The sequence below is a fragment of the Prosthecobacter sp. SYSU 5D2 genome, assembly GCF_039655865.1.
Taxonomy (GTDB): Bacteria; Verrucomicrobiota; Verrucomicrobiia; order Verrucomicrobiales; family Verrucomicrobiaceae; genus Prosthecobacter.
The window spans coordinates 1-115,343 of record NZ_JBBYXL010000010.1; the positions used below are offsets into that span (position 1 = coordinate 1).

Here is a 115,343-nt window from a genome sequence, read left to right on the forward strand (position 1 = left end):
GCATCGCCAGACCAGGTTGGAACATGACCGGCAACGCCGCGTGCCAGCAGCACGGACGGCGCGGAAAATACGTGTCCAGCAACAGCCATGAGAGCCTTCCGGAGGAACCCGGTTCACCACGCTCGAAGCCGCATAAAATCAAGGATCCAGGCATTTTCCGCTTGACGACTTTTTTTCAGAGAAGGGTGCGACAATTGACAGATTTGTTTTCAGGAGGGGTCATGGGATTTGATGAAGACTGTCAATGTTTCGGGCAGCCGGCCTTTCTTTCCGGCTTTCTCGAGACGCCGGATCTGCTGGCTCACATTGGTGGCGCTGCTCATGTGCAGCTTCCTGGCGATCCATTCCTGGGTCGCTGTCGTCTTCTTCCACACCAGCCTCGCCAGCGCCACCTTCCGGATGTCTGAGCCTTTGAGGGTAGCGAGGTCTTTTTCATCGAGTCCGGAGGCGGCCAAGCCCTCTTTCACATAGACTTCCGCTTTCTCCAGGCCGTGTGCCCTGGACTGTGGGCTATGCTTATAGGCGCGGGATTTGGGTGCTTTCTCTCCCTTGAGAACCCCGTCCACCCATTGCCGCAGTTTTTCGGCAAAGGCCTGGCTTCCCCAATACCAGCCGCGCCGCAGGTGGCTGCACCGCGCATCCACCTCTTCGGGCAAGTGTGGCACGCCACAGTTTTTTAGCGATTCTTTGACCGCGCGTTCGTCCAGCCTTTCCACCATCCGGCGGTGCCCGGAGGTGTTGTCGGGAAGCTCAAAGGCTTTCAGGGCCGCTTCAGTGTCCAGCCATTTGGGACGGCGCTTCGGCGGCAGGGCATGACCGCCGGCGAGACTGCTCCACGGGTAGTCCAGCACACTCTGACCGCTGCCGGGCCGCACCAGGCGGGCGCGCACGGGATTGAGGTGGATGTAGTCCATCAGCGTCTGGTAATGGTAACGGTCCTCGCCTTCCACCACCACAGCCTTGTAACGGTCGCCAAACAGGCGGCCCCACTGATGGTGGCGCACGTTGTAACGGCGGGTCAGGGTGTTTTGCAACCAGGACATGCCAGCGACGAGATTGGCCTCGGGCGTTTGGATGAAAAGGTGGTAATGATTGCCCATGAGCACCCAGGCATGCACCCGCCAGCCCGTCATCTCACAAGCCTGGCCAAGGGTGTGGAGGAAGAAGCACCGGTCATCGTCATCATGGAAGATGGCTTCCCTGCGGTTGCCCCGCGCCATCACATGATAATAAGCACCGGGATACTGGATGCGGAGGCTGCGCGGCATGTCTTGTCAATATCATAGAATGTCCAATCTGTCAATTGTCGCACACTGACCCCGTTTCTTGTTATACCATGACTGCCAAATGTCTTTGCATCGAACAACGCGCCGATTCCTACACCGGCAAGCGAGGTGTCGTCCACCAGCAGGTCCTCACCCTCCTGGACATCAGCGCCGAACACCGCTTTCTGAACACCTTCGATTTTGTCCTCAGCCCCGAGGACATCGAGAAGCTCAAAGGAGCCTCCCTGCGTGACCAGCATGTGGAGCTGGGCATCACCGCCTTTGAACCCACCTTCGGCGGCAGGCTCCGTGCCCGCGGTGCCCTCATCAGCAAGCACCCAGCCAAGGCCTAAACCCTCACGACCATGGAAGCACCGGAGATTCACGTCCTCAAAGAGATCCCCTGGCAGTTCTTCGGCACCCTCACCTTCAAACAGGAGCGGCTGCCGGAGAGGATCCGGCTTTCCATGTTCTTCGCCCTGCTGCGCAAGTCTGCCAAGGCGCACAGGGTCCCCTTTAAAAAGCTCCTCTGGTGCCTCCGTCAGGAAGACGGTGAGGCCACCGGGAGACGGCATTTTCATTTCCTCCTCGCAGGACTGCCCCCAGAAGCCTGCTCCATACGCACCTGCTTTGCCCTTAAAAACGGCTGGGAAGCCCTCAAGGGCGGCATGGCGCGTGTGAGCCTCTTCGACCCCCGTCTGGATGCGGGGAGCTACCTGACCAAGCCGCCCGCTGGCCCCGCCGATCCCGGTGACGCCTACGAGTCGGCCAAGTTCGGCAGCAGCACCTGCAGCCTCATGATCGCTCAAGCCGCCTGGAAGTTTGCCGCTTCCAGGAGGGCGGCCCAGCTAATGCGATAAGGGCTTAACATCCGGCACAGACGGCTTGCTCGGGCCGCATGTGACCTTCCACAGCCTGGCTCCACCGCCCGGCAGAGGGGATGCGCGCGCAGCGCGCGCCCCTCGCTGGGCGGTGGATGGCTTGAAGACCCACTATGCCCACGTCCCAAGACCCCTTCGCCGGGGAGGATCCCCTGGACTGCATGTGAGATGTACCTGCTATGGATTGTCCCATTTGTTAATTGTCGCACCCTGATCCCGTTTCCTGTTATTTCCTATCGGTACAGCAAACATTACGAGGAGAACGAGTGATTGCCACAGGATGACCTCCAACGAATTTGGCCCGGACGCTAAGGCAACAAGAGCCTCTGATGACAATAAACAGGCCAGACCTAATGTCAGATTAACTATTGAGTATGTGGCCCTATTTGACAATTTATTCACCCAGATGAAAAGAAGCAGGGGCAGTGCATAAACAACAAGGGATAACACCACCAAAGCGGGGTGCTCACAAGCAGGGTTGAATACAAAACCCAGCCAGAGCAGCGCTCTAACGATAGTCAAAAAAACCAAACAGCAAAGGCTGCCCAGCAAAAGAACTTTAAGAATGATCGCATTAGTTTCATCGCCACGGCATCGGTCCAACGGGGACCGTTTCATTAATTACCCGCCAAGCTTCTTTGGTGGTCCCACCACATTTTTCGCTGACCGTCTTTCCAACGGCGTTAAGATATGACTTCCACATTGTATCCGCCACACTATGCGCCTTGCTCTCTGCAAGCGCATTTAGGTTGTTGGTTACTTCATACGCCTCAGTCCAAATAGATATCGTCGAGCATTCGCTCTCATGTGTCATTAGTGGCTCTGACCCCCAACGGCGTCGCCCAATGAGTGGATGCGATTCTTCCGTTGTAGCCTGGAGGTCATAAGGAGCGTTAGACGGCCCAGTGGTCGTCTCTACTCCAATATCATTTGCAATTAGCCCAGACAGAAAGCCATCTAAACCCTGAGGTTGAAACTGCGCATGACCATCGGAAACCTCAACCCAAGCCCCAGTTTTTGCACCGTTGAACAAGTCGAAAGTTCGCAAATGTTTACGAACCATCTCTTGCATCTCTTTAATTGTGCAGCAACAACCTGTAACAACATTCTCATGCTTGGTATGATGCCAAGCAAATTGATCGTTTACTTGTGAATTAATTGGAGGCTCTCCAGGTGCTGGAGTACGTGGGGGGTATAGTTTGGTATCCATCCCTGTCGGCCTAGCACATCCACCCTGTTTACCGGATCATTGTGGACCATCCCGTAAAGGTTGATTCCCCCGCGTTCTCCAATCGGATCCCGTGAGATCCACCTGCCCATTTCCGGCGAGTAATACCGGTAGCCGTAATACAGCAGCCCCGTCTCCTCGTCCTCATACTTGGTGCTAAAGCCCAGCGGTGGTAGCTCGCCTGCGCGCCGTCTTTCCTCCCATACCTTCTCGCCGAAGGCTCCGTAGTCGTGCTTCGACACGACCACCCCGCTGACTCCTTCCACATAGGCGGTTACGTTCCCGTTGCCGTCATAGCACGGGGTCAGCGTCACTCCGCCCGCTTCCTCCACATAGACCAGCCCTCCCACGCCTCCGGCCTGCTGGCCGTCAGAACTGATGTCGTTGCCCCAGGCATAGGCCCTTAGCAGCGCGGGTGCTCCTCCTGATCCCATCTGGAATTCGGCGATCATGTTCCAGCCATCATACAGATATCGCAGTTCCTTTTCCAGCGTCATTGTTCCGCCGCTGCTCACAAATCCCAGCACCCGCTTGGCCACCCGGCGGCCCACGGCGTCATAGGCAAACTCCAGGCGCTTGCCGGGGGCTCCCGCCGCCAGTGCGTCGGCGCGGGTTTCCATTGCCGCCAGGCGGTTCTCCGCCGTCCATTCATAGGTCCAGCGGCCGTCGCCGGTCAGGTTGCCGTCTGCATCATAAGTGAGGCTCTCCGGGCTGGCTGCGAACCACAGGCTGCCTTCCTTCTCCGTGGTCACCGGCGGTGGCCCGGCCCGGCTGGCCGTGATTTCCAGTTCCTTCCACTCCGCCACCCCGGCGGCCTGCGCCTTGGCTGCCGGCACGGCAAACTCCCAGCCCTCACGCTGCGGCGATCCGCCATCGTGGCCGCTGACCTGCAGCGCAGCTTCCGGTGCCGCCACGCCCAGCACCCACCGCTCCGGCAGGATCTCACGTTCCGTGATCTGGTTGCCCTCATTGGCCGTCCAGGCGGCCACCAGCGGCCCGTCGCTTCCTTGTTCCTCCAGAGTCTTCCGGTTGCCTGCCAGATCGTGGTCATAACCCGTCTGCATCCCTGGACGCAGCGGCGCGTCTTCGCCCCCATGGCGCGCCTTCACCGCGTGGATGACCTCTCCGCGCGAGTTGTAGCCATAACGCCACTGCTCCCCGGTTTCACGCGTGGCGCTGCGGCGGCGGTCCATTGAGTCAAACCCGTACACATGGCGCGTGAGGGGGAAGGTTCCGCGCTTCCACTTCACCGCCTTCAGGCGGTCCAGGCTGTCATATTCCCAGATGCCCTCCGGGCCGCCATTGCCGTAGGCCAGGGAGGTGCGGCGTCCGCTCACCGGATCATAACCGTAAAGGGCCTGGCGGCCAAAGGCGCTGACGCTCTCCAGGCGGCCTGCCGCATCAAAGCCGTGTTCCGTGCTGCGGTTTGCTCCCGCCCAGCTCCACGACACCTCATCACTACGGTGGTTGCTGGCATGGTAACCATAGCTGAGCACCGCCCCGTCCAGCAACCCGCCGCTGATGCTCTCGCCACTCAGGGCGCCGTTTGGCCCATCGTAATGATAGGTATGCAGGCCCGCTGCATCTGTGGTGGTGTGCAGCCGTCCGTCCGGATGATAGGCATGGCTGATGGCCGGCGTGCCGTCGTTGTAAGTGATGCCCTCCAGCCGCCCGGCGTCATCATAGCTGTAAACGGCCGTCACGGGAGCCCCTTGGGCATTGGTCCGGCTCCAGCTCCGGCTCGCCAGGCGGGCGGTGGCCGGATCATAAAGGTAATTGGCGGAGTTGCTCAATGCGTCCGTTTTGTCTCGCAGCAGGCCGCTGGCGGGATCATAATCCCAAAGGGTGGCATCCCCCTCGCTCTCCGTGCCTGCTGTGGGCGTGGTGCGGAAGGTGTCCAGCCGGGAGAGATGCCCGTAGGCATCATACCCGTAGCGCAGCGGGGCCGTGCCGCTGCCGGAGACAAAGGTCACCCGGCCCAGGAGGTCATAGGCATAGTCCGTCCAGGTGCCGTCCGCGCGGATGTGACGGGACGGCCTGCCTGCCCCCAAGCTGCCCTGGGGATGGTAATGGTACATCTGCACCGGCAGAAACACCTCCCCACCCGCCGACCGGCGCTCCACCCGCAAAACACGGGAGCGCACGGTGCCATCCGGCAGGTCATCATAAACGGTGCGCAGGGCCACCCCGTTGGCTGAAGTTACCATGAACGGACGCTCCAGGGCATCATAGTCATAGGTCACTGTCCCGGGGGAAACGGGGTCAGGGAAACGGGGTCAGGCGACATGAAGCCTGACCCCGTTTTCCAGGCTATTGGTTGGCGCGTACGTGCATTCTACTCCCTATGCAACCTTGCATAAATTCGTGGCATCGTGGCTTCCACCAGCCGCCAATCAGGTTCGAAATTAATACTTCCCACTTGTTTTTCTAACCTCTCCCATATCCCATCTAATGACTTAACACCACCACGGTTAAACATAACTTCAGCTACATTATGATCGTAGCGTCGGGCCAAAATATGCCAGGCAACGGAACTAACGTCGAGACCGCTGTCTTGATTGTACTGCTCCGTGTCTATCACATCCGCAAAGCTATCGGCATTTAACAATACGGCATTCACCAAAGGACGCCCAGAAAGTATTAGATTTGAACAAAAGTCCGTTAAACCAGAGCCATTGGCCTCATCTGAGAAAACCGCGCAATATAAGTGATATGAACGAGGACTAAATAGTTTTGAAAATATGTTAGCTGCCTCGGCTTGAAATAAGACTAATTCATGATCAGAAAAATTTTCAAGATGCTGCCGCAGTTCCACGGCTCTGTGATAAAGATCACTTTTTGTTAAAATGTGTATAGTTCTCCACAACATATAATTATCAATTTACCGCTAGGGCTTCGGTTCTAGCCCTCACAAGTGCTTCTATCACAACAGCCGCCGCCGGGCCACCATTTTGTTGAGTAAAGCCCTGAGCCATATATCCTTCACAAATTTGAGCTTCAGATTGATTACCAGATTCAACTGCCCATTTCCAATTTTGGACATGGTTGGTCATGTCTTGCGCTGCTCCTTTTCCGTTAGCGAACATAATCGCCATACCCACAAGACCAGCAGCTCCCCCCACCTTTAGTCCAAGGGGTACTTTTCCACTGGCATTTCCGACTGATGTCATTGTTCTCTTACTGCTGAAAAAACTCTTTTTAGATTCATATTCCGTCGGGGCCTCTCCTGGTTTTAGCCGAGGATTTGTGGTATCTTTGGCAAGGTGGTATTTTTCATCACTAAGACGTTGGGTGCCAAGTGATTTATAATCGGGGTGTTCTTTAGCCAAATGGTCTTGAATTTCACGTTCCACGACCATCCGCTGGGCCTTCGCACTAGTCTGACTTGGATTATCTTCCGCAACGATTGTTCGGGAATAAGCAATTGTTCCCTCTTTATCCCTCAAGCTCTTCGCTTGATGGTTATGGTCATTCATCCGTTCGGCTGGCGGCCGTTCAGTTTCCCCGACATAGTACTCTTTCGTTTTGTGATTTATCTCAACATAAACACTGCCGACTTCTTTAGCTGCCAAACCTCTCGGATCGAACTTGCTCCAAGGATTCTGTTTCACATACGCATACAAGTTGGGGCCGTCCACGAACCCCGCAGGGTCGCGGCTCAGCCACACGCCGGTTTCCAGGTCGCGGTAGCGGAAGCCTTCGTTGAGCAGGCCGGTGGGGTCTTCCTCTTTGCTGTTGGCGCGCTGGCGGTCTTCGTTGACCCCGGTCTCCTGGGTGCGGCGGCCGTAGGCTTCGTAGCTGGCCTGCCAGGTGATCGCACGGCTATGGTTGCTCTGCGCCACGATGTCGCCCCGGCCGTTGCTGAGGCTGTATTTCAGGGTGGTTCCGCGCTGGCTGTAGAGCATGCCGCCTACGCCGCCGCCCATGTCCGGGCCGCGCAGGTAATGCACGGTGGGCTGCAGGCTCGGGGTGACGGTGACTGGCGTGCTGCCCTCATACTCGGCCAGGCTGACGCCGCCGGAGAAGACCACTGCGCGGTTCTTCGCCGGACCTGTGGCGGGCGTCTCCTGCGTGGCGATGCGTCGTGTGCGGTAGTCATAGGCATAGTGGTGCTCGCCGCCGTCGGGAGTGTTCACCGTTACCAGCCGGTCCTGCGCGTCCCAGTGGTAGGTGGTCGTGCCGGTGGCCGCTTCCGCCGGTGCTAGCGCGATTGAGGCCGCCCCGCCGGTGATCGCCTGGCTGGCACGGTTGCCGGCATCGTCATAGATCAGTGTGGCCTGGCGCAGAATGGTCCCTGCTGGCATCTCGCGTTTTTCCCAGGCCGTGAGCTGGTTGGCGCTGTTGTAATGGTAATCCCAATGGCCCGCGCCGCTGCCGCCAGTCACTGTTTTGCTCGCCCGGTTGTTGGCGTCATCATAGGCATACACCGTGTTGGTGTCGCTGCCGCTGCCGGTGGGCAGGTCAATGATTTCTCCGGTCAAGCGGCTGGCATCGTCATAACTGAGCGTCGTGGTCTTCACGCCGCTACCGCCCAGCGCACCAGGCCAGCTTTCCTCCTGTGTCATCAAATTGCCCAGGGCGTTGTAAGTCCAGTCAAACTTGGCCAGGATGCCGGTGGGGGTGCGGTTTTCCAGGCTGCTGTACAGCGTGCGATGCTTCAACCTGCCGGCCAGGTCGTAATCGTTTTCCGTCACCTGGCCGTTGCCAAGCATCAGGATCACGGCTCGTCCGGCGCGGTCATAACCATAGGTGGTCAGGCGGCCGCCTTCGGCGATGGTCTCAGGCCTGTTCATCGCATCATAACTGGTCTCCACCGTCCGCCCCGTGCCATAAACGGCGCGGATGCGGTTGCCTGCCACGTCATAAGTGTATGTATGCGTAATACCCTGCGAGGTCTCCGTGAGCATGCGCCCGCCCAGGTCATAGGTGAAGCTGACGGCGGCCTCCGGGCGGCCCGCCTCCGTGACGGTCAGGACGCGGCCTTTGGCGTCATAAGTCATGGTACGCGACAGCGCAGCGGCTCCGTCACCGGCAGGGGCGCTGCTGGTCAGCACACGGTCACGCTCATCATAGGTGAAGGTGGTGGTGATATTACGCGGCGAAGTCTGCGTGAGCTTCTGCACCGCATTGTAGGTGTGGGTGATCGTGTCGCCGTTGTCAAAGGTCTGCGTGAGCAGCCGGTTCAGCCCGTCATAGGTGAAATCCGTCTCCTGGTCCTTGCCATCCACCACCTTCGTGCGGTTGCCTGCGGCATCGTATTCAAACCGGTTGAGGATGTTCTCCGGGTCCACGCTGGTCAGCAGGCGGCTGTGCGCATCGTAAGTGTTGGTCGTCGTATGGCCCAGGGCATTGGTCAGCGTCAGCACATTGCCGCGCGTGTCATGCGTGCTGCGGGTTTTGTTCTGCAGCGCATCCGTCACCGCATACACGCGGCCCGCGCGGTCATAGGCCTTCGTGGTCACGCCGCCGCCTGTGTCCTCCACGCTCAGCACCTGGCCGGCAGCATCATAGACCGTCTTGCTCACCAGGCGCACAAACTCCGCCGCCTCCGCATCCCACACCGGTGGGCTCACCGTCTGGATGGGCCGGTTGCGGGCATCGTAAAAGGTGTACGTGATGCCTCCCAGCGGACCTTTTTGCGTGAGCTGGTTGCCCGCCGCATCATACGTGTATTCCAGCACCGGGGTCTCACCGCCCACAGCGGGAAGCTCCGTGCGGATCAGCCGCCCGGCGGCGTCATAATGCATCATCGTCGCCGCTTCCGCCTCATCCACGGTGCAGAACACCTTGCCGTCGTGGGTATAGTAATGCCGCACCGTGGTGTCATCCGGATAGGTCGTTTCTATCACCTGGCCAAAGGCATCATAAACATGCTCCGTGGTCCGGTTCAGCGGATCCGTGATGGTCAGCGGATTGCCCACCGCGTCATAGGTCGTGTGGGTGCTGCCATAACCCGCCACCGTTTTCGTGACGGGCCGGTAAAGCTTGTCATACACAAACGTGGTCACCACGCCGCGCGGATCCGTCACCTTCGTCGGTTTAAAGCCGCTCACATCAAACACCCCGCCTCCGGAGTTGGCCCCATATTCATAAGAGGTCACCTGCCCCCCGTCATTGACCTCCTTCAGGCGGCCGATGCCGTCATAAGTATAAGTGGTCACCTTTCCGCCAGGGTCGGTCTGGGTTTGGATCTGGCCGCGGGAGGTGTAGGTCGTGCTTTGGACGATATCACCGTTATAGACCATCTGGCCGGTCACCTCATTGTATGTCGCGGTGGTGTAGTTGGGATCGGCCGCCCAATCGCCGTCCAGATTGAGAGTGGTGGAGATCCTTCGGTTCAGGTCGTCGTAGCCATGGAAGGTATACACGCGGTTTTCATTACTTTCACGCCACAGATTGCCATGGTCATCATACTCGAAAGTTTTATATTTGCCGTCGTCATAGACCACCGAAGTCAGGAGATTTCTAGCACCATAACCATATCCAAAATTGGTGAGCCTCCCCAGCCCATCAATCACTGTGCGTTTGTTTCCATTGAAATCGCAAATAGTAGTTGTGGAACTGATCTCGACAAAATCCTGGTCTTCATAGGTTCCTATCGTCTGAGTCTTTTCTGTCCACAAGCCGCCGTCCAGCGTCGTCAGAATCACCGTGGGCGGCATGTTTTCCTGGGCAGTGGATGAGATGGTTTCCTTGACCACCAGGCCTTTGAATGTCTCATGGTATTCATAGGTGGTGATCTTTCCTGCACCGCCAGGAACCATGACCGTCTCAGACAGGCGTCTGCCGGTGACAGGTTCCACCTCATAACTGGTGAGAATTCCCCGCTCATCCTGGATGGATGACATCACCCGGGTATCAGGTGCATAGGTGAAGTGCTTTTCCCCAGCCATCGCATTGACCTCCTTGACCGGGTCATCATAATAAAAACCGGACATTCCAGAGAACTGGTTGCCCGCATGTTCGTATTCGAAAGTGGTGGTGTTACCGGAAGCATCCGTCGCGGATGCCAGGGCCATGCCGGCGGCGACATTAAATTCATAGGACTCTGTGACAGGTAAACCGGTGGTTCCCTGGCATTGAATGCTCATGTTCAGATAATTCACCAAAAAATGAGTGGATGTCAGGTCATCATCCGGCCCATTCCTGTTTTTACCCCAGGCAGGATCGAAGATGACGGGGTCGGTAAACTGGTACGTCGTGGTCTGGTCCGGCATGGTGACAATGTTGACGACGCCTGGTGCAAACACCTGGCCGCCAATCGGTGCCGTGAGTCCCGGTCCGGCATCCCGGCTGCCTTGAAACGAGATTACGGATTCAGGGCTGTAGATCTTTTGCACCATGAAAGGCAGCCCCATCTGGATTCTCTCCATAGGAAGATTGTTGACCATTTCCTGAAAACGGACACTTTGGTCCGATATCCAATTGAACAAATACTCTCTTCCCAGTTCATCTACGATGCGGAAAAGGTCAATATGATGGAAAGTCAGAACCTTGGTGGGGTCCGCTGGGGTGGGGTCCTGCACCTGCCTATACTGGTAATCATAGTAAACGGTGGTCCAGTTCTTGGTCACAGAACGAAGCGCGGACAGCCCCCCGGGTGAGGGGAACGTATTGTCTTCGTGCGCCACATAGGAATAAGTAATGATGTGCCCCAGCGGATCACGGATCTCGGTGACTTTGCCATTGTGCTGCTTGATCTGGATCTCACGGCCGGTCCGATGAGGATCATAGATCCGGCTGGGTATCAGCGTGTCATTGCTGGCATAATGATAAACTAGCTCGTTTCCCCAGCGGTCCGTCACCTTTTTCAGCCTTGCATAAGTGATCTTGCTGCCGCGGCCTTCATCAGTGATGCGGTCACTGGGCATGATCTGTTCGATGCTGGTCAGTTCGTACTCGCAGACTGTGCCAAATTTTTTACGCAGGATTGCCTGGCTAAGGTCCTCACCCTCCGTGGTCAGGGTGTTAAAACTGGTCTTGGCATCATTCAATTCGTCACGAGAGTGCTGCCAGACCTCGTCCTGCAAAAGGAACTGCTGGCGAGCGCCCTGCTCATCCACCACCGTCGCCCGAAGGCTGGCGGTGCTGAATTTTCCCAGGGTTTCATAGCGGATGTAGGAACAGATGTTGGACGACCAGCCGGGACCAAAGGCGGCCTCCGGGCGCTCCCACGGCCGAAGACCTGAACGGTTGTTCCAAATCTCCGTCGCCAGATCTCTGCGGACCATCAGGGGTAGAAGACTGTCTGCCGTTTCTGCATAAACATCACTGACGGAATGCCTGAGCTGACGGTTAAACGCATCCACATAGGTCTCCTCAGGATTCTGCCCGGACTCGTCCTGCTGCTGGGGCTTGGCATCGGGAATGGGCAGCCCGTTGATGCCGATTTTCCGGTAGCGCGGGCCGCTGGAGTCACTGATAGAAACACCTCCAACCAAGGTAGGCGGATCCGGGGGGGCTTCCACAGGCACCACAGTGATCTCCTTCTCCTCCCCCGGCGCGGGAGCCAAGATGACTTCTGAGCGCGGATTTCCAGAATCCAGCATTTGAAAGAGCTCCCCATCCACCCTCACCGCCACGATCCCCCAGCTTTTATCGTCCTCCGGCGGGAGCAAATCTACCTGCGCCGTTTCTTTGTAACTCGTATCTGGGGTGATCGGGAGCCCTCCATCCTCGCATGTGCAGTCGTCTGAGCCACCCAGCAACGGATGTGTGCATGGAATCCGGCCATCTTCACAATCTAGATTAGTGCAGGCTGGAGTGACAAAACCGCTCCCATCACAACTGAGGCACCCAGGTTGGGGGGGGGCACAATTTGGGCAGTCTCCGTTTTGGCATTCTGTACAAGCAATATCGGTTCTACCGGTGTCGTAGCAGGTTGCGCAGCCTGTCGGCCAGTCGATTTTACCTGTGCCACTACAGTTCGAACAGTCCTCACCCAGGTAAAGCCAGCCTTGTCCGCCGCACTCCGTGCAGTCCTCTTTAGGTGTGTGATATTGACAGTCCGTGCAATTGCCACGGACAGACGCATCACCGCCACATGTAGCGCAATATCCAGACCCGCCGCAGGTATTACAATGGTTATTGCATTCAACACAGACTTGCTCTGCCGGACATTGAATGCATTGTGTGTAACCTTCGCCCGCACAGTCACCGCAGATATCGCCGTGGCAAAAAATGCAATCTCCAAGGTTAGGATCCTCCGGTGTGCCGCCCACGCTGGATTTGATGGTATTGCTGGCGCTGATTGACTCGCTTGTTGAAGTTTTATACTCCCCGGTGGAGGAATCAGTGACGGTTCTGTAAACCGTAATTTTAGTATCATAGGAGGGCAGTCCCTCTGGCGGATCTCCGCTCTCCCAGCCGCCGCCTTCATTGAAGGACTTGTTGACCGGTGTGCCGGCCTCCAGATCCGCCCGAATCTGAGCTTGATAACGCTGCAGCAGGCCTCCAGGCACGGTGGGTGCCGTGGGGGCGCTTTGCTGGTGGAAGGTGTCCGTGTCATGGGCACCGCTCTGTGAATCTTGAAGCCGGGGATGTGTGCCGTAACGAAACTCCGTGAGATTGCTCAGCCGGTCATTGTCTTCATCCCGTCCCGCATCCACAGGGGAGCGGACATCCAGAAAGTACTTATGCTCCCACACATCAGGCATACCGTCTCCATCGGCATCTCCGGTGACCAGAGACTGATGCCATGATTTTCCCCATACTTGGTTAATCCAGGTCATGTCTGGCGTACTCCCGTTCGTTTCCGGATTGCCAGGGTCAAGCGCGTAAACCATCTCCTCAAAGTTCAGCACCCCATCGCCGTCCAAATCCTCCACGGAATCCCCAAAAGTGTATTTGTCGAAATGCCCTGGATAAACCGTGTTCCAGTAGTCTTCCTGGATGTCGGTCATGCCGTCACGGTCATTATCATAGACATGCAAATTTCCATCCAGGCGCGTGCCCTGGAGGTACTCCTGCAAATTGCTGGTATGATCCGCATCCAGGTCGCCCTGAGCATCTTCAGGATTAATCGAACTCATGGCCGGAGCATAAAAATTCTCAATGGCATCCGGGATCCCGTCATTGTCACTGTCCGTGACATCCACCATCAGGCTGTCCAGATAAAGTGAACTTAATGAATGCGGATTGTTCGGGTCCGAAAAATAGACCGCGAGTTCATCCAGATCTGTCAGCCCGTCATCATCCGTGTCAATTTTCCAGGGATCAGTCCCATACATGATTTCCTCCCCATCATAGAGACCGTCGCCATCTGAGTCAGCCAGCCAAGGATCCGTATAAAAAACGTACACTTCATCATCGTCTGTCAGACCATCACCGTCAGAATCAAGCGGCTCATAAACTTCCTCGCTATCATTGGTACCATTGTAGTTCCAGTCTTCCCACAAGTTTGGGTCATCCGGGTGAGAATCATTTCCGTCATGATGTCCGTCTCCGTCCATGTCTGACGGTGGATCGTCTACTGGTGGATCGTCACCTTCATTGTATCCGTTGGCATCCCAGTCACTCCATAAATGCAGATCATAGGGATGGGAGTCATCCTGATTGAAAAAACCATCCCCATCTTCGTCCCCGTAGGGATCCAGTTCGACGGGGTCGTCATTGTTTCCATCATAATCCCAGTCGCACCACAAATATGGATCGTAGGGGTGGGAGTCATCTTGATTTAGGACAGTGTCGCCATCTTCATCTCCATAAGGATCCAGCTCAAGTATTTCATCATTGTTGCCGTCGCCATCCCAGTCACTCCATAAGTTCGGGTCATAGGGGTGGGAGTCGTCCTGATTGATAACATTGTCCCCATCTTCGTCTGAATAAGGATCCAGTTCAACGGGTTCGTCGTTGCTGCCGTCATCATCCCAGTCGCACCACAAATTTAGATCATAGGGGTGGGAGTCGTCTTGATTGAGAACACTGTCGCCGTCTTCGTCCCCATAGGGATCCAGTTCGACGGGCTCGTCATTGTTTCCATCATAATCCCAGTCGCACCACAGATTTGGATCCTCAGGATGAGAGTCGTCCTGGTTGGCATAACTGTCCCCGTCATCGTCACCATATGGGTCTGACTCCTCAGCCATAAACGGATCTGGATCATCGATGTTTTTGATGCCATCTCCATCCCAGTCAAAATAGCTGTGTCCTGGACCGTCCACGGAATAGTCCACGCCGTAGTATCCATAGGCTTCATCGTGATCGCTGTAACCGTTGTCATTGGTATCCCAGTCCAGGGGGTCATAACCACTGTCTATTCCGCCCAATAAATCCACCTCATCACCATCCGTGATGCCGTCCGCATCGGTGTCCGGATTGAGCGGGTCGGTGCCCCACGCGATCTCCCTTTCATTGGACATCCCGTCACCATCGGAGTCCAAATTATCGGAATGATACCACCAAAGCTCCCCATCATCCCAGACGCCATTGTCATTCCAATCTTCAAACTGGATGATGTCGGCTCCGTTGTCATAGGATCCAATGGTCACCCCAAAGGATGAAGGCAGCAGGGAGAACGGCAGGACGGCCAGCAGCAGACTGTGCACTAGCAGCCTGAAGCCTTCATGCCGCCGGATGAAACTGAGCAGCAAGGTGTCACGAAATCGGGAACTTCGGGAGTGCTTCATGGTTGGGAGGAGCTTAATTGCTTTTAGGAGCTGGGGCAGATTTTGGAGCGTGCTGTGCTGGGGACGCAGGCTGGGAGGGCCTGGCAGGAGCGATTCCGGTCTGTCCGCCAGGACCTGGGGGTGATGCAGGGCGCGGACGGGAAGTGAGGGGCCGCTGGGGGCTGCCGGGGCGTGGTGCTGTGCTGCTGCCGGACGTGGAATGAAGCATTGGCCGCTGCCCCACGGGAGGAGATCCAGGGGCAGTATTCCGGGCAAGCGGTGAACTGGTCTGGCTGGCAGGAGGTCCGGGTAGCGGCAGTTTCCTAGCGGGTATTTGTACGGCTTTTGAAGGATCCAGCTTTGTTTGCGGGGCAGGCAGAACAAAGGCGGTGCAAACCGTTATAAAATAAAATGGCCATACCGAAAGACTGAAAAATCGGCTGAACCCATGCATGGTCCTGGCTGACCATTCCTTGCCGGTATCCGCACCGATACCGGCATCCACAGTCGCTAGTAGCAACAAGCAAACTAGTACATTCATTCCCGCAGGATCAGAATGAATGGAGGCAAGAAACAGGACTAAAACCGCCAGGCCTTTGATGATGGGTGATGGCATAAATACCTCTCAATAAAATTGTTTTTTCGCAGGTTTACTAAATTGGATGACCCAATAACAAGTAATTATTTTCATGATCGTAAAATAATGACATGAATGCATGAAGTCACTCTGCATAAGGTAAAGTAAAGCATTTACGTACCCATAAAGGTATTTCTTGGGGTGATCATTTCAGTGAAACTGTGATGAGACAAATTATTTCACGAGCGATCAAGCAGGCTAATTTCGTAGAGCTGATTGAATAGAGGTGACGGACTGCTGGTTCTTCGCATCGCTTGGCTTTACAGTTCGTCCGGCAACTTGTTTCTTGTTTTTGGCATTATGTTTTTCCAAGCTGTATCTCCAACCATGAAGCACCTCGTTTCTTCTTTTCTATTTTTGAGTTCGCTCATGGCCCAAGCCGTCGAAGCTGTTAAAATCGGTTCTGACAATGGCGTGGAGCAGGTTGTGCTGGCGCAGACGGCACAGGATGGAAAACTCACTTTGCTGCCCGCCCACTGCTTTTTCTCCGGGGCCGATGGGGCGAAGCTCGCGGGCGAATCACCTATGCAGGATGAACTCAATGACGGCAAACAGTGGTCGCGGATCGAAGGCCTGCGCTCGCCGGAGCAACGCATCGTCTTTCCGCTGTGGTTGCATGCCGATGGCGTGGTCTCTGGAAAGATCAACGGCAGCGGCCGTTTCAATGTGCAGATGGGCGAATCGAAAGCGGCGGCGGCAGGCGGATTTGAGATCAAGGGTGCCAAGGGAGGCCGCGTGGATCTTGTGCTGTCACCCGCAGGTCCGGCAACCATCGAGAGCATTGAATTGAGCGGCCCGGGTATGGCCGGGGCGCAGTTGCTGCGTGCCCGCTGGCGTCCGGCGGCGATTCACAGCGGCTTTAAAAGCTCATCGCTCGGGGCCGCTCAGAGCCGGTTGTGGATCATGGAGGTGCGCCCCATCTTCGGCGAAAAAGATTTCTACAGCCCGATCACGACGCCCTTTGGCTATTTCGGCTCCACGTTCAACCCGGACCAGACCTCCGGCGGCATCAATTTCTCCATGTGGTCATTTAAGCGGGGTGCGGCGGAACCGCCCATTGCCCAGCTCTCGCATCTGCTCGCCATCGGCAGTCCGGAGGCAACCTTTGGGCACTTTGATCACGAAGGCACCGGGGTGAAACTGCGTGACTGGAATCCGTATGAGGGCCAGACCATCGCCTCGACGGTGCTCGCACTGCGCATCGAGCCCGGCAAGCCCTACGACACCTACACCGGCTGGTTCCTGGACCAAAAGACGCGCCAGTGGCGCCTGTATGCCAGCGGCAGGAAGTGGTCGGAGAATCGAAGCGTGGAGAACCTGCTGCCGGGCTGCTTTGTGGAGGTACCGGGCCCGCCGCACATCCAGCGTACGGGGCACATCATGCGCGCGGCGGACTTCCGCGGCTGGTGCCTGGATGACCAGGGCACGTGGCATCAGTTCGATATCATGAATGGCAGCAAGGCGGATGCGAATCGCGAGCAGACGAACTGCCTGTGGTCGCTGAGCAACGACGGCTGGTTCCGCATGGCCATGGGAGGCATCACCCACTACCGCTACCCGAAAGGCGTGGATGTCACCGCGCCGCCGATGAAGGTGATGCCCGACTACATGAGCGCTGCCGCACTCAAGGGGCTCGCTTTTCCCACGACCGTCACCGTCAAGCGCATCATCCGTCAGGGCGGCCAGGTACATGTCGAGCTGGACCTGCTAACGATCTCCAAAAGTCGCAGCAAGGCAAAGGTCTTCTTCGGTCCTGAAGATGCGCTTACCTTTGACCATCGCTGGGCGAAGTCTCAGGACCTCGGCGAGATTGCACCCGGCATCCAGCGCATCGTATTCGATGGCGCGCCTGCATCCGGCTTCTGCCGCATCCTTGTCACCAACGAAACCGGCAGCTACTTCACGAACGAATCCACTGTTTGGGAATGATTCCAAGATGCCAGGTCCCGAAGCAGGCAGGAAAAGAAAATGAGTGTGCCATTATGGCCTCTCCATGCGCCGCTACTTGCGGCGACGGCGCAGACAGAGGGTGGTGAAGGCGAGGGCGAGGAGGCTCAGGCGGCCGGGCTCGGGAACGAGGGAGATGGAGAGGACGCCGGTGGTGAGTAGGTCTTCCGTGTTCCAGATGAGGCCGTCGGGCAGGAGGGGGAGGTCGTAGGTGGAGATCTCGCCATAAACGCCGGTGAGGCCGGTCCAGTCGAAAAGCTGCCACTGGTCATTGGCGGCCCAGCCGGTCATGCCATTGGGATTGAGCACCCGCAGGGTGGTGCCGAAGCCGAAGCTGGCCTGGCCGCTGATGGCAAGGAGGTCGGCGGCGGATGCGCTGGCGGTGTTGTCACCGAGACCCGCGCCGGAGAAGAGGTCCAGCCAGAGGACGGAGCTGTTTTCCAGCGAGAGCATGCCGCTGCCCAGTGTGGCGAGGGTGAGCTTGCCGGCCTCGTTGCTGAGTCTGCCCAGGCCAGGATTCAGAGTGCCGCCGGTGATGTAAATGGGCTTGTCTAATGCCGGGGCGATGCGGCCGGTGCCGCCCAGGGTGGCTGAAGTAACAACCACGGGTCCCAGGCCGGTGGCGGAGCCGGTGGCAGGGTCGTTATTGACCAGCAGGGTGCCGCTGTTGATGGCGGTGCCGCCGCTGTAGGTGCTGCTGCCGGTGATGGCCCAGGTGCCGACGCCGTCTTTTTCAATCCGGGCGAGGATGGTGGCGCTGGCATCGCTGATGCCGACGACTTCATTGAGCCCGGTATTGGTACCGGTGAGACGGAGGACGCGGTTTACCACATTGCTGCCGCCTGTCAGGAAGGGACTGGTGAATTTCAGTGTGCCGGTGCCGGTGTTTTCCAGCACGGCCTCGACGGCGGCGATGTCCCTTTCAACATCACTGTTGGTGAGGTTGATGGGGCGGTTAGTGGTGGAATTGGTGCTGCCGACATAGCGGATGACGGAGATGGCGGTTGAACCGACGGCACTGGTGGTGGCATCGGACAGAGTGAGGGTGGCGGCGGAGGGATTGATATCGCCGGTGCCGAGGGAGCTGGGGAGGCCGGCATCGGCCAGTTTTTCCACTTCGATGGTGCCGCGAGAAAGAATGGTGCGGCCGATGTAGGTGTTGTTAGCGCCGAGTTTGAGCAGGCTGTTGAGGGAGGCGAGGCGCAGTTCCAGGTTGTTTTCATTCGTGCCCGACCCGCCGATGTAACCTTTGCTGAAATCACTGGGCACGCTGACAGATCCGGTGAGGGTAAGACGCGAGAGGGCGGTGGAGCCGCCGACGATGCGGTTATCCGTACCGATGCCCACAGTCTGGATGTAATCCACACTGCTGGCGGTGAAAGGGGTGTCTGGCAGGCCGAGGATGACCTTGGCACTGGTGGCTCCGGAGCCGATGAGAAACTCGATGCTGGTGCTCACGGTGCCGCCGAACTGGATGGAGCCTTCATAAACGCGGACATTGCCGGTGAAGGTATTGGCCCCGGAGAGGATGACCAGACCCGGCCCGGCCTTGGCCAGGGAGACGGTGGCCGAGGCACCAGTGGAGCCCAGGGAGCTGGTGATCGCGGACGTGATAAGCAGGGGCGCGGCAGTATTGTTTTGAATGATCGTGAGGTCCGGGTTGGTGCTGGTAGTGGAGGGGGCGGCGCGGAGGATGTCGGTGGAGATGGTGCTGGTGTTTGCCCCGACGGTGCTGGAGACGAGGATGCCGCCGGTGGTCAGGGTGGTGACGGCGTCACCATCCGTGATGAGGGTGGCCTGAGGCTGGGCGAAGCGCAGGCTGCTGAGGGTCGTGTCGGTTCCCAGATTGGTCGTGGTGACGGTGGAGGCGATGTCGGCATTGCCGCTCAGGGAATCCAAAGTGGAGGCGGTATAACCGGCCGCACCGCTCAGCGTGGAGAGCTTGATGACCGGGCGGGTGCCGCCGGAGATCGCGCCCGTGGCGGCCCATTCATCGCCGTTCACACTGTCGCGGATGTAGGCGAAGGCACGGCCGTTGGCGGTAAGCAGGGCATTGTCCGTACCGCCTGCGACGCGGAGGCTGCTGCCTGCGGGAAGATCCAGGCCCAGCAGGCCGCCAAAGCTGCGGGTGATGCTGCCAAAGGAGAGAGACAGGCTTGCAGCACCGTTGGGAGCCAGGCTGATGTTGGCCAGATTGGTGACTGTCAGCGTGCCGAAGGTCTGGGCATTGGCCTCGCCCGCCCTGCCGGTGAGGCGGAGGAGGGTGCCATTCATGGTATAGGCCACCGGGGTGGCGATGCCATTGTATAAAATGTTGTTCGTGGGGGAGGTTGGGGCGGAAAAGTCCAGATGAATGGTCCCTGCGGTCTGAGTCATGGCGGCGGTGAAGACCTGGGTGCCTGCAAAGGTGAGCGTGCCCGCGCCGTCCTTCGTCACCACGTTGGCGGCCGCGTTTAACTGGCCCTGGATGCGGAAATCCCCCGCCCCGCCAAAAAAGGTGGTGGCGCCAGAGGCACTGGCGGTGATGACGGCGGTGGTGCCGGTGGCCCCTTTGAAAACGAGGGTGCCGGATTCACTGGTGAAGCGGGAGGTCTGGGCGACGGTCACCACCTGGTTCAGTTCGTTCACGCCGGAGGTGTTGACCAGGGCGCCGATGCCATTGGCCCCCAGGCCGTTGAGGGTGATAGGTTTGGTCAGGCTGATGTCCCCGGCCAGGCGCAGGGTGCCATTGCTCTGGACAGTGGTGGCGGCGGTTCCAGAGCCCAGGGCGGTGGAGTGGGCGGCCTCCACCTCGCCACTGCTGATCTGGGTGGCACCGGTATAAGTATTGGCCCCGGCGAGGACGGTCTTGCCGGTGCCGTTGAAGTAAAGGGTGAGCGCGCTGCTGCCATTGTTTTCAATGACAGAATGGATGGTCAGGGTGCCCGTTTTGGACAGGTTGCTCAGCCACATCTGGGCCGTACCGGTGCCGGCACGAAGAGCGCCTGCGCTGCCGGGAATGCCAATGTCCAGGCTCAGGGCATCCTCCGTGAGCTGGATGCCCCCGGTGCTGCCGAGGCGCAGCACATTGCCGGTGCCAATGTCCACGGTGCGGGCGCTGGTGGCATCCGTCATGGAAAGGGTATTGACCTGATACGTGCCGCTGCCGCCCAGCACGTTGCCGGTGGAACTGGCGCTGATGCCCACATCCGCAGCCGCTCCCAGGCTGCTCAGGGATTCCCCTGTGACGTATTCGGTGCTGCCGGTGAAGGCGGTCAGCAGGCCGCCCTGCACGTTCGCCCAGGTTCCATGTCCGGCTTTGTTGACCAGCGCAGCCCAGGGGCCGAGGAAGCCGTCCGGAGTGGTGGTGGAGATGGTCCCCGGTGTTTCAGATACAAAGGTGATGGAGGCCGGTGTTGTACGCGTGATATTGCCCAGGCCGACACTCATGCTGCCTCCATGGCCTGCGGCCAGGATGAGGTTGGAACGGTTGCCGGTCAGGGCCAGATCTCCAAAACGCTGGCTGTTGTCCGTGAGGTCCGCGCCCTGGAGGATCAAGGTGGCGGTGCCGCCGGTGCCGCCGATCATGTTCAGCGCCCCGGCCGTCTCCACGCCGTTGTACAGCATGTCGGACTGGGGGGCGTTTTCAGCGGCAAAGTTTACGACAGTGATGCCGGGTGCGGCGGCCCCGGTGCGGCCGATGGTGGTAGCCCCTTGGTAAGTGCTGGTGCCATTGAGGGTCAGGATGCTGTTGACGGAGGAGGCGAAGCGCTGCAACCCGCCGACACCCGTGATGGGACCTGCGATGACGGTGTTGACAATGTTGCGGTTGGTTTGGATGGCAGCATCTTCTGCCAGGGTGATTTCGCCACTGAAAACCATGTTGCTGCTGTCCACACGGAGGGCCCCGCTGCCCTGGCCGATACCGGCGAGGATGATGGGCATGGCGTAAGTGTTGCTTGTGCCGCCTGCCGCCAGGACGCTGCCATTCTGCACAATGATGCGCTCCAGGCTGCTGACGGTGTTGCTGCCGGCCAGCAGCATGAAGATGCCGTTGTCTGCCGCCCGTGCATTGATGTTGAGCACGCCTTTGAGGTCCGGGTTGGTCCCTGAGAAGCGCACGTATTGAAAGGCATTGATCCTGGTTTCATCCGCCCGTTGGATGGTCAGCCCATTACCGATGAGGACGGAATTCACGTTGATAAACAGCACGCCCGAGCTGCCGCTGGAGGTGTTGTTGGCAGCTTCGATGATGGCATTGTCAGCAAACTGGAGGGTGCCTCCGGATAGGGTATAAGCGCTGGTCAGGGGTAGCTCGGCTGCGGCGGAGGCGCTCAGGGCATTGAAGCGCAGGCCTCCCACTTTGACGGTGCCGTCCACCGTCACCGTGCCGCCTGTGCGGCTGGCGCTGCTGCCGAAGGCGGCGATGGCGGATCCGCTGTTGTCCCACGTCGTGTTAGTCAGGCCGTTGTACCATAGATTGTTAACCAGGTTCCAGGTGCCTGTGCCGTTCTGGACGCCGTCTGTGACTGAATCAGCATCCCAGGTGAGCTGGGCGGACAGCGTACCGCTGGCAATAAGCAGTCCGAAGAAGACGCAGGCGATGGGGTGAGGAGTCATGGTGCAGGAAGTTCAGGTCCCTGGACGGGGCCGTGGACTCCCTGCACCATGAGGTGCTTGGGTTTAGATTCAGGCTCCGGGGGAGGGTAGGAGGAAATCAAGCATTGCATGTGCCAGAGAAGGACCGGACAACCGTTCTCCGCACAGAAGTATCAGACTTGGTCCGGTTTGCTTCGCAGGTGGTAAATTGCCCGATTCAACCTGCCCTGATTTTTGGGATTTACTCCTGCCAGTGAACCTCGCTATAAACCGGGTTAATACAATTATATAACGGCATATCACTAGTCAGGATTCATTGTTATGGGCGCTAAGCGTTGGTTTTTTCTTATTTTCCTAATGACGGTGGGACTGGCAGTCTTCTGGTGTTTCCAAGAGTGTGCGGATACTGCCCAAAATCCGCCTGTTTCTGCGGGGTTGCCGTTAGCAGGTGCGGAAGCAGCCATCCTGGTCAAGCCGCCGCTCCCAAAACAACAGCAGATGCCGGAAGGAACGGCCCTGGAGTCTTTTCAAGACTGGACGGAGCGGTATCTGACGGCGGCGGCTCACGAAAAGCCGGATCTGGAAGAGAAGGGGAGGATTTTGGCCCAGCAGCGCCGCCCTGTTTTCAAGGATCTCATCACAAGTGATCCGCAGCGTGCCTTGATGCAGGCTGTGCCCATGGTGGTGCGCCAGAAGCTGCCGCTCAGTGTCGTGGCGCTGCTGGAGGAGCGCATCGCCGTTCGCGGGGTGCTGCGCCAATACTGGCGTGCGCCTGAGCCGGGCAATGAGGAGCCGCCTGTGGTGCGCTATGTCGAGGCTGAAGATGGCCGTACCCTGGAGGCCTTTGTTTATGGACGGCGTGCCCAGGAACCTGGCTGGGTGATGAATGCCTCCTTGAATGGCGTCGCCATGGATGGCCAGTTTGCCGTGAATGAAAGCCCCCTGCGGCGGCTGGAACAGGGGGAGGTCGCGGACCCTCGCAAAAAGGCGGTCGAAGTCTGCCCTGTATCCGGAAACGTGACAGCAGCGGTGCCAAGTGGGGAGCCTGTCACCGAATGGACGCCCGTCGTGGAGGTGTATGACGAAATCATCTATCTCTGTGATGGTGCCCACATCGTTCCCTATGAGCAGTCGCTGATTCAGGGAGAGTCTTCCACGGGCGGTGCGCAGGGTTTCACCGGCATCCTGCCTTCAGCGCCAACGCCATCCGTGGGTGTGGTGAAGGTGCTTTGCATCCCCGCCGTCTTTGCTGACCAGGGCCAGGTCCCGGCCAGCGAGGCCACCATGCTGAACATGTTGAAGGAAACGGGAGACTTTTACCAGACGACCTCCTATGGCAGGCTGACGCTCCAGGCGACAGTCATTCCTCCGGTGGTGCTACCGCGTAACCAAGCCTGGTACAAGGGCAAGGACACCACGGACGGCTACATCAAGGAGATAGATGGCCTGGGCCAGGAGATGGCGCATGCGAAAGAGGAAGCGCGCAAGCTCGGATATGACTGGCAGGATTACCATGCCACCATTGTGCGTGCCAACGGAGGCGCGCGCTCACCTACCAGCTTTGGCAGCGTGGGCGGGGGCAATGTGTGGATGCGATCGGACAGCATCAGCACCTGCTCCCATGAGATCGGCCACGCCTTCGGCCTCACGCATGCCAATTTCTGGCAGACCAACGGGTCCAGCATCATCGGTCCTGGCGGCAATGTGGAGTATGGCCACAGCTACGACAACATGGGCAGCACCAGCCCGCCAAACGGGCACTGGAATGTGCAGGCCAAAAACCAGGTCAAATGGCTGCCGGATGAATTTTCCCCCGCCATTTCCCGCAGCGGCCTGTACCGGATCCATGCCTTTGACACCGCCCGTCTGGAGCCGGGGCTGCGCTATGGTCTGCGCATCACCAAGGATGCCAACCGCAGCTACTGGGGGGAGCATCGTACCTTGTTCTCCACCAACAACTGGGCCTCAAACGGACTCCTGCTGGGCTGGAAGTGGGCGGCCAACAGCGGGGGCAACCTGCAGCTTCTGGACACCACACCTGGCTCCCCCAATGACCGGACGGATGCGGCCATCAGTCTGGGCCGGACCTTTTCTGACAATGAAGCAGGCATTCACATCACCACCCTGGCGGTAAACCCGGAGACCACTCCGCGCAGTGTGGATGTGCAGGTGAACTTTGGCCTGTATCCGGGCAATCAGCCGCCCGCCGTTTCTCTGGCCGCATCCTCCACCGTGGTGCCCTTGAATACACCGGTGACCTTCACCGCCACAGCGGAAGACCCAGACGGCGATGCCCTCAGCTACGGCTGGATCTGGCATGACAACACCATCTCCCCTAACCAGTCAGAAGTCATACGCACTTTCAGCGTCAGCGGCATCTACACTCTTAATTGCGTGGTGTCCGACATGAAGGGCGGTAGCACCATCCGCAATGCGGTCATCACCGTTGGTACGGGAGGCGGGCGGTTTACCATCTCGGGCCGGATCACCAAGGAGGGATCGGGGTTGAAAGGCATCAATGTCAGCACCAGCGGTACCAATGGCACCCTGACGGACAGCGATGGTTTTTACACCATCTCCAACCTGAACGCAGGCACTTACACCATCACCCCGGCTCAGCATGGCAGTGTGTTCAACGAACTGTTTAACAATACGGTCACGGTGGGCCCCAGCTTCAGTGGCGCGGACTTCACGGTGGATGAGTTGCCGGTCGTGAACATCACCGCGCCGGATGCCCTGGCCAGTGAAACGGGGGATCCGGGGGTGTTCCGCATCAGCCGCACCGGTTCTACGGCCTTGCCCATGACGGTCTATGTCTTTCCAGTTCAGGGAACGGCGGTGAAAACCACCGATTATACCCTCAGTCCTGACTATGTGGCCGTGACCAACACCCCGTGGCAGACATTCACCGTTCCGGCGGACGCGGACTATCTGGATGTCACGCTCAGCCCCGTGAATGACTCCACACAGGAAGGGTATGAAACAGTGACGTTGGTGCTCGGCCAGGATGCCAGCTTCTCTCCGGGCAGCTCCCTCGCAGCCACCATTGGTATTGAAGATGATGATACTCCGCGCCCGCGCCTCTCCCTGAGTGCCAGCCGGGACCAGGTCAACGAGCAGGATGGTGAGCCCGTTGTTTGCACCGTTACCCGCACCGGAAGCACGGCGGCCAGTCTGGATGTCAGCATCACCGTGGCGGGCAGCAGCACGGCGACTGCCGGGGAGGATTATCATAGCCTGCCCGGGACCGTGACGATCCCTGCGGGTGCGGAGTCCGCCACCTTTGAATTCATTCCCCTGAACGACTCCCTGTCTGAAGTGACCGAGACCGTCCGGCTCACCATCGTTACCAATGCTGCGTTCATGGCGGATTCTGCGGCCAGTCAGGTGGTGCTGAGAATCGTGGATGATGACACCCAGGTGGTGACCCTGATCGCAACGGATGATGTGGCGACGGAGGTGGACCTGACACTGCCAGGAGCCGTGGCGGATCCGGGCACATTCCTGCTGACGAGAAGCGGTGACGTTTCTGCTCCGTTGACGGTTTATTACAGCGCGGCAGGCTCCGCCCTGCATGGCACGGACTATGAGGCGCTGGCCGGGCGGGTGGAATTTGCCGCCGGGGAAACGCGTGCCGCCATCACCATCCTGCCTCTCATGGACGGCTTTGGCGAGGCGGCTGAAACGGTCGTGCTGAGCCTGGCGGCGGGCAATGGAAACTATTTGTTAGGCGATTCCTTCAGCGGCGCCGTGATCATCCATGATCTGGGTGGAGCGCCGGTGCTGGAGGTGGCGGCCAGCTCCGGCATCGCCGCCGAGCCTTCCACCAACGGCACATTCCGCATCACGGCGAAAGGCACCGGCACAGGCAGCCTGACCGTGCGCTACACCATCAGCGGCACGGCCACCGCCGGGACGGACTATACCATCAGCGGTCTCAACACCACCACGCTGGAAGGCAGCACGACGGTGACGCTGAACAATGCCACGGCCACGCGGGACATCACCGTGACAGTGCTGAATGATTCCGCTCTGGAGGAAATGGAGACGGTGGTGCTGACCCTGCTGCCCGATCCTGCCTACTCCCTCTGGGGCCCAAATAGCAGCACCACTCTTCTGCTGCGGGATGATGACCAGCCCACCGTTTTTGTGGATCCGCAGGTGGGAAATACCGGTGCTCATTTCGTCGCCGAAAGCGCCACGGGCACGGCTTGTGATTTCTGGATCTCCCGCACAGGTAGCACGGCTTCTGAGCTGACGGTGAATTACAGCATGACCGGCACGGCTACGAATGGGGTGGACTATACACTGCTCTCCGGCGTGGCGGTCATCCCCGCCGGGGCACCCGGCATTGATGTGACCTTGAATACCATCAATGACAGCCTCTTTGAAGGAACGGAGACCGCCATCCTGCATCTGGAACCCGGCAGCTATGCGCGCGGGCCGGATGCCACGCTCTACATCACGGATAATGAAACCGGTGGTCCGGCGGTTTCCTTTGCCAGCTCCGGCGGCAGCGGGCTGGAAAGCTTAACGGAAGTGGGCATCCCGGTCAAACTGAGCGCGGCGGCGGCAGAGCCGGTGACCGTGGAATATTCCCTGGAGGCGGGCGCACGCAGCACCACCATCATGTCCGGGCAGTGGCTGCGGATTGTGAAGACGGGCACCTCTTTTGAGACCTTCGTGTCGCCGGATGGCATCACTTTCACGAAGACTGGCCTGACGCGAAGCCTCAGCGGTTTTCCCAGCAACTATCTGGCGGGCCTGGTGGTTTCCTCCGGCTCCACCTCGGTCCAGGCGGCCGTGGAGTTTGACCAGGTCAGTGTCACCGGCCTGAGCGTGGGCGGCAGTGCCGGAGCGCGCATTTCTACAGATCTGGCCGGGGCCAGCCCGCCCGGGGTGACATCGGAATCCGACGGGATCTACCGCGTGGTGGCAGGCGGTCCAGATCTGACCACCTCCGGCACGACTGATGGCGGCCACATGGTGTATTTCCCCGTCACCAACTCCGCCAACTGCACGGTCACCGCCCGGCTACTGAGCAGCACGTGTACCAGCAGCACGATCAAACCGGGCGTGATCATCCGGGAAACCACAAGCACCAGTTCACGGCGGATGGCATTTATCCAGGAGACCAATGGTTATACGCGGCAGATCTACAGGGTAAGCAATGGAGGGACCTCAACGAGCTCTTTCATTCCCAAAACCTTTACAAAACCAGTCTGGCTGCGCCTGCAGCGGGAAGGCGAGGTCATCAGGACATTCACCTCCACCAACGGCAGCAGCTTTGTTCCCCATGGCGGCGGGCTGACGGTTCCTCTCGGCTCTAATGTGCTTGTTGGCTTGGCGGCTTCCGCCCGCAGCGATGGTCTGCTGGCCCAGGCTTTTTTTGACAATGTCAGCCTCACGCCTGCCCCGGCCCAACCTCTGGAGGGAAGGGCACTGGGCTATGTGAATGAACCCGGTGGTGTGAAGCAGAACGGCGGTGCCTATGTCATCACCGCCTCCGGCAACGGCATCATGCCGGCGCTGAGTTCCACGGAGGATGAAGGACACTTTCTCTCGGCACCGGTCAGCGGCGACTTTACTCTCACGGCCAAGCTGACAGGGATTGAAGGAGGAGGAACTACGCCCCAGGCGGGCCTCATGGTCAGGGACAGCATCAACCGTCGCGGCAGGACGCTCTATTTCGGTCTGACAGGGAGTGGCACTTCAGCGATGGAATACCGCGCCCGCCTGTCCGCCACCACCTCGGGCGAAGGATCCGGGATTGACTACACCCTGCCTCCCGGAGTGCTGACCTTTGCCCCTGGGGAGACTGAAAAAACCATTCCGCTGCTGATCACCAACGACCAGGTGGCGGAGCCGGATGAGACGGTGAATGTCCTGCTTTCGTATCCGCACCGCGCCATGCTGGGCACGCCTGCCACCTATACCTATACGGTGATGGATGACGACGGCCCCTTGACGTCGCTGCCGGTCATCGGCTTCGCCAGTGCCGTTTCCAGCGGAACGGAGGACCATTCTCCTGCCGACATTCCAGTCATCTTGAGCAGGGCTTCGGCGGAGGTTGTCACCATTGGTTATGCCACCACGGCTGGTGGCACGGCTTCTGCGACGACGGATTATACGCCCATCAGCGGCACGTTGACTTTTCAGCCAGGGGAAACGGTGAAAGTCATCTCCCTGCCTATCCTCAATGATGCCGTGGCCGAGCTTGTCGAGACCGTGAACCTGCTGCTGTCAGCGCCGGCAGGAGCGATCTTGAGCAGCACCTCCGCCCACACCCATACCATCCTGGATGACGACCTGCCGGTGGTGACCCTTCAGGCCACCGATGCCTCGGCCACAGAAGGCGGGGATACGGGTGCTTTTACCTTTTATCGTACCGGGTCCACGGCCAGCCCGCTGACGGTACAGTTCAGCCGTTCGGGCAGCGCCACTTCCGGGTCGGATTTTACCGCCTTTCCTTCTGCGTCTTCCTTCACCATTCCAGCGGGCAGTGCCTCTGCGGATCTGCTGGTGAATACGATCCAGAACTCAACGCCCGAGATTGATGAGACGGTCATTGTGACCTTGGCCTCCGGCAGCGGTTATGTCGTTGGCACGCCGGCGAGCGCCTCGGTCATCATCCAGGATGATGATGTCAATACCATCACTTTGGTGGCCACAGACGGTGTGGCATCGGAAGTGGGAAACGATGCAGGAGAGCTCGTGCTCACACGCACCGGTCCGCTCACGGCCGCCCGCCAGGTCAATCTGAGCATCACCGGCACCGCTGCCTCAGGGGTGGATTACATCGCCATCGGCGGCTCCCGCACTTTTGCCATCGGGGAGAGCAGCATCAGCATCCCGGTGACGGCCATCCAGGATGAGCTGACGGAAGGGGATGAGGTGGTGGTCGTTTCCATCACAGCTAACAGCAGCTACATCACGGGCTCGCCTTCGGTGGCCAATGTCGTGATTGTGGATGATGACCTGCCGCCCAGCGTCTTCATCAGCAGCCCTGCCAGCAAGGCCACCATCATTGCCGAGGGTAATGGACTCATGCTGGAGGCCGTCGGCATGGATGATGGCCTGCCCAGTCCGCTCACCTATACGTGGAGCCGCCTGTTCGGGCCCGGCACAGTGACCTTTGAAAACGCTTCCGCTGCCAGCACCGGCGTCTCCTTTTCTGCACCTGGCGTACATGGACTCCGCATTACGGTGGATGACGGGCAGTTCACCGCCAGCGACGTTATCTTTGTGGAAGCGGGCGGCTTTGCCTATGCCAACTGGGTTTCCCAGGACCAGGGTCCGCCCTCGGTGCGCGGCGTGGCGGGGGAGTCGGATAATGGTTTTACCCTGGTCGGCAGCGGCACCGGTTATTCAGGGACCAATGACTCCGGTCACATGCTGTTCCGCCAGCTCAGCAGCGGCAGCGGAGATGCTGCAATGATTGTTAGGCTGAACAGCCTCAGTGGACCGGCCACCCGTCTGGCAGGCATTACCCTGAGAGATACTTCATGGAAGGGGGCCCGCCGCGTGAACCTGGTGGTGGATGGCAGCGGCACCGTCCAGTTCCGTTCCCGCAGCACGGCCAATACGGCGGATACGGCCAGCACCCAGGCCGGCTCTTCCCTCCCGCTCTGGCTGCGGCTGGAGCGTGTGGGCAGTACCCTCACTGCGGCGACCGCCCCGGATGTGGATGGAACGCCTGGTTCCTGGACTGAGGCGGGCAGCACCTCGGCGGTCAGCATGGGGGCCAATGTCGTCGTGGGGATGGTGGTCAGCAGCGGTGCCAGCACCACGGCCACCAGCACGGCGATGTTTGATCATGTGAGCGTCACGCCACCCTTCAGCGGCCCGGCTTTGCATTCCGAAGACATCGGCAATTACTCCCTGCCTGGAAGTTCCAGCGTGAATGGCAGCATCACCACGGTGAACGGCATCGGCACCTATGACAATGGCGGCCACTTTCGCTACCAGCAGGTGTGGGGGGACTGCATGATCACGGCCCGCCTGCTGACCCAGACGGGGGCGACACGCGGATCCCAGGCCGGGGTGGGCCTGCGGGATACGACGGACAATGGGCCGCATGGCTTTTACGGGCGCACGAGCATTGACGGCTTTCAGGCGCACTGGCGCAGCGTGCCTGCGGGCACCGCCTCCACCCTGCAGACGGGCGGGGCGATCGGAAGCTGGGTGCGGCTGGTGCGCAAGGGCAACAGCATCAGCGCCTTCCGCGCCAGCGATGCGGGCGGTGCCCCTGGGGCCTGGGCGCAGGTCACTGGAAATCTTCCCGCCGCCCTCAGCGGCCCCTTGCTGGTGGGCCTGGTGGTGGACAGCAACAGCCCCTCCCTGACCGGCACCGGCACCTTCAGCGGCCTGACCATTGAGCCACTCAATACCGCTCCGGTCATTGTGGCAGGGACTGCGCCTTCCGGTCCGGATTATCTTCTCAGCGCCTCTGTCACAGATGATGGCAAACCCAATCCGCCAGGAGCTTACAGCCTCGCCTGGTCCAACCTCGGCGTGCCGGACCAGGTCATCTTTTCACAGCCCACCGGGCCGGTTTCCCAGGCCACCCCGACCCGCAGCGGGGATTACGCCGTGCGTCTCACTGCGGATGATGGCGATGCACGCACCTATCTGGACATCGCCTTTGCGGCCACCATCCCGGCTTATCAAACCTGGCTTCATGAGCATCAGCTCTTCGCGCATCCGCTGGCGGGGGAGATGGACGATGCCGATTATGACGGTCTTTTGAACATCCTGGAATACGCGATGAACCTGCCCGGCAACATTCCAGGAACTAGCCCGGTCAGTTATGACTGGGCCGAGGTGGACGGGCTGCACTACCTGCGCATCTCCATCCCGAAAAACCCGGACGCCACCAACATGCGCTTCGAAGCCCAGGCCACGAGTGATCTGGGCAGCCCCTCCTCCTGGACAAGCGACGGTCTCGTCATTGAGTCCAATTCCCCCACCCTCCTGCGCGTGCGCGATTACGTGCCCCTTTCAGATGGCGGGCGGCGTTTTATGCGCGTACGCGTCTGGATGGAGCCGTAAAGTAACTGTCACTCTCCGGGTGCTGAGGAGGGAGTTTGATGCTATCGCCCAAGCCGGTCTACAGCTTCACGCTGAACTCATCCTTGGCGGTCACACTTTCGGCAAAGGCCACCAGAAGCTCGATCACCTGCTCCACATCCCGCAGATCCGCCATCTCCACCACGCTGTGCATGTACCGCAGCGGCAGGGAGACGAGGGCGCTCGGGATGCCATGCTGCTGGTTGAAAATGACATCCGTGTCCGTACCGGTGAAGCGGGAGGAGGACTCATGCTGGATCAGCATTTTCTTTTCTTCCGCCACGCTGATCAGCCGCTTCACCACCTCCACGTGATTGGCTCCCCCATGGGTTAGCGTCGGCCCGTCGCCCAGCTTCACCTCGCCATGTTTTTTTACGTCCACGCTTGGTGTGTCCGTGGCGTGGGTGACATCCAGGACGATGGCCACATCCGGCATCAGCCGGTAGGCCGCCATCTTCGCTCCATGCCCGCCGATCTCCTCCTGCACGGCATTCAGTGCAATGACGGTGGAGGGCAGGCGCGTCTTGCGCTGGCTCAGCCGGGCAATGACCTCCGCAATGATGAAACCGCCCACACGGTTGTCCAGCGCACGGCCCACCAGGCGATGCGCCCCCAGCTCCTCCACCGCATCCGCATACACGGCAGGGTGTCCCACGCGGATGCCCGCATCGCTCACTTCCCCGGCGCTGCTTGCGCCGATGTCAATCCACAGCTCATGCACCTTCGGGGCCTTTTCATTGTCGCGGTCCTCACGGATGTGGATGGCGATATTGCCGATGATGCCACGTACCGTCCCCTTGTCCCCCAGGATGTCCACCCGGCGGCCACGGGCGGTGGCCACATCACTGCCGCCCACGCGATCCACACTGATGAAACCTTCTTTGGAAATGTACTTCACCATGTAGCCGATCTCATCCGCATGGGCTTCAAACATGATTTTCTTCGGAGCCTTGCCTTTCCCCTCCAGAGTCGCCCAGGCCGTACCATAGGCATCGCTTTCCACCCGGTCGGCAAATTTGCCCGCATACGCCGCCCATTTGCGCTGGCCCCGCACTTCGAAACCCGTCGGGCTGGGGGTGGAGAGAAGGTCAAAGAGGAAGTTTTTGGATGTCGCGTTCATGTCTTGTAAAGCTGCCTGTCCCTAGCTCACCCCTTACTTCAGGCAAGTTCAAGGTTGGGTGGTATGTCCGTTCACCTCGGCACCACGGCCAGGTAATTACGCACCGTGCTCCAGCCGGGTCGGCTGATTTCCTGGCCGCCTGCCGGTCTGGCATACAAGGCGGTGGAGCGGCCGCCGTCCAGGTTGAGCGCACGCTTCACTTGGATGTCTGGCAGCACTCCCGGGCTGGCGAGCAGCTCGCCTAAACCGGCCAGGGTGGTGGAACGCACCGTGCCGATGGCCCACTGCCTTTTTCCATCCGTGGCGATGAAGGTGCGGGTGGCGTTTTTGCTGCGGTTCAGGGTGGGGAGCGGCTGGCCGGCATCCACCAGGCGGGGACCGGCTTGAACCATTTGCGTGACGCCCCTCTCACCTAGAAATTCATGATTCCACACAAGATACGGCTCCTGGCCGATCATGACGACCGAGCCGGAGACCAGGCTCGTTTTGGCAAACTGACCGGCTTTTCTCCCATCAGCAATCATTAGGCCTAGCGTGGAAAAGTCCGGGTGGAAAAAGCCGCCATTCACCCCCGCAATGGCCCCGGCACCGCGCATGAGCGGCGTCAGCACTCCGCTTCCGGCTTGCGGGGAAGGCTGGTCCAGCACCCGCAGGGCACAGCGCTGGCTGTCGAAAACAATGACGCTGACTTCTGCAGATTCCGCCGCACTGCGCGTGGTGAATTCATGCAGAACCGCTCCACCCGCCAGATTTTGGCTGCGCACCGCGCTGGTCCGCTGCCAGGAAGAGGCCAAGGGGCCTGGGCTGGTGCCTGGCTGAGATGGCGGTGGTGGTGCAGCCTGGATCTGTGGTGGTGAGTAGGCGGCGGGAGGCGCAGCCTGCTGGGCCATCCCCTGGCTGTAGGGTGCCTGGGGGGCGCACTGTGTCAGTAACAGGAGAGCGAAGAAAGGGAGCAGACGGGCGTTCATGGGCAAGACGGTTCAGTGGCCTTTTGGCCACCGGTTACGCCTTGGCCATTAGCGCTTCTGGATTTTTTTGCAGCCAGTTTTGCAGCGCTTCCAGGGCGCGGGCGCGATGACTGAACTGGTTTTTCGTCTCCGGGGGCAGTTCGGCAAAGGTCAGCCGGTGTTCTTTCGGGGTAAACATGGAATCATAGCCAAATCCGCCCCGGCCATGCTCAATCATCCCCACATGCCCTTCCACGCTGCCGGTGGCCACGTGAAGTACCTCACCATCCAGAACCAGGGCCAGACTGCAGCGGAACCGGGCCGGAAACACCTGGCCGGGATTCGTGCTCACCCGGCGCAGCCGGTCCTTCAGCAGGCGCCGGTTGTCCGCATCGGTCGCATTTTCACCGGCATAGCGGGCGGAGAGCACCCCCGGCTGCCGTTGTAGGACGTCCACTTCCAGGCCAGAGTCATCTGCCAGTACCAGCATGTCCGGCAAAGCCGCACTGGCTCCTTGAGCCTTGATGATGGCATTTTCTTCAAAAGTGGTTCCTGTTTCCTCCGGCAAGGTCAGGCCGGGGTGAGAACGCAGATCTTCGACTTTCCAGCCACTGCCAAGAATGGCGGCAATTTCCTGAGTTTTGTGGGCGTTGGAAGTGGCAAGAAGAAGCTGTCTCATAAAAGGGGGGAGTAGTTGTTAGTTCAGGATCAGCAGATTAGCAACTCGGCAATCCTTTATTGCCGCACCTTCCATGCATGCAGAAAGTGTGCGGTAAAATCCATGGTTGGAGGCTGGGGGAAGCCGGTTGAAAACCTGCTGAAGGCTTTCTGAAGATGTCAGACACCTGTTCTTCAAAAAACATCCAAAAATAGATCGCATCTGGGCATGCCTCTGCGTCTGTCCAGGTTTTTCCTTTGACCCTCCCCCGCCGCACGGCTAAAACGACAGCCCTTTCCATGCCTGCCTCAGACCGTCAACACACGCTGGCCAAGCCGGCCTCCATCACCGGTACCTCACTCCACACGGGTGAGCAAGTCACCCTGACCCTCCAGCCTGCGCCGGAGAACTTCGGGTTCAAGTTCCGCCGCATGGACCTGGAGGACAAGCCCTTCATCCCGGCGCTTGTCGAAAAAGTGCAAAAGGTGGAGCGTGCCACCACCATTGCTGAAGGTGGCGTCAATGTGCACACCGTGGAGCATGTCATCAGCGCCCTGGCTGGCATGGGCGTGGACAATGCCATCATCGAGATGGATGCCAATGAGCCTCCCATTGTGGACGGCAGCGCCCAGCCCTTTGTGGAGTTGATCAAAAAAGCCGGTCTGCAGGAGCAGTCGGAGCCGCGCAAGATCTTTGAGATCCGTGAGCCTATTTACCAGGAGACCCGGGACGGTACCATCATTACCATCGTGCCGGATAAAAAGTTCCGCATCAGCTGCACCAATGTCGGGCCGGAAGGGCGCTTCACGCAGTATATTTCTCTGGAAATCAACCCCGAGACCTATGAGAAGGAAATCGCCCCGGCGCGTACCTTTGTTTATTATGAGGACATTGCCCCGCTCATGGAAAAAGGGCTGATCAAAGGCGGTACCCTCGAGGCCGCCGTAGTGGTGCGAGGGGAGACGCTGCTTTCCAAGCAGCCGCTGCGGTTCACGAACGAGTTCGTCCGCCACAAGATCCTCGACATCATCGGGGATTTGATGCTTTCTGGCAAGCGCATCACTGGCCACGTCATCGCCGTGCGTCCCGGCCACGGACCGAACACCGAAATGGCACGGGCTATCGTTTCCCAGTACAACGCCATGCGTGCCATGGTGCCGCCAACGGTTAACATCCCCAGCGGCGAGGCTGTGCTGGACATCAATGAGGTGATGAACATCCTCCCTCACCGGTATCCGTTCCTCCTGGTGGACCGCATCATCGGTTTCGAAGGGGAGACCAAGTGCCGTGGGATCAAGAACGTCACCATCAACGAGCAGTTTTTCCAGGGCCACTTCCCCGGTCATCCCATCATGCCTGGCGTGCTGCAGCTTGAGGCCATGGCCCAGGTGGCCAGCATCGTACTGCTGAGAATGCCCAGCCATCAGGGGAAAATCGGCTATTTCCTCAGCGCCAACAACGTCAAGTGGCGCAAGCCCGTTGTGCCGGGAGACACCCTCATCATCGAAACCGAGATCACCAAGGCCAAGCGCACCATCGCCCAGGCCGTGGGCCGCTGCCTGGTCAACGGGCAGGTCGTCTCTGAAGCGGAACTGATGTTCAACGTGGTGGACCGCTAGCCTGACATTCTCCTCCACATGCCCATTCATCCCACCGCCATCATTGATCCGTCCGCCAGGCTTGGCGCTGACGTGACCGTCGGTCCGTACTGCATCATCGGTGCCGACGTGGAAATCGGCGACGGCTGCTGGCTGCAGCATCATGTGACGGTGATGGGGCCCACCAAGATGGGGAATAACAACCGCTTCTTTGCATACGGCTCCATTGGCCAGCAGACGCAGGACCTGAAGTATGCCGCCGAGCCGACTTATCTGGAAATCGGGGATAACAATACCTTCCGTGAGTTTTGCTCCGTGCACCGGGCCACCTCCGCCGGGGACAAAACCATCATCGGCAGCCACAACCATTTTCTGTCCTACGTCCACATCGCCCATGACTGCATCGTTGGGGACCATGTGATTTTTTCCAATAATGGAACACTGGCCGGCCACGTGGTGGTGGAGGATCATGTCATCCTCGGCGGCCTCAGTGCGGTGCACCAGTTCTGCCGCATCGGCACCCGCAGCATCATCGGCGGCTGCGCCAAAGTCGTCCAGGATGTCCCCCCCTACAGCACGGCGGACGGCAATCCTGCACGGGCTCGCGGACTGAACATCGTCGGTCTGCAGCGGGCGGGTTTCAGCCGGGATCAGATGCGCTCCATCCGGGCTGCCTTCCGCAAGGTTTACCGCTGCGGCCTGAACAACGCCCAGGCCGTAGCCGACCTGCGCGGCCAGGAGCTGACTCCTGAGGCCGCACGCTTCACCGCCTTTGTGGCGGATTCCAAGCGCGGCATCATCCCCGGTAGCAAAGCCGGGGTGGATGATGGCGATGACGATTGACCTGCGACAGGTGTCGGCCTGTTTCAGCCGGCTTTGTCCATCAGCCCATGCTGGATGCAATATTGCACCAATTCAGGCAGAGACTTGACCCGAAGTTTTTCCATCAGGCGCACCCGGTAGGTGCTGACGGTTTTGCTGCTTAGGCTGAGCTGAGCCGCGATTTCCTTGATCGGGTCACCATTGATGAGCTTGCGGAGCACCTGGAATTCACGCTCGGAAAGCGTCGTGTGAGGCTGTTCCTGAAAATCGGACCTGACAAAGGCCGCCAGATTTTGGGCCAGATTGGGGCTGATGTAATTCTGGCCGACCAGGATCTCTTTCACCGCCTTGAGAAACTCCCCCGTGCCGGCAGTCTTGCAGACGTAACCTGCAGCGCCAGCTTTGAAGGCGCGGACGCCATACACGGATTCTTCGTGGCCGCTGCAGACCAGTACCGGAGGAGCTTTGGCCTGGGCCTTGATTTCGGCAAGAAAGTCCAGCCCGTTGCGGCCGGGAATGGTCACATCCAGGATCACGACATCCCAAACATGGGCATTCATCATGTCATGCGCTTCCTGATAGGTGCCAGCTTCACCGAATTCGAAACTGCCTAATGTCATCATGGAATGCTTGTAGGCATCCCGCATCAGCTGGTGGTCATCCACTATGAGAACTCTCTTCATCCGTGCGATTTATGCGGTTTATTGTGCAAAATACAGCATTAATCCACATTTTTGGATTGTTCGAGTCTTTATTCGTGCCGCAACGCCTCAACAGGATTCATTTGGGCGGCCCGCCGTGCCGGATATATGCCAAACGCAATGCCTGTAAACACGGAGATGAGGAAGGCCAGGGCAGGGGACCAGACTTTGACCACCGTGGTGACCCCTGCAAAGTGCTCCACGGCTATCGGGATGGAAACGCCGACGATGACGCCCATGACACCGCCAGCACCCGAAAGCAGCACCGTCTCAATGAGAAACTGCACCACGATGTCCGCCTGTCGCGCTCCCATGGCCCGGCGGATGCCGATCTCGCGCGTGCGCTCAGTAACGCTGGCCAGCATGATGTTCATGATGCCGATGCCCCCGACGAGCAGGGAGATGGCGGCGATGCTGCCCAAAACGATGCTGAAAATTTGCTTGGTCCGCTCCGCCTGGCGCAGCAGTTCCACGGGGACAATGATGCGCCAGTCTTCCTTTTTATGATTCTTGGCCATCAGGTGGCGGATGGCGTTGGCCCGGCTCTCCACCATGTTGACATCATCAACACGGATGATGGCTTCATGAAACTCCACCTTTTCAGCCTCAAAACCGCCGCTGCGCATTCTGAAAAAGGTCTCCCCATACTGGTCCATCAATGTCGAAAAAGGGATCATCATTTGGGATGTGGCTGCATTGCTGGAGCCGCCTTCCCCTCCCACCCGCTGGCCTTCATCCTCCATGATACCAAGGATCTTGTAATAATAGCCCTTCACGCGCACGGATTTGCCGGTGGGAGTTGAGAGGGGGAAGAGTTTGGCCGCCGCGCTCTGGTTCAGCACACAGACCGGCAGCTTCTCGTTCATTTCCAAGTCTGAAAAAAAGCGTCCTTGAATGACACGGCGGTTGCGCATCTCCGGATAAACCGGCAGCACGCCCAGGATCTGCCCGTCCACACTGCGGTCCAGATACCAGATGTTTTCACTGAGTATGCGGCTGGGCACCACGACACTGACGCCGGGGACGGTCTGGCGGATCTGCTGCATGTCCCGCGTGGTCAGGCCATATTCCAGGACCATGCTGCGCGCCTCGGCCGAGGAGCCCTGGCCATCTGGCGGCTTCACGCTCTCCAGAATGATGTTCTGGCTGCCCAGCCGGCGGATCTGCTCCTGTGCCTCATGGCTGGCTCCTTCACCGATGGCCAGCATGGCCACCACCGAGGCCACCCCAAAGATGACACCCAGAGCTGTGAGAAAAGAGCGCAGCTTGTTCAGCCAGATGCTTTTCATTCCCAGAGAAACAGTGCGCCACAGATGCTGGGGCGAGGCGACAAGGCGGAGAATGGGATGACGGGCAAGCAGGGACATCGAACAAAGGGGGGAGTATAACACGGAGTGAATGGGGTGTTTCCTTCAATCAGGTGTTGATGGGCTGCGTTTGACCGGTTTCCCGGTTGCCAGGCCGGGGGATTCCGGCCAGGGTTGCTGCAGATGCGTTTCACCCCCCTTTTTTTACTGCTTCTTTTGTTAGCGGGCTGTTCGCAACTGGCGGATCATGGGCCTGTTTCCGCCCGGACTCAGGCGCGAATGGAGGCCCTGGTGCTGACCAAGGAGGAGTTTTTAAAACGGGTCCAAAGCCCGAGGATGAAGCCTGCCGGGCCGGTGACGGTCGCTTTCCAACTGAAGGCAGGAGTTCCGGTGATTGATGTGACAATCAACGGTGGCAAAAAGCTGCCCATGATGGTGGATACCGGAGCCTCCCGCACCATGATCCATGCAACGACGGCGGTGGCGAAACAGGTCAGCCTTTTGAGCGCTGTGGATGCCACGGTGGAGATGCAGGGCGTCATCGGGAGTGAAAAAGGCCGCATCGGCCTCCTGGATTCCCTGGAGGTGGGCGGCTGGACGTTGGGAGGCTATCCCTGCCTGGTGCGGACTTTTCAAAACCATACTGCCGACACCGGTTTTCCAGACTGCCTGATGGGTTTTGATGTCGCGCTGGAGCACTGCTCCTACCTGACCTTTGATTACAGGAACAAGAAAATCACTTTTGGCTTCGGCGGCTCCTTCAGCAGTCCAGTCGGCAAACGGGCGGCCTTTGCTCCCTTCAAGGTGAAGCATGGCGTACCCTTCATCACGCTGGAAGCCGGGGGCAAAAGCTGGGAGGCCATTGTGGACACAGGCTCATTCAATGGCGTGGAAATCAGCGAAGAGGTGGCCAAAAAACTCGGAGTTCAAAACCAGGGGGTGGAGGTCAAAGGCCTGTATTTGATGGCGGTGGGAGGCACCGTTTCATCGGGCCAGGTTAAAATGAGAACCGTCCGTCTCCCTGAATTGAAATTCTTTGGCGACCGTTATCGGGACGTGGATATTGACATCGCCCCAGGGCCGCCGCGCGTGGGCAGCCACTTTCTGAAGGACTACCGCGTCACCTTTGACATTCGCCGCAAACGCCTCTGGCTGGAGTGGTGATGAAAGGTGAGTCTTTCCAAAGCCTGCCGAATCCGTTAAAAAATTCATTTCCAGAGTTGCAAACCCTTGCCGGACTTCTATTCTCCAACCTGCTTGTGAAATTTTTCACAAGCGCATTCTCCGAGATTTTATGGGTAATTTCTTTCCGCGTTGGACCAATTGGCTGCCTTTAAAGCTGGCCGTCGGGGTCGCATTCATCGCTTTAGGGGTGAGTGTTGGCGTCGCGTACTACTTCACTCCCAAATACACACGGGTGGGATATGAGCCGACACAGCCTGTGCCGTTCTCACACAAGATTCACGCCGGCCAGCTCGGCTTGGACTGCCGTTATTGCCATTCGTTTGTGGAGAATTCCAGCCACGCTAACGTGCCCACCAACCAGACCTGCTTTAACTGCCATGGTCCCGGCAAGGGCAACATCAAGTCTGCCAGCCCCAAGCTGGAGATGGTGGTCAAAGCCCAGGAAACCAAGCAGCCCATCCCGTGGGTGAAGGTGCACAAGGCGCCTGACTATGTTTATTTCAATCACAGCGCCCACTTGAACCGCGGTATTTCCTGCCAGTCCTGCCACGGGCAGGTGAATGAGATGGAGGTGGTGAAGCACGCCGAGCCACAGTCCATGGGCTGGTGTCTGGACTGCCATCGCAATCCTGAGGACAAGCTCCGTCCTCTGGATCAGGTGACGAATTTGAACTACAAGCCTGAAGACCTGGACCGCTCCGCCTTCTACCAGAGTCTGCTCGCCAAGGGTGTGAAGGCCGATGAGATCGCTGAAACCATTGAGGAAGGCAAAAAAGCCACCACCGTGGAAGATCTTGTCGCCCTGGCCTCTGAATCTTACGGCAAGCAAGTGACCCAGCTCGAAGTGGGCACCCAGCTCAAGAAGCACTGGCAGGTGCAACCACCTGAAAACTGCACCGCCTGCCACCGCTAACCCCTGCGCCCCACTTTACCGCCTCACATGAAACGCATCTGGAATCACCCCGAAGAGCCTCAGGCTGGCAAGCGCTACTGGCGCAGCACTGGCGAGCTGGAGCAACGCTCGGAGTTTCTGAACAAGCTCGGTGTCGAATTTCCCGCCGGGGACACTCTGAACGAAGAGGAGCGCGAGACTTCCCGTCGTGACTTTCTCAAGCTCATGGGCGCTTCCACGGCCATGATGGGCCTGGCCTCCTGCCGTCGTCCGCTGACCAATATCCTGCCATACACGGACCACGTGGAATGGGTGGTTCCTGGCAAGCCTCTGCTCTACGCAACGGTTAAACCGACCGCCACAGGTGCTACGCCGATCGTCGCAGTGACGCACGAAGGCCGCCCGACGCATCTTCAGGGAAATCCTCTCCATCCCCTCGGTGGCGGCTTGGACAGCTATGCTCAGGCTTCCGTGCTGGATGTCTATGATCCCGAGCGCTCCGCCCAGCCGCTGGCCGCCGGTAAAAAAATCACCTGGGAAGCCGCCGGCGACAAATTTGCCGCCATTCTCGAAGCCTCCCAAAAAACCGCCGGTGCTGACCTCGCCGTGGTGGTAGGAAAAACAACTTCCCCAACCACTCACCGCCTCCTGACCGAGCTGAAAGCCGCTCTTCCGCAGGTCCGCCTCATCGGATATGAGGCCCTCGCCACTGAAGGCCAGGACCAGGTTCAGAAAGATATGCTGGGTGCAGGGGTGAAGACATTCGCCCGTTACAGCAAGGCTCTCCGCATTCTCTCGCTGGATTGCGATTTCCTGGGTATTGACCCGGTTGCAGGTGAAAGCATCAAGCACTTCGCCAAACAGCGTTCCAAGGACGCTCCTGGCGGTGAAATGAACCGCCTCTACGCCCTGGAAAACCGTTATACGGTGACCGGTGGCATGGCCGACCATCGCAAGCCTCTGGCCGCAAGCCTCATCCCCGTCGCGGCAGCAGTGATCGCCGCAGAGCTGGGCGAAGTTTCCGCCCGTGCGCTCGCTGACACCGCCCCTGAAAGTCTGAAGCAGTGGCTGGCTCCGGCCATTGATGATCTCAATAAAAACAAAGGCAGCTCCATGGTGCTGGCAGGCTCCCGCTACGGCCCCGAGGTCCATGCGCTTGTTGCCTCCATCAACAACGCCCTGGGGGCCTATGGTTCCACTCTCGTGCTGCTCCAGTCCGAAGGGGAAGCCGAGCTGGGCCGTTTTGCCGATCTGTCTGCCGGTATCAATGACGGCTCCATCAAAACAGTGGTGTCCCTGACGCCTTCCAGCTTGCTGTTTGATGCCCCTGGCGCTGCTGCCCTGGCGGAGACCATCAAGGAAAAAGCCGTTCAGCTCGTCCACCTTGGCCATCTGGCGGATGTCACGGCCCGCAAAGCCGCCCTGCACCTGCCTCTGGCTCACTTCCTGGAATCCTGGGGCGATGCCCGTGCTGCTGACGGCACCTATTCCATCGTCCAGCCGATGATCCTGCCTCTTTACGACGGCATCAGCGAAAACGAAATGCTGCTGGCCTTGCTCGGTCGTAAAAAACTCGGTCCGGCTGAAGCGCCCGCCGCCGATGCCGCTGCTGCGGCACCGGCTCCCGAAGACCCTGCCTACCAGGCCGTTCGCGATACTTTTGCCGCCGTGGCTGGCAGCCTGGATGAAGTGAAATGGAATTTCACCCTGCGCGACGGTTTCCTCAAAGGCTCCGCCTATGTCAAATCCACCGGCGTGGTGAACACCTCCGCCGTGGCCGGTTTTGTCGGGAATGCCAAGGTACCGGTGGCTCCTTCTGCTGACGCTCTCGAGGTGGTCCTGACGCCTGATTCCGGCATCTATGACGGCCGCTATGCCAATAACGCCTGGTTGCAGGAAGCACCCGATCCCGTCACCAAACTGACCTGGGACAACGCCGCCCTCATTGGCGCAGCCACCTTCCGCGCTATGGGGCTGAAAGAAGGCCAGATGGTGAAGATCACCGTCAACGGTGCGGAAATCAAAATCCCTGCGATCGAGGCCCCCGGCCACGTTTCCCACTCCATAAGCATCCCGGTCGGTTACGGCCAGGAGAAGCTCGGTTTCATCGGCTCCGGCAGCTTTGAAAAGGAAAAAGGCGCCGTCCGCGGTTTCAATGTCTATCCTTTGCGCCAGGCCATCAGTGACTATGTCCTGACCGGTGCCAAGGTGGAAAAGCTGGGCGATGTCTATGAACTGGCCATCACCCAGGAGCACAACACCATGGAGGGCCGCGCCCTCTATCGTGAAGGCACCCTGGACACCTTTGCCAAGGACCCGCACTTTGCCCAGAAGACTGGCATGGACGGCCACATCCCGCAGAACATCTCCCTCTACAAAGGTCAGATCGGGGTGCGCAGCGAGTCGAACCCGGAAGGCTTCGACTACGAGAAGCAGCACCAGTGGGGTATGACGATTGACCTCAGCAAGTGCCTCGGTTGCAATGCCTGCAACATCGCTTGTACTTCCGAGAACAACATCGCCGTGGTCGGCAAGGACCAGGTCCGCAAGGGCCGTCTCATGCAGTGGATCCGTATGGACCGCTACTTCGCCAGCGCCACTTGGGGTGAGCAGAACGCCAAATCGGACGACGTGATGATCGAGCCGACCGTCGAGCAGCTTGAAAACGCTGAAATGGTGCAACAGCCGGTGGCCTGCCAGCAGTGCGAATCCGCCCCGTGTGAAACCGTCTGCCCCGTGAATGCCACGGTGCATACCACAGATGGCCTGAATGCCATGGCCTATAACCGCTGCATCGGCACCCGTTATTGCGCCAACAACTGCCCTTACACGGCCCGCCGTTTCAACTGGTTCGACTACAACAAGCGTCCTCTGGACGAGCTCTACTGGGGTCCGCTGTCCACCCAGGAGAAGACCGGTGTGCGCGAAGCCACCCAGCTGCAGAAAAACCCGAACGTCACCGTCCGCATGCGCGGCGTCATCGAGAAGTGCACCTACTGTGTGCAGCGTCTTGAAGCCGCCAAGATCCAGCAGAAGCAGAAGCAGCGGGATTCCAAAAACTTCCGCATCCCGACGGATTCTGTCAAAGTGGCCTGCCAGGCCGCCTGCTCCACGGATGCCATCGTCTTCGGCGACCTTGCCGATCCGAAGTCTGCCGTGGTGAAGTCCAAGGCTTCGCCTCGCAACTACCAGCTTTTGAAATACATCGGCACCCAGCCACGCACAAGCTATCTGGCCCGTCTTCGCAATCCCAATAAAGACATGCCCGGTGCTGCCAACGTCGCCGCCTGGAGTGCTCACCAAATTTAAGCCGGAACCATGGAAGCCACCGCTACCACCCACTCAACGGAACCCCACACGGGCGCACCTCGCATCCTGGATCGCGAGCCGCTTGTGCTGAACAACCGCTCCTACTCCTGGATCACCAACCGCATCTGCGGCATTGTGGAAAACAAGCAGCCCCTGCTCTGGTGGGTATTGTTTGTGCCTTCCGTGCTGCTGACACTGCTCACGGTGTTCTGCTTTGCCTACCTCATTTCCACCGGTGTCGGTGTGTGGGGCCAGAAGCAGCCAGTCGCCTGGGCCTGGGACATCACCAACTTCGTGTTCTGGATCGGTATCGGTCACGCCGGTACCCTCATCTCCGCCATTCTTTTCCTGACCCGCCAGAAGTGGCGTACGTCGGTGAACCGCGCTGCTGAGGCCATGACCATCTTCGCCGTGATGTGCGCCGGTCTCTTCCCGGCCTTCCACGTCGGTCGTGTCTGGATGGTCTGGTTCCTGGCTCCAATTCCAAACGCCAACGCTGTCTGGCAGAACTTCAAATCGCCCCTGCTTTGGGACGTGTTCGCCGTGTCCACCTACTTCACGGTGTCGGCGGTGTTCTGGTTCCTCGGCCTGGTTCCTGACTTGGCCACCCTGCGTGACCGCTGCAAACCCGGCCTCCGGAAGGCGCTTTACGGCATCTTCTCCCTGGGCTGGCGCGGTGCCAACCGCCATTGGAGCCATTATGAGACGGCCTACATGCTTCTGGCCGCCCTCTCCACCCCGCTGGTGCTTTCTGTGCACTCCGTGGTGTCCTTTGACTTCGCTACTTCCATCGTCCCCGGCTGGCACACCACCATCTTCCCGCCATACTTCGTGGCAGGTGCTATCTTCGGCGGTTTCGCCATGGTGCTTACCCTGATGATCCCGGTCTCCAAGATCTATGGCCTGGGCGACCTCATCACGCCGAAGCACATTGATAACATGGCCAAGATCATCCTGCTCACAGGAACGATCGTCGGTTATGCCTACTGCATGGAGTTCTTCATCGCCTATTACAGCGCGAACAAGTATGAGCTTCAGACCTTCCAGCTTCGCGGCCTTTATGGTCCGTCCACCTGGGCTTATTACTTCATGTTCGGTTTCAACGTCTTTGCCCCGCAGCTCTTCTGGTTCCGCTGGTGCCGCCACAACCTTTGGGTCGTGATGTTCGTCTGCATGTGCGTGAACGCCGGCATGTGGTTCGAGCGTTACGTCATCATCGCCACCACGCTGGAGCGCCACCTCACCCCCGGCTCCTGGCGCGTCTATGAGGCCACCTGGGTGGATAAATACACCTTCCTGGGCACCTTCGGCCTGTTCATGATGCTGTTCCTTCTGTTCCTCCGCTTCCTGCCGGTCATCGCCATCGGTGAAGTCAAAGGCGTGCTTCCCCAGTCCAATGCCCATGCGGACGACCACGACGAAAAAGGCATCCAGGAGGAAGACCTCATGGATTACCCCGACCGCCACGTGCCCAAGTCCATCGCCTGAGCCGCTGCATCCACTTTTAAACTTAGACCATCGTGAGCACCACCCTCAAACGAGTCCACGGCTTCCTCGCTGAATTTGACAGCGTCAAGGACCTTTATCATGCGGCCGAGCATGTCCGCGATGCTGGCTACCAGCGCTGGGACGTACATACCCCGTTCCCCATCCACGGCATGGACCACGCCATGGGCGTGAAGCGTTCCAAGCTGCCTTACTTCGTTTTCTTCGGAGGTCTCACCGGCACCTGCGTGGCCTTCACCCTGCAGACCCTCACTCAGACCACCTTCTGGTCTGACATCGGCCTCGGTTTCCTCCAGACCCTGGCAGAAACCTACCCGACTGTCGTGCAGGCCAAGCCCACCCACATCTGGACTCTGCCGGCCTTCTTTCCGGTGATGTTCGAGCTCACCATTCTGTTCTCCGCGTTTACCGTGCTGTTCGGTCTCCTGGGCCTCATCGGCCTGCCACGACTGAACCACCCTCTGTTTGTCTCCAAACGGTTCGCCAAATTCTCCGATGACGGCTTCTTCGTCTGCATCGAAGCCCGTGACCCCAAGTTCTCCCAGGAAGGCACCAAGACTTTCCTTGAGAAGCTCGGCGGCAAGAACATCGAATTGGTGGAAGACGTGATCTGACCCCCGGATTCCAACCGCATCCCCTTTGAGCAGCCCGCCGTTTTGGCGGGCTGTTCTGTTTCCAGGATGTCACCTTTCGCAGGTTCCCGGATGCCATAGCCTGAGCAGGGTGCAGCTTGGCCCACTTCATGCGTGGATTCCATTTGCCGAATGTAAATCCCAGACGAAAGGGAGCCGTCTTTTTCCGAAACCCGATCCCCTCCATCGCTCCTGCACCATGATTCTTGATGCCTCCTGCAAGCTTGAATATCATACCACGGAGGACGTGCCCGCCATCTTCATGTTGCGCCCTCGCAGCGGCTGGGCCCAGTGGGTCATGCGGGAGGAGTTCTTCATCCGCCCCCGCGTGCCGGTGATCGAGTTCACCGATTTTTACGGCAACCTCTGCCAGCGCACCGTCATGCCAGCCGGGCATTTTCATCTGTCGGTGCATTACCGCGTCCAGGTGCCTGACATTGCCGATGCCGATCCTCGCGCGCCTTTGTGGCTGGCTCAAAATTTGCCCACCGACGTCCTGCATTACCTCCTGCCCAGCCGCTATTGCCAGTCGGACCGCGTTTCAGACCTGGCCTGCTCCATCGTCGGCGACATGGAGCCGGACTACCGGATGGTGGCCGCCATCCGCACCTGGATCCATGAAAACATCCGCTATGAATCCGGCAGCAGCGACAGCTCCACCTCCGCCCTGGAGACGGCGGAGATGAAACGCGGCGTGTGCCGTGACTTCGCCCACCTCGGCATCTCCCTTTGCCGCGCCATCAATGTCCCCGCGCGCATGGTCGTGGGGTTTCTGTACGACCTGAAACCGATGGACCTCCACGCCTGGTTCGAGGCCTACATCGGCGGCCGCTGGTTCACCTTCGATGCCACCGAGCCCCTGACCCGCGGCGACCGCATCGTCCTCGCCTACGGTCGCGATGCCGCCGATGTCGCCCTGGCCAGCATGTTCGGAAACTTCACCTTGTTAAACATGAGAGTGGACGTGAACCCGGCGACGGATCAGCGGATGTAATTCCGAACGCTGCCCCCCTCACTTCACATCCCGCCACAGCCACGCCAGCGCCTCGGGCAGATGCGGGGCCATGCCCCGGCTGCCATGGAAGCACTCGGTCCAGTCCATGCGGTAATCATAGTTCATGTACTTCAGGCTGGCCTCCATCATTCGGTTGGCCAGCGGCCAGTTGCCAAATTTGTTGTCCAGGTCATTCACCCCGTCCAGCAGGTACACGCGGATGGGTTTCCGCTCCGTGACCCGCAGCAGATAGGGGTACGCATTGCCGCCCCGGATGTCCACAAAGGTGCCCACCCAGCTCAGCACTTTATGAAACTTGTCCGGGCGCTCCCACGCGGCTGTGAAGGCGCAGATGCCGCCGGAAGAACCTCCCGCAATGCCCCAGGCCTCCGGGTCCTGGCGGAACTTTACCTCATACTTTTTCTCCACCTCAGGCAGGATCTCGGTGAGCAGAAATTGGCTGTATGCGGGGCCCAGCCCGTCATACTCGGCGCTGCGGTTGGCCGCTTTTTCCCCGGGCTTCTGGCTGGATTTGCGGCCCGGATCAACGAAGACACCGATGGTCACCGGCATCTTCTTCTGGTGGATGAGGTTGTCAAAAACCGTGCTGGCCCGCATGGAACCCTTCGGGTCCACATGCCGGGTCCCATCCTGCCAGACCATCAGGCAGGCCTCATCACCGGCCTTGTATTGTTGTGGAATGTAAACCGTCACTCCCCGGTGGGTGTCCGGGAAAACCTTGCTCTTGTTCCATTCGAAAGTCTCCAGCCGCCCTTCGGGTACACCGGGCTGTTTTTCACTGTCAGCGGTGTATTCATAGTGCTCCAGATGGACCATGCCAGCCACCCGGGCCATGCCGTCCACTTCGATGCGGTAGTTAAACTCCTGAAAATTGGCCATGGTCTTGACCAGCACCTGCAGCCCGTCATCGCCCAGCCGCACCATCTCGCCGATCACCGTGTCATTGCCGCGCACCACCCGTGCCGCTCCCATGTCCATGATGGCCCAGGCCACCGTCGTTCCTTCGATTTTGGTGCCGGGCTTGCCCTTCAGCAGGTTTTGTTTTCCAAACAGCCGCGTCACTTTTTCATGAAGCTGCCCTAGCGTGGCGGCATCCGGGGCACCGGCCAGCGTCTTTTGGATCATGCCCGGCGTGATGGCCGGCTGCGCAGGAGCTTGCGCTTGAAGGATGGAGCAGAGGCTGAGACAAAGGAGGGACTGAAGCAGACGCACAAACATGGAGGGAGGAAACGACGGCTGCGGGCCAGCCTTTCGCTGAACATGAGGGATCCGATTATGGCTGCTCCAGATACACCGCCTTGTAGCACCGGTGCTCCAGCAGGGAAGATTTCATCCCCTTCACCTCCGGGCGTCTCAAGAACGGGCGCACATACCAGTACAGCGGGATCATCGGCAGCTCATCCAGCAGGAGCGTCTCCGCCTCCGTCAGGATGGCCATGCGGCGGGTGCTGTCGCCTTCACGCAGGGAGGCCTGCATCAGCTCATCATAGCGGGGGCTGCTCCAGCCGGTGTTGTTATTGCCATCCCCTGTCTGCCAGATGCTGAGAAAAGTGTAGGGGTCCAGATAATCTCCGATCCATCCCGCCCGGCAGATCTGAAAGTCCAGCGTCCGCTGGCTGTCCAGGTACACGCCCCAGTCCTGGTTGAGCACCCCTGCCGGGATGTTGAGGTTCTTTTTCCACATCTCCATGATGGCCTCCCCGATGGTGCGGTGGGATTCCATTGTGTTGATCAGGATGTCAAATTTGGGAAAGCCTTTCCCATTGGGATAGCCGGCCTCGGCCAGCAGGCGACGTGCTTCTTCAGGATCATACTTCAGAAGACCGGGGGTTTCATAGCCTTCTCCCGCACCTGGCGGGGTAAAGCCGATGGCAGGCTTTTGCCCTCCGCGCAGCACATTGCGGATCAGCGTGTCCTGGTCCACGCTCAGCGTCAGCGCCTTGCGTACGCGCTTGTCATTGAAGGGCGGCTTGGTGACATTGATGCGGTAAAAATAGGTGCCCAGCATCGGTTCCAGGCGAAACAGGTCCGGTTCTTTTTCCCGGTAGTAGTCCATCTTGGGCAGAGGCACGGTATTGGTGACGTGAACCTGGCCATCGCGGAAAGCGCGCTCCTCTGTCGCATCGCTGACGATGGGAATAAACTGGATCTCATTCAGCCGCACCAAGCCCGCATCCCAATAAAGCGGGTTGCGCTCCACGGTCAGGGAGTGCGTGTAGCGCCATTCCTTCAGCTTAAAAGGGCCGTTGCCCACGATGTTACCCGCCCGCGTCCATTTTGTATCGCGATCCGATATTTTCCCAAACCGCTCGATGACATGCCTTGGCACCGGATGCCAGGAGTAATGCTTCAGCATGGACGGCAGATAAGGGGCCGGCCCTTTGAGGATGATCTGCAACGTGTAGTCATCCAGCGCCTTCGCGCCCACCTGGGAAAAGTCCTTCACCTCCCCTTTGTTAAACTCTTCTGCATTCAGCATGGGATACAGCATCGGCGCATAGGGCCCTGCCAGCTCCGGGGTCAGAATGCGCCGAAAGGAGAATAAAAAATCGTGGGCTGTCAGGGGCGTGCCATCACTCCACTTGCCATCCTTGCGCAGGTGAAACGTCCAGGTAATAAAATCCTCCGTCTCCCAGTGCGTAGCTGCGCCCGGACCATTGTCATCCGGATCCTCCGGCGTCGTCGCCACCAGCCCTTCGAACAGCGCATCAAAGATGTGATGCTCCGGCGACCCCGTCGCCAGTTGCGGATCCAGCGTCTCCGGCTCCGATCCGTTGGCCAGGATGAGGATGCCCTGGGCCGTGGCCTCCGCGATGCGGGTAGGGCGGTGCGTGCGTGACTGGTGAAAATGCACGATTCCCATCAGCAGCGCAGCCAGGACGACGATTCGGATGATCCAGCTCATGACAGGATGAACATGAAGGCAATGAAATGAAAAACCACACAATTCCTTGTCTCCGGCGCACGTATGTCTGAGACTGGCCGTTCCCCTCATGCGCGATTATTTCATCCGACGCTTCCTGCTCATCCTCCCGACCCTGATCGGTGCGACCATGGTGGTGTATTTCATCACGCGCATCACTCCTGGTGGCCCGCTGGAGGCGGCCATGCGGCAGGCCGCCATGCACGGGGAAGGGGGCATGAAGGATGGCGGAGCCTCCATGAGCGAGGAGCAGAAGCAGGAAATGGCCGCTTATTACGGATTCGACCGCCCCTTTCTGCCAGGTTACCTTGCGTGGCTGGGACTCATGCCCAAGGAGCAGGACAAGCAGTTCATCAAATTCGAAAATGACGAAAGCGAGCAGCCCGTGACCCTGCAGACGCTGCTGCCGCGTGAGGAGTGGCAGCCCAATAACGCTTACCGCATCACCCAGGCCAAAGTCACTCCCGATGGCAAACTGACTGCCGGGAATAAAGATGAACTCAAGCCCTGGAAGACCCGCGTCGTGGCGGATAAAAACCGCGTGGAGGTTTTCCGTCCGGCCTATGATGGTCTGGCCCAGGGGAATCTGGGCGTCTCCACCCGCTACAATGAGCCTGTGTGGGGCATGATCCGGGAGCGGATGCCCATTTCCATCTTTTACGGACTCACCACTTTCCTCCTGAGCTACATCGTCTGCATCCCCCTGGGCATTTTAAAGGCCATCAAGCACCGCACGGTGCTGGACAATGTCACCTCCATCCTCATCTTTGTCGGCTACGCCATCCCCGGCTTTGTGCTGGCCAGCATTCTGGTGGTGTATCTGGCCGCCCGTTTGAACTGGTTTCCCACTGGCGGCTTCGTCAGCGAGGGCTTTGATACCCTGAGCCTAGGGGGCAAGGTGTGGGACGTCATCCACCATGCCATCCTCCCGCTGGTCTGCTACATGATCGGCAGCTTTGCCTTCATGACCTTGCTGGTCAAAAACAGTCTCATGGACAATCTCGCCGCCGACTATGTCCGCACCGCCGTGGCCAAAGGAGCCGGCTTCAAGCGTGCCGTGCTGGGCCATGCTTTGGGCAATTCCCTCATCCCGCTAGCTACCACTCTGGGTCATGTCGTTTCCATTTTTTTGACCGGGTCCCTGCTCATTGAACTGATCTTCGAAATCAACGGCTTTGGCCTCCTGAGCTACTACAGCATCCTGGATCGTGACTATCCGCTGGTCATGGGCATTCTCGTGCTCAATGTGCTGCTTTTGATGGTCGGCAACATCCTCTCCGACATCTTTGTCGCCCTGACCGATCCGCGAATCCGTTTTGACTGATTGACTGACTGACATGTCTCCGCGCACCACAGGCATTCTTGCCATCCTTTATTCTGCCATCAGCGGCCTTTTTTATGGGCTGGGGCTTTCCGTGCCGCTGTTCAAGGTGCCATTCCTGGGCAGCGCCTGGGTGGGCTGGGCCTTGCTGGCACTGCTCACATTGACAGGCGTTCGCCTGCTTTTGAAAAACCAGCAGAGCTGGCAGTGGAGCCCGCTGACCCTCAAGCAGATGAAGCGCTTTCGCGACATCCGCCGCGGTCACTGGTCATTTCTCATCCTCCTTTTCCTGGTCGGTGTCGCCTCGCTGGACAGCCTCCTGGTGGGTAAGCGTGCCTTGATCGTGCATTACGAAGGCCAGTACTATTTTCCCTTCGTCACCCAGGTCGTGCCTGCCACCACTTTTGGCCTCAAGGAGGATTCCGAGACGGATTACCGCGAGCTTCAGCGCACTTTTCGCGAAGAAAAATCCTCCAACTGGGTCCTCCTGCCGCCTGTCCCCTATGATGCTAAACTGGACACCCCCGAGGTCATCGAAAAACTCATCGAACGCGATGGGAAAATTTACCGCCTGACCAGTAATGAACCCTTCAATGGTCGCGGTTATACCGTCTTCAAAGACAAGCCCGGCCAGAAGCGCCAGGAGTGGGTCTTCCGTCGCGGCCTGCGCCAGGGGGAGATGCGGGGCTGGGACCTTACGGGTGAGCAGGTGGAAAGAGGAACTTATGAAAAGGGACAACGCGTCGCCTACACTGACTATTCCGATGGCAAAGCCGCCGCTCTTGAGTCTCAAGCGGCTGAAGGCATGCTGACCGTCGTTTACCCCCCGTCGCCGCCTTCCTGGGAGCACCGCCATTTCCTCGGCACCACCTCCATGGGCGGGGATGTGCTGGCCATCCTCTTTGGTGGCTGGCAGCAGGCCATCATAGCCTCCGTTATTTTTGTCTCCTTCGTGTTCATCACTGGCGTGGCAGTGGGCGGTGCGCTCGGCTACTTCGGCGGCGCGGCGGACATCATCGGGGGCCGCCTCATCGAGATCTGGTCCGTGCTGCCCTTCCTCTTCATCGTGATGATCGTCAGCTCCATCATCAGCCCCAATCTTTTCCTCCTCGTCGTCATCATTTCCCTGTTCAGCTGGATGGGGCCCACCCTTTACATCCGTACCTCCGCCCTACGGGAAAAATCGCGGGATTACGTGGCTTCTGCACGTCTTCTGGGGGCAGGCACCGGTCGCATCATCCTGAAGCACATCCTGCCAAACAGCATCGCCATCCTCGTCACCCTCGCCCCCTTTGAGGTGACCGCCATCATCACCTCCCTGGCCGCCCTGGATTATCTCGGCTTTGGCCTTCCACCGGAGGAACCCAGCTGGGGCCGCCTCCTGCGTGAGGGTACGGAAGATTTTAACTACCCCTGGATTGTCAGCTCCGCCTTCGTCGCCATGACCACTGTCCTCATCCTCGTCACCTTCGTTGGCGAGGCCATCCGCGAAGCCTTCGATCCGAAGAAATTCACGACCTACCGATGACCTCTCCTCAAACAGTCGGCACACGGATGCCCGGAGCCGCCCTTTCACGCCTGGCAGGTGCTTTGTTGATGCTGCTTGCGGCGACTTTACTGCCCTCCTGCGCAGACTCCGATGACACCCGCTTCCCACCCTATGACAACACCCAGGAAGTGCAGGACTTTTGGAAGTCCAAACCTGAATTCTTCCAGTGGAAAACCCCTGCTGATCTGCCCGGGGGCCTGGCCTGGGAAAATGGTGCCGATGTGCCGGAATTCGGTGATCCCGATGCCAAAAAAGGCGGCACATTTCACGACTACCACCCTACCTATCCGCCGACCTTCCGGTTCATCGGACCGGATGCCGGCAATACCTTTCGCGGCCAGCATCGGGACAACATCGAAATCAGCCTCGTCACCCGCCATCCAGATGAGGATGTGTGGATTCCCGGCATGGCCAAAGAGTGGGCCGTTTCTGAAGACAAGAAGACCGTCTTTTATCGGCTTCAGGACAAGCTGACGTATTCAGACGGCACCCCCATTGTAGTGGAGGACTTCTTCATGACCTTTTTCATCATGACCAGTCCGCACATCAAGGACCCCTGGTATAACGACTGGTATACCAAAGAATACGCCGCCATCACCAAGTATGATGAACGCACCTTTTCCGTCACCATTCCGGAGCCTAAGCCCGATCCCCTTTGGTACGCCACCGTTCCGGCCACTCCGCAGCACTTTTTCCGCGAATTCGGACCTGACTTTCCCGCCCGTTATCAATGGCGCATCACCCCCTCCACTGGTGCTTACGCCATTGATGCGGATTTGCTGAAACGCGGACGCTCCATTACCCTGGTTCGGGTCAAAGACTGGTGGGCAGGGGACCTGAAACACTACCGCTACCTCTTCAATCCAGACTTCCTGGAATACAAAATCATCGCCAGCCAGGACAAGGCTTTCGAGATGTTCCGTCAGGGCCAGTTTGATTACTTTCTCGCCGGTCTCCCCCGCTACTGGTATGACAAAACGGAGATCCCGGGGCTTTATAATGGCTACGTGGAGCGTCACGTTTTTTACAACGTCTTTCCCCAGGTCACTTGGGGCATTCGCATCAATGAAAGCAAACCGCCGCTGGACAGCCTGGATGTGCGCCTGGGCCTTCATTATGCCATGAACTTCAAGAAGGTCATTGAGGTGGATTTCCGCAGCGACAAGACCCGCATGCAGAGCACCTTCGCCGGATTCGGCAAGTTCACCAACCCGGACCTGCGTGCGCTGCCTTTTGATCCCGTGAAAGCGCGCGAGCACTTTGCCAAAGCCGGTTTCACCCGGCCCGGCCCGGATGGCATCCTCCAGAATGACCAGGGCAAACGCCTCTCCTTTACCCTCACCACTTTCAATTCCGGCACCGTCATGCCCATCATGCTGCGCTTAAAAGAGGAAGCCAGGAAGGCCGGTCTGGAAATTAATGTCGAGGGCCTGGATGTCACCCAGATGTATAAAAAGCTGGACCAGAAAAATCATGAGCTCGGTTTCGCCGGGTTCGGAGCCACCCCGCCGTATCCGCGCTTTTGGGAAGGCTTTCATTCCGACAATGCCTTCAAGACCGGCCCCGATGGCAAGCGCGAGGTCGTCACCGATACCAACAACATCACGCAGACTGCCGATTTAGAACTGGACAAGCTCATCATCCAGCACCGCAAGGCCCAGACTGAGGAGGAGGTACAAAAGCTGTCTTGGCAGCTCGCCAAGCTCATTGAGGAACGCGCCTGCGTCATCCCCGCCTGGGAGTCACCCTTCTACCGGTATCTCTCCTGGCGCTACCTCCGCTGGCCCAAGAATGGCAATGCCCGCAAAAGCCGCGAGCCTCTGGATGCCTACATGTTCTGGATTGACGAAGACATGAAAAAAGAAACCAAGGACGCCATGCGGGAGGGCCGCAGCTTTGGCGAAGTTTTGCGCATCTTTGACGCCTACCGCACTGACTCATGACCGACGCACCCTCCATTCTTGAAGTCAGGGATCTCGTCACCGCCTTCGATACCGATGCGGGCCGCATGACGGCCGTGGACGGCATCAGCTTTGATGTTCCGAAGGGTAAAACCCTCGGCATTGTGGGGGAGTCCGGCTGCGGCAAAAGTGTGACGGCTTTTTCCATCACCCGACTGCTGCCACAGCCGCATGGCAAGGTACTCGGCGGCAGCATCCGTTTCGAAGGAAAAGACCTGCTCAACCTGCCACTGGAAGAGATGCAGAAGGTCCGAGGCAATGAAATCAGCATGATTTTCCAGGAGCCGATGACGGCACTGAATCCCGTGCAGACCGTGGGCCGCCAGCTTGCCGAGGCCATCCTGCTGCATACCGATTGCAGCAAATCCGAGGTTCTCAGCCGCAGTGTGGACATGATGAAAAAGGTCCGCATTCCCGCGCCTGAAGCCCGGCTGGGGGAATACCCGCACCAGCTCAGCGGCGGCATGCGTCAGCGCATCATGATCGCCATGGCGCTCATCAATAAACCCAAGCTGCTCATCGCGGATGAACCCACCACCGCTCTGGATGTGACCGTGCAGGCGCAGATCCTGGAACTCATCGCGGACCTGCAAAAGGAGATGGGCATGAGCGTCGTACTCATCACCCATGACCTGGGCGTCATCGCCGAGGTATGTGATGAAGTGGCCGTCATGTATGCAGGCCGCATTGTAGAGCGGGCGAACGTCTTCGACCTCTTTGCCCATCCCCGCCATGCCTATACCCAGGGCCTGCTCCAAAGTATCCCCCGCTTGGACAGCCAGCCCAAGACCCTGCTCAAAGCCATCCCAGGGAATGTGCCCGGCATCGCGGACTTTAAACCCGGCTGCCGCTTCGCCGAACGCTCCGGCCGCGACCACAGCCCCGAGCACCTTAACACCCGCCCCCCCTACGTTGAAATCTCCCCTAACCACTGGGTGGAAAACTGCCCCATCTGCGTCGCATGAGCCTGGTGCCGCTAGCCTTGAAACCGGCCATAAATCGCTTATACTATCTCCATGACCGTTAAAGCCATTGTTCATCCTGCTGAAGAAGGCGGCTATTGGGCCGAAGTGCCTTCATTGCCTGGTTGCTTCACCCAGGCAGAAACGCTGGAGGAACTTCAGTCCAGGTTGGCTGAGGCCATCGAAGGCTGGTTCCAAGCTGATGCCGAGCAGGAAATAGACGATGCCAACGCCCAACCCATGCTGGTTACCGTGTGAAACTCATCAGCGGCAAACAGCTTGTGAAAATTGTTCAAGCTCATGGCTGGTCCCTGGCCCGAGTGAATGGAAGCCATCACATCTTCAAGCATCCGGCACGGCCAGGCAATCTGGTGATTCCTGTCCATGGCAACGAAACTTTAAAGACCGGCATTCTGCGCGCCTTAATGAAAACCGCCGGTCTCAACGAAAGCGACCTTTAAAGCATGAGCCTTCTTACCGTCAAAAATCTCCAGCAGCACTTTCCCGTCCGGGGAGGCGTGTTGCGGCGCTCCGTGGCCTCCTGCAAGGCGGTGGACGGAGTTAGCTTTTCCCTGGCTGCAGGCGAGACACTGGGCCTGGTGGGAGAGTCCGGCTGCGGCAAAACCACCCTCGGCAAGAGCATCGTCCGCTTGCTCAAGCCGACCGGCGGCAGCATCGAGTTTGAGGGAAAGGACATCACCACGGCCAGCATGGGCCAGCTGCGCCCGGCACGCCGACACATGCAGATGATCTTCCAGGACCCCGCCGAGTCCCTGAACCCCCGCCACACCGTGCGGGACATTTTGGAGGAGCCGTTCATCGTCCAAAAGATTGGCACAAAGAACGAGCGACGTCTGTGGGTGGCGGATCTTCTGGACAAGGTGGGCCTCAGTGCCGCTTCCGCCGACCGTTTCCCTTTTGAGTTCAGCGGCGGCCAGCGCCAGCGCATCGGCATTGCCCGTGCCATCGCCTTGAAGCCCAAGCTCATCGTCTGTGACGAGCCTGTCTCCGCCCTGGATGTCTCCGTGCAGAGCCAGGTGTTGAACCTTTTGTTAGACCTCCAGCGCGAGATGGGCCTCAGCTATCTCTTCATCGCCCACGGTCTCAGCGTCGTGAAACACATGAGCGACCGCGTCGCCGTGATGTATTTGGGCAAGATCGTCGAGCTTGCCCCGGCCGAGATTCTCTATCGTGATCCCCGCCATGCCTATACCAAGGCCCTGCTGGATGCCATTCCCGTGCCTGATCCGGCTAAGCGCCACCCCCGCCGCCTGCTTCATGGAGACGTGCCATCCCCGATCAATCCGCCGCCCGGCTGCGCCTTCGGACATCGCATGAGCCATCCGCGCTGGCAGGAGAGCGTCGGCATGGACCTGACGCTCAAAGAAGTCGCCCCCGGCCACCTCGTCCAGCCCTGCCCCTGCTGCACGTAACTTCACTCGGGATGCACAATGACATAAGTGCTTTGCACCTCCTGCGTGGCCGGATTGGTCGCCCGCAGCTCATGCCGTCCTGGAATTAGCTCCACATACGTTGCCGCTCCGTCCGTCTGCACTGTCAGAGTTTCACAAGTCCATTGGACCTGCATCGCCGGGCTGGTCTCCAAGATCAGCCGGCTGCCTCCCTGCGGCAGATCCGGGTCCAAATGCACCACCGTTCCGGGGATAGGATGGCTGATGCGCCAGGGCTTGTGTTTCCCGGCCTCCTCCACCGCCACCAGATCGCCCATCCAGTTGTCCGCGCTGCGTATCCAGGCCGAATATTCAGGCCGCAGCAGCGCCCTTCCCCGGCTGTCGTAGTCGGCCTCACTGGCTCCGGGCGGCTGATGTTTGACCGCAAAGATCTCCTCCCGGCTCACCCTGGCGGGTGGTGACTGCGGCGTCAGGCGCTTGCCGGTCCGGGGGTCGATACGCGCATGCACCAGACCCTCCGGTTCCGCATACCAAGTTATGCCAAATCGCCGTTGAAGCTCAATGAAGATATCCCTCCAGATGGGGGCAGCACCGGTCACTCCGGACACCTCGCGCATCGGCGTATTGTCAAAGTTACCCGCCCATACCGCCACGGTATATTCGGGGGTAAAGCCCACGCACCAGTTGTCCCGATAACCGGTACTTGTGCCCGTCTTGACGGCGGCGGGAAAGGGCAGCCGCAGCGGCGAATGCTGGCCAAAGGTGAGCTGGCGTGCCTGGTTATCCGAAAGAATATCCGCGATGATGTAACACGATATTTTCTCAAAACGCCGTGTGCGTTCGATACTTTTTGTTTGCGGCACCAGGCTCCACGGCCCGTCCAGGCCCAGGCGTGCCAGGCAGGCATAGGCATTGGCCAGCTCCACCAAGCGCACGGGTGAATTGCCAATCGTCAGGCCCAGCCCGTAGTGCTCAGCGGGTTCCGTCAATGTGGTTAGGCTAAGGGCCTTGAGTTGCGCCAGCAGCATTTCCGCACCGCCAATGCTGCCCAGCACTTTGACGGCGGAGATGTTCAGGCTGTTGCCCAGGGCATTGCGATAGGTCATCGGGCCATACAGCTTGTGCGCATAGTTTTCCGGCCGGTAGGTCCCGGTGGGAGTGTTGTATTCCACTGGCAGATCCGCGACGATGCTCGCTGCAGTGGCTCCGCGTTCCAGCGCCATCAGATACGTAAACGGCTTGATGGCCGAGCCGGGCGAATGCGGCACCCAGGCCCCATTGATCTGGCCTCCGTCCGGGGCAAAGAAATCACGCGATCCGGCCAAGGCCAGCACATGCCCGGTGGCATTCTCAATGACCACTGCCGCTGCCTGGGTGACATGCCGCGCCTTCAGCGCGCTCAGCCGCTGCGTGATGATCGTCTCCACCTGCTGTTGCAGGCCGGAGTTCAGCGTGGTGACGGTACTTTCACGCGGCTCCACCCGCAGCATCTCCACCGCATGCGGGGCCTCGAACCCGCCATGGAAGCGCTGCAACTGGATGCTCTCCTTTTGGGCCACCCGCAGCTGCTCCTCCGTCAGCCAGCCAAGCGCTTGCATCTTCTCCAGGATGCGCTGCTGCCGAGGCTGGATTTTCTCTAAATATCTGAAGGGATTGTAGCGTGTGGGGGATTGCGGGATGGCCGCCAGCAAGGCGCATTCGGCCGGGCTCAGGTCGGCCAGAGGCTTGTCAAAGTAACCCTGGGCGGCACTGGCGCAGCCGGTCAGCAGATTGCCATAGCTGATGCGGTTCAGGTATTCGGCCATCACCTGTTCCTTGCTCCATTGCATGGCCAGGCGGCGGGCTTGCAGGGCCTCGGTGGCCTTCACCCACAGGCCCCTCTTGCCAGTCCGTGCTGAGGTCACTTTGACAAGCTGCTGATGAATGGTCGAAGCTCCCGAGACGACCCGCCCGCTGCGGGCATTGTCCCACGCTGCACGCGCCACGGCCAGCAGGTCCACGCCACCATGATCAAAGAAACGTTTGTCCTCCGCTGCCAGCGTCGCCTGCACCAGCCGTGTGGGGATGTCCTCAAAGCGCAGCACCTGTGCCACACGGTCACCTTCCGGCGTCAAAAGCATCCTCAGCGGCTTCCCATCGCTGCTGAGAAAGCGTGGGGAAGGTTTCAGCGGAGTCTCCAGTGCCTCCGGTAATGGCACCAGCCACGGCAGCCCAAACCACACGCCCGCACCGGCTGCGAGGGCGGTCAGCAGCAGCTTGAAAAGACGTTTAGACCCGCGACGCATGGCCATGAATAGGCCAGTTTTTGGTTTTCAGCAGTCAGTTTTCAGAGCTGCAAACCGAAAACTGAAGACTGTAAACTGAACACCTCCCTTCACTCCAGGATCTCCTCCAGCACCCGCCCATCCGGCTCTGGCAACTGGATGTCCAAAAGGCGCGCAATGGTCGGTGCGATGTCCAGGTTGGCCATGCGGGGGAGCACCACGCCCTTTTTGATGCCTTTGCCGGAGGCGATGAAAATGCCGTCCAGTTCGGGGTCGGTGTTGGGGTAGCCGTGCGTGCCGCCGTAGTCCACACTGGGGGCGGCGACGGCATCGCCTGCGGCACCGTTGTTAAAGGCGTAACCGGCTTTGGCATAGAGTATCAAGTCGCCCATGCCCTGGTTTTCCGCCGGAGTCGGCATGCCCAGGGTGGGGCCATCGTTGCCATCAATGACCTGACCCACACCTTCCGTGGCGGCGAACAGTTCCTTCAGCTTGGGCAGCAGCTCCGCCTTGCGGGCCGGGTCCAGCACATAGATGAAGCACAGCCCGCCCTGGGTCATCGCGGCCACCTCACACTGCGTGATGGCATTGCCAAAGGCCTTGGAATAACCGGCTTTTTTCAAGGCGACATTGGGATAGACAAACTTGCTCACCTTTTTAAAGCCGTGGTCGGTGGCGATAACGAAGGTGGTCTTCTCCGTCAGCCCGGCGTCCTTCACCGACTGCACCAGATCCCCCACCAGGCGGTCGGTATAGGCAAGGGCCGTGTAGCTGGCCATGTTCGCGGGGCCATAGCGGTGATGGGTGCCGTCCGTGTTCAGCGTGTGGTACAACATCAGGTTAGGCTTATGCGTCTTGATGATGTGGCTGGCCGCCCGCGTCCAGGTCAGGTCATGCCAGGCCATGTTCTTGCGCTGGGGGCCGGGATTCATCCAGGAGATCTGCTCCTCCGTCAGCAGCCCGGCGGCGATCATCTCCTTCTCGATGGGGCGGTCTGCGCTCGGCAGTTCGGCGAAGCTCCAGTTGATGGTCTCCGCATCCTTGATGGCCACCCAGTCCACCTCCGCCGTGGTCAGTCCGGCCTCGTGGGCCACATCATAAAGCGTGGGCACATGCACCAGGCGGTTCTTGTGCACCCAGGGCTCGATCTTGGGCGGTTTGTTCCCCTCGCCACGCACCAGCAGTCCGTTGAAAAGCACCCCATGCTTTTGGGGGTTCACCCCCGTCACCATCGTGGTGTGATTGATCCAGGTGATGGACGGATTGGAAACCGTCATCGCCTCCGTCTGCGCCCCATCGGCAGCCAGCTTGCGCAGGTTCGGGATCGCCAGGGAAGGGTCCTTCCACATCCACGCCGGAAAGCCGTCCAGGCTGATGAGGACGACGTGCTGGTTCTTGTCGGCTGCGGTTAGGGTAGCGGTGAAGACAAGGGAGAGGAGCAGGGAGCGGAGAAGCATGAGCTGTGAGTACGGTGAACAACCGCCCATTCTTTTTCCGGCATCCGAAGTTGAGTGCGTCCTTGCAGGCCCATCATATCCATTGGTGTGAACTGGAAAGAGACTTGAATATTGCTGCATGGAGACGATAATGTACCTATGAGCGCCACTGCACTCCTCCATCTAAAGCAGCAGCTTTCGAAGCTGAGTGAGAAGGAACGTGTGGAGATTTCGGCATTTCTTCTTCGCATGAAACAGGAATCTCCCTCCTGGCAAAAAGAGATGAGTCGGCGCATGGCGGAAATGGATGCAGGTAAAAAGATCCGGCTTCCGAAACCTGCGGTGCGGGCGTGACATGGCCATCCCCGATCACGAGCCAGTGCTTTCACCCAAAGCCTGGGAGTTTTTAAGCTCACTGTCACGCAAGCGACAGGCGTGTCTTGTCAATTTAATCCATCAATTGGCGGAATCACCCCTTCAATTAGGGGATTACCAGACACGGGACAGCACAGGCCGCCGATTGGAGAACCTGCGTTTTGAAGGTTACGTTTTTACCTATTGGGCAGATGGCGCGGTGAATGAGCTTCGAATTTTGGATATTGTGGAATTGTGACGAAAGATGGGGTCCACCTCATTCTTCGGCATCAGGCAGCGCGTGGGCAAGCTGGGCGCGGACTTGCACCAGCAGTGGGCGGAGGTTTTCAGGAGCCGCTGCAATATAGACGTCGTGATCAGCAAACATGTTCAGAGTGTCTTGGTTTTGTCCGTTTCGGATGGGTGCTCCGTGCATGAAGCCATGATGGCCAGGACGAGGATGCAAGGGGCTGATTGTCATGACAAATGAATACTGGGGGATCCAAAAGCGCAATCCTTCGAGAAGTGCTCAATGCGTATCCGACGGTCGAGGATTGATGGACAAAGGTTGTCCGCATTGCCATTGCGCCTGATGAAAGCTGTGGCCAAGTTTGTCCATGTCCGGCCTGCCACGTATGCTTTCGACCATGCTCCGTCCTTTTGCCACCCTCCTGCTGCTCTGCGTGAGCCTGGTGGAGCTTCATGCCCAGGAGGAAAAAGTGGATGGCACGCAGCAACTGGCGGCGGCGCAGCAGAGGCTCAAAAAGCTCTCCGCCACGGAATATGACCTGGATGGCATCCGCATCAATGCAGCCACGCGGGAGGTACGCATCCCCACCCAGGTGGAACTGAAACAGGCCCCGCTGGAGTACATGCTGGTGCATGAGACCGGCAAGACGCATGAGAGCGTACTGACCACGGCGGTGAGCCCGACGGCGGTGCAGGTTGCGCTCCTGCTGGCCAATTACCAGGCGGCAACGGAAGGACTGCTGACGAAAGTACCGGAAGAGGAGAGGCCAAAGATCTGGAAAGAGGAGCCACCCGCCAAGCCGGGGGCCAATCGCGTGAAGATTGAGGTGGAATGGAAGGTGGGCGAGGAGACGAAAAAGACCCCGCTGTCCCAGTGGGTGCAGAATTCCGATACGCGGAAGCCGCCGCCGGATCTGGAAACCTGGGTATTCAATGGATCGTATATGGATGAGCGGGGTTTCATCGGAGAGCACGAAGGCTCCATTATCGCCGTATGGCTGGACCGGGGTGCGCTGATGAATTCCCCGGCCGAAGGCGCCTGGGACGACAGCCTGTGGATCTCCCTGCCAGCCAATATTCCTGACGAAGGCACCCCTGTCACCGTGATCATTACCCCAGCCCAACCATGAAACTCATTGCCGCATTGTCCGTGTCCCTGATGCTACCCTCTATGCTCCTGGCCCAGAGCGGCACTCAGGCCGCCCGGCACGAGTCTTTAAAACAGGAGATCCGCCTGGCGTATGACCGGGGGCTGGCCTTTCTGAAAGGGAAGCAGAATGCGGAGACGGGGCAGTGGGGAGATGCGGAGCCAGTGGCCTTCACCGCGCTGGCCATCACCAGCCATCTGCTGGCCCCGGAGCGCCAACCGGGGGATGCGCTGACGCCGGAGATTGAGAAGGCCTATGATTTCCTTTTGAAAAATGTGCAGCCGGACGGCGGCATTTATGTGAAAGCCCGCGCCAATTACAACACTTCTCTGGCGCTGACAGCGCTGATGCTTAGTCCCAAGCCACAGAATGAACAGACGCTGCTGGCGGCCCGGCGTTTCATCATCGGCCAGCAGAATGACTTTGATGAAAAGGGCAAGGCGGACAATCCCTTCGACGGCGGAGTCGGCTACGGCACACCCAAGCCGGACAAACCCGCCCACGCAGACCTTTCCAACACCCACTTCGCCCTGGAGGCGCTGTATTATTCCGAAGCCCTGCTGGCGGACAAAGGGGATGCCGGAAAGGATGAGCCGAAGCTCAATTACGCAGCGGCCATCCAGTTCATCCAAAACTGCCAGAACCGCCCGGAAACGAACAAGGCCTCCTGGGTAAGCACCGACAAGGCGGATGCAGGCGGCTTCGTGTACAGCCCAGGAGAGACCCGTGGCAAGGTGACGACCACGCCCGATGGCCGCACCGCCCTGCGCAGCTACGGCAGCATCAGCTATGCAGGCATGCTGAGCTTCATCTATGCCGGGCTGGACAAGAGCGATCCCCGGGTGAAGGCGGTCATGCAGTGGCTGAGCGAGAACTACACGCTGGAGGAAAACCCAGGGGTAGGACCTGAGGGACTGTATTATTATTACCACACCATGGCCAAAGCCCTGGCCATCGCCGAGGTGGATTTCCTGAAAACCAAGGATGGCAAGACGGTGGACTGGCGGGCAGACCTCGCGGAAAAGCTGCTGAACATCCAGCAGGGAGACGGCTCATGGGCCAACAGCACCGGCCGCTGGATGGAAAGCGACCAGGTGCTGGCCACCTCCTACATGCTGATGGCGCTGGCGCGGGTGCATGAGAGCCTGTGACAGGATTCAGTCGGACGGTACCGCTCTTTCGGGATGGCTTTTTTATGATTTAGAAGGTTGACGTTTTTGACGGTTCCCTACTAAAAAAGAGGAATGTACCTGAGAGCCAATACCTTTTCATTGTGGCTGTTCAGCCTGGGGATGGCGTCGTGCCTGTCCCTGGCGGCTGCACCGGTAAAAATGGATCTGGATACGGTGATCAACTGGGATTCACCGGAGATTGTCTCCATCAGTGCGGTGGAAGATTTGATGCTTCCATTACGCGAGTATCGGAAGGAGTACAAAGGTGACGCGGAAGCGCCGGGGGATAGTTGTACCTGGCAAAGTTTTTCTCCAAAAGACTTTCAGTTCAGCTTTTTCGGAGAGGAAATGGAGCTCGAAGCGGTTCACCTTGGTCGTAGCAGCAGAGGCAATGCCAGCTTCAGTTTTAGAACTCCATCGAATAAAAAGTCCCCTGGTCTGGAGCACAGGATTGAGAGGCAGGTGACAGACAAGATGCGTGTGGTGGCCAGGAAGGAAGTCTTTCCAGGTGGAAAACGCACTGTAGTTACCTGGCGAAATCAGAACTGGATGGTGATGCTCGGTACACGTTTGGAAGGTAGCAAGGGTGAGAGAGAGATAGAGCTCGACATCCTGAAGTTAAATTCTGCAGACACGACTAAACCAGCCGCTCCGGCTCAGGTGATTGTCATGGATGTGAACGTGGATCTGGACTTCCTGCTGAATCTGGGGGAGCTGTGGAACTGCACGGCGGATGATTTTGAAAAAATCTACCGGGCTAAAAAAGGCACGGACCAGGAGCAGCCGCCCCAGTTCGAGTGGCTGAGTGAGGACCGCTCCCGGGCGCGCTTTTCCCGGAAGCTGTTTTCGAACCTGGAGGTGAAGATGACCCTCTTTGCCAAATCCACCAAAGTGGATGAGGCGATCGTGGAGTTTGTGAATGGCCGTGCTGCGCGGGTGACCATTTCCCTCTATAACCGGGGAGACTCCGGAGACATTCAGCCTGACCTTTTTGACCAGATTTATAAAACCACGGGCAAAAACCTGGGACAGGTCATGAAGGTGGCACCGCGCAACATCTCCCAGACCACCACCTCCGCCGTGAAGACCGTGAGCTGGCAATGGAGCAGCCCGGTGGGGATCGCGCTTCTGGAGCACAATGACTACCGGACCGGCCGGTCGGTGGGAAAGCCCGAGTTTCTGCGGATGAAGCTGGCCAATCCCCAGCAGGCAGACTGGAGCATCGGCAAGCTGACCGTGGGTGTACAGCGTATGGCGCTGATGAAGAACATCACGAAGATGGATAACGGGGACGTGTATATCTCCGGAGTGCCAATGGTGGACCAGGGGACGAAGGGCTACTGTGTGGCGGCGAGCTGCCAGCGCCTGTTTGAATACATGCAGATCCCCTGTGACCAGCACGAGATCGCCCAGCTGGCGGATGTGGATTCACAGTCCGGGGTGGACATTTTCACCATGCAGAAGAGCCTGGGCAGAATTGATGGGCACTACAAAGTCATGTTCAAGCCGCACATCAACCCGGAGCAATTCTACGGTGCCAACAGGAAGCGGCGCATTTCCCAGAGGCAGTTTGCCGTCATCATCAAGGAGCATGTGGACAAGGCGGTGCCGTTGCTCTGGGCGCTGGAGCTGGGACGCTTCCCGGAAAACCCGCCCCTGCCGAATGGCGGGCAGGTCAGCGGCGGGCACATGCGCATGATCATCGGCTACAATTCCGCCACTCAAGAAGTCATCTTCAGTGATTCCTGGGGGGCGGGGCATGAGATCAAACGCATGTCTGAATCCGGGGCCTATGAAGCCACCGTGGGGCTGTACACGATGTCACCACGGGGACTGTAAAGGAGCGGGATTTGGGTGTACAGCCGCTGAATTTTTTTATGATTTGAAGGATTGACGACGCTGGGAATTTCCTACTAAAAAAGAAGCATGAGCATAAGTGGGAGGATTTTACTGTCGTTGCTGCTGTTCCAGACTCTGGTTCTGGGTCAAAACGCCCATGGCCAGGACAGCATCCATGTCAGCCTGGCATTGGAGTGGCATAACCCTTATGAAGTTCCTTTGGGAAACCTCAAAGCTTTGCTGGATCCGGTCAGCGCCCATGTGAAGTCCAATGGAAATCCGGCGGTGACCAGCGATGGCAAAATACGGGAAAAGTTAAACTGGTTCGTCGGCGCTGATGAGAACCGCAAGGTGACGGTCTTCAATGACCAGTTCGTCATCCATAATATCGCCGTCTGTACTTTGGATGCCATCCCCTGCCGCTACGAGCTGCTGCTAAAAAACGTCGGAGACCAGGAGACGACGATGAGGATGGTGCAGCAGTTTCTGACGGAGGCACTCCAGCTGGAACCTCAGACAGGCTCCATCGTCTCCCGTGGACCTCCGGAAACCCGGCGGAAATTGCTGATCTGGCGGCACGCAGAACAGACGGTGATGGTCAGTGCCTTGGGGGAGGACAGGATGCAGATCAGCATGACTTCCAAGATTTATGAGTCGGAGCTCAGGCCGTCTGTTCCGTCAGTGGCCGGCTCCAATCCCCCGCGTCTGGAGAAGGCCATAGACCTCGATTTCCTGCTCAATTTTGGGGAGCTGTGGCAGTGCACTACGGAAGCCTTTGAGCAAAAGTATCGTGCCATGAAGGTAAAAGATCAGGGGCCGCCGCCTGATTTTGAGTGGCTGAGCGCAGACAAATCACGTGCGCGCTTTTCTCGCAAGCTGTTCGCCAACGTGGATATGAAACTGACATTGTTTGCCAAATCCGTGAAATTGGATGAGGCGGTTGTGGAGTTTGTGGATGGTCGCGCTGCTCGCGTGACGATGTCCCTGTACAACCGGGGCGATTCTGGCGACATCCAGCCTGACAAGTTCGACGAAATTTTTAAAACGACGGGTAAAAATCTGGGGCAGGTGCTGAATGTGACCCCGCGCAACATCTCCCAGACCACGACTTCTGCAGTGAAGACGGTAAGCTGGCAGTGGACCAGTCCCCTGGGCATCGCGCTGCTGGAGCATAATGATTACCGAACCGGCAGGTCGATTGGGAAGCCTGAATTTCTGCGGATGAAGCTGGCCAATCCCCAGCAGGCAGACTGGAGCATCGGCAAACTGAGCGTGGGGGTGCAGCGCATGGCGCTGATGAAAAACATCACCAAGTCGGACGAAGGGGATGTGTACATCTCGGGTGTGCCAATGGTGGACCAGGGGACGAAGGGCTACTGCGTGGCGGCGAGCTGCCAGCGGCTGTTTGAATACATGCAGATCCCCTGTGACCAGCATGAGATCGCCCAGCTCGTCGATGTGGATGCCGTTTCGGGGGCCAATATTTTCGACATGCAGAAGAGCCTGGCCAAGATTGACGGGCATTACAAAGTCACCTTCAAGCCGCACATCAACCCGGAGCAATACTACAGCACGGCAGGCAAGCGGCGCATCTCCCAACGGCAGTTTGCCGTCATCATCAAGGAGCATGTGGACAAGGCGGTGCCCCTGCTGTGGGCGCTGCAACTGGGGCGCTTCCCCGAAAAGCCACCGCTGCCGAATGGCGGTCAGGTGAGCGGCGGTCACATGCGCATGATCATCGGCTACAATGCCGCCTCCAAAGAAGTCATTTTCAGCGATTCCTGGGGAGCTGGGCATGAAGTCAAACGCATGTCAGAGGAGCACGCTTATGAAGTCACCGTGGGGCTCTATACGATGTCGCCCAGAGGACTGTGAGAGGCCAGGGAGGGGCGGCCGGAAAAAGTGGCGGGTGCGAATAAATAATGCAGTTCACTTGAACTGCATCGGGCGTAACTCTAATCTGCCCCCACCCCCATGCCGAAGAAATCTGCCGCCAAGTCTCCTGCCCCGAAAGCTGTCGCCAAAGTTGCCGCCGATGTGATCGGAAGCACCCAGGAGAGTCCGTGCTCCTCAAAAGTTGTTGCCGATGTCATCCAGGTACGGGGGGCGTGGCAGAACAATCTGCAGGGGATCAATCTGGATCTGCCGCTGGGGAAACTCTGCGTGGTGACCGGGCCGAGTGGATCGGGCAAGTCGTCGCTGGCGTTTGATACGATCTATGCGGAAGGGCAGCGGCGGTATGTGGAGACGTTCTCGCCTTACACGAGGCAGTTTTTTGAGCGCATGGACAAGCCGAAGGTGGACGCCATCCATGGCATCCCGCCGGCCATCGCCATTGAGCAGGTCAATAATATCCGCTCCACGCGCAGTACGGTGGGCACCATCACGGAGATCAATGACTACCTGAAAATGCTCTTCCCGCGCCTGGCGGAGGGGCAGTGCCCGGAGTGCCATCGGCCGGTGAAACCGGAGACGCCGGAAAGCATCCAGCATGAGCTGCTGACGACCTATGCCGGGCAGCAGGCGATGATCTGCTTTGGCGTGCCCGTGCCGCCCGGAACGGCGACGGAGGATTTTTTCACCTTTGTGCAAAGCCAGGGTTACCTGCGCCTTTGGGTGTATGGGGAAGCCGTGCGCACGGATGAGCCGGAGGCCATGAAAGGGCGCAAGCTGCCGGCGGTGGCGATGGTCATCCAGGACCGGCTGGTGCTGGAGCCTAACCAGAAGTCGCGCCTGAGCGAGGCGGTGGAGGCGGCGTTGCGGCTGGGGAAGGGGCAGGTGACGGTGTTCAGTTTCCAGTCTTCAGTTTCCAGTGTTCAGAAAGGGGCAAAATCGAAGGCCAATGTTGAGAAGTTGAACAATGGAATCGGAAAACTGAACACTGAAAACGGAACACTGAACACTGTTTCTTTTTCCACGGACTGGCGCTGCGCGGACTGTGACATCCAGCTCCCGCCGCCGACGCCGGGGCTGTTTTCTTTTAACAGTCCCATCGGGGCCTGTCCGACCTGCAAGGGGTTCGGGCGGACGCTGGGGCTGGATCTGCGGAAGGCGATGCCGGATGAGTCCCTGAGCATCCGGGGCGGGCTGGTGAAGGCGTTTTCGGGCAGCACGTACCGGGAGAGCCAGGACGATTTGGAAAAGGCGGCGCGGCGCAAGGGGGTGGATCTGGACACGGCCTTCTGCGACCTGCCGGAGGATGAGCAAAAATGGGTGGTGGAGGGCGCGGGCACGGACCCGGAGGAGGCCTGGCGGGACGGGGAATGGTATGGGGTGCGTGGGTTCTTCAAGTGGCTGGAAGCGCGGTCTTATAAGATGCATGTGCGCATCTTCCTCAGCCGCTTCCGCGCTTATACCACCTGTGCGGATTGCGATGGCGGCCGCTTGAAAAAGGATGCTTACAATTTCCGCATCACGGGTCGCACCATTGCGGACTTGTGGAACCTGCCGGTGACGGATCTGCTGCCGCTGGTGCAGAGCTGGCACGTGACGCCGGGGGACAATGCCACGCAGATGCTGCGGGATGAAATCGCGGGCCGCTTGAGCTATCTGGACCGTGCGGGCCTGGGCTACATCCACCTGGACCGGCTAACAAGGACGCTCAGCGGCGGGGAGCTGCAACGGGTCAACCTAACCACATGTTTAGGAGCGTCTTTGGTGAACACGCTGTTTGTTCTGGACGAGCCGAGCATCGGCCTGCATCCGCGTGACATCGGACGGCTGATCGGCGTCATGGAAGGGCTGCGCGACAAGGGCAATACGCTGCTGGTCGTGGAGCATGAGGAGTCCGTGATGCGGGCCGCGGATCATGTCATCGAAATCGGTCCCGGTCGCGGAGACAAGGGCGGGCACCTGGTCTATGACGGGCCTTTGAGCGGGCTGGAGAAGATGAAGGGCTCGCTGACGGCGGATTATCTGACAGGGCGTAAAAGCATCACGGTGCCGGAGAAACGGCGGGTTGTGAAGTTTGGGGCGGCGGCTAAAGCAGGGGCCAAGGCCCAGAAGCTGCCTAAAGGCGGAACTCCGAACGGGGAGGCGACGGCGTCGCTTTTGATTAAAGGGGCGCGGCAGAACAACTTGAAAAACCTGGATGTGGAGATCCCGCTAGGGGTGTTTTGCTGCATCACGGGGGTGTCGGGCTCGGGCAAAAGCACGCTGGTGCATGAGGTGCTGTATCGCAATCTCCAGCGCCTGCGCGGGGAGGTGGGGGAGGATGAACCAGGCCGTGTGCGCAGCATCACCGGGCATGAAAATTTGAGCCAGGTGATCATGGTGGACCAGTCGCCGCTGGCGCGCACGCCACGCAGTACGCCGGCGGTGTATGTGGGTGCGTTTGATACGATCCGAGCGCTGTTTGCGGAAAGCGATGATGCGAAGGCGCAGGGCGTGATGCCGGGGTTTTTCTCGTTCAACTCGGGCGAGGGGCGCTGCGAGCGCTGCATGGGCAACGGCTTCGAGAAGATCGAGATGCAGTTCCTCAGCGACCTGTATGTGACCTGCCCGGAGTGCGAGGGGAAACGTTACCAGCCGCACGCCTTGAAGATTCATCTTCAAGGGCGCAGTATCCATGATGTGCTGGGGCTGACGGTGGAGGAGGCGGCGGAGTGGTTCGCCAAACTGGAGGCACCTGCGGGCAGTGGCACTCCGCGGGCGGAGGCTTCTTTCCTGCGCAAGGCGCAGCAGGTGTCCGGGCAGCTTTCCATCCTGGTGGAGGCGGGTTTGGGTTACTTAAAGTTAGGCCAGCCGCTGAACACGCTCTCCGGCGGTGAGGCGCAGCGCTTGAAGCTGGTGGGGCATCTCATCGAAAATGCAGGGGAAAAGGATGCGGACATGAAGTCGGCCCTGCTGCTGCTGGATGAGCCTACGACGGGCCTGCACTTTGATGACATTGCGCTTTTGATTAGGCTGCTGCAAAGGCTGGTCAATGAAGGCAACAGCCTCCTGGTCATCGAGCACAATGTGGATGTGATCCAGTGTGCGGACTGGGTGATTGACCTGGGGCCGGATGGCGGTGCGCTGGGCGGGCAGCTTGTTGTCGCGGGCACGCCGGAAACGGTGGCCGCCTGTGCGGAATCGTGGACGGGCAAGTATCTAGCGGAGAAATTCGGCGCGGGCAGAGCAGAGACGCGGGTGGCTGAACGGGCGGCTGAATACAAGGTGAAAAAAGCAGCGGCCCCGGTGGCTGCGACGCCGAACACCATCAGCATCCGGGGAGCGCGTGAGCATAACCTGAAAAACATCTCCATCGAGATCCCTCGCGATGAGTTTGTGGTGGTGACGGGTCTGAGCGGCAGCGGCAAATCGTCCCTGGCCTTTGACCTGGTTTTTGCCGAAGGCCAGCGGCGGTTCCTGGACAGCATGTCCGTGTATGCGCGCACCTTTGTGGAGCAGATGGAGAAGCCGGAGGTGGATGTCATCAGCGGCGTGCCGCCAACGGTGGCCATCGAGCAGCGCATCTCGCGCGGCGGTGGCAAGTCCACGGTGGCGACGGTGACGGAGGTGTATCATTTCCTGCGCCTGCTGTTCGCCAAGCTGGGAACGCAGTATTGCCCCAAGTGCGATGTGCCGGTGCAGAAGCAGAGCCTGAGCGCCATCACTCAGACCGTGGTGGAGCGGGCCAAGAAGGGGCCGCTGCAGGTGCTCGCGTCTTTGATCAAAGCTCGCAAAGGTTTCCACACGGACGTGGCGGAGGCGGCGGCCAAGCAGGGCATCTCGCTCATGTTGGTGGATGGCCAGTTCCTGCCGACGGCGAATTTTGAAAGGCTGGAGCGGTTCAAGGAGCACAGCATTGATGCCGTGGTGGGCGAGGTGAAAAAAGGCGCGTCCGCTTTGGAACTGAGGCCGGTGTTGGAAAAGGCGCTGAAGATGGGCAAGGGCACGGTGAAGCTGTGGCTGCCGGGCAATACCTCCCAGGTGCTGAGCACGGAGATGAGCTGCCCCAAATGCGACCTGTCCTTTGAGGAGCTGGACCCGCGCCTGTTCTCCTTCAACAGCCCGCATGGCTGGTGCCCGACCTGCCGTGGATTCGGCTTCAAGGTGTCGGCCAGAGGGGCGACTCCGCGGCGGGATGACATCTCGCAGCTTGAGGCGGAGATGGAGGAGGAGCGGCGTCTTTCGCGCGGGGCGGATGATGAGGAAGAGGAAGGCGAGCGCCAGCTCTGCCTGGCCTGCCAGGGCTCGCGGCTGAATGAAACGGCGCGTTATGTGCGGCTGCAGGATTTCACCGTACCGGTGCTGAATGCGCAGGCGGCGCAGGATGCGGCGGAGGCGGTGAAGAAGCTGACCTTTAGCGGCACGGAGGCCATCATCGCGCGGGACATCCTGGCGGAGATCGAGCAGCGGCTGCACTTCATGAAGGAGGTGGGTTTGGGTTACCTTCAGCTCAACCGCAGCGCGGATACTCTGAGCGGTGGCGAGGCGCAGCGCATCCGGCTGGCGGCGCAGCTGGGCAGCAATCTGCGCGGCGTGTTGTATGTGCTGGATGAGCCGACCATCGGCCTGCATCCGCGTGACAATGAGCGGCTGCTGGATACCCTGGTGGCCCTGCGGGACAAGGGCAACTCCCTGCTCGTGGTGGAGCATGATGATGACACCATGCGCCGGGCGGATACCATCATTGACCTGGGGCCTGGGGCCGGACGTTTTGGGGGCGAGGTCATCTCGCAGGGGAATCTGGCGCACATTTTGAAGGATGAAAAAAGCGTCACCGGACACGGGCTGATGAACCCTTTTAAACATCCTCTGCGTGGCGAGTGGCGGGACCTGCCGCCGGCGAAGAGCAAAGACGGCTGGCTGCGCATCCTGGGTGCCCATGCCAATAACCTGAAGGACATTGATGTGCAGATCCCCGTGGGGCGGCTGACCGTCATCACCGGCGTCAGCGGCAGCGGCAAGAGCACCTTTCTGCATCAGGTGCTGTTCCCCGGCATGAAGAACCTGCTGAGCAAGGAGAAGAAACGCAAATCGCCTAACCAATTGTGGAAAACGATCACCGGGGCGGACAGCTTCGGGTTTGTCTATGAGGTGGACCAGTCGCCCATCGGCAAGACCTCGCGCTCCTGCCCGGCCACCTATGTGGGCGTGCTGGATGACATCCGCAAACTCTTCGCCCAGGTGCCCATGGCGCGTGCGCGCGGCTATGAGGCGGGGCGTTTTTCCTTCAATACCGAAGGTGGCCGCTGCGAGGCCTGCCAGGGCAATGGCAACGTGAAGGTGGAGATGAACTTCCTGCCCACCACCCGTGTGCATTGCGAGATCTGCAACGGCCTGCGGTTCAATTCCGCCACCCTGGAAGTGGAGTACAACGGCAAAAACATCGGCCAGGTGCTGAAGATGAGCATCACCGAGGCGGCGGAGTTCTTTGCCCATCAGCAGCGCATCGCCCGGCCCTTGCAGCTCCTGGCGGACACGGGCGTGGGCTACTTGCAGTTAGGCCAGCCCAGCCCCACCCTCAGTGGTGGCGAGGCCCAGCGCATCAAGCTCGTCACCGAGCTTAGCGGCGGCGTCTCCCGCTCCGCCACGGAGAAACTGCGCGGCCTGAAGAACCAGAAGAAGAACCTCTACCTCATCGAGGAACCCACCATCGGTCTGCACATGCAGGACGTCGGCCGCCTCATTGACATCCTGCACCGCCTCGTGGACGACGGCCACACCGTCGTCGTCATCGAGCACCACCCCGACATCTTCGCCGAAGCCGACTACATCATCGACATCGGCCCCGAGGCTGGGGCTGATGGCGGCCAGGTGGTCGCGGCGGGAACCCCGAAGGAAGTGGCCAATCACAAGGTCAGCCGCACGGCACCGTTTTTGAAGAGGATTTTAGGGTGAGAGAGATTAATTTTATAGTAAAGAATCATGCTGACTGCGCCAGGAAATTGCCCTAGCTTAATTTAGAAGCGGATTAAAAATCAAATCCTAAGAGAGCAAATATATTAGTTGAGTTATTTGTCGTAACTGTAATCATGCAGCATGTCGGTCGAAAAAACTGGTCCTAAAGGTTATGAAGTCCAATACCTCCTCACGCTATGGCTTGGGTTGCTGCATGAAATTGACGAACCAGGCAAATCAACTCTACAAGTTGAAGGATTAGAAGATGCAGAACTTATCTTGCGAGTAGATTCTGAAGAACTGCAGTTCTCTATGCAGTCAAAATATCAAGAGGGCGATCTAGATGCCCCTGTCCTTGCTGAGTGGCTAGCTCATTTTGGTTCTCGTCAGGCAACCGAATGTTTGATCCATCGCTTACAGAATAATCCGCAATTGGTAGCGCTTCTCATCACGAAACGGCGATGTGCCGATAACACAAAGGGATTCATTAGACCATTGGGAGAATTTAACCCTCACAAGCAACCTCCATTGACGAAAGATGGTCTGTCTTTATTGTGCAAAGGGTTAACAAGAATATTTAGAGCAAAAGCAACTAAACTTGAGGAAGCAAGGGCGGATGTATGCCAGAATCTAGCGGAGACTCTGGAACAAGCTGGTCTAACGGATATGTGGAAGCGGATTGTGATATGGGACCAACTGACTGAAGATGAGGTTGAGCAGCGTGTGCTGCGGTCATTAGAGCGATTCCGGATTCCTGCTATAACACGTCCCACTATTATAGGTCTTTTGCTGCAAGAGATCAGAAAGGGACGTGATTCCGGTAATGATGTAATGCCTGCTATTCGCAACCTGCTAAAGAAGCATGATGTTAAAAGGATGCAGTTGGCACAACTAAACCTTGCTAGGCCAGAGGAACAAATTTTAGTTGGCATACTTGAGTCGAAAAAAATACTTTGTCTGACGGGAAGGCCTCAGTCTGGTAAGTCACACCTCGCTTGTTCGATTGCCCAGTCAATGCAGGATCGCGGCATTGATTGTCTCAGAACGGATGATGTGCAACAAGCAATAAATTTTTTAGATCCTTATACACTAGAAACAAAGCTTGTAGTTCTGGATGATCCCTTTACCTTTGCGCATGATAGATCTAAAATGCGTTACCGTATCAGTCAACTGGCGCGGAAAATTGCCGGTCAACATCGATTAATCATTACTGCTAGAATAGAGGAGCTAGAAGGAATTGCTCATAGAATAGGTTGGGTAGTCAAAGATGCGTATGGTTCAGAATGGTACGATGTTACGGTAATAAATAGAGAATTTTGCTTCGTTCTTTGGAATCACCTCAAGCGAACACATACCGTACATGAAAAAATTAACCGCATCATTGAGGAACATTTTAAAACGGCACTGGAAACCGAACTTCTTCAGCCAGGGCAATTAGATCATCTCGCCCGTAATCAGCCTTCAACTAGCGATTGGGGAGCTGAGGCAGTACTGAGTCTTGCCCGCTTTAATGCACCCATGATTGCAGACCAACTTTGCTCTGACGATGAAACACGTTTGCTTCAGTTGGTTCTAGGAATGTGCGCCGCCGGTTTTAATGGGATGTCAGAAATTGAGATCCAATTTGCATTACAGAAAGAATTAATTGGTTCTGGAATGCATCCAGATAGCCTGGGAAGAATGATAAGCTTAGGCCAAGGCAACGTCGATCAAGATCCCGACCGGGATTTTCCTGAATACGAAGCCCTTTTCAGGATTTCTTCAGAAATCAAGACACAACTACGTTCTTTTGAAAGAAAAGGATATCTTCGATTTAGTGTAGATCGTTGGCAGTTCTCCCATCCCGATTACCGGGAAGCTTTTCAAAGAAGATTGTTGTTGGAACCACCATCTGCGCAAGAAGATGTTATAGATTTATTTCGCAGAGCGTTTGAATCCCTCGATTCAGAGGTTGGCCAGTCGGCGTGCAGATTTCTTTCGTTGTGGTTGTCACAATGGAATCCAATTGATAGAGCGCTTAAAGAGCAAATTATCAAACACGCAAATAAGGCTGCGAAACGAAGCATTTTCCCTCATGTCCGCGGTTCATTGTTAATGATTCTTTTGACTGAGTCAAATCACCAAACTACTGAAGATTTACTTTATTTGGCAAAAAATGTGGAGGCGAGTATGCAGGCAATTCTTTGGAAAGGAAATACCCCTTGGATTCACAATTCCTCAAAGGGTTGGTTTGCGGATTACTCGCGTAAAGAAAGGCAAATAAGTTCACAGGAATTGAATATGGCAATGTCTTCATTCGAAGGTAATCAGCCTTGCCAAAATCTACCCAATAGAGTTGCGGATGCGTTCAATACAGTATTCATGCTCAGGAAGGCCGGGTTTACTCCTAGTGTTGCCATCTTGCGGACCTTGTTAAAAAGTGATCAGGTTTTTATCCGCGCTGATGCTGCAGAGGTAAGTTTACAGTGGGGCATTATTGCTAATGAAGAAATTAGGAATTTGATTTTTTCAGATGATCATCCTTTTGTGAAAGCGAGAGTAGTCAATAAGTTAATAAAAGGATGGCCAGGTTTCAAGAGCGTTGGCAACTTAACTGAAATATGTAAGTCAGCCGCCAAAGCTTTAGAGGGCCCTGCTGTGGCAGTTATTTGTTGTCACTCTTATTTTAATCTTTATACTGAAATTAATGAGGATCCTGATTATTGGAGCAGTCTTGATGACAATGACTGGCAAATATTATGGAGTTATTGGGCGAAATCGGCTGTAAGCATACTTCGAACTCTTGCGCCTCTTCATTATAGAATTGCGACGGACGAGTATTATGCCACCGCTAGGGAATCAGCATCCTTTGTGAGCGCTGATGATTTCTTCGCGCTATCGTCTGCTTGGATAGATTGGATTGAGGAGCAATTAAAATATAGCTTTCTTGACGATTGGGCATTATCCGTAGTGGATTGTTGTTTTGAAGCTAAAAACTTGTCGACGCACCAACGTAATCAAATAGCCAAGAGGATGTTGAGTGTCGATTCAACCGATGCATGCGGCATGGCTGTGAGAGATCTTATGGATCATTGGGCAGAACTCTCCATCTGTGAAATCGAGTCATTGTTGCACTGCCTTAGGTCCTCCCGAATTGATGCATATTGGCTGAAATCCATCGCGTTGACACGGGCTGACGTTTCCATAGAAATTATGCCAATACTAACGTCAACGACTGATTTTTTTAGTTTACCTGCAACTGAAAGCGTTAATGCGCTAGTTCCGTCTATGCGGTATGCTTGTATGGCGCTTACGATGGGATATGTCGGCTATTGTTCTGCGTTTGGTGTAGCTGAGAATCGTCGTTATTTTTGGGATAACATACTTTTTTCCGTGCTGCAGAATCCCGCTGATTCTATGTTTCAAGCGAGCGTTTGTCACCTTCTTGATCGGATCGTTAATCGAAAAAATAGTTCAGATCTGACGAAGCTGTGGGAATCAGTTTGCAGCGCACCTGATGCCGACACTAGGGGAATTCTAATTCGAGAATTACTCAGCTGTAGTATTGGGTGGGGCAGTCAACGTTTGGGGGTAATCTGGCGACTTTTTCTCATGATTAAAATGCCTGCTCAAGAGCGTCAGGGGTACATTGATCAGCTTGTTTCTTGTATTGAGAGCCTTGATCTTAAATACAGGGGCGTGCAGGAGTTGAGTAAGCTATTGGGAGAGGAGTTTTTTAAAACGGAAATTCTTTCAAGAATGTCGAATGACTTGGTTGGGTGGAGATTATTTAAAATTATGTCAGGTGCAGTCGAATCGGAAGATCAGACACTTTTTGCTAATGCGTTAATCGCTTTTTACACAAGCTCCCCTCCTCGCCTAGTTTCATTTCATGACTGGTTTCATGATATGGTTGCTGATTGGAAATTCGATAAAGCGAACGAATTGAAGAAGGTGATAAAAGATGCCCGTTCTAAGAGTATCGAAGTGGCCAGGCATCAACGTGATGAATACGACGGTTTTCGTATTCAACTGAAAGATTGGGCAACTCCCCATTTAACAGATTGTTGACTAAATTGGCCTGCACTGAGGATTCGCTTCGCGGCGTTGCGCAAGGTGCGGACCACTCCAGCTAGGCGGCTACGCCGCAGGGTTTTGATTGTGGACATGAGTGTCCGCGCTCCGCTTGAAGCATCCGCCGGTGCGTTTCTTCGAAAAAACCGGGGGTGGCGCAGTCGTAGTATTGGGCTACCTTTTTTGAAGACTGCTTGAGAATGATTCCCCCCCAATTTGAAATGACGGCTGGTGACGTGTTGGCCAGAGGGCTGGGGCGTGGGTTTTTGCAGGCGCTGACGCTGATGGGGGCGCTGAGCCTGGGGATGGGTGGAGTGGCGAGGGCTGAGAAAAAGGTGGTGGGGGAGGCGGACGCGGAATTTGAGGTGCGGCAGGCGGAGGCGAAGGAGTCTTTTAAAAAGGGGGTGGCTCCTTTTGTGAAGACGTATTGCATCGAGTGCCACGGCAACCGGCGGACGAAGGGCGGGCTGAACCTGGAACCGGCGCTGAAACATCCGGGCGAGGCGTCGGCGAGCCGGAAGTGGTTGCAGGCGTTTGCCAATGTGAATGCGCATGACATGCCGCCGGATGATGCGGACCAGCCTGCGCCGGAGGAGAGGCAGCAGTTTTTGGACAGCCTGGGGCAGGTGAAATACCTGAGTGCGAAGGATCCGGGGCCGTTTGTGATCCGCCGGCTGACGAAGATGGAGTATGGCAACACGCTGCACGATTTGTTCGGGGTGGATGTGGACGTGGCGCAGGAGCTGCCGGATGAGGTGGCGGGGCAGGGGTACCTGAACTCGCTCTCCCCGATGCAGACGGAGCAGTATCTGGGCATCGCCAATGAGGTGCTGGACCGCATCCTGGCGGCACCAGGGAAGCCGCCGACGGCGGTGCAGAAACGTCTGTTTGGCGAGCCGCCTGCGGCCGGGGCGGATCCCCGGGAGTCGGCGAAAAAGGTGGCCCGCTCGGTGGCGAGGCGTGCCTTTCGGCGGCCGCCCTCGGAGGACGAGGTGGAGGTGCTGGTGGGCGTGTTTGACCTGGGGCTGGCGAACAAGCTGGACTACCCGGAAGCGCTGCGGCTGATGCTGAAGGCGGTGCTGGTCTCCCCGCAGTTTCTTTTCATCACCCCGGCGCGAGAGGCGGTGGCGGGGAAGGTGATCGTGCCGCTGGATGACCATCAACTGGCCTCGCGCCTGTCTTACCTACTGTGGGCGACGATGCCGGATGCGGAGCTGTCTAAGCTGGCGGATGCGGGCAAGCTCCACGAGCCTGCGGTGCTGAAGGCGCAGGTGAAAAGGCTGCTGGCGGACCCGCGTTCGCGGGCGCTGTTTGACGGCTTTGGGGCGCAATGGCTGGGGCTGGGCAGCCTGGACAGCAAGACCTTTGACCCGAAGAAATTCCCGCAGATGACGCCCGCGATGCGCCGGGCGATGTATGACGAGGCGCGGCTGTTTTTTGACAGCATCGTGCGGGGCAACCGGAGCGTGGTGGCTTTCATTGACAGCGACTACACGTTCCTGAATGCGACCCTGGCCAAGATCTATGGTCTGGAGAAAAGCGTGACGGGCGACGAGATGCAGCGGGTGGCGCTGACGGACCGGAACCGGGGCGGCATCCTGGGCATGCCTGCGGTGCTGGCGACGACCTCCTTCCCCAACCGCACCAGTGCGGTGAACCGCGGGGTGTGGGTGCTGGAGCAGGTGCTGGGGGAACACGTGCCGCCCGCCCCGCCGAATGTGCCGGCCCTGGAAAAGCAGGACAAGAACACGGTGGCCAATCTGACCCTGAGGCAGCGCACGGAACTGCATCGTACGAATGTGGTGTGCGCCAACTGCCACAAGATCCTGGATCCCATCGGCTTCGGTTTGGAGAACTTTGACGCCATCGGCCGCTGGCGTGACAAGGACGATACCGGCGGAGAGATTGACGCGGGGGGCGAGCTGCCGGGCGGGAAACGGTTTTCCACACCCCAGGAGCTGAAAAAGATCATTGCTGCACGAAAGGATGATCTGGCCCGTAATTTAACGGAGAAGCTCATGGCTTACGCGCTGTGCCGGCAGCTTGAAGGTTATGACCACATCGTGGTGGACCAGCTCATGAAAACCATCGCGCAGGATGGTTATCGGATGCAGACTCTCATCACGGAAATCGTCACCAGTTATCCTTTCCTGAACCGCCGGGTCAAAGACTGAGCCCCCCTTTTTATTGCCATGACAAGCAAACACCTCATTGATCGTCGCAGCTACCTCAAAGGCCTCGGAGCCAGCCTGGGATTGCCGCTTTTGGAGACCATGGGCTGGGCGGATTCCGTCAAAGGCCGGGCGGTGGTGAAGCCGCCGGTGCGCATTGGTTTCATGTACATGCCGCATGGAGTCATCCCGGAGCAATTTTGGCCCACCTCGCCCGAGACCTACCTGAGCGCCCCACCGCCTGCGCTGGAATCCCTGCGGCCTATTTTGGACCAGTGCCTGCTCATGAAAGGCATCTCCGGCGTGGGCATTGCCCCTTTCAGCGGGGCACCGCATGCGCTGGAGCTTTCCACCTGGCTGACGGCGACGCTGCCGGATGCGAGCAAAAGGAACCAGATCCACATCGCCATTTCCGCCGACCAGATCGCCGCGAACTACATCGGCGCAACGACCGCGCTGCCGTCCCTGGAACTGGCCACCATGCCGCAGACGCACAAAGAAAACCAGGAGGGCCTGAACGAAGGCTACTACTCCCATTGCAGCTACCGCTCCCCCACCCAGGCGATGCCAGCGGAGATCAATCCGCGCAATGTACTGAATCGTTTGTTCGGCAAAACCGACCGGCCCGGCAGCAGCCGGAAGGCGGATCCGCTGGAGCGGCAGATGCTGGACCTGGTCATCGGAGGCGCCCGCGAACTGCGCAAAAAACTGCCCCATAATGACCAGCAGAAACTGGATGAATACCTGGACAGCGTGCGCTCCGTGGAACGCCGGATCGCCGCCATCGAGATGCGGCAGAAAGAGGCCGCTTTGGAAAAAGCCGGAGTCGCCGCCAGCAAACGCAGCGCCACAGACTCGCCGCCGATTGAGGTGCGCATTCCCGATGGCGACAAACGCAGCGAATACATGCAGGTGATGTGCGACCTGAATGTGCTGGCCTTCCAGACGGACACCACCCGCGTCAGCACCTACATTGGCTCTACGCCCAATGGGGTCTCGTATCCGGAGCTCGGATTCACGGATTCGCACCACTCCCAGACCCATCATAACCATGAGGCTGTCAAGGTGGGGAAGGTGCAGGCCATCACGGCCTTTAACATCAGCCAGTTTGCCTACATGGTGAAAAAGATGGCCGCCCTGCGCGAGGGGGATGGCAGCCTGCTCGACAACTGCATCATGATGTGGGGCTCCGGCCTGGAAGATGGTAACAAACACAGCCGGGCGAACCTGCCCTTTATCATCGCGGGCAAAGGCGGCGGCTCTGTCAACACGGGCCGTTTCCTGGCTGATACGAAGGGTAATCAGGGGGACCTGCTGACCACGTTATTGACCTGTGCGGGAGTGCCGCTGGACCGGCCCATTGGCATTGCGACGAAGAAGATCGAGGCGATGATGAAGGTCTAGGGCGTTGGGGCATGGGGCAGGTGAGAATTGGGTGGGCAGGGCGTGGGTTTTGATCTAGTTTTTGGATCACCATGATTTCACGTCGTACTTTTCTCAGAAATTCCGGTCTTGCGCTTGGCGCGGCCTCCTTGCCAGCTTTTGCCCAGTCTGCTGGGAGCCAGAAGACCGTTTTGCTGCAATGCGCCTGGGCGACGAAGAACATTGGGGACATCGGGCATACGCCGGGGACGTTGCGCTTCCTGGAGCAGTATCTGCCGGAGGCGAAGGTGATCCTGTGGGCGGCAAATACCAATGAGGCGGTGGATGCGATGCTGATGAAACGGTTCCCGAAGCTGGAGATCGTGAAGGGGGCGCTGTCGAAAGAGGGCGGGGCGGTGCAGGAGGCGATCCAGCGGTCGGACTTTTTCCTGCGCGGGCCAGGGATGGGGCAGTCCACAGATTTCATGATTTACTGCAACAAGATCGGCAAACCTTGGGGCTTGCAGGGGCAGTCGTATTTCCCGGACATGGTGAAGGGGCCGGGCGGGGAGGAGAGGGTGAAGCTGCTGAACGGGGCGGCGTATATTTACTGCCGCGACTCGAAGACGCTGAAGCTGCTGCAGGACGTTGGCGTGAAGCCACCGGTGCTGGAATTTGGGCCGGACGGCTGCTTTGGCATTGATGTGCGGGATGAGGAGAAGGCGCTGGCGCGGATGAAGAAGCACGGGCTGGAGGAGAAGAAATTTATCACCCTGCAACTGCGCACGCACTCGCCAACGAGCCCGGGGGTGGATGACAAGCGGCCGCAGAAGCTGAACCCGCTGAATCCGACGCCGGAAAACATCGCGGATGATACGCGCCGGGCGAAGGTTTATCAGGACCTCATCGCCATGTGGGTGAAGGAGACGGGGTATAAAGTGGTGATCGCGCCGGAGGTTTACAAAGAGATGGAGTATAACAAGAAGTTCATCTATGACACGCTGCCGGATGACCTGAAGAAGCATGTGGTGAATTTTGACGAATTTTGGAATGTGGACGAGGCCTGCTCCTTCTATGCACGTGCCCACACGGTGATCTGCCACGAGCCGCACACGCCCATCATGGCCCTGGCGATGGGGACGCCGATGATGCACACGTTTTCCGAGTTTCACTCGCCGAAGTGCTGGATGTTCAAGGACATCGGCCTGGAGGAATGGGCCCCGGAATTTGATGCGACCCCGGCGGAGAAGATGTTCGAGATCCTGATGGGCATCCACAAGGACTACCCCGCCGCCGAGGCGAAGGTGAAGAAGGCGATGGCCTATGTGGAGGAGCGCGCGAAGTCCCAGATGACGGTGCTGAAGGGGATTATTAAGGCGTGATGGGGTGTCGCTTGTGAGCGTGTTTGGCAGCAGACCAGGGCGGGGAAGGATGGCAAAAAGATGTTGGGTAAAAGATGAAAGCCATTTTTTACCCAACATCTTTTTGCCAGCATCTTCGGGGCGAGGTCCAATAGTACGTGCAGCCATCACTTCGGGCGGAAAAGGTGGGTGACTGGGGGCGTTATGTGAGGCTCATCATGAACGACCTTCCTCTTTCCAACCGAATGGCCATCGTCACGGGCAGTGCGCGTGGCATTGGCTATGCCATTGCTGAACGTCTGCTGAAAAATGGGGCGGGGGTGTGCCTGTGGGATGTGGATGCGGGGGCGCTGGAGGCGGCGCAGGCGGCGCTTTCGGAATTTGGGAAAGTGGTGACGGCGCAGGTGGATGTGACAAGCGCGGAATCCACGGAGGCGGCTGCGCAGAAGACGCTGGCGGAGCTGGGCAAGATTGATCTGCTGGTGAACAATGCGGGCATCGCGGGGAACAATGCGAAGACCTGGGACCTGCGGCCGGAGGACTGGCAGCGGGTGATGGACATCAATCTCACGGGCACCTTTCTCTGCTGCCGGGCGGTGGTGCCGCATCTGCTGGCGAACGGCTACGGGCGGATCGTGAACGTGGCATCGGTAGCGGGGAAGGAGGGAAACCCGAATGCGGTGCACTACAGTGCCTCGAAGGCGGGGGTGGTGGCTCTGACGAAGAGCCTGGGCAAGGAGCTGGCGACGTCCAATGTGCTGGTGAACTGCATCACCCCGGCGGTGATCGAGACGGACATCCTGCGGCAGATGACGCAGGCGCACATTGACTACATGCTGGCGAAGATCCCGATGGGCCGGTTTGGTCAGAAGCAGGAGGCGGCGGCGCTGGTGGCGTGGCTGTGCTCCGAGGAGTGCTCCTTTTCCACGGGGGCGGTCTTTGATCTTTCCGGAGGCCGGGCGACCTATTGAGAATTTATTATCAACTGTTTTTGAGGGCCTGGAAGCCGGGTAAATCCAGGTTTTTAACTCGTCAAGCGGGTGGAAAGTGGCTACAGGTGAAGCTCACCTTGTCACCGCCAGCGTTGACAAACCCGCTCGCCGCTCCTTTTTAGCCACCCCCTCCCCCAAAGGGAAGACGCCACAACCCATCTGATCCGCACCTTTTCCCACTATGGACTTCATTGCCAAAAACATCGCCGAACTTTCGCCCTCCATGACCTTAGCCATCACCAGCCAGGCCAAGGCGCTGAAGAAGCAGGGTGTGGACGTCCTGAGCTTTGGGGCGGGCGAGCCTGACTTTGACACGCCAGCGCACATCACGGCTGCTGCCATCGAGGCACTGAACACGGGCAAGACCCGCTACACGGAAAGTGCCGGCCTGCTGGAACTGCGCGAGGCTATCGCCGCGAAGCTGCTGGTGGACAACGGCCTGCAGTATGACCCCTCCCAGATCAGCGTGAACTGCGGTGCGAAGCACTCCTGCTACAACGCCATCGCCGCCTGTGTGAATCCTGGCGATGAAGTCATCATTCCGGCCCCTTACTGGACGAGCTATCCTGAGATGGTGAAGCTGGTGGGCGGCATCCCGGTGGTGGTGGAAACGAAGGTGGAAAACGACTGGAAGATCACCCCGGAAGAGTTTGAGGACGCCATGTCCCCGATGACCAAGATGATCATCATCAACAGCCCCGGCAACCCGACGGGCTCGGTTTATACCAAGGAAGAACTGAAGGCCCTGGGCGAGATCGCCACCGGAGAGGATATCCTGATCCTGTCTGACGAGATTTATGAAAAGCTGGTCTATGGTGAAAACCAGCACGTCAGCATCGCCAGCATCAGCAAGGAGATTTTCGACAACACCATCACGGTGAACGGTTTCTCCAAAGCGTACGCGATGACCGGCTGGCGCCTGGGATATACCGCGGCACCGAAGCGCATCGCTGAGGCCATTGACACCATCCAGAGCCACACGACGAGCAACCCGACCACCTTTGCCCAATACGGCGCCATCGCCGCCCTGGTGGGTGACCAGCAGATCGTGGCTGACATGCGTGACGAGTTCGACGTGCGCCGCCAGTATATGCTGAGCCGCCTGCAGGCTATCAAGAACATCACCGTGGTGGAGCCGCAGGGCGCGTTTTACTTCCTGGTGGGCATTGAGCCCATCGGCATCAAGTCCGTCAACTTCTGTGAAAAGCTGCTGAGCAAGGGCAAGGTGGCCGCCGTTCCGGGCGTGGCCTTCGGTGCGGAATACACCATCCGCTTCAGCTACGCCACGGGCCTGGACGTGATCAATGCCGGCATGGACCGCTTTGAAGAGTTCTGCGGCCAGCATTAAGCTGCGGAATACCCGATTCACCAAAAGGCAGGCCGAAAGGCCTGCCTTTTTTGTGTATGCCCGCCCAGCTTTTTCCTGGATGCGGGCCGTTTCCGTGAGGTTCGGAGCGCAGGCTGCTGCGTGCAGCCTTCATGACCGGCGGTCATATCCATTAGGCCCGTAGGCACCCTCACCCCGCCGCCGCCTCCTCCACACTGATGCACGAGCACACCAGATTTCGGTCGCCGTACACGTTGTCCACGCGGGCGACGGGGGGCCAGTATTTGCCGTCTTTGACCCAGGGCAGGGGAAAGGCGGCGGTCTCACGGGTATAGGGATGCGGCCAGTCGGTTTTCATGACAAACTCGGCGGTGTGGGGAGCGGCTTTCAGCGGGTTGTCGGTGGGGTGGACATTGCCGTTTTCCACGGCTTCGATCTCGCCATGGATGCACTGCATGGCGCTGCAAAAGCGGTCCAGCTCGGCCTGGCTTTCGCTTTCCGTCGGCTCGATCATCAGCGTGCCGCCGACGGGCCAGCTCATGGTGGGCGCGTGATAACCGAAGTCCATGAGCCGCTTGGCCACGTCCTCCACCGTCACCTTGTGGAAATGGCGGAAGTCCAGGATGCACTCATGGGCCACGAGGCCGTTGCTGCCTTTATAGAGAGTGGGGAAACACGGGGCCAGTTTCCGGGCCACGTAGTTGGCATTCAGGATGGCATACTTCGTCGCGTCCGTGAGCTGCGGACCCATCATGGCGATGTACATCCAGGAGATGGTGCAGATGCTGGCGCTGCCCCAGGGGGCCGAGCAGACCGCGCCTTCGCGCTGCGACTGCGGCTCCCAGGTGAGATGGCCGGGCAGATACGGCTTCAAATGCGCCGCCACGCAGATGGGGCCCACGCCGGGTCCGCCGCCGCCATGCGGGATGCAAAAGGTCTTGTGCAGGTTCAGATGGCAGACATCCGCGCCGATCCTGCCGGGTGAGGTCAGACCCACCTGCGCGTTCATGTTCGCGCCGTCCATATAGACCTGGCCGCCGTGCTCATGCACCAGGCGGCAGATCTCCACGATGCTCTCTTCAAACACGCCGTGCGTGGACGGATACGTCACCATCAGCGCGGCGACCTTGTCCTTATGGGCCTCCAGCTTGGCCTGCAAGTCCGCCACGGAAATGTTGCCCTGGTCATCGCAAACCACAGCCACCACTTTAAAGGCGCACATCACCGCGCTGGCCGGGTTGGTGCCATGCGCACTGGTGGGGATCAGGCACACATCGCGGTGGCCTTCGCCTTGCGCTTCATGAAAGCGTTTGATGGCCAGCAGGCCCGCGTATTCGCCCTGGGAGCCCGCATTGGGCTGCAGGGACGTGGCGTCAAAACCGGTGCATTCGGCTAACCAACTTTCCAACTCGGCAAACATCGCGTGGTAGCCCTCGCTCTGCTCATGGGGAGCGTAAGGGTGCAGCCCGCCCACCTCCGGCCAGCTCAGCGGCATCATCTCCGCCGCCGCGTTCAGCTTCATCGTGCAGGAGCCCAGCGGAATCATGCTGCGGTTCAGCGCGATGTCCTTGCTCTCCAGCTTGTGCAGGTAGCGCATCATCTCCGTCTCCGAATGATAACGGCTGAAGACCGGATGCGTCAGATACGCCGACTGCCGGTGAAACACGCCGGAGCAGTTCAATTCCGCATCGTTGGTCAGGTGCACTGCATGTTGAGCCTTGCTCACGCCAAAGGCTTTCAGGATACTGTGCAACTCCTCCTCGCGAATGCGTTCATCCAGCGCCACACCCACGTGATGCGCATCCACCTTACGCAGGTTCACGCCAAAGAGCAGGCCCGTTTTCAGCACCTCATCCGCGTTGTGCACCCGCACCGTCAAGGTATCAAAGAAGTCATCGCTGGCCAGCTCCAGGCCCGCCAGCAGCAGCTCACGCGCCAGCCACACCGCCGCACCATGCGTGCGCAGCGCGATCTTTTTCAGGCCCTCCGGCCCGTGATACACCGCATACATGGAGGCCATGACCGCCAGTAGCACCTGCGCCGTGCAGATGTTGCTCGTCGCCTTTTCCCGGCGGATGTGCTGCTCCCGCGTCTGCAAAGAAAGGCGGTAGGCCGGGTTCCCGGCCGCATCCCGTGACACGCCAATGAGGCGGCCTGGCATGCGCCGTTTCAGCGCATCCTTCACCGCCATGAAAGCCGCATGCGGTCCGCCAAAACCCAGCGGCACCCCGAATCGCTGGCTGTTTCCCACGCAGATGTCCGCACCAAATTCACCCGGTGGTCGCAGCACCGTCAGTGCCAGCAGATCCGCCGAAACGACTAGTAGAGCACCCGCCTCATGTACCTGTCTGGCCAGCGCTTCAAAGTCATGGATCACGCCCTGCGTATCCGGATACTGCACCAGCACCGCCGCCAGGCCCTTGCCGCCATCGTGCTGCCACGTGGCCACATCCGTCACCACCACCTCGATGCCCAGCGCACTCATGCGCGTGCGCACCACCTCGATGTTATGCGGGTGGCACTGGTCCGAAACCAATACTTGGTTAGATCCGGCCTTCTGCGCTGCTGCCAGCGTCAGCGCTTCCGCACAGGCCGTGCCTTCATCCAACAGGGAAGCGCCCGCGACATCCAGGCCCGTCAGGTCCGTGACCATCGTCTGAAAGTTAATCAGTGCCTCCAGCCTGCCCTGGCTGATCTCCGGTTGATACGGCGTGTAGGCCGTGTACCAGCCTGGATTTTCGAGAATGTTCCGCTGGATGACCGGCGGCGTGAACGTGTCATGATAGCCCAGGCCGATGAAGGACCGCACCACCTTGTTCCGCCCCATGAGCTGCCGCAGCCGCCGAAGCGCCTCTTCCTCGCCCAACGCCTCCGGCAGGTTCAGTGCCGTCCGCTGCCGGATGGCTTCGGGAACCACGTGGTCCACCAGCGTATCCAGAGAGTCGTAACCGAGCGTTTCCAACATGGCCGCCGTTTCAGCGGCCGAGGGTCCAATGTGACGGGAGGAGAAGGGCGTAGGCATTTCGCACGACCAGTGGAGCCAGAAATGTCCCCGATGCAATCAGTGCTTCCCGCCCGCCGGTGATTTCATCTCATCCAAATGTGCTTCATCCAAACGTGTTTGGATGAACTGTGCTTTGTCAAAACACGTTTGGATGACTTAAATTCCCGCCCGTTCGTAGGCTGGATGTGTTCGGCGCTAATCAGCCCGCTGCTCCAAGGCTTCCATCGCCGAACTATCCGGCTTTCTTTGAATGCACGGAGGCCTTCCAGTCTCCGCCTCATTCGCAAAAACCAGCGCAGGTACAAACGCCCACCACTGGGAAAAAGTACCTCCAAAGAAAGCAGGATAGTTCTGCGGACGACCTGTTCCAGGACCACGAACTCATTGGCGCAGAACACATCCATTCTACGTTCCCAGCTCTGAAAGAGAGGGGCAAACAGGCCCACCTTCTAGATGCACTCGATAAAATACGTCTGCTTGTGCTGCCCCGCCGTCAAATGCCGGAGAGCGGCCTCCGCATCCGCGTGGCAGGGGTAGTCTCCCATATGAAACTGCACGCCATTGTCATCTTGGCGGATCAATCGGGCTGGAGGGAGTCGGGCCTCGTCTGCTAGCCAGCCAAGATCCGCACTGGTCAGACAGAGTGCGATCAAGGCCTGGTCTACATGCAACCCGAGGTCCCCCGGTTTCACATACAGGGTCATGAGATCCTTCCGTGGGGATAACTCATAATGTTGAAGTGAAAAAATCAATCCGCCCGGGTTCACAAACACTGCAAACTTCCCAGGTCCCAGCCCATCTTCGATTTCCGGCTCCCACTCAATCGCGTGACCGATCTCCAGCGACTCAGGCGTGCGAAACAAACAGGCTCCCTCGGTCAAATGTGGCCCTGTAAACTCGCTTTCTGAGATTTGACGGATCATGGGGATGGATGGGCGGAGAGATCAGAAGCCGTAGTAACTTCGCCAGGTATCAAGGGTCGCCTGGGGCGTCCACTCGTCAAAATCTCCAGCCTTTTCACAGACAGCCAGATACTTCAAGACGGCAGATGCCTCCGGGGCGCTTGCCCGAGAGAGATAATCTTTGGTTGCGGTCAATCCTGCTCCGCAAAGTAACTGAACATCGAGGCCACACCCTGCATCGAAGCTGGACTGCTTTGCTTCCCAGATGAGAAGCGCGTCTTCAGGATATCCCAAACTGAAGAGCTGAAGACACAATGTCCGGAGCATTTCTTCCCCGCCTTCTCCTTGCCGCTCAAACTCAATCTCCAAACCAAGGAGCCGTTGAATTTCGTTTCGATGTTTTAGTTCTGCTGGCAGACCGAATTTCAGCCATGCTTCGTTGCTTGTCATGATGTGACAGTGCTGAGGATCAGTGAACCTGCAACTGGACAGATCTGGCCCAACCCTCAGGTAATGGAGAGGCAAGATTCACGCCTCTGGTCCGCGCCAGGCTGCCTCTAGCGCCTCCAGTTCCCGCTTTTTTTCCCGGAAGTTCATCACGAACTGAATGTATTTCATCAAAACGTATTTCATCAAAGTATGTTTTGATGACTGGTATTCCCGACTCTCACCCCACCCCGCGTTTCAGCAGGTTCGCCGTGATCCGCTGCACCCGCTCATCCGGGCCGTGGGGCCGGGAGAAGTGGCTCCAGGGAATCATGTGCCCCGGCGGGCTGCTCAGGCCCTGGCTCCAGAAGATGGTGCTCGCATTGAACACATGGTTTCCCTTCGGCCCCTCGAAGATCGTCGCCGCATATCGGCCCAGGCGTGTGCCACCGGCCCACACGTTTCCTTCGGCGATGACCTCCAGGCTGGCACGCTGCACATCCGGGTCGCCGTGAAATTCCCAGCCCACCAGGCCGGGAATGCTCTCGCCCGCTTTCATTCCGGTGCCTTCATACAGCCAGTGCTCCGGCTTCGTGCAGGTCCAGTCGCCACCGCCGTTGAAGGGCACCACCGTGCGTGCACCGATGATGTCGCGCTCATCCGGCCCAGGGTTTTCAAACGGCCCCAGTACCTTTGCATAGGCCTCCTTCTCCTCCTCGCGGAACTCGCCAAAACATGTTTCCCGCGTCAGCCGGCGGTTCGCCTCGCCCTTCGCATTCGGCGTGAAGGGCGTCACCATATAGACATCATTGGCGGACAGCCACAGCACATTCAGCCCTTCCTCAATGCCCTTCTTCACGTTTTCATACTGTCGCAGGTCCCAGTATTCATCGTGGCCGATGCTGATCATCGTCTTGCAGCGCTTTAAGTTAGGCGCGTCCAGGTTGTCCACATTGGAGCAGTAGGTCACATCGTAGCCTTCCTTCTCCAGCCAGTAGCACAGCGGGTATTCCCACAGCAGAAACTCACCGCTGCCCATGCTCTGCGGATTGTCCAAAATCTGCACATACTTCCCATACGGCCGGTCAAAGCTCACGCTCACGCCCGGTGCATGGGCCGCCCGTGGATCCGTATAAAGCGACTCATTCACCGGCCAGCGGTTGTAGGCCTGCCAGGTGCTGTCACTGCATTGGAAGAGGATGTCTGCAGGCCGCTCATCCTTCACAATGAAGATCACATAGCTCTGCCAGTAAGGAAGGTCCGCCGCCTCTGGCAGCGTGGACAGTCGCCCCAGATAGACCCCGCTTGGCCAGTCTTCCGGAATGGTTAGGCTGGTGGAAACCTCCCACTGGCACTCCCGCAGGCGCGCCTCGCCCATCTCCGGCACCGGCTGCGTACTTCCTTGTAGCGGCCCCAGCGTCGTCATCAGGCGCGATCCGACACCGCCATAGTAGCCCATGCGGAAGATCTCCAGGCTGTAGCGCCCGGCAGGCTTGCAGCTCACAAAAAAGTCCAGCTTCTCCCCCGCCTTCACGGACTGCCGGGAGCAGTATCCTTCGATCACCGATGACCGGAACGACTTCGATCCATCCGGCCGCATCCGTGTGAGCTGAAAGTCCGCGCCCGGCTTGGCATTCTCCTTCGTGATCAGATCCGGCTGCCGCTCGCGCCTGGCTCCGGCACCCGTGGCGGCACTTTCTGCTCCTGGCAGAGCCGCAGCCGTGAGCTGCGCACCGATGACCGCCGCACTGCCCGTTTTGATGAATTCCCGTCTGTCCATCCCAGCTATACGGCGGAGCGCTGGCCGGTCTTCTCCGCCATCCGCCGCCACGTCACGGAAGTATCAGATTTCGGACCCCGGCGTTACTTGGCCTTCGGCATCGCCTGGATCAGCAGATTGAAAAACTCATTTTCATCCGCCGTCATCCCGTCGCGCTCCAGCAGGTTTTTTACGATGCCCAGCACCTCCGCCTGCACCGTCTTGGTGGTGAATGCGGCTGATCTTTCCGTCAGGTAGTCCACCACGCTGTCGTCATCCTCGCTCACCTCACGCGCCCGGGCGAAGGACTCCTCAATGAACAGACTCTTCGGGTATTCCGACTTCCAGCCCTTGGACACAAAGGCGGACTGGATCAAATCTTCTTCCACCAGCGAGATGTGCGCATCCGCATAGATGGAAAGGGAAAGCAGGTCAAAAAGGGCTTCGCGCTGGGGTTGGGTCATGGCGCACACCCTGGCAACAGGCGGCCCAGGGTCAAGCCGCTTGATGCCAGAGACGTTATTTTATGGTTTATGAGGCCCGGTTCACCGCGCTCACCACCGCCTTGATGGAGGCCAGCTCGATGTTCGTATCCACTCCAGCACCCCAGACCGTTTTGCCATCCGGCAGGCGGATCTGGATGTAGGCCAGCGCACTCGCCTCTGACCCGCTGCTGAGGCTCTGCTCCCGGAAGTTCGCCACCTCAAACACAGGCGCGCCTCCGTCCAGGATCATGCCCTGGACAAACGCCGCGATGGGCCCGTTGCCCGTGCCCGTGATGGCCATCTCCACGCCATTCTTCAGCAGGCTGCACCGGCAGGTGAACACACCGTCCACCCCGTCTGCATGGAAGTGATGCAGCGCATATGGGCTCTCCCTTTGGATGTACTCGTTCCAGAACATGTTGCGCAGCTCTGCCGCCGTCACCTCACGGCCCAGGCTGTCCACCAGATCATTGGCGATGGGGCCAAACTCCCGCTGCATGTCCTTCGGCAGCTCAATGCCAAATTCGCTCTCCAGCAGATAAGCCACTCCGCCCTTGCCGCTCTGGCTGTTCACCCGGATCACCTCCCGGTATTCCCGGCCGATGTCGTTGGGGTCAATCGTCAGGTAGGGCACATCCCACAGGGACTTGTGCTCCTCATATCCCGTCAGCCCTTTCTTAATCGCATCCTGATGGCTGCCGCTGAAGGCCGTGAAGACCAGCTCCCCCGCATACGGCTGGCGCGGTGGCACTGTCATCCCCGTCGTGCGCTCATACATGTGAATCAGCCCGCTCATGTCGCTGAAATCCAGGCCCGGCGAGATGCCGTGCATGTACAGGTTCATCGCCACCTGCACGATGTCCAGATTGCCCGTGCGCTCCCCGTTGCCAAACAGCGTCCCCTCCACCCGGTCCGCGCCCGCCAGCAGGCCCAGCTCCGTCGCCGCCGTGCCCGTGCCACGGTCATTGTGGGTGTGCAGGCTGATGATCAGGCTCTCGCGGTTTTTGATGTTCGTGCAGATCCATTCGATCTGATCCGCATACACATTCGGCATCGCCACCTCCACCGTGTCCGGCAGGTTCAAAATCATCTTCCGCTCCGGTGTCGGCTGCCACACATCCATCACCGCCTCGCTGATCTCCTTGGCAAATTCCACCTCTGTCGCGCTGAAGCTCTCCGGGGAATACTGCAGCGTCACCTGCGTGCCCGTCTCCTCCAGCCTGTGCAGCCGGTCCTTGATCATCTGCGCCCCCTTCACCGCGATGGCGATGATCTCCTCCTTCGTTTTGCCAAACACATACTTCCGCTGCGCCGGCGACGTGGAGTTATACATGTGGATCACCACCTTCTTCGCCCCCAGCAGAGACTCCACCGTCTTCTCGATCAGGTCCTCCCGCGCCTGCACCAGGCACTGGATCGTCACATCCTCCGGGATGCGCTTCTCCTCAATCAGCCTTCGGTTGAAGGCAAACTCTGTGTTCGAGGCGGAAGGGAACCCCACCTCGATCTCCTTGAACCCGCACTTCACCAGCGCATCGAACATCTCCAGCTTTTGGGACACATTCATCGGCACCGCCAGCGCCTGGTTGCCATCGCGCAGATCCACACTGCACCACATCGGTGCCTGGGAAAGGTGGCGCGCCGGCCATTGACGGTTCGGCAGGGAGATCAGCGGAAACGGCTGATATTTGGAGGACGGATTCTTCAACATGACAGTACAGGAATAAGGACAGCTTTAACAAGATTGGCAGGCTTTGCAGGAAGGAATTTCCTGAAATAACCGGAGGCAGGATGCCGCATCGTGACGGCAAAGCATGGCGAGGAAACACGGGCCGCCTACCCTAGCGTAAGTCGCAGGGAAAGGAGAGAAAGAGCCAGGGCCAAAGGGTTCACCCCCTAAAATAGGCACACCCGCGCCCGAACGCACGCAGTTTTTTCCAACAGCGAAATTCTGGATTCAAAGTGAAAATCTCCCAGCCTCACCTTGCCAAACCTCCGCACCCGCCTAACATGTGATCGCTGCATGCAGCACGGAAGGGTGGCTGAGTGGTCTAAAGTACCTGACTCGAAATCAGACGTGGGGGCAACTTCACCGTGGGTTCGAATCCCACCCCTTCCGCCATTCTTCGCCGGCTCAACGGCGAAGAGTGCCCTCCGAAGCTTGGCCTGTTTGCCAGTGCGTCGAGAGTAGCGTCCCCGGATGATGCGGGTGTAATCTTCAAGGCTTTCTTTCATCAGTCGTGGCTCCATCAACCACGGGGTCCTCTTTTATGAGGCACTGCGGTTCGTACCATTCCCAGGCATTTCTCTGGTCCATCGCCCTTTCCAGGTGTATTCTTTGAGGGTAGCGACTGCCAGTCTGGTGCCCGCTCCAACTTTCGGCCTCGGGATTCCTTTTGTGACCCACATGGTTCTTTGCAACAATCTCAGGCTGTGCTTGTCTCACGCCTTCCATGCCTAATTTTGCCTATCAAGCTGCCGATGCCACAGGTCGCGATGTCTCCGGGACCATCGAGGCCCAGGATCGTACCACTGCGCTGAGACAGCTCACAGGCAAAGGATTGCAGCCTTTCAAGATCAGCGAGGCCTCCGCCAAGGCAACTGCGGCGGGCAAAGCGGCGGCCGCCAAGGCCAAAGCGGGCGAGCCTGTGGATGAAACGGCGCCCATCAAACTCAGCAACGGCCAGCTCCAGCTTTTCACCGAAGAACTTTCCGAACTGCTCGAGGCCGGCATGCGGCTGGAAGCCGCGCTGAAGCTCATGGAAGGGAAGGGCACCGCTGGCACTCACAGCCGTATCGCCCGCCGTCTTGGTAATCTGATCCGGGAGGGCCACCCCTTCAGCAGCGCCTTGCGCCAGTCCTCCCCCTCCTTTGGCGAGCTCTTCTGCTCCGTCGCCGCCGCCGGTGAGGCCGGCGGTTCCCTGGCCGATGCTATGAAACGACAGGCCCAGTACCTCGCCAGCGTCCGCGAGATGCGCAGCCAGGTGGCCGTGGCGCTTATTTACCCAGGATTCCTGGTGACCTCTGCCATCGGAGTTACCATTCTTTTCACGACCTTTCTCATCCCCCGGCTCAGCGTCATGATGTCCAACATGCGAGGAGGTGTGCCCAAAGGCATTCAATTCGTCATGGCGGTGTCGGATTTTACCCGGACCTATTGGTGGCTCATTCTCGCCGCTATGGCCTTAATTGCACTGGCGTTTTGGGTTTGGTCAGGGTCCAAAATGGGTCGTCCTGTATGGGATCAGACTAAGTTGAAAATTCCCCTCATCGGGAATGTTTTGATGACCAGTTTTCACAATCAGTTTTTGGAAACTCTGGCCAGTCTATCAGGAGGCGGTTTGCCTTTGCTCAAAGGCCTGGAGCTGGCATCACGTGTCTCCTCCAACCAGTTTATTCAGAAGCAGCTTGAGCATGTGACGGCCAGCGTGCGTGACGGTGCCTCTCTCTCGCGCGGTCTCGAAAAAACTTCACTTTTCCCTATTAGGCTCCTGGAAATGGTGCGCATCGGCGAGCATACCGGCGATCTCAGTGGGACGCTCCGCCGGACTGCTGACCGGTGCGGTCGTGAGCTGAGCAAAAGCCTGGAGAAAATGATGGCGCTCATGCAGCCGGTCATCATTCTTGTCATGGCCGCCCTCGTCGGTGTCATGGCCTACATCATGATCTCCGTGATCTTCGAAACCGTGTCTGCCATGAAAACTCGCGGGTGATAAATAATCCTTCGCTAGTAACTAATCCCGAACGTTTTCCTTCGCACTGCCACCAATACTTTACTTCATGAACATAACACACATCCAGTCAACTGCCCCGGCACGATCTTTCCACCGCCTTTTGAATCCTGTCAGAAAGGCTTTTACCCTGATGGAAATGATGCTCGTGCTGGCCATTATTGCCCTGTTGATTGCGATTGGAGCGGTGGCATTGCAAAACGTTCAGGGAGGCGCCGAAATCACAGCCGCCGAAGCCCACATGAACACCATCAAGGTGGCCATCACCCAGTATAAAACTCTCAACCGCACGCTTCCAGGAAAGCTTGAGGATCTGGTCAAACCCCCTGCAAATGCCCGCGTAAAGAAATCATTGCTCAAAGATAGTGGCATTAAAGACCCCTGGCAGAACATTTATCAATACCGTAGCCCCGGAAAAACAAACGGTCAGCCTTATGAAGTCTTTTCCATGGGGCCAGACGGCAAGGCTGGCACTGAGGACGATGTGTATTCGGATTGATCTTCACCTGGGCCCGGTGGGGGCATAGGCTATGAAACTTGTACCTCCTCATCGCTCCGCTTCAGGATTTACACTCCTGGAGCTCATTGTGGTTATGAGCATCATGCTGTTGGTCATTGGTCTTGGCTTCGGCAGTTTTTCTATGCTGGATGACAATGATCCGTTTGAAAAACCGGCACAAGATCTCACTCAGATGTCCAGGTTTGCGATCAATGCCGCTGTGCTGCAGCATCGCACGCTGACCATTGCTTTTGACAAGGAAGGGTTCGGCATTCTCGGATCAACTAACCGGGAAGGAGACTACTCAAGGGTGCCCAAAGGTATGAAAATCTTCATTCTTCGTCTGGGGGCAAGGGACTGGGAAAAGGCGGAGGGACATAATTGGCAGTTTGGGGAACAGGGGATTTGTGAACCGATCAAGGTCCGCTTCGAATCTCAGGCAGGAGTTCGCGACCTTGCTTTTCATCCCTTAACAGGAATGACCGTAGATTAACGCCATGAATTTCAGAGCCCCACATCTCTATCCGGCAGGAGTGCATCGTCTTGCCGGACCCGCTCAGTCACGACGAGGAATGACCTTGATGGAGGTGCTTCTGGCGCTTGCTGTTTTCAGTATTGCGGCCATGGCTCTGGTAGGAACCCTCACGCAGATTGCCACCGTCGGTTCAGAATCTCAGCGCTTGCTCGAAATCGAACAGAGCTTGGAGTCATTGATTGATGAATACGGCAAGATGCCGCAAGTCCGCGAGATGGACGAGCAGATCAAGCCGGGTTCTGATGGCGTCGCCTACCGGGTCGTCATCCAGCAGGTGAAGGACCTGCAAAACCAGGATGGCCGCTTTTTGCAAAACACCTTTCGCATCCTCGCCGTCGCGCGCTGGGATGAAGGCGCTGGCCCCATTGAAATGCAGGCGGAAACTTACCGGTATGCAGGCGCTTTCCTGCCTATTAACTGAAGCTGCAACGGATGAAAACACGTCTTTCCCATGCAGCCTCTGCCACCGCTTTCACTTTGCTGGAGATGGTGGTGGCGATGTCAGCTTTTCTTCTGCTCATGGGTGGGATCTTTGCCATCGCAAATGGCACGATGGAACTGGGCAGCGACTTGGCCATCATGCAAGAGAGGTCACTGATTCGGCAGAATTTTATTTCGTTTTTACGCCGCTCGTTTCGCAACCTGCCGGGGGATGCGGAACTGCGGCTGACGGTGACCGCGCGTGGCAGCTCCTATGTGCCGAGCCTTAATTTTGTCAATGGCGGTACGTCCTTCACGCCTGGGACGCCGCTGCCGCCGGAGACCAGTGTGGACCTTTTTGCCGAGGAGCGTCCGGGAGGGTACCTGCGGGTGGGTCTGCGCCTGCTGGATGAGCGGCAGACCCGGGCGCTGCGCTCCGGGCAAAATGTGCAGTATGCCCGGGGACAGGGCAGCATCCCGTTGCTGGACAATGTCAGCCGCTTTGAATGGCGGTATTACGATTCCGCCACCAGCCGGTGGGAAAACAACTGGAAGCAGGCCCGCCGGCCTTTGATGGCGGAGCTGAACCTGAAGCTGGATGACGGCTTTGAAACCCGCGCGGTCTTCTGGATTCCGCCGGTCATTCCTAACTCAGTATCAGGCATTGGCATGGGGGTGCCGGTGGCTCCTGTAGTGCCCAACCCAGATGGTTCAGTTCCTGACCCTGATAATCCGGAACCGGATCTGGAGGTGCAACCTGAATGATGCAAACCGGGCTTATAACTTCCCATGTCCAGCAGGTCCGCCAGCGTGGTGCGGCCCTGCTGGCGGTGCTGTGGGTCATCGCACTGCTTATCGGCCTGGTGGCGGCTACGTCCCTTCTGCTCATGCAGGACATCGAGATGGCGGCTGTGAAGCGACAGGTCTTCCGCGCGCGGATGCTGTCGGAGGCGGCCCTGGCCATCGCTATGAATCCGGATCTCAAGGCGGATGATCCCCTGCTGCGCCGTCAGGTGGCGGAAGATGAGGCTTTCATCGTCGAGATGACCGGTGAGGACGGGCTGCTGAACCCAAATGTCCTGCTGCAGCGCGAAGACCGGGAGACCTTGCGCCGGGTTTTCATGTACTGGGGGATGAATGTACAGCAGGCGAATACCTTGATTGATCGTTTGTTAGACTGGGTGGATGTAGATGACTTCAGCCGCGTGCAGGGCGGAGAGAAGAAGCTTTATAACATCGCCGGCATGCCCTTCAACCGGCCTTTCCGTTCCATTGAGGAGATGGCCCTGGTCAGCGGCATGGAGCTGGTGGAAGAGGGCTATCCCAACTGGCGGAGCTGGTTTAGCATCTATGCCAGCGGGGTCCTGGATGTGAATGAAGCCCAGCCTGAAGTCATCGCTGCCGTGACGGGCACGGACATCCGTTATGCCCAGACTCTGCGGACCCAGCGCCTGGGCCGGGATGGCATCCTCAACACTCTGGATGATGCCCCCGTACCGGACATTGCCAGCGCCATGGCCATTCTGGGCCTGTCCGCCAATGATCCACAGGGTTTTTCCAGCATCCTTTCTGTGCAGAGCGCCACCCGCCGCATCCTGGTGACGGTAAGGGTCGGTGACCTGGAGCGCCAGACCGCCGCCGTTGTGCGCGGAGCCATCGGCCAGGGCACCACGGCCATTCTTTGGATGGGGGAAAATTAGGCCGCTTTGGCTCCTGACATCAAGCCCACCGGTTGGATGGGCAGATCCGGAAAGACTTTATTTGCTTCTTCGTCAGTCAGTCCCACGCTGCCTTGCAGGATCTCCGCAAAGACCTGCCGGCAGTCCGTTTCGGTGAGCAGCCCTCCCGGTCCAGGGGTGTTGACGTTCACGTCATCATCCGCTTGGATGGGCCATTCACCCATGATCTGGCCGCCTTTGACGCGGTCGCCCAAAGCCATCAAGGCAAAGCCCCGGCCATGATCGGTGCCCAGCGAGGCATTCTCATAGACCCGCCGGCCAAATTCAGTGGTGACCATCAGGGTATATCGTTGCCGATGATCTTTGAGATCGCTATCCAGGGCGGCGAGGCCTTCGGCCAGCAGGCGGATCTGCCCGGCCTGGGTGCCGCTGCTTCTGCCTTGGAAGAAGTGGGTGTCCCAGCCACCCAGATCAATGCAGGCCACTTGTAAACCGATCCGCGCTTTGACCAGACGGGAAATCTCCCGCAGGCCGCTGCCAAAGGGTCCGTCGGGATATGCGGCCTGTGGTCCGGCAGCATCGCCGGTCTGCTGCAAGGCGGAGACCCGGCGGAAGAGATCCAGGGTCTCAACACCACGCCTGCCCAGCAGGGTGACATCGGCTCCATAGAGGGCGTTGAGCGACCTAACAAAAGATGCTTCTTGATTGCCTGCGGACTTGATGCTGATATCCTCCAGCTTTTCCAGTACGCTGACGGCCGGTGCGCCGCGCAGGGATTCTGGAAGGGCGGTGCCAATGGCCACGGCGGAAAGCGGAGAGGGATTGTCGCCGTTGCGGGTGCGGAGATAGCGCCCCAGCCAGCCTCCGCCAGCAGCGATGCCGTGCATGGAATCGCCATGCTCCATCTGGTCCTGACACTCGAAGTGAGAGCCGCTGGTGTTGTCCACCCCGACGGATTGCACCGCCCCCAGCCTGCCTTCCCTGAAGGCCGTCTCCAGGGGCTTCATGGCGGGGTGCAAGGCATAACGGTCATTGAGCCGGATGGCTGCATCGCCGGAAGGGCCAGGGGCCTGGATGGCGAGAGAGGGGCGCAACCGGTAATAGCGGTCATCAGCATAGGGCACCCACAGGTTCAGCGTGTCGGCACCGCCGCGCAGGAAGACGTGAATGAGGGTGTGCTCCTCCGCGGCTTCGGCCATGGAGCGGGTGGCAAAGGCAAGCCTGGTCAGCAAAGAGCGGCGGGTGAAGGAAGGCATGTCAGCATCTCTGAAAGGCCGGACTGGCCAGGATGAGTCCGACGGTGGTTTGATCTGAACCTGAGGCGATGGCTTCCAGTTCGGCGGGGGTGGGAGTGCGGCCCGTGAAGTGGGCGAACCAGCGGGGGAGTTCCGGCTCCGGCTCCTTGTCGCGCAAGGCCCGGTGCAGCGGGTTCAGGTCTGTTCTGGCCCCTGGCTGCTTGTTGGCGGCGAGGGCAAAGGCGAAGTTCCAGCGCCACATCAGGGTGCCCATCCAGGGCAGTTCATCATCGGGATAGCCATCAGGAGTGGGATATTGGAAGAGGCCGTGGCCCATGCGCTGCAGCGGTTCCAGGATGCCCTTTTCCGCCTGGGTATCCGCCGCCAGGGCGCGCAGGGCGGAGACCATGAACTTGAAGGGCCGCTTCAATAGCTGGCCCTGGCTGACGGCAAATTCATCGGACTTGAAAAGCACTCGCAACAAGTCCGGGATGCTGCCCTGGGTGCGGGTGAATTCGGTGCTGAGGCGGCTGACAAGGCTCTCGGGCGGTTCCGGGCTGACGAAGCGACGACAGAGCTTTGTGGCGATGAACCGGGCGGTCTGCGGATGGGTGCAGACGATGTTGATGAGATGATCGACATCCTTGGGGCCGCCACCTGTGGGGATGGTCTGCCCAAGCACCTTCTTCTCGCCATCGTCATGCCAGTCGGGACGAAAGTAGGATTCGCCCTGGTTCAGAGCAAAGACGCGGTTCCGATCAAAGGTCCATCCGCTCAAACAGCGGGCGGCCTCATAGACATCCTGCTGGGTATAGCCGCCGTGAACACCCAAGGTGTGCAGTTCCAGAAGTTCGCGAGCATAGTTTTCGTTAGGCCGGTCCTGGGTGTTTTTGCGCACTTTGTTTGTCTGCCCGTCCAGATAGACCAGCATGGCGGGAGAGGTGGCGGAGGCGCGAATGAGGTCGCTGAATTTTCCCAGGGCATGCTTGCGGATGACGTCCCGGTCATCGCTGGGTTTCAAGTAGATGCAGTCGCCTTTTTCGAGGTCAATGTTGAGGTGGTCGGTCCAGAATTCCACCATGACTTCAAAGAGCTGGCGGCGGCTGTAAATGGCCCGCAGCAGGGAGTGACGTGTCAGTTCCTCACGCAGGACTGGCTTGCGGTATTCATAGGCATTGCCGGCACTGAAATAGAGGGATTCGAAGCGCTCGGCCCGCAGGTCGCAGGCGGTGTCGGAGATGGAGCTGGGATTCAACTGCTCTTCGATCCAGGCATCGTGGCCCATCTTTTTCAAGCGGGTAAGGTCGCCGGGCCAGGGGCCGAAGGCGGCTCGGGAAAGTAGGTGGAAACCCGGGTCTGTTTGTGCGCTGGCGGGCACATCAAGGCGGTCAGGAACAGACTCGCCTAACCAACTGCGGTTCACGGAGGTGGTGATGCGGTCACATGAGGCGAGCATGGCGGAGGCCCCTCCACCAAGGGCGGATTTGAGCAGGTGGCGGCGATCCAGCTTCATGCGTGTGATTCTAAGCGGAGGCCGTTTCAACAGCAGGCAGCACGGGAGTGGCAGGGGCGGGCTGAGGCGCCTTCATGAAGCTGGCACGCAGAGCGATTCCCCAGCCAAGGATGGCGATGAGTGGCAGCAGCACCACCCAGCCTACAACGGGCAGAAGGGCGCACAGAACCAGGGCCAGGCCGCCTTGTTTGGTCTGCCTCCAGGGGGCGGCCTCAGGCCAGAGCCGCTCGCCAATGAGGGCTGCGATACCGCCAGCCCCGATGAATCCCCAGGCGACGATGATGCCGCCGAGGAGGACCGCCAGTGCACCCATTTTGGGGAGCTTGGAGAGAACAATGATCAAGACGATGCTGCCTGTCAGCGGCACCAGGCCGAGGAGGAAGCATTTCAAGAGCCCCCGGCTGGCGACCTCGCGCTGACGGGCGACGGTCTCCGGCCAGAGGCCGCGTGCGAGCAGCCAGAGGGCGGGAAGGGCGATGACAAAACCGGCGGCAATGAGCAGCCACATGAGAACGGTGGAAAAGAGCATGGTGGTGGAATACAGACAGCCAAACGCGGCCAGGAAGGGGCCGGTAACGAGGTTTTATTGTGCCGCCATTTTTTGCGTCCTTTCCTTGGAAGCTTGCGGTGAGGCTGGCGTTATTCTTTGTTCTTAAACATGAAATTGCTGACCGTTGTATTCCTTTCCTTGGTGACCTTTGCCTCTGCTGAACAAGTGGGGCCGTGGAACCTTGATGAGCTTAAAAAGGCCCCTGCCATGAAGTGGGTCAGCGAGGCGGAGCCGGTGCATTCGCTGGTTTATACGGGAGAAATTTACAACGACAAACCGACGGAGGTTTTTGCCTTTTATGCCTCTCCGATCACGCTCGGCAAGGCCAGGAAAGGGGATACGTTTCCCGGTGTGGTGCTGATCCATGGCGGCGGCGGGACGGCCTTTGTCGAGTGGGTGCATTTGTGGGCGAAACGCGGTTATGCGGCCATTGCCATGGACCTGTCCGGGTCGCGTCCGCCTCATCCTCAGTTTGATCCGCAGACGGGGGAACTGAAGGACTATCCGCGCAATGGAGAGCCGCGAACCCGGCTGGAGAACGGCGGGCCGAACCATGGCCGGGATGAAAAGTTTGACAGCATCGGAGGCAGCACCTCCGACGACTGGCCTTTCCACGCGGCGGCCAGTGTGATACGGGCGCATTCGCTGCTGCGCTCCTTGCCGGAAGTGCAGGCGGAGAATACGGCGGTGACGGGCATCAGCTGGGGCGGTTATACCACCTGTCTGGTAGCCTCCTTGGATGACCGGTTCAAAGCGGCGGTGCCCGTGTATGGCTGCGGCTTTTTACACGAAGGCGAATCCGTCCAGAAGCCAGCCATTGACGCGCTCGGGGAGCGTCGCGCGGATTGGATCCGCGAATACGATCCCGGCAGCCTGCTGCCCCGCTGCCGCGTGCCCATCCTTTTTGTGAACGGCACCAACGACATCCACTACGTCCTGGACAGCTACATGAAGAGCTACAACGTCGTGCCGGGTGAAAAGCAGATGCGTATTCAGGTGAAGATGTCCCATGGTCACCCGCCCGGATGGGCACCGGAAGAGATCGGCCTCTTCATTGATTCCAAATGCCGTGGCGGCGTGCCCTTGGCCGTACCGGGCCAGCCTGTGGTGGATGGGGATCAAGTGAAGGCCAGCTATACGAGCAAAGTGCCCGTGAAGGAAGCGAAGCTGCACTACACCACCGATGAGGGATTACGCTCCTCACGCAACTGGACGACTGTAGATGCCACCGTGAGCCAGGGTGAAGTATCCGCCCCGAAACCGCCGAAGGAGGCGAATACCTGGTTTATGACCCTGACGGATGAACGCGGAGCGATGGTTAGTACGACGGTGGAGTTGGTACCGTGAAGGTCACTCGTAAACGCCCCTGCGATGGCCAACGGCCACGACCAATACAATCAGTTCTTTATCCCTAATCTGGCAAAGGATGCGGTAATCACTGACCCGGTATCGCCACAGCCCTGCCAGGTCCGCTTTGAGTCCCTTGCCAAAACGACGAGGATCTTCATCTCCGGCCACCCGTTCGTCGAGGTAGGCAATGATGTCGCGTTGCGCCTGCTTGCCGAGTTTGCGCAGTTCCTTCAATGCGCGTGCGTCAAATCTATAGACCCAGTTCATGCTTCACATCCTCGGCGGAATAGGTCCTGGCGGGACGCTCCAGGCGTTGCGTGGCCAGGTAGATGTCCTCCAGGTCATCGAGATGTTCGAGGATCGCCTGGCGGGCGTAGAAGGTTTTTGTGCGGCCGGTTCTGTCTGCCAAATGCTGCAGGCGGCTTTCGATTTCTGGATCTAGACGGATGGCGAGCATTCGGCTATCCTAAATCCGCTATACGTGTATAGCAAGGCGTAAGAACGTTTGGCGGCCCGAGTCTGAAGAAGGCCGAATTAGGGCTTCGGGACGTTGGAGTCATTACCGGGTTTCCACCATTGGTTGAGGAGGTGGCGGAGGGTTTTGACGTCTTGGGGGCGGGATTTGGCGAGGTTGGTTTTTTCCTGGGGGTCTTGGACGACGTCGAAAAGGCTGACTTCTTTGATGTAGGCGCGCCAGGCGGTTTTTTCCTGGTGGGGGTGGGGGAGGATGAGCTTGAGGGGGCCGTGACGGACCCAGCGGTAGGCGATGTCTTTGGAGGGGCGGCTGAGGGCGGTGGCATCGCCGGGGTAGATTTCGCCAAAGACGGGCTGGTCCTCCAGTGGGGCGCTGCCCTGGGCGGCGGGCCAGAGGCTGCGGCCGGGGAGGCCGGGGATGGAATCGGGGCTGCCGAGGGCATCGAGGACGGTGGGGAGGAGGTCCACGCTGCTGACGAGCTGCTGATGGGTGGCGGGTGTGACCTGGCCGTCCCAGCGGATGAGGATGGGGGTGCGGAGGCCGTCTTCAAAGGGGGAGTATTTGCTTTCGCGAGTGTGGAGAAATTCGCCGGGGTGGTTTTTATCGGGTTTCTGGTCGGGGGTCCAGCCGTTGTCGGAGATGAAGACGATGAGGGTGTTTTTGGTTAGGCTACGGGATTCGATCATGGCGATGAGCTCGCCGACGGTGTCGTCAAACTGGCTGATGGAGGCGAGGTAGGGGATCTTGTGAGCAGGGATGCCTTTGTCTTTATAGAGGTCGAAATAGCGCTGGGGGGAATCGTGGGGCTGGTGGGGGAGGTAGGGGGCATACCAGACGAAGAATGGCTGCTTGCCGTCCACGCGGTCGATGAAGTCGGCGATGGGCTGCATGGTTTCGCGGCCGATTTGCAGGCCGTGGTCGCCGTTGCCGTGGGCGGCAAGCTCGCCGTTTTTCATGGTGCGGTTGCCGCCGTAGTCCTGGCCGGGGCGGGGCTCAAAGATTGTCATGCCTTCGGTGAAACCGGCATTGGAGAAATGGCCTTCCCAAAATTTGCCGGTCTGAAAGGAACGGTAGCCGAGCTGGCCGATGGTGCGGGGCAGGGTGGGCTGGTTGCGGAGGAGGCCGAAGGCGGGGCTGCGCACTTTTTCGTATTCGGCGCGGGATTGCATTTTGGCGAAGCCGCTGTTCCCCGGAGGCGGGTGGTTATAGGTGAGGCCGCTCTGGTGCGGATAACGGCCGGTGAGCATGACGCCGAGGGAGGGGCTGCAGAGGCTGGTGGTGACGTAGCCATTGGGGAAACGGGCGGACTGGGAGGCGAGCTTGTCCAGGTGCGGGGTGAGGGCTTCCTTGCTGCCCATGAATCCGAAATCGCGATACGCATGGTCATCGGCGATGATGTAAACAATGTTAGGCCGGGCGGGTGCGGTGAGGGCCAGGGCGGGGACTGCGAGGCAGAGGAGGCTGAGCAGGAGGGTGCGCATGATCCCTGTTAAAACTCACGCGGGAAGGGATCTTGTTCAGCCTTTGCGCAGGAGATTTTCAGATTTTGCGGCGCTGGCGGTACTGGCCGGGGGTCTCGCCCTGTCGTTTGCGGAAGGCTTCGGCCATGTACTGGGGGTGGGTGAAGCCGGCACGCTCGGCGATGGCATCGAGGGTGAGGCTGGTCTGGGCGAGGAGGCGCTCGACGAGGCCAAAGCGGATGCGGTTGATCTCCTCCCCGGGGGAGCGGCCGATCTGTTTTTTCATCTGCCTTTCGAGCGCACTCCGCGAGAGGGAGGCGGCACGGGCGACGTCGTTGACGCTGATGTTTTCGGTGGCGTGCTGGCGGATGTAGGTGAGGGCGCGGGCGAGGCGGGGGTCTTCTACCGCGACGATGTCCGATGACTGGCGGATGACGAAGTCACCGGCGGGGAGGAGTGTTCGGTCCGGGGGGCGGATGCCGTTGCGGATCCAGGCATCGAGCATCTGGGAAGCGGCATAACCAACTGCCTGACCACGAAGCTGTACGCTGGAAAGAGGTGGCCAGGCTGTCTCGCAGAGGAGCTTGTCGTTTTCGGCCCCGACGATGGCGACTTCTTCCGGGACGGAAATGCCGGCGCGGCGGGCGGCATCGAGCAGCCAGAAGCCGAGCTGGTCGTTGCTGGCGAAGACGCCGACGGGTTTTTCCAGTCCGGTGAGCCAGTCGGCCAGGGCCTGCTGATGCTCATCCCAGCGTGGGCGGTGGCTGGGGGAGAAGGCTTCGAAAACTGGGCAGTCGAAGCCTTCGGCCTGAACGGTCTCGGTGAAGCGGAGAATGCGCTCGCGGAAGAAATCCAGAGACGGATCCAGATAAGCGGCGAACCTTTGGAACCCACGGCTGCGGAGGTGAACGGCGACGCGGACGCCTATTTCACTGTTGTCCATGCCGACAAAGGGGAAGGGCTGGTCGGGGGAGGAATCGCGCAGCTCGATCACGGGGAGGCCGGTGGCCTTCAGCCTTTGCAGCATGGCGGCATCGCCGGTACGGGCCAGGATGCCATCGCCGGGCCAGTCCTCCAGCCAGGCGGGATAACTGGAAAGAAGATCACGCGGCTCAAGATAAATGGACCAGGGGCCGTGCTCGGCCACATAACGGCGCACGCCGGCGACGATGTCCTGCCCGTAAGTGCGGGAGGTATCCACGAGGATGGCGATCTGCGGGATGTGAGGTGTCATCGGAGCCAGACCGGCGTGTGAGGGCCGCCGCGCTTATCTAATCGTGCCGGACTCAGGAGTCCAGGCTTCCATGGCCAGGCTGGCAGCGCCGAGGGCACCGGCTTCATCACCGAGGGTGGAAGGCAGGATCTCCGGGGGCATGCCGCGCAGCACCGGGGTGAGCTGGAGAACCTGCTGAGTGATTTCCTGGCAAAAACGCTCGCCCAGGACCGTCAGGGGACCATGGAGAAAGTAGGCTTTGGAGTCCAGGATGAGATGCAGCAGGCTCATGACGCGGGCGTAGTCGGCAATGACTTTTTTCCATTCCGGGCCGGTGGAGCCTGCATAAAGCTGAAGGGTGGACCAGAGATCTGGGGGGAGCGGGGCCTGGGGGCCTGCGCCGCTGAGCCTGCGCCAGACGGCGGGGGCGGTGAGCACATCGTGCAGTTCCTTTTCATTGCCACTTAGGGGCCAGGGCCAGCGGCCGATCTCCCCGGCGGCGAGATGGCTGCCATGGACAAGCTGGCCGTTCTTCATGATGGCGATGCCGAGGCCGCGGCGGGGGCCAAGGATGACGTAATCATCCATCTCGCGGCCGCCGCCAAACCAGCGCTCGGCGAGGGCGACAGCGCGGAGGTTGTTTTCCATGGTGACGTGGACGGGGAAGTCCTGCCTGAGGTCTGCCACCAGCGGGACATCCCGCCAGTCGGGAATAAAGGAATACAGCATGGCCACGCCGGTGGTGGGATTCACCAGTCCAGGCACACCGACGCCCATGGACAAGAGCTTGCCAGGGGCGGACTGGCTGAGTTCCACGACGGCCTGTTTGATTTCATCAAGCACCATGCGGGTATTGGCCTCAGGCGGGAGCGGCCGGTGAATGGAAAGGTCTTTTTTACCCGCAAAATCCACCCGGACTGCCTGGATGCGCTCCGCATTGAATTCCACCCCGGCGAACCAGCCCGCATTTTGCACCAGGCTGAGCCTGCGCTGGGGGCGGCCCATTTTTCCCTGCTCCAGACCGCCTTCGATGACATATCCGAGAGCGATAAGGTGGTCCACATAGATGCCGACGGTGGAAGGGGAGAGGTGGGTGACCTTGGCCAGAGTGCTGCGGGAAGTGGCGTGCTGCCCGCGCAATTGAAGCAGGATCGTGGCGAGCAGGGAAGATTGGTCAGCAGGCTTGGTGCGCATGAATGGCCCTATTAAGTGGCCTATCTCTCAGAAATGCGAAACTAATTTTGCATTCGAAGAGTCGGATCCGACATTATTTTTCGGCATCCGGTTTCCATTTTTCCATCGCGAGGCTGGAGGCACCGAGGGCCCCGGCTTCATCCCCAAGGCTGGAGGGGAGGATCTGGGGGGGGATGGAACGGAGGGCGGGCATGAGGCGGACGGTGGCGGCGGAGATGTCCTGGCAAAACCGGCTGCCGAGGGCGGTGAGGGGGCCGTGGAGGAAGTAGGCCTGGGCATCCAGAAGGAGATGAAGCTGGCCGATGATGCAGGCGTAATCGGTAATGATTTGCTGCCAGACGGGGCCAGTTTCTGAGGAGAAGACCTGGAGGGCGGTGTGGAGATCCGCCGGCTGACGGGTGCGTGGGGAAGCTCCAGAGAGCCTTCGCCAGACGGCGGGGGCGGTGAGGGCATCATGCACTTCTCCGCCGGGCTGGCCTGGCGACCAGGGCCAGCGGCCGATCTCCCCGGCGGCATGATGGCTGCCCCGGAGGAGGCGGCCCTGGTTCATGATGGCGATGCCGAATCCGCTGCGCGGGCCGAGGATGACGTAATCCTCCAACTGGCGGCCGCCGCCGAACCAGCGTTCGGCCAGGGCGATGGTGCGGAGGTTGTTTTCCAGCGTGACGGGGACTTTGAACCGGGTGGCGAGCCGGGAGCTGATGGGCACGTTTTTCCAGCCGGTGAGGAATGCATACTCCAGGCCCAAACCACGAAGCGGATCCACCACGCCGGGTGCGCCGACGCCGATGCCGAGAAGGGGGCCGGGGGTCTTGCGGTCCATGGCGGTGATGAGGGTGGCGATCCGTGACATGACCTGGGCGGCGGTGGCATCCGCAAGCAGCGGGTATGACTGGCTGGTGATGAGCTGGCCGGAAAAGTCCACACTGGCGATCTGGATGCGCTCCGCATTGAACTCGATGCCGGCGAACCAGCCTGCCTCTGCCACGAGGCTGAGGGAGCGCTTGGGACGGCCCATTTTTCCCTGCTCCAGGCCCGATTCACACAGGTGGCCGGAGCGGATGAGGTGGTCCACATAAAAGCCGGCCGTGGTGGGGGACATGCGCATGAGGTCCGCCAGCGTGCGGCGGGAGGCGGCCTGGCCGCTGCGGATGAGAAGCGCGGCAGCGGCGAGGTTTCCACGGATTTCTTCAGAGCTTCTCATAGCGGGCGAATCCTGAATCATTGGCCGGTGGGGCGGGATCGGACAAGGCTGAAATGACAACGGGCTAGATCATGTATTCCATCATGACGGGCAGTGCATCGTCCGCAGGGCGCTGGCCCAGGATCAGTTCGGCCACACGGCGGGCTTGCACGCGCAGTTCCGGCACGGCGATGCTCTCCCAAAGGGTGCCGCGCAGAAGGGGACCGAGGGCGAGCAGCCAGGGGGAAGGCGTGCCGGAGGGGGAAAGGACGGTGTGAACATTTTCCGTGTGGATGCCCATGTCCATGGGGTCCGGGGAGATGAGGCCACGGCGGAGGAGATTTTGCAGAAGGGGGGAGGTGGTGGCGCTGAAGCGGATGTGCGGGCCGGTGGCATTGAGCACGAGGTCCCCCAGGAGCTGCCTGCCATTCTGAAGATGTACGGCGATCTGGCTGCCGGAGGCGGCGACGCGGGTGATGCCGGCGGCGTGGACTTGAAGCTGGCCGGTGAGCTGGGCGCTCGTGATCTGCGCATGGATATCCGGGGCGATGCGATGGCGGAGGACATTCCAGCGGGCGGCATGCTGGCGGAGAAAGGTGGTGCGCTCCGCAGGGGTGAAGTTTTCCCAGATGCGCTGGGTGTGGGGCCGGAGGCGGTCCACAATGATGGCGGGATTGGCCCCGAGTTCGCGCAGCCGGGCGCAGTGCTGCTCCATGAGGGCGAGGAGTTTTTCCAGGCCAAGGGTAGCGAGATCCACATCGGGTGGCGGGAAGTCCGGATACTCAATGCCGCGAAAGTGGGCGTGCGGCAGCCAGCCGTGGCGGGAGACGGCGTGGATGCTGCCCTGCCAGCCGAGGGTGCGCAGGGTGATGAGGGCATCTACGGTGGTGAGGCCCGTGCCCAGGATGACGATGCTGCCGCCCTGGGCAGGGAGGCGCTGGTGCCAGGGCAGCCAGGGATTGCCAGTCCAGGCTGGGTGGTCCTGCAAGGTCTCTGCGCCCGGGAGACCGGCGGGGGCTTCATTGCCGCAGGCCAGGACGATGCGGTCAGCGGGGATCTGGCGGCCATCGGCCAGGTGGATGGTTGTGCTGTCGCCGGTGTTTTCGATATCCACTGCTTCCCCGGCGATGAAGCTGGTGGTGACGGGCGTCATGCTTCCGGCTGCCTGGAGATGGTGATGCAAAAGGGAGCGCAAATAGTCCCCATAGACCTGGCGGGGGATGAAGCGCTCGCGCAGTTCATGATCAGGCACGGCATCGAAATCCGAGCGCGTGCGCAGCCACTGGAGCAGGTGGTCCGGCTGGTCCGGCAGGGCGGACATGTTGCGGGCGGCGACGTTCAGCAGATGCTCCGGGCGCACAGTGGAGTAAGCGACAACGCGTCCGGCTGCCCCCGCCGAATGGACCAGGGTGATATTCAGCGGGCGGGTGTTGAGGCGGGCCAGATTGACGGCAGTCATGAGGCCGCTGAAACCGCCGCCGATGATGGCCACGTGAGGATCCTGGGTGCGAGGGGTCATGCTGTTTTTATCCAGAAGGGACAATTTTTGCGCTTGTTAATCGCGGGTGTCCAGTCACATATTGCAATATTGGAATAATTAATCCCTTTTGCTGATGCAAGCCCTCGTTGTCTCCACCGCCCTCAAGCCCGGCAGCAAAACGCTGACTGGGGCACATGCCGTCAAGGCCAGCCTGGAAGAGCATGGGATGTCGGTGGATCTCGCGGACCTGGCGGCGGAGCCGCTGCCGCAGTGTGACGGAGCCTCCTGCTATGCCGATGAGGCGGTGCAGGCGATGACGCGACGGGTGCAGGCGGCGCAGCTCATTGTACTGTGCTTTCCGGTGTACAACTATCAGCCAAACGCGGCCGCGAAGAGCTTTGTTGAACTGACCAACAACGGCTGGAAGGACAAGGTGGTGAGCCTGGTGGCGAATGCGGGCGGTGACCGGTCCTACCTGGCTCCGCTGCCTTTGGCGAACTCGCTGATGGTGGACCATGGCTGCGTGATTGTGCCGCAGTTTCTCTATCTTTCCCCGGGCTCGTATGGGGAGGACCAGTCACTGAAACTGGAGGGGCCGGAGCTGGCCCGCTTTGAGAAGCAGATGCGCGCGGCCTGCCACCTGACGCGGACATGGGCACTGCGGGAGGGGAGAACGGAGATTTAATCCAATATTGAAAAAATAATTCAGCCGTTTCGTTTTAACCTTTTCTACCCTCTTATCTGACCATGACTCCCCCCGTCTTGCGCACTGAACAAAGGCAGGCTGAAATTGCCTGGTTTTCGGCCCTTTGTGGCGATGACTATGAATACCTGGGTGTGTATGACGGGGATCTTCGAAGCAGCTATGAACACTGCGGCGACATCGTGGAAAAGGCGGATGCACACGGGTTTCAAAACATTCTTTTGCCATCTGGATGGATCGTGGGGCAGGATGCGCTGAGCTTTGCCTCGGCAATGGCTCCGCAGACGAAGCAGATCAACCAGCTGGTGGCGCTGCGCATGGGAGAGGTGTGGCCGCCGATGCTGGCGCGGGCCATAGCGACAGCGGACCACATCGCCAAAGGCAGGTTGTGCATCAACATCATCTCCTCCGACATGCCGGGGATGAAGGAGAGCAATGAGGTGCGCTATGCGCGCAGCAGCGAGATTATCCAGATCCTGCAGAAGCTGTGGGCGACGGACGGGCCCATGGAATGGAAGGGTGAGTTTTACAACTTCAGCCTGCCGACCTGCGACCCTGCAAAGCCGTATCAGCAGAATGGCGGGCCGCTGCTTTATTTTGGCGGCATTTCCCCGCTGGCGCAGGACCTGTGCGCGAAGCACTGCGATGTGTTTTTGATGTGGCCGGAGACGGAGGACCGGCTGGCGGAGACGATGCGGGGCATGTCTGAAAAGGCGGCGGGCTATGGGCGCAAGATTGACTTCGGCCTGCGCATTCACGTGATCGTGCGGGAGACGGAGGCGGAGGCCAGGGCGGCGGCTGACCGGCTGATTTCCAAGCTGGATCTGGAAAAGGGGCAGGAGATCAGGAAAAAGTCCCTGGACAGCCAGAGTGCGGGTGTGCTGCGCCAGGATGAGCTGCGGGCGCAGAGCAAGGACCTCTTTATCGAGGATCATGTCTGGTCCGGCATTGGCCTGGCGCGGAGCGGCTGCGGCAGCGCGATTGTGGGCGACCCTGACCAGGTGGTGGCCAAGATGAACCGTTACATGGACATGGGCATCCGGGCTTTCATCCTGAGTGGTTATCCGCATCTGGATGAGTGTGATCTGTTTGCGAAGCATGTGCTGCCGCGATTGCCGACCTGCCGGTTGAATGAAGTGCAGGGTCGGCTCGTTTCTGATCCGGTGACACCGCTGACCACGGCCCCGCGCCGGTGAGGGAGATAGTCGTTGTTTAATACCAGCCCCGTTTTGCCTAACTAATATTTATGAATTCGCCCGTCCGCTTTGTACTCGCAGGTTTTGGAGCCTGGGGGAAGTTTCATGCCCAGTCCATTGCCGGAAATCCGGAGGCGGAGCTGGTGGCAATCTCGGTGCCTTCGGAGGCTACACGAGCAGAGGCACAGGCACTTTATCCGCAGGCGCAGATCTTTGCCGATGCGATGGAAATGATCGCACAGACCGAGTTTGACATCATTGACATTGCGACGCCGAGCCACACGCATCGGGAGATCGCCGTGGCGGCAATGAGCCGGGGCAAACATGTGCTGCTGGAGAAACCGATGGCCATCACGCTGGAGGATTGCAAAACCATCGTGGCGGCGGCGAAGGAGCACGGCGTCCATCTGGCGGTGGGGCATGAATTGCGGCTTTCATCGCAGTGGGGGGAGATCAAGAAGATCATCGAACGTGGTACCATCGGGGACCCGCAGTATGTGCTGGTGGAGCTTTCAAGAAAGCCTTACCGCCAGGGGGCCAGCGGCTGGCGTTATGATCCGGCGCGCGTGGGGAGCTGGGTGCTGGAGGAGCCGATTCATTTCTTTGACCTGGCGCGCTGGTATCTGGAGGGCAGTGGCGATCCGGTGGAGCTGTATGCCTATGGCAACTCCCGCGATGCGGAGCGCCCGGGGCTGTTTGATAATTTCAGCGCAATGTTTAAATATGCGAATGGCAGTTATGGGGTGGTTTCGCAGACGCTGGCCGCCTTTGAGCATCATCAGACGGTGAAGGTGAGCGGTACGAAAGGGGCGCTGTGGGCAGGTTGGAGCGGAGCGCTGGACCGCACGCTGGAGCCGAGTTATTTCCTGAAGGTCTTCGACGGCGAGAACCTGGAGAATGTGAAGATGGAAAAGCACAGCGGCGAGGTGTTTGAACTGCGCGAGGAGATCGCCCAATGCGTGGAAATGGTGCGCACCGGAAAAGCCCCGATTGCGACGGGCCTCGATGGTCTGTGGTCCGCCGGGCTGTGCCTGGTGGCGGAGGAATCCATCCGCCAGGGCAGGCCGCTGCCGGTGGGGGAGATGCTGAAGTTTTAGGGTAAAAAGATTCTGGGTAAAAAGATTTTATTAATGCCTGTGGAATGTGCCATCCCATTTTCGAGACTGGAACGTGAGGAGTTTCAGCAGATGGACTATCGGGTGATGGCTTGTGCGTTTGCGTCGCATGGTGAACTGGGCCGGCATTGCACGGAGGAGATTTACAGAAATGATCTGATGGCACGTCTTGAAGAGGAGGGGATGGGGCCATTGCAATCGGAGGTTCTGGTGCGTGTGAGGCATGGCGGATTCGTGAAAGACTACCGGTTAGACCTGGTGGTGGCTGACAGGGGCATTTATGAGCTGAAGGTGGCCAAAGGAATCGCCGAAGAGCATGAAGGCCAGACGCTGAACTATCTTTTGATGACGGACTGTGCTCATGGGAAGATTGTAAATTTCCTTTCAAGCTCGGTGGAGTCACGGTTTGTTAATAACCCGATGACGCGGCTGGCTCGGTGCCGGTATTCGGTGAGCGAACATGCGTGGCGTGGGCCGGATGAACTCAGGCGGGGCTTTTTGTCCGCTGTTGAGGACCTGGGGCTGTTTCTTGAAACGGCACTGTATAACCAAATTTTGATCCATCGGTTTGGCGGTGCGGAAGTTGCCATGCAAAGCCATCCTTTAATCCGCAATGGACGAATCTTAGGCCGCCAGCTTTTTCAAATGTGCAGTCCGGGTGAGGCTTTTCGGGTAACGGCGTTGTCTTCCAAGCTCGCAGCCCAGCAAACCAGTTTCATGAAACTGCTTGCGCTGACAAAACTCAAGGCACTCCACTGGATCAACCTGAACCGTCACGATATCCAGTTCCGAACCCTGGCCGTCTAGAGAAAATTTTTCTACCCTCAATCTTTTTACCCTCATTAACCATGACCACACGACGCCACTTTATCACCACGACTTCTGCGGCTGCGCTGACGGCGGCGACCCATGCGTTTGCTGCGCCTTCGGACGGGGACATTAAAATTGCTCTCATCGGGTGCGGGGGGAGGGGGACGGGGGCTTGCAACCAGGCGTTGAGTGCGGGGTCATCCGTGAAACTGGTGGCGCTGGTGGATCCGCTGGAAGGAAAGGCGCAGGCGGCACTGGACATCCTGATGACGAAGCATGAGGGACAGATCGCGGTACCGCCGGAGCAGGTGTTCACGAATTTTGAAGACTACAAAAAGGCGTTTGAACTGGCGGATGTGGTGCTGATCACCACGCCGCCTGGGCCGAGGCCGTTTTTGTTTGAGGAGGCGATCAAGGCCGGGAAGCATGTGTTTATGGAAAAGCCGGTGGCGACGGATGCGGCTGGGGTGCGGCGGGTGCTGGCGGCGGCGGAGGTGGCTAAGCAGAAGAAGCTGAATGTGTGCGTGGGCTTCCAGCGCCGGTATGATCCGGGTTACATGGATGTGATCCAGCGAATCCAGGACGGGGAGATTGGAGACCTGGTGTATGGCCGGGTGTATTGGAACGGGACGTCACGTCCGGGGTTCCCGCGAGAGCCGGGGGAAAGCGAACTGCATTACCAGATTCGGAACTGGTACTTTTTTACCTGGATGAGCGGCGACCATATCCTGGAGCAGCACTGCCATAACCTGGATGTGGCCAACTGGGTGATGAAAGGCGTGATGCCCATCCGTGCGGTGGGACAAGGTGGACGGGAGGTGCGCAAGGCGCGTGAGAACGGCACGATCTTTGACCATCACACGGTGGAGTTTGAATATGAAAACGGCATGCGCATCCTGAGCCAGTGCTGCCAGATCGGCGGCAAGTGCGCGCGCTCGGTGAGTGAGCATTTCCATGGAACCAAGGGCGTGGCGGATCTGGGCAACGGTGGCAAATTTTCCATCAATGGCCAGCCGCCGGGTGGCAAACGGAGCCGGATCAAGGAAGATCCGTATCAGCTTGAGCATGACACGTTTTTTGAAAACATCCGCACGGGCAAGGTGCGCAACGATGCGGAATACGCCGCCCACAGTACGTTGATGGGGGTGATGGGCCGCATGGCAACCTATACGGGGCAGGTGATCACCTGGGACCAGGCGATGAATTCCAAGGAAGTTCTGGTCCCGGATAACCTGACCTGGGAGACGGAACCGCCTGTGAAGCCGGATGCGGATGGCTGGTATCCGGTGGCAGTGCCGGGGACGACGATGCCGGTATGAATAAGAAAGTGCTCAGATGGAGCGGACTGCCCTATGACTGAGCACAGCGCACTGTGAACTGAGCACTTTTGATTTTTCTCCCATGACTTCCTCTTCCTCCAAATGGTACACCGGTGTCACACGCTACCAGTGGTTGGTGCTGATTGTGGCTTCCCTGGGCTGGGTGTTTGATGCTTTTGAAGGGCAACTTTTCAACCTGACCCGCGGGGCGATGCTTTCGGAGCTGCTGGGCGTGGGGCCGGGAGACCCGGAGGCGAAGAAGTGGGGGGACATCTTCCTGGGGATCTTCCTGGCGGGGGGGACGTTTGGCGGGTTGCTGTTCGGATCGCTGGGGGACAAGTATGGGCGCAAGCCGGTGATGGTGGCGACGATTCTGTTTTACTCCATCTTCTCAGGCCTAACCTATTTTGCGACGGAGCTGTGGCACGTGGGGGTCCTGCGCTTCCTGGTGGCGATGGGGGTGGGTGGTGAATGGGCGGTGGCGGCCGCACTGGTGGCGGAGATTTTCCCCAAACATGCAC

The 115,343-nt window shown here is 58.9% G+C and carries 75 protein-coding genes and 1 tRNA gene (1 of these 76 running past the window's edge); 46 read left to right on the forward strand and 30 right to left on the reverse strand.

What is annotated here, in order from left to right:
- Positions 1-209 precede the first annotated feature (209 nt).
- The gene (locus WJU23_RS17165; protein ID WP_346333836.1) at positions 210-1,268 is read right to left on the reverse strand and encodes a transposase; all 1,059 of its coding nucleotides are present in this window, start codon (positions 1,266-1,268) and stop codon (positions 210-212) included.
- A 68-nt stretch (positions 1,269-1,336) separates the two neighbouring features.
- On the opposite strand from WJU23_RS17165, the gene WJU23_RS17170 reads away from it, so the two are divergent.
- Together WJU23_RS17170 and WJU23_RS17175 are read left to right on the forward strand one after the other, a co-directional pair.
- Positions 1,337-1,618, forward strand: a complete 282-nt coding sequence (locus WJU23_RS17170; RefSeq protein ID WP_346333837.1) for a hypothetical protein — start codon at positions 1,337-1,339, stop codon at positions 1,616-1,618.
- Between the two features lie 12 nt (positions 1,619-1,630).
- Positions 1,631-2,125: a hypothetical protein gene (locus tag WJU23_RS17175; protein WP_346333838.1), complete on the forward strand. Its 495-nt coding sequence runs from the start codon at positions 1,631-1,633 to the stop codon at positions 2,123-2,125.
- A 1,164-nt stretch (positions 2,126-3,289) separates the two neighbouring features.
- Here WJU23_RS17175 and WJU23_RS17180 read toward each other — a convergent pair.
- The 3 genes from WJU23_RS17180 to WJU23_RS17190 form a co-directional block, all read right to left on the reverse strand.
- Positions 3,290-5,617: an RHS repeat-associated core domain-containing protein gene (locus WJU23_RS17180; RefSeq protein ID WP_346333839.1), complete on the reverse strand. Its 2,328-nt coding sequence runs from the start codon at positions 5,615-5,617 to the stop codon at positions 3,290-3,292.
- Positions 5,618-5,709: 92 nt separating this feature from the next.
- Positions 5,710-6,189, reverse strand: a complete 480-nt coding sequence (locus WJU23_RS17185) for a hypothetical protein (protein WP_346333840.1) — start codon at positions 6,187-6,189, stop codon at positions 5,710-5,712.
- Between the two features lie 61 nt (positions 6,190-6,250).
- The gene (locus WJU23_RS17190) at positions 6,251-15,001 is read right to left on the reverse strand and encodes an RHS repeat-associated core domain-containing protein (protein WP_346333841.1); all 8,751 of its coding nucleotides are present in this window, start codon (positions 14,999-15,001) and stop codon (positions 6,251-6,253) included.
- A gap of 943 nt (positions 15,002-15,944) precedes the next feature.
- On the opposite strand from WJU23_RS17190, the gene WJU23_RS17195 reads away from it, so the two are divergent.
- Entirely contained in the window at positions 15,945-17,546 is a 1,602-nt protein-coding gene (locus WJU23_RS17195) for a DUF3472 domain-containing protein (RefSeq protein ID WP_346333842.1), read from the forward strand.
- Positions 17,547-17,618: 72 nt separating this feature from the next.
- On the opposite strand, the gene WJU23_RS17200 is transcribed toward WJU23_RS17195, so the two are convergent.
- Positions 17,619-22,163: an autotransporter-associated beta strand repeat-containing protein gene (locus WJU23_RS17200; protein WP_346333843.1), complete on the reverse strand. Its 4,545-nt coding sequence runs from the start codon at positions 22,161-22,163 to the stop codon at positions 17,619-17,621.
- Positions 22,164-22,640: 477 nt separating this feature from the next.
- On the opposite strand from WJU23_RS17200, the gene WJU23_RS17205 reads away from it, so the two are divergent.
- Positions 22,641-31,193: a Calx-beta domain-containing protein gene (locus tag WJU23_RS17205; protein ID WP_346333844.1), complete on the forward strand. Its 8,553-nt coding sequence runs from the start codon at positions 22,641-22,643 to the stop codon at positions 31,191-31,193.
- 58 nt (positions 31,194-31,251) lie between these two features.
- Here WJU23_RS17205 and WJU23_RS17210 read toward each other — a convergent pair whose 3' ends face one another.
- The 3 genes from WJU23_RS17210 to rdgB form a co-directional block, all read right to left on the reverse strand.
- On the reverse strand, positions 31,252-32,331 hold the full coding sequence (locus tag WJU23_RS17210) for a M42 family metallopeptidase (RefSeq protein ID WP_346333845.1): 1,080 nt from the start codon (positions 32,329-32,331) through the stop codon (positions 31,252-31,254).
- 71 nt (positions 32,332-32,402) lie between these two features.
- Positions 32,403-33,299, reverse strand: coding sequence for a phosphodiester glycosidase family protein (locus tag WJU23_RS17215; RefSeq protein WP_346333846.1), 897 nt, complete (start codon positions 33,297-33,299; stop codon positions 32,403-32,405).
- A gap of 34 nt (positions 33,300-33,333) precedes the next feature.
- Positions 33,334-33,957 (reverse strand): RdgB/HAM1 family non-canonical purine NTP pyrophosphatase, encoded by a 624-nt coding sequence (gene rdgB / locus WJU23_RS17220; protein ID WP_346333847.1) that lies wholly within the window; start codon positions 33,955-33,957, stop codon positions 33,334-33,336.
- A gap of 278 nt (positions 33,958-34,235) precedes the next feature.
- Between rdgB and WJU23_RS17225 the strand changes: the two genes are divergently transcribed.
- Both WJU23_RS17225 and lpxA read left to right on the forward strand, forming a co-directional pair.
- On the forward strand, positions 34,236-35,555 hold the full coding sequence (locus WJU23_RS17225) for a bifunctional UDP-3-O-[3-hydroxymyristoyl] N-acetylglucosamine deacetylase/3-hydroxyacyl-ACP dehydratase (RefSeq protein WP_346333848.1): 1,320 nt from the start codon (positions 34,236-34,238) through the stop codon (positions 35,553-35,555).
- Positions 35,556-35,573: 18 nt separating this feature from the next.
- A complete protein-coding gene (gene lpxA, locus WJU23_RS17230) occupies positions 35,574-36,377 on the forward strand; it encodes an acyl-ACP--UDP-N-acetylglucosamine O-acyltransferase (protein WP_346333849.1) in 804 nt (267 codons plus the stop codon).
- A 23-nt stretch (positions 36,378-36,400) separates the two neighbouring features.
- On the opposite strand, the gene WJU23_RS17235 is transcribed toward lpxA, so the two are convergent.
- Both WJU23_RS17235 and WJU23_RS17240 read right to left on the reverse strand, forming a co-directional pair.
- The gene (locus WJU23_RS17235) at positions 36,401-37,039 is read right to left on the reverse strand and encodes a response regulator transcription factor (protein ID WP_346333850.1); all 639 of its coding nucleotides are present in this window, start codon (positions 37,037-37,039) and stop codon (positions 36,401-36,403) included.
- 68 nt (positions 37,040-37,107) lie between these two features.
- Positions 37,108-38,424, reverse strand: a complete 1,317-nt coding sequence (locus WJU23_RS17240) for an ABC transporter permease (RefSeq protein ID WP_346333851.1) — start codon at positions 38,422-38,424, stop codon at positions 37,108-37,110.
- A 123-nt stretch (positions 38,425-38,547) separates the two neighbouring features.
- On the opposite strand from WJU23_RS17240, the gene WJU23_RS17245 reads away from it, so the two are divergent.
- The 6 genes from WJU23_RS17245 (at position 38,548) to WJU23_RS17270 (ending at position 46,882) form a co-directional block, all read left to right on the forward strand.
- The gene (locus tag WJU23_RS17245; RefSeq protein WP_346333852.1) at positions 38,548-39,528 is read left to right on the forward strand and encodes a retroviral-like aspartic protease family protein; all 981 of its coding nucleotides are present in this window, start codon (positions 38,548-38,550) and stop codon (positions 39,526-39,528) included.
- 208 nt (positions 39,529-39,736) lie between these two features.
- Positions 39,737-40,462, forward strand: coding sequence for a cytochrome c3 family protein (locus WJU23_RS17250; protein ID WP_346333853.1), 726 nt, complete (start codon positions 39,737-39,739; stop codon positions 40,460-40,462).
- 27 nt (positions 40,463-40,489) lie between these two features.
- Positions 40,490-43,750: a TAT-variant-translocated molybdopterin oxidoreductase gene (locus WJU23_RS17255; RefSeq protein WP_346333854.1), complete on the forward strand. Its 3,261-nt coding sequence runs from the start codon at positions 40,490-40,492 to the stop codon at positions 43,748-43,750.
- Between the two features lie 9 nt (positions 43,751-43,759).
- Entirely contained in the window at positions 43,760-45,238 is a 1,479-nt protein-coding gene (gene nrfD / locus WJU23_RS17260; RefSeq protein WP_346333855.1) for an NrfD/PsrC family molybdoenzyme membrane anchor subunit, read from the forward strand.
- Between the two features lie 32 nt (positions 45,239-45,270).
- Positions 45,271-45,870, forward strand: coding sequence for a DUF3341 domain-containing protein (locus WJU23_RS17265; RefSeq protein WP_346333856.1), 600 nt, complete (start codon positions 45,271-45,273; stop codon positions 45,868-45,870).
- Between the two features lie 217 nt (positions 45,871-46,087).
- Positions 46,088-46,882 carry a transglutaminase family protein gene (locus WJU23_RS17270; RefSeq protein WP_346333857.1) on the forward strand — a complete coding sequence of 265 codons (795 nt, stop codon included), beginning with the start codon at positions 46,088-46,090 and terminating at the stop codon, positions 46,880-46,882.
- Between the two features lie 18 nt (positions 46,883-46,900).
- Here the strand turns inward: WJU23_RS17270 and WJU23_RS17275 are convergent, their stop codons facing one another.
- Together WJU23_RS17275 and WJU23_RS17280 are read right to left on the reverse strand one after the other, a co-directional pair.
- On the reverse strand, positions 46,901-48,121 hold the full coding sequence (locus tag WJU23_RS17275) for an alpha/beta hydrolase-fold protein (protein ID WP_346333858.1): 1,221 nt from the start codon (positions 48,119-48,121) through the stop codon (positions 46,901-46,903).
- A gap of 55 nt (positions 48,122-48,176) precedes the next feature.
- Positions 48,177-49,808: a peptide ABC transporter substrate-binding protein gene (locus tag WJU23_RS17280; protein ID WP_346333859.1), complete on the reverse strand. Its 1,632-nt coding sequence runs from the start codon at positions 49,806-49,808 to the stop codon at positions 48,177-48,179.
- Positions 49,809-49,896: 88 nt separating this feature from the next.
- On the opposite strand from WJU23_RS17280, the gene WJU23_RS17285 reads away from it, so the two are divergent.
- From WJU23_RS17285 to WJU23_RS17315, 7 genes are read left to right on the forward strand one after another with little or no spacing between them, the layout of a single operon-like run.
- A complete protein-coding gene (locus tag WJU23_RS17285) occupies positions 49,897-51,150 on the forward strand; it encodes an ABC transporter permease (RefSeq protein WP_346333860.1) in 1,254 nt (417 codons plus the stop codon).
- Between the two features lie 13 nt (positions 51,151-51,163).
- On the forward strand, positions 51,164-52,675 hold the full coding sequence (locus WJU23_RS17290) for an ABC transporter permease subunit (protein ID WP_346333861.1): 1,512 nt from the start codon (positions 51,164-51,166) through the stop codon (positions 52,673-52,675).
- On the forward strand, positions 52,672-54,639 hold the full coding sequence (locus tag WJU23_RS17295) for an extracellular solute-binding protein (RefSeq protein ID WP_346333862.1): 1,968 nt from the start codon (positions 52,672-52,674) through the stop codon (positions 54,637-54,639). Before WJU23_RS17290 ends, WJU23_RS17295 begins: the two co-directional genes overlap by 4 nt.
- On the forward strand, positions 54,636-55,622 hold the full coding sequence (locus WJU23_RS17300; RefSeq protein WP_346333863.1) for an ABC transporter ATP-binding protein: 987 nt from the start codon (positions 54,636-54,638) through the stop codon (positions 55,620-55,622). The genes WJU23_RS17295 and WJU23_RS17300 overlap by 4 nt, the downstream gene beginning before the upstream one ends.
- A 51-nt stretch (positions 55,623-55,673) precedes the next feature.
- The gene (locus WJU23_RS17305; RefSeq protein WP_346333864.1) at positions 55,674-55,877 is read left to right on the forward strand and encodes a type II toxin-antitoxin system HicB family antitoxin; all 204 of its coding nucleotides are present in this window, start codon (positions 55,674-55,676) and stop codon (positions 55,875-55,877) included.
- A 23-nt stretch (positions 55,878-55,900) separates the two neighbouring features.
- Positions 55,901-56,080 (forward strand): type II toxin-antitoxin system HicA family toxin, encoded by a 180-nt coding sequence (locus WJU23_RS17310; RefSeq protein ID WP_346334058.1) that lies wholly within the window; start codon positions 55,901-55,903, stop codon positions 56,078-56,080.
- Between the two features lie 3 nt (positions 56,081-56,083).
- Positions 56,084-57,052 carry an ABC transporter ATP-binding protein gene (locus tag WJU23_RS17315; protein ID WP_346333865.1) on the forward strand — a complete coding sequence of 323 codons (969 nt, stop codon included), beginning with the start codon at positions 56,084-56,086 and terminating at the stop codon, positions 57,050-57,052.
- Between the two features lie 2 nt (positions 57,053-57,054).
- Here WJU23_RS17315 and pbpC read toward each other — a convergent pair whose 3' ends face one another.
- Positions 57,055-59,322 carry a penicillin-binding protein 1C gene (gene pbpC, locus WJU23_RS17320; protein ID WP_346333866.1) on the reverse strand — a complete coding sequence of 756 codons (2,268 nt, stop codon included), beginning with the start codon at positions 59,320-59,322 and terminating at the stop codon, positions 57,055-57,057.
- 83 nt (positions 59,323-59,405) lie between these two features.
- Complete coding sequence (locus tag WJU23_RS17325; RefSeq protein WP_346333867.1) at positions 59,406-60,752, reverse strand: alkaline phosphatase family protein; 1,347 nt, start codon at positions 60,750-60,752, stop codon at positions 59,406-59,408.
- A gap of 138 nt (positions 60,753-60,890) precedes the next feature.
- Between WJU23_RS17325 and WJU23_RS17330 the strand changes: the two genes are divergently transcribed.
- The 13 genes from WJU23_RS17330 to WJU23_RS17390 all read left to right on the forward strand — a co-directional run bounded on the left by WJU23_RS17330 (position 60,891) and on the right by WJU23_RS17390 (position 84,607).
- Positions 60,891-61,085, forward strand: a complete 195-nt coding sequence (locus WJU23_RS17330; protein ID WP_346333868.1) for a hypothetical protein — start codon at positions 60,891-60,893, stop codon at positions 61,083-61,085.
- Between the two features lies 1 nt (position 61,086).
- Positions 61,087-61,344 carry a hypothetical protein gene (locus WJU23_RS17335; RefSeq protein WP_346333869.1) on the forward strand — a complete coding sequence of 86 codons (258 nt, stop codon included), beginning with the start codon at positions 61,087-61,089 and terminating at the stop codon, positions 61,342-61,344.
- Between the two features lie 388 nt (positions 61,345-61,732).
- Complete coding sequence (locus WJU23_RS17340) at positions 61,733-62,464, forward strand: YdjY domain-containing protein (RefSeq protein ID WP_346333870.1); 732 nt, start codon at positions 61,733-61,735, stop codon at positions 62,462-62,464.
- Entirely contained in the window at positions 62,461-63,633 is a 1,173-nt protein-coding gene (locus tag WJU23_RS17345; RefSeq protein ID WP_346333871.1) for a prenyltransferase/squalene oxidase repeat-containing protein, read from the forward strand. The genes WJU23_RS17340 and WJU23_RS17345 overlap by 4 nt, the downstream gene beginning before the upstream one ends.
- A 93-nt stretch (positions 63,634-63,726) precedes the next feature.
- The gene (locus WJU23_RS17350) at positions 63,727-65,493 is read left to right on the forward strand and encodes a C39 family peptidase (RefSeq protein ID WP_346333872.1); all 1,767 of its coding nucleotides are present in this window, start codon (positions 63,727-63,729) and stop codon (positions 65,491-65,493) included.
- Positions 65,494-65,580: 87 nt separating this feature from the next.
- Positions 65,581-67,368: a C39 family peptidase gene (locus WJU23_RS17355; RefSeq protein ID WP_346333873.1), complete on the forward strand. Its 1,788-nt coding sequence runs from the start codon at positions 65,581-65,583 to the stop codon at positions 67,366-67,368.
- A gap of 99 nt (positions 67,369-67,467) precedes the next feature.
- Positions 67,468-73,320 carry an excinuclease ABC subunit UvrA gene (gene uvrA / locus WJU23_RS17360; RefSeq protein WP_346333874.1) on the forward strand — a complete coding sequence of 1,951 codons (5,853 nt, stop codon included), beginning with the start codon at positions 67,468-67,470 and terminating at the stop codon, positions 73,318-73,320.
- Positions 73,321-73,461: 141 nt separating this feature from the next.
- Positions 73,462-77,370 (forward strand): hypothetical protein, encoded by a 3,909-nt coding sequence (locus WJU23_RS17365; RefSeq protein WP_346333875.1) that lies wholly within the window; start codon positions 73,462-73,464, stop codon positions 77,368-77,370.
- A 203-nt stretch (positions 77,371-77,573) separates the two neighbouring features.
- Positions 77,574-79,547: a DUF1592 domain-containing protein gene (locus tag WJU23_RS17370; protein ID WP_346333876.1), complete on the forward strand. Its 1,974-nt coding sequence runs from the start codon at positions 77,574-77,576 to the stop codon at positions 79,545-79,547.
- Positions 79,548-79,565: 18 nt separating this feature from the next.
- On the forward strand, positions 79,566-80,948 hold the full coding sequence (locus tag WJU23_RS17375) for a DUF1552 domain-containing protein (RefSeq protein WP_346333877.1): 1,383 nt from the start codon (positions 79,566-79,568) through the stop codon (positions 80,946-80,948).
- Between the two features lie 71 nt (positions 80,949-81,019).
- On the forward strand, positions 81,020-82,288 hold the full coding sequence (locus tag WJU23_RS17380) for a polysaccharide pyruvyl transferase family protein (protein ID WP_346333878.1): 1,269 nt from the start codon (positions 81,020-81,022) through the stop codon (positions 82,286-82,288).
- A 197-nt stretch (positions 82,289-82,485) separates the two neighbouring features.
- Positions 82,486-83,238: an SDR family NAD(P)-dependent oxidoreductase gene (locus tag WJU23_RS17385; RefSeq protein ID WP_346333879.1), complete on the forward strand. Its 753-nt coding sequence runs from the start codon at positions 82,486-82,488 to the stop codon at positions 83,236-83,238.
- A gap of 202 nt (positions 83,239-83,440) precedes the next feature.
- Positions 83,441-84,607 (forward strand): pyridoxal phosphate-dependent aminotransferase, encoded by a 1,167-nt coding sequence (locus WJU23_RS17390; RefSeq protein ID WP_346333880.1) that lies wholly within the window; start codon positions 83,441-83,443, stop codon positions 84,605-84,607.
- Between the two features lie 169 nt (positions 84,608-84,776).
- On the opposite strand, the gene gcvP is transcribed toward WJU23_RS17390, so the two are convergent.
- The 6 genes from gcvP to leuA form a co-directional block, all read right to left on the reverse strand.
- Positions 84,777-87,608, reverse strand: coding sequence for an aminomethyl-transferring glycine dehydrogenase (gcvP, locus tag WJU23_RS17395; protein ID WP_346333881.1), 2,832 nt, complete (start codon positions 87,606-87,608; stop codon positions 84,777-84,779).
- 431 nt (positions 87,609-88,039) lie between these two features.
- Entirely contained in the window at positions 88,040-88,171 is a 132-nt protein-coding gene (locus WJU23_RS17400) for an SPOR domain-containing protein (RefSeq protein ID WP_346333882.1), read from the reverse strand.
- 363 nt (positions 88,172-88,534) lie between these two features.
- Complete coding sequence (locus WJU23_RS17405; protein WP_346333883.1) at positions 88,535-88,942, reverse strand: hypothetical protein; 408 nt, start codon at positions 88,940-88,942, stop codon at positions 88,535-88,537.
- Between the two features lie 217 nt (positions 88,943-89,159).
- Entirely contained in the window at positions 89,160-90,698 is a 1,539-nt protein-coding gene (locus tag WJU23_RS17410; RefSeq protein WP_346333884.1) for a N,N-dimethylformamidase beta subunit family domain-containing protein, read from the reverse strand.
- An 83-nt stretch (positions 90,699-90,781) separates the two neighbouring features.
- The gene (locus tag WJU23_RS17415; protein WP_346333885.1) at positions 90,782-91,141 is read right to left on the reverse strand and encodes a hypothetical protein; all 360 of its coding nucleotides are present in this window, start codon (positions 91,139-91,141) and stop codon (positions 90,782-90,784) included.
- Positions 91,142-91,208: 67 nt separating this feature from the next.
- On the reverse strand, positions 91,209-92,873 hold the full coding sequence (leuA, locus tag WJU23_RS17420) for a 2-isopropylmalate synthase (protein ID WP_346333886.1): 1,665 nt from the start codon (positions 92,871-92,873) through the stop codon (positions 91,209-91,211).
- A gap of 321 nt (positions 92,874-93,194) precedes the next feature.
- Between leuA and WJU23_RS17425 the strand changes: the two genes are divergently transcribed.
- From WJU23_RS17425 to WJU23_RS17455, 7 genes are all read left to right on the forward strand, one after another.
- Positions 93,195-93,284: transfer RNA gene (locus WJU23_RS17425), tRNA-Ser, on the forward strand.
- A gap of 331 nt (positions 93,285-93,615) precedes the next feature.
- Positions 93,616-94,875 (forward strand): type II secretion system F family protein, encoded by a 1,260-nt coding sequence (locus tag WJU23_RS17430; protein WP_346333887.1) that lies wholly within the window; start codon positions 93,616-93,618, stop codon positions 94,873-94,875.
- A 67-nt stretch (positions 94,876-94,942) separates the two neighbouring features.
- Positions 94,943-95,392 (forward strand): type II secretion system protein GspG, encoded by a 450-nt coding sequence (locus WJU23_RS17435; RefSeq protein WP_346333888.1) that lies wholly within the window; start codon positions 94,943-94,945, stop codon positions 95,390-95,392.
- Between the two features lie 31 nt (positions 95,393-95,423).
- The gene (locus tag WJU23_RS17440; protein ID WP_346333889.1) at positions 95,424-95,885 is read left to right on the forward strand and encodes a type II secretion system protein; all 462 of its coding nucleotides are present in this window, start codon (positions 95,424-95,426) and stop codon (positions 95,883-95,885) included.
- 4 nt (positions 95,886-95,889) lie between these two features.
- Complete coding sequence (locus WJU23_RS17445; RefSeq protein ID WP_346333890.1) at positions 95,890-96,348, forward strand: type II secretion system protein; 459 nt, start codon at positions 95,890-95,892, stop codon at positions 96,346-96,348.
- A gap of 11 nt (positions 96,349-96,359) precedes the next feature.
- Entirely contained in the window at positions 96,360-97,112 is a 753-nt protein-coding gene (locus tag WJU23_RS17450) for a type II secretion system protein GspJ (protein ID WP_346333891.1), read from the forward strand.
- Positions 97,109-98,047, forward strand: coding sequence for a hypothetical protein (locus tag WJU23_RS17455; protein WP_346333892.1), 939 nt, complete (start codon positions 97,109-97,111; stop codon positions 98,045-98,047). Before WJU23_RS17450 ends, WJU23_RS17455 begins: the two co-directional genes overlap by 4 nt.
- Here the strand turns inward: WJU23_RS17455 and WJU23_RS17460 are convergent.
- The 3 genes from WJU23_RS17460 to WJU23_RS17470 are packed head-to-tail and all read right to left on the reverse strand — an operon-like array spanning position 98,044 to position 101,303.
- Positions 98,044-99,282: a DUF1501 domain-containing protein gene (locus WJU23_RS17460; protein ID WP_346333893.1), complete on the reverse strand. Its 1,239-nt coding sequence runs from the start codon at positions 99,280-99,282 to the stop codon at positions 98,044-98,046. The genes WJU23_RS17455 and WJU23_RS17460 overlap by 4 nt on opposite strands.
- Before the next feature lies 1 nt (position 99,283).
- On the reverse strand, positions 99,284-100,774 hold the full coding sequence (locus tag WJU23_RS17465) for a DUF1800 domain-containing protein (protein WP_346333894.1): 1,491 nt from the start codon (positions 100,772-100,774) through the stop codon (positions 99,284-99,286).
- A 10-nt stretch (positions 100,775-100,784) separates the two neighbouring features.
- Complete coding sequence (locus tag WJU23_RS17470; protein WP_346333895.1) at positions 100,785-101,303, reverse strand: hypothetical protein; 519 nt, start codon at positions 101,301-101,303, stop codon at positions 100,785-100,787.
- 129 nt (positions 101,304-101,432) lie between these two features.
- Between WJU23_RS17470 and WJU23_RS17475 the strand changes: the two genes are divergently transcribed.
- Entirely contained in the window at positions 101,433-102,671 is a 1,239-nt protein-coding gene (locus WJU23_RS17475) for a prolyl oligopeptidase family serine peptidase (RefSeq protein WP_346333896.1), read from the forward strand.
- A gap of 3 nt (positions 102,672-102,674) precedes the next feature.
- On the opposite strand, the gene WJU23_RS17480 is transcribed toward WJU23_RS17475, so the two are convergent.
- From WJU23_RS17480 to WJU23_RS17510, 7 genes are all read right to left on the reverse strand, one after another.
- On the reverse strand, positions 102,675-102,941 hold the full coding sequence (locus WJU23_RS17480; RefSeq protein WP_346333897.1) for a type II toxin-antitoxin system RelE/ParE family toxin: 267 nt from the start codon (positions 102,939-102,941) through the stop codon (positions 102,675-102,677).
- Positions 102,925-103,131 (reverse strand): TraY domain-containing protein, encoded by a 207-nt coding sequence (locus WJU23_RS17485; protein ID WP_346333898.1) that lies wholly within the window; start codon positions 103,129-103,131, stop codon positions 102,925-102,927. The genes WJU23_RS17480 and WJU23_RS17485 overlap by 17 nt, the downstream gene beginning before the upstream one ends.
- Before the next feature lie 77 nt (positions 103,132-103,208).
- Positions 103,209-104,630: a sulfatase-like hydrolase/transferase gene (locus tag WJU23_RS17490; protein WP_346333899.1), complete on the reverse strand. Its 1,422-nt coding sequence runs from the start codon at positions 104,628-104,630 to the stop codon at positions 103,209-103,211.
- 58 nt (positions 104,631-104,688) lie between these two features.
- The gene (locus WJU23_RS17495) at positions 104,689-105,843 is read right to left on the reverse strand and encodes a DNA-binding transcriptional regulator (protein ID WP_346333900.1); all 1,155 of its coding nucleotides are present in this window, start codon (positions 105,841-105,843) and stop codon (positions 104,689-104,691) included.
- Positions 105,844-105,876: 33 nt separating this feature from the next.
- On the reverse strand, positions 105,877-107,016 hold the full coding sequence (locus WJU23_RS17500; protein ID WP_346333901.1) for an ROK family protein: 1,140 nt from the start codon (positions 107,014-107,016) through the stop codon (positions 105,877-105,879).
- Between the two features lie 73 nt (positions 107,017-107,089).
- Positions 107,090-108,220 carry an ROK family protein gene (locus WJU23_RS17505; protein ID WP_346333902.1) on the reverse strand — a complete coding sequence of 377 codons (1,131 nt, stop codon included), beginning with the start codon at positions 108,218-108,220 and terminating at the stop codon, positions 107,090-107,092.
- Positions 108,221-108,284: 64 nt separating this feature from the next.
- Positions 108,285-109,718 carry an FAD/NAD(P)-binding protein gene (locus WJU23_RS17510; RefSeq protein WP_346333903.1) on the reverse strand — a complete coding sequence of 478 codons (1,434 nt, stop codon included), beginning with the start codon at positions 109,716-109,718 and terminating at the stop codon, positions 108,285-108,287.
- A 94-nt stretch (positions 109,719-109,812) separates the two neighbouring features.
- Between WJU23_RS17510 and WJU23_RS17515 the strand changes: the two genes are divergently transcribed.
- The 6 genes from WJU23_RS17515 to WJU23_RS17540 form a co-directional block, all read left to right on the forward strand.
- Complete coding sequence (locus WJU23_RS17515) at positions 109,813-110,364, forward strand: NAD(P)H-dependent oxidoreductase (protein ID WP_346333904.1); 552 nt, start codon at positions 109,813-109,815, stop codon at positions 110,362-110,364.
- A 62-nt stretch (positions 110,365-110,426) separates the two neighbouring features.
- Complete coding sequence (locus WJU23_RS17520) at positions 110,427-111,578, forward strand: LLM class flavin-dependent oxidoreductase (RefSeq protein WP_346333905.1); 1,152 nt, start codon at positions 110,427-110,429, stop codon at positions 111,576-111,578.
- 50 nt (positions 111,579-111,628) lie between these two features.
- Positions 111,629-112,675 carry a Gfo/Idh/MocA family oxidoreductase gene (locus WJU23_RS17525; protein WP_346333906.1) on the forward strand — a complete coding sequence of 349 codons (1,047 nt, stop codon included), beginning with the start codon at positions 111,629-111,631 and terminating at the stop codon, positions 112,673-112,675.
- Between the two features lie 39 nt (positions 112,676-112,714).
- Positions 112,715-113,500 carry a GxxExxY protein gene (locus WJU23_RS17530; protein ID WP_346333907.1) on the forward strand — a complete coding sequence of 262 codons (786 nt, stop codon included), beginning with the start codon at positions 112,715-112,717 and terminating at the stop codon, positions 113,498-113,500.
- Between the two features lie 41 nt (positions 113,501-113,541).
- Positions 113,542-114,822, forward strand: a complete 1,281-nt coding sequence (locus WJU23_RS17535; protein ID WP_346333908.1) for a Gfo/Idh/MocA family oxidoreductase — start codon at positions 113,542-113,544, stop codon at positions 114,820-114,822.
- Between the two features lie 82 nt (positions 114,823-114,904).
- A protein-coding gene (locus WJU23_RS17540; protein ID WP_346333909.1) for an MFS transporter crosses the window boundary here: on the forward strand, positions 114,905-115,343 show its beginning. It continues 827 nt past the right edge of the window; the window shows 439 of its 1,266 coding nt (coding positions 1-439); its start codon is at positions 114,905-114,907; its stop codon lies off the right edge, out of view.

What these genes read in the sequence shown, in the direction of transcription:
- WJU23_RS17165 (WP_346333836.1), bottom strand. Translation starts at nt 1,268, where the DNA reads ATGCCGCGCAGCCTCCGCATCCAGTATCCCGGTGCTTATTATCATGTG.
- WJU23_RS17170 (WP_346333837.1), top strand. Translation starts at nt 1,337, where the DNA reads ATGACTGCCAAATGTCTTTGCATCGAACAACGCGCCGATTCCTACACC.
- WJU23_RS17175 (WP_346333838.1), top strand. Translation starts at nt 1,631, where the DNA reads ATGGAAGCACCGGAGATTCACGTCCTCAAAGAGATCCCCTGGCAGTTC.
- WJU23_RS17190 (WP_346333841.1), bottom strand. Translation starts at nt 15,001, where the DNA reads ATGAAGCACTCCCGAAGTTCCCGATTTCGTGACACCTTGCTGCTCAGT.
- WJU23_RS17195 (WP_346333842.1), top strand. Translation starts at nt 15,945, where the DNA reads ATGAAGCACCTCGTTTCTTCTTTTCTATTTTTGAGTTCGCTCATGGCC.
- WJU23_RS17200 (WP_346333843.1), bottom strand. Translation starts at nt 22,163, where the DNA reads ATGACTCCTCACCCCATCGCCTGCGTCTTCTTCGGACTGCTTATTGCC.
- WJU23_RS17205 (WP_346333844.1), top strand. Translation starts at nt 22,641, where the DNA reads ATGCCGGAAGGAACGGCCCTGGAGTCTTTTCAAGACTGGACGGAGCGG.
- WJU23_RS17210 (WP_346333845.1), bottom strand. Translation starts at nt 32,331, where the DNA reads ATGAACGCGACATCCAAAAACTTCCTCTTTGACCTTCTCTCCACCCCC.
- WJU23_RS17215 (WP_346333846.1), bottom strand. Translation starts at nt 33,299, where the DNA reads ATGAACGCCCGTCTGCTCCCTTTCTTCGCTCTCCTGTTACTGACACAG.
- rdgB (WP_346333847.1), bottom strand. Translation starts at nt 33,957, where the DNA reads ATGAGACAGCTTCTTCTTGCCACTTCCAACGCCCACAAAACTCAGGAA.
- WJU23_RS17225 (WP_346333848.1), top strand. Translation starts at nt 34,236, where the DNA reads ATGCCTGCCTCAGACCGTCAACACACGCTGGCCAAGCCGGCCTCCATC.
- lpxA (WP_346333849.1), top strand. Translation starts at nt 35,574, where the DNA reads ATGCCCATTCATCCCACCGCCATCATTGATCCGTCCGCCAGGCTTGGC.
- WJU23_RS17235 (WP_346333850.1), bottom strand. Translation starts at nt 37,039, where the DNA reads ATGAAGAGAGTTCTCATAGTGGATGACCACCAGCTGATGCGGGATGCC.
- WJU23_RS17240 (WP_346333851.1), bottom strand. Translation starts at nt 38,424, where the DNA reads ATGTCCCTGCTTGCCCGTCATCCCATTCTCCGCCTTGTCGCCTCGCCC.
- WJU23_RS17245 (WP_346333852.1), top strand. Translation starts at nt 38,548, where the DNA reads ATGCGTTTCACCCCCCTTTTTTTACTGCTTCTTTTGTTAGCGGGCTGT.
- WJU23_RS17255 (WP_346333854.1), top strand. Translation starts at nt 40,490, where the DNA reads ATGAAACGCATCTGGAATCACCCCGAAGAGCCTCAGGCTGGCAAGCGC.
- nrfD (WP_346333855.1), top strand. Translation starts at nt 43,760, where the DNA reads ATGGAAGCCACCGCTACCACCCACTCAACGGAACCCCACACGGGCGCA.
- WJU23_RS17270 (WP_346333857.1), top strand. Translation starts at nt 46,088, where the DNA reads ATGATTCTTGATGCCTCCTGCAAGCTTGAATATCATACCACGGAGGAC.
- WJU23_RS17275 (WP_346333858.1), bottom strand. Translation starts at nt 48,121, where the DNA reads ATGTTTGTGCGTCTGCTTCAGTCCCTCCTTTGTCTCAGCCTCTGCTCC.
- WJU23_RS17280 (WP_346333859.1), bottom strand. Translation starts at nt 49,808, where the DNA reads ATGAGCTGGATCATCCGAATCGTCGTCCTGGCTGCGCTGCTGATGGGA.
- WJU23_RS17285 (WP_346333860.1), top strand. Translation starts at nt 49,897, where the DNA reads ATGCGCGATTATTTCATCCGACGCTTCCTGCTCATCCTCCCGACCCTG.
- WJU23_RS17290 (WP_346333861.1), top strand. Translation starts at nt 51,164, where the DNA reads ATGTCTCCGCGCACCACAGGCATTCTTGCCATCCTTTATTCTGCCATC.
- WJU23_RS17295 (WP_346333862.1), top strand. Translation starts at nt 52,672, where the DNA reads ATGACCTCTCCTCAAACAGTCGGCACACGGATGCCCGGAGCCGCCCTT.
- WJU23_RS17300 (WP_346333863.1), top strand. Translation starts at nt 54,636, where the DNA reads ATGACCGACGCACCCTCCATTCTTGAAGTCAGGGATCTCGTCACCGCC.
- WJU23_RS17305 (WP_346333864.1), top strand. Translation starts at nt 55,674, where the DNA reads ATGACCGTTAAAGCCATTGTTCATCCTGCTGAAGAAGGCGGCTATTGG.
- WJU23_RS17315 (WP_346333865.1), top strand. Translation starts at nt 56,084, where the DNA reads ATGAGCCTTCTTACCGTCAAAAATCTCCAGCAGCACTTTCCCGTCCGG.
- pbpC (WP_346333866.1), bottom strand. Translation starts at nt 59,322, where the DNA reads ATGGCCATGCGTCGCGGGTCTAAACGTCTTTTCAAGCTGCTGCTGACC.
- WJU23_RS17325 (WP_346333867.1), bottom strand. Translation starts at nt 60,752, where the DNA reads ATGCTTCTCCGCTCCCTGCTCCTCTCCCTTGTCTTCACCGCTACCCTA.
- WJU23_RS17330 (WP_346333868.1), top strand. Translation starts at nt 60,891, where the DNA reads ATGAGCGCCACTGCACTCCTCCATCTAAAGCAGCAGCTTTCGAAGCTG.
- WJU23_RS17335 (WP_346333869.1), top strand. Translation starts at nt 61,087, where the DNA reads ATGGCCATCCCCGATCACGAGCCAGTGCTTTCACCCAAAGCCTGGGAG.
- WJU23_RS17340 (WP_346333870.1), top strand. Translation starts at nt 61,733, where the DNA reads ATGCTCCGTCCTTTTGCCACCCTCCTGCTGCTCTGCGTGAGCCTGGTG.
- WJU23_RS17345 (WP_346333871.1), top strand. Translation starts at nt 62,461, where the DNA reads ATGAAACTCATTGCCGCATTGTCCGTGTCCCTGATGCTACCCTCTATG.
- WJU23_RS17350 (WP_346333872.1), top strand. Translation starts at nt 63,727, where the DNA reads ATGTACCTGAGAGCCAATACCTTTTCATTGTGGCTGTTCAGCCTGGGG.
- WJU23_RS17355 (WP_346333873.1), top strand. Translation starts at nt 65,581, where the DNA reads ATGAGCATAAGTGGGAGGATTTTACTGTCGTTGCTGCTGTTCCAGACT.
- uvrA (WP_346333874.1), top strand. Translation starts at nt 67,468, where the DNA reads ATGCCGAAGAAATCTGCCGCCAAGTCTCCTGCCCCGAAAGCTGTCGCC.
- WJU23_RS17365 (WP_346333875.1), top strand. Translation starts at nt 73,462, where the DNA reads ATGTCGGTCGAAAAAACTGGTCCTAAAGGTTATGAAGTCCAATACCTC.
- WJU23_RS17370 (WP_346333876.1), top strand. Translation starts at nt 77,574, where the DNA reads ATGATTCCCCCCCAATTTGAAATGACGGCTGGTGACGTGTTGGCCAGA.
- WJU23_RS17375 (WP_346333877.1), top strand. Translation starts at nt 79,566, where the DNA reads ATGACAAGCAAACACCTCATTGATCGTCGCAGCTACCTCAAAGGCCTC.
- WJU23_RS17380 (WP_346333878.1), top strand. Translation starts at nt 81,020, where the DNA reads ATGATTTCACGTCGTACTTTTCTCAGAAATTCCGGTCTTGCGCTTGGC.
- WJU23_RS17385 (WP_346333879.1), top strand. Translation starts at nt 82,486, where the DNA reads ATGAACGACCTTCCTCTTTCCAACCGAATGGCCATCGTCACGGGCAGT.
- WJU23_RS17390 (WP_346333880.1), top strand. Translation starts at nt 83,441, where the DNA reads ATGGACTTCATTGCCAAAAACATCGCCGAACTTTCGCCCTCCATGACC.
- gcvP (WP_346333881.1), bottom strand. Translation starts at nt 87,608, where the DNA reads ATGCCTACGCCCTTCTCCTCCCGTCACATTGGACCCTCGGCCGCTGAA.
- WJU23_RS17405 (WP_346333883.1), bottom strand. Translation starts at nt 88,942, where the DNA reads ATGACAAGCAACGAAGCATGGCTGAAATTCGGTCTGCCAGCAGAACTA.
- WJU23_RS17410 (WP_346333884.1), bottom strand. Translation starts at nt 90,698, where the DNA reads ATGGACAGACGGGAATTCATCAAAACGGGCAGTGCGGCGGTCATCGGT.
- WJU23_RS17415 (WP_346333885.1), bottom strand. Translation starts at nt 91,141, where the DNA reads ATGACCCAACCCCAGCGCGAAGCCCTTTTTGACCTGCTTTCCCTTTCC.
- leuA (WP_346333886.1), bottom strand. Translation starts at nt 92,873, where the DNA reads ATGTTGAAGAATCCGTCCTCCAAATATCAGCCGTTTCCGCTGATCTCC.
- WJU23_RS17430 (WP_346333887.1), top strand. Translation starts at nt 93,616, where the DNA reads ATGCCTAATTTTGCCTATCAAGCTGCCGATGCCACAGGTCGCGATGTC.
- WJU23_RS17435 (WP_346333888.1), top strand. Translation starts at nt 94,943, where the DNA reads ATGAACATAACACACATCCAGTCAACTGCCCCGGCACGATCTTTCCAC.
- WJU23_RS17440 (WP_346333889.1), top strand. Translation starts at nt 95,424, where the DNA reads ATGAAACTTGTACCTCCTCATCGCTCCGCTTCAGGATTTACACTCCTG.
- WJU23_RS17445 (WP_346333890.1), top strand. Translation starts at nt 95,890, where the DNA reads ATGAATTTCAGAGCCCCACATCTCTATCCGGCAGGAGTGCATCGTCTT.
- WJU23_RS17450 (WP_346333891.1), top strand. Translation starts at nt 96,360, where the DNA reads ATGAAAACACGTCTTTCCCATGCAGCCTCTGCCACCGCTTTCACTTTG.
- WJU23_RS17455 (WP_346333892.1), top strand. Translation starts at nt 97,109, where the DNA reads ATGATGCAAACCGGGCTTATAACTTCCCATGTCCAGCAGGTCCGCCAG.
- WJU23_RS17460 (WP_346333893.1), bottom strand. Translation starts at nt 99,282, where the DNA reads ATGCCTTCCTTCACCCGCCGCTCTTTGCTGACCAGGCTTGCCTTTGCC.
- WJU23_RS17465 (WP_346333894.1), bottom strand. Translation starts at nt 100,774, where the DNA reads ATGAAGCTGGATCGCCGCCACCTGCTCAAATCCGCCCTTGGTGGAGGG.
- WJU23_RS17470 (WP_346333895.1), bottom strand. Translation starts at nt 101,303, where the DNA reads ATGCTCTTTTCCACCGTTCTCATGTGGCTGCTCATTGCCGCCGGTTTT.
- WJU23_RS17475 (WP_346333896.1), top strand. Translation starts at nt 101,433, where the DNA reads ATGAAATTGCTGACCGTTGTATTCCTTTCCTTGGTGACCTTTGCCTCT.
- WJU23_RS17480 (WP_346333897.1), bottom strand. Translation starts at nt 102,941, where the DNA reads ATGAACTGGGTCTATAGATTTGACGCACGCGCATTGAAGGAACTGCGC.
- WJU23_RS17485 (WP_346333898.1), bottom strand. Translation starts at nt 103,131, where the DNA reads ATGCTCGCCATCCGTCTAGATCCAGAAATCGAAAGCCGCCTGCAGCAT.
- WJU23_RS17490 (WP_346333899.1), bottom strand. Translation starts at nt 104,630, where the DNA reads ATGCGCACCCTCCTGCTCAGCCTCCTCTGCCTCGCAGTCCCCGCCCTG.
- WJU23_RS17495 (WP_346333900.1), bottom strand. Translation starts at nt 105,843, where the DNA reads ATGACACCTCACATCCCGCAGATCGCCATCCTCGTGGATACCTCCCGC.
- WJU23_RS17500 (WP_346333901.1), bottom strand. Translation starts at nt 107,016, where the DNA reads ATGCGCACCAAGCCTGCTGACCAATCTTCCCTGCTCGCCACGATCCTG.
- WJU23_RS17505 (WP_346333902.1), bottom strand. Translation starts at nt 108,220, where the DNA reads ATGAGAAGCTCTGAAGAAATCCGTGGAAACCTCGCCGCTGCCGCGCTT.
- WJU23_RS17510 (WP_346333903.1), bottom strand. Translation starts at nt 109,718, where the DNA reads ATGACCCCTCGCACCCAGGATCCTCACGTGGCCATCATCGGCGGCGGT.
- WJU23_RS17515 (WP_346333904.1), top strand. Translation starts at nt 109,813, where the DNA reads ATGCAAGCCCTCGTTGTCTCCACCGCCCTCAAGCCCGGCAGCAAAACG.
- WJU23_RS17520 (WP_346333905.1), top strand. Translation starts at nt 110,427, where the DNA reads ATGACTCCCCCCGTCTTGCGCACTGAACAAAGGCAGGCTGAAATTGCC.
- WJU23_RS17525 (WP_346333906.1), top strand. Translation starts at nt 111,629, where the DNA reads ATGAATTCGCCCGTCCGCTTTGTACTCGCAGGTTTTGGAGCCTGGGGG.
- WJU23_RS17535 (WP_346333908.1), top strand. Translation starts at nt 113,542, where the DNA reads ATGACCACACGACGCCACTTTATCACCACGACTTCTGCGGCTGCGCTG.